The sequence below is a fragment of the Glaciecola punicea ACAM 611 genome, from assembly GCF_000252165.1.
GTDB classification, from domain to species: domain Bacteria; phylum Pseudomonadota; class Gammaproteobacteria; order Enterobacterales; family Alteromonadaceae; genus Glaciecola; species Glaciecola punicea.
This window is the reverse complement of sequence record NZ_BAET01000008.1, coordinates 1-115,343: the sequence shown is the minus strand read 5'-3', so window position 1 is coordinate 115,343 and position 115,343 is coordinate 1. Positions and strand designations below refer to the sequence as shown.

General features: G+C 42.8%; 96 protein-coding genes (1 of these 96 running past the window's edge). 59 read left to right on the top strand and 37 right to left on the bottom strand.

All coding sequences use genetic code 11. The annotated features are described in order from the left end of the window. Together GPUN_RS05050 and GPUN_RS14760 are read left to right on the top strand one after the other, a co-directional pair. A protein-coding gene (locus tag GPUN_RS05050) for a glutamate-5-semialdehyde dehydrogenase (protein WP_006004143.1) crosses the window boundary here: on the top strand, positions 1-511 show its 3' portion. Its footprint begins 737 nt before the window's first position; only the last 511 of its 1,248 coding nucleotides appear in the window; its start codon lies off the left edge, out of view; the stop codon is at positions 509-511. A 30-nt stretch (positions 512-541) separates the two neighbouring features. Then, on the top strand, positions 542-1,009 hold the full coding sequence (locus GPUN_RS14760) for a DUF2919 family protein (RefSeq protein WP_006004142.1): 468 nt from the start codon (positions 542-544) through the stop codon (positions 1,007-1,009). A 348-nt stretch (positions 1,010-1,357) separates the two neighbouring features. Here the strand turns inward: GPUN_RS14760 and GPUN_RS05045 are convergent, their stop codons facing one another. Next, on the bottom strand, positions 1,358-1,723 hold the full coding sequence (locus GPUN_RS05045; protein WP_006004138.1) for a RidA family protein: 366 nt from the start codon (positions 1,721-1,723) through the stop codon (positions 1,358-1,360). Positions 1,724-2,060: 337 nt separating this feature from the next. Here GPUN_RS05045 and GPUN_RS05040 point away from each other — a divergent pair, with 337 nt between their 5' ends. After that, a complete protein-coding gene (locus GPUN_RS05040; RefSeq protein ID WP_006004135.1) occupies positions 2,061-2,714 on the top strand; it encodes a hypothetical protein in 654 nt (217 codons plus the stop codon). 37 nt (positions 2,715-2,751) lie between these two features. Here GPUN_RS05040 and tcdA read toward each other — a convergent pair whose 3' ends face one another. After that, a complete protein-coding gene (gene tcdA, locus GPUN_RS05035; RefSeq protein WP_006004133.1) occupies positions 2,752-3,549 on the bottom strand; it encodes a tRNA cyclic N6-threonylcarbamoyladenosine(37) synthase TcdA in 798 nt (265 codons plus the stop codon). A gap of 173 nt (positions 3,550-3,722) precedes the next feature. On the opposite strand from tcdA, the gene GPUN_RS05030 reads away from it, so the two are divergent. After that, entirely contained in the window at positions 3,723-5,177 is a 1,455-nt protein-coding gene (locus GPUN_RS05030; protein ID WP_006004126.1) for a phosphohexomutase domain-containing protein, read from the top strand. Between the two features lie 116 nt (positions 5,178-5,293). Here GPUN_RS05030 and GPUN_RS05025 read toward each other — a convergent pair whose 3' ends face one another. Both GPUN_RS05025 and GPUN_RS05020 read right to left on the bottom strand, forming a co-directional pair. Then, on the bottom strand, positions 5,294-5,710 hold the full coding sequence (locus GPUN_RS05025) for a DUF3429 domain-containing protein (protein WP_006004124.1): 417 nt from the start codon (positions 5,708-5,710) through the stop codon (positions 5,294-5,296). A gap of 111 nt (positions 5,711-5,821) precedes the next feature. After that, positions 5,822-7,102 (bottom strand): citrate synthase, encoded by a 1,281-nt coding sequence (locus GPUN_RS05020; RefSeq protein WP_006004122.1) that lies wholly within the window; start codon positions 7,100-7,102, stop codon positions 5,822-5,824. A gap of 612 nt (positions 7,103-7,714) precedes the next feature. On the opposite strand from GPUN_RS05020, the gene sdhC reads away from it, so the two are divergent. The 8 genes from sdhC (at position 7,715) to sucD (ending at position 17,693) form a co-directional block, all read left to right on the top strand. After that, the gene (sdhC, locus tag GPUN_RS05015; RefSeq protein ID WP_006004118.1) at positions 7,715-8,089 is read left to right on the top strand and encodes a succinate dehydrogenase, cytochrome b556 subunit; all 375 of its coding nucleotides are present in this window, start codon (positions 7,715-7,717) and stop codon (positions 8,087-8,089) included. Then, positions 8,083-8,430, top strand: a complete 348-nt coding sequence (gene sdhD, locus GPUN_RS05010; RefSeq protein WP_006004116.1) for a succinate dehydrogenase, hydrophobic membrane anchor protein — start codon at positions 8,083-8,085, stop codon at positions 8,428-8,430. Before sdhC ends, sdhD begins: the two co-directional genes overlap by 7 nt. Position 8,431: 1 nt before the next feature. Then, the gene (sdhA, locus tag GPUN_RS05005; protein WP_006004114.1) at positions 8,432-10,204 is read left to right on the top strand and encodes a succinate dehydrogenase flavoprotein subunit; all 1,773 of its coding nucleotides are present in this window, start codon (positions 8,432-8,434) and stop codon (positions 10,202-10,204) included. 14 nt (positions 10,205-10,218) lie between these two features. Beyond that, a complete protein-coding gene (locus tag GPUN_RS05000; RefSeq protein ID WP_040520328.1) occupies positions 10,219-10,929 on the top strand; it encodes a succinate dehydrogenase iron-sulfur subunit in 711 nt (236 codons plus the stop codon). 182 nt (positions 10,930-11,111) lie between these two features. Continuing rightward, complete coding sequence (locus GPUN_RS04995; protein WP_006004110.1) at positions 11,112-13,946, top strand: 2-oxoglutarate dehydrogenase E1 component; 2,835 nt, start codon at positions 11,112-11,114, stop codon at positions 13,944-13,946. A gap of 1 nt (position 13,947) precedes the next feature. Then, on the top strand, positions 13,948-15,471 hold the full coding sequence (gene odhB, locus GPUN_RS04990; protein WP_006004107.1) for a 2-oxoglutarate dehydrogenase complex dihydrolipoyllysine-residue succinyltransferase: 1,524 nt from the start codon (positions 13,948-13,950) through the stop codon (positions 15,469-15,471). Between the two features lie 183 nt (positions 15,472-15,654). After that, complete coding sequence (gene sucC / locus GPUN_RS04985) at positions 15,655-16,824, top strand: ADP-forming succinate--CoA ligase subunit beta (RefSeq protein WP_006004103.1); 1,170 nt, start codon at positions 15,655-15,657, stop codon at positions 16,822-16,824. Beyond that, a complete protein-coding gene (sucD, locus tag GPUN_RS04980; protein WP_040520326.1) occupies positions 16,821-17,693 on the top strand; it encodes a succinate--CoA ligase subunit alpha in 873 nt (290 codons plus the stop codon). The genes sucC and sucD overlap by 4 nt, the downstream gene beginning before the upstream one ends. A gap of 88 nt (positions 17,694-17,781) precedes the next feature. Here the strand turns inward: sucD and GPUN_RS04975 are convergent, their stop codons facing one another. Then, on the bottom strand, positions 17,782-19,089 hold the full coding sequence (locus GPUN_RS04975; protein ID WP_006004098.1) for a mechanosensitive ion channel family protein: 1,308 nt from the start codon (positions 19,087-19,089) through the stop codon (positions 17,782-17,784). Positions 19,090-19,291: 202 nt separating this feature from the next. On the opposite strand from GPUN_RS04975, the gene hrpB reads away from it, so the two are divergent. The 3 genes from hrpB (at position 19,292) to GPUN_RS04960 (ending at position 23,307) form a co-directional block, all read left to right on the top strand. Further along, positions 19,292-21,826 (top strand): ATP-dependent helicase HrpB, encoded by a 2,535-nt coding sequence (gene hrpB, locus GPUN_RS04970; RefSeq protein WP_158309259.1) that lies wholly within the window; start codon positions 19,292-19,294, stop codon positions 21,824-21,826. Between the two features lie 65 nt (positions 21,827-21,891). Continuing rightward, positions 21,892-22,677 carry a 3-hydroxybutyrate dehydrogenase gene (locus GPUN_RS04965; RefSeq protein WP_006004094.1) on the top strand — a complete coding sequence of 262 codons (786 nt, stop codon included), beginning with the start codon at positions 21,892-21,894 and terminating at the stop codon, positions 22,675-22,677. A 72-nt stretch (positions 22,678-22,749) separates the two neighbouring features. Beyond that, complete coding sequence (locus GPUN_RS04960; protein WP_006004092.1) at positions 22,750-23,307, top strand: YbhB/YbcL family Raf kinase inhibitor-like protein; 558 nt, start codon at positions 22,750-22,752, stop codon at positions 23,305-23,307. A gap of 127 nt (positions 23,308-23,434) precedes the next feature. Here the strand turns inward: GPUN_RS04960 and GPUN_RS04955 are convergent, their stop codons facing one another. Continuing rightward, the gene (locus GPUN_RS04955; RefSeq protein WP_040520364.1) at positions 23,435-23,905 is read right to left on the bottom strand and encodes an FKBP-type peptidyl-prolyl cis-trans isomerase; all 471 of its coding nucleotides are present in this window, start codon (positions 23,903-23,905) and stop codon (positions 23,435-23,437) included. Between the two features lie 241 nt (positions 23,906-24,146). Here GPUN_RS04955 and glnS point away from each other — a divergent pair, with 241 nt between their 5' ends. Then, entirely contained in the window at positions 24,147-25,802 is a 1,656-nt protein-coding gene (gene glnS, locus GPUN_RS04950) for a glutamine--tRNA ligase (RefSeq protein WP_006004087.1), read from the top strand. A 66-nt stretch (positions 25,803-25,868) separates the two neighbouring features. Here the strand turns inward: glnS and GPUN_RS04945 are convergent, their stop codons facing one another. After that, positions 25,869-26,645, bottom strand: coding sequence for a YciK family oxidoreductase (locus GPUN_RS04945; protein WP_006004085.1), 777 nt, complete (start codon positions 26,643-26,645; stop codon positions 25,869-25,871). A gap of 322 nt (positions 26,646-26,967) precedes the next feature. Between GPUN_RS04945 and sohB the strand changes: the two genes are divergently transcribed. The 3 genes from sohB (at position 26,968) to GPUN_RS04930 (ending at position 29,676) form a co-directional block, all read left to right on the top strand. Next, entirely contained in the window at positions 26,968-28,005 is a 1,038-nt protein-coding gene (gene sohB, locus GPUN_RS04940) for a protease SohB (protein WP_006004081.1), read from the top strand. 18 nt (positions 28,006-28,023) lie between these two features. After that, entirely contained in the window at positions 28,024-28,791 is a 768-nt protein-coding gene (locus tag GPUN_RS04935) for a Nif3-like dinuclear metal center hexameric protein (RefSeq protein ID WP_006004079.1), read from the top strand. Positions 28,792-28,917: 126 nt separating this feature from the next. After that, positions 28,918-29,676 carry a methyltransferase domain-containing protein gene (locus GPUN_RS04930; protein WP_006004077.1) on the top strand — a complete coding sequence of 253 codons (759 nt, stop codon included), beginning with the start codon at positions 28,918-28,920 and terminating at the stop codon, positions 29,674-29,676. Here the strand turns inward: GPUN_RS04930 and GPUN_RS04925 are convergent. Continuing rightward, positions 29,657-30,145, bottom strand: a complete 489-nt coding sequence (locus GPUN_RS04925) for a glutathione peroxidase (RefSeq protein WP_040520324.1) — start codon at positions 30,143-30,145, stop codon at positions 29,657-29,659. The genes GPUN_RS04930 and GPUN_RS04925 overlap by 20 nt on opposite strands. A 377-nt stretch (positions 30,146-30,522) precedes the next feature. Beyond that, positions 30,523-30,756, bottom strand: coding sequence for a response regulator (locus GPUN_RS04920; RefSeq protein ID WP_006004074.1), 234 nt, complete (start codon positions 30,754-30,756; stop codon positions 30,523-30,525). A 324-nt stretch (positions 30,757-31,080) separates the two neighbouring features. Between GPUN_RS04920 and GPUN_RS04915 the strand changes: the two genes are divergently transcribed. The 4 genes from GPUN_RS04915 to mmsB are packed head-to-tail and all read left to right on the top strand — an operon-like array spanning position 31,081 to position 35,876. Continuing rightward, complete coding sequence (locus tag GPUN_RS04915) at positions 31,081-32,571, top strand: CoA-acylating methylmalonate-semialdehyde dehydrogenase (protein ID WP_006004073.1); 1,491 nt, start codon at positions 31,081-31,083, stop codon at positions 32,569-32,571. A gap of 55 nt (positions 32,572-32,626) precedes the next feature. Then, a complete protein-coding gene (locus GPUN_RS04910; protein WP_006004071.1) occupies positions 32,627-33,781 on the top strand; it encodes an acyl-CoA dehydrogenase family protein in 1,155 nt (384 codons plus the stop codon). 33 nt (positions 33,782-33,814) lie between these two features. Next, complete coding sequence (locus GPUN_RS04905) at positions 33,815-35,005, top strand: enoyl-CoA hydratase/isomerase family protein (RefSeq protein ID WP_006004069.1); 1,191 nt, start codon at positions 33,815-33,817, stop codon at positions 35,003-35,005. Next, a complete protein-coding gene (gene mmsB, locus GPUN_RS04900) occupies positions 34,998-35,876 on the top strand; it encodes a 3-hydroxyisobutyrate dehydrogenase (protein ID WP_040520321.1) in 879 nt (292 codons plus the stop codon). Before GPUN_RS04905 ends, mmsB begins: the two co-directional genes overlap by 8 nt. 87 nt (positions 35,877-35,963) lie before the next feature. Here mmsB and GPUN_RS04895 read toward each other — a convergent pair whose 3' ends face one another. Further along, on the bottom strand, positions 35,964-37,463 hold the full coding sequence (locus tag GPUN_RS04895) for a DUF3413 domain-containing protein (protein WP_006004064.1): 1,500 nt from the start codon (positions 37,461-37,463) through the stop codon (positions 35,964-35,966). Beyond that, positions 37,460-37,684 (bottom strand): YejL family protein, encoded by a 225-nt coding sequence (locus GPUN_RS04890; protein ID WP_006004062.1) that lies wholly within the window; start codon positions 37,682-37,684, stop codon positions 37,460-37,462. The genes GPUN_RS04895 and GPUN_RS04890 overlap by 4 nt, the downstream gene beginning before the upstream one ends. Before the next feature lie 214 nt (positions 37,685-37,898). Between GPUN_RS04890 and yejK the strand changes: the two genes are divergently transcribed. The 3 genes from yejK to GPUN_RS04875 all read left to right on the top strand — a co-directional run bounded on the left by yejK (position 37,899) and on the right by GPUN_RS04875 (position 40,694). After that, entirely contained in the window at positions 37,899-38,927 is a 1,029-nt protein-coding gene (gene yejK / locus GPUN_RS04885) for a nucleoid-associated protein YejK (RefSeq protein ID WP_006004059.1), read from the top strand. Beyond that, entirely contained in the window at positions 38,924-39,811 is an 888-nt protein-coding gene (locus tag GPUN_RS04880; RefSeq protein WP_006004058.1) for a 6-carboxytetrahydropterin synthase, read from the top strand. The genes yejK and GPUN_RS04880 overlap by 4 nt, the downstream gene beginning before the upstream one ends. An 88-nt stretch (positions 39,812-39,899) precedes the next feature. After that, positions 39,900-40,694 carry a M23 family metallopeptidase gene (locus GPUN_RS04875; protein ID WP_040520362.1) on the top strand — a complete coding sequence of 265 codons (795 nt, stop codon included), beginning with the start codon at positions 39,900-39,902 and terminating at the stop codon, positions 40,692-40,694. Here GPUN_RS04875 and GPUN_RS04870 read toward each other — a convergent pair. Continuing rightward, positions 40,691-42,580, bottom strand: a complete 1,890-nt coding sequence (locus GPUN_RS04870; protein ID WP_006004055.1) for a M61 family metallopeptidase — start codon at positions 42,578-42,580, stop codon at positions 40,691-40,693. The genes GPUN_RS04875 and GPUN_RS04870 overlap by 4 nt on opposite strands. 107 nt (positions 42,581-42,687) lie before the next feature. Here GPUN_RS04870 and GPUN_RS04865 point away from each other — a divergent pair, with 107 nt between their 5' ends. The 4 genes from GPUN_RS04865 to GPUN_RS04850 all read left to right on the top strand — a co-directional run bounded on the left by GPUN_RS04865 (position 42,688) and on the right by GPUN_RS04850 (position 46,102). Further along, positions 42,688-43,149 (top strand): Mpo1 family 2-hydroxy fatty acid dioxygenase, encoded by a 462-nt coding sequence (locus GPUN_RS04865; protein ID WP_006004053.1) that lies wholly within the window; start codon positions 42,688-42,690, stop codon positions 43,147-43,149. 223 nt (positions 43,150-43,372) lie between these two features. Beyond that, entirely contained in the window at positions 43,373-44,215 is an 843-nt protein-coding gene (locus GPUN_RS04860; protein ID WP_006004051.1) for a DUF6279 family lipoprotein, read from the top strand. A 498-nt stretch (positions 44,216-44,713) separates the two neighbouring features. Beyond that, positions 44,714-45,730: an oxygen-dependent tRNA uridine(34) hydroxylase TrhO gene (trhO, locus tag GPUN_RS04855; protein ID WP_006004049.1), complete on the top strand. Its 1,017-nt coding sequence runs from the start codon at positions 44,714-44,716 to the stop codon at positions 45,728-45,730. A 111-nt stretch (positions 45,731-45,841) separates the two neighbouring features. Beyond that, positions 45,842-46,102, top strand: a complete 261-nt coding sequence (locus GPUN_RS04850; RefSeq protein ID WP_006004046.1) for an EF-hand domain-containing protein — start codon at positions 45,842-45,844, stop codon at positions 46,100-46,102. 86 nt (positions 46,103-46,188) lie between these two features. Here the strand turns inward: GPUN_RS04850 and GPUN_RS04845 are convergent, their stop codons facing one another. Together GPUN_RS04845 and GPUN_RS04840 are read right to left on the bottom strand one after the other, a co-directional pair. Then, entirely contained in the window at positions 46,189-47,532 is a 1,344-nt protein-coding gene (locus GPUN_RS04845; protein WP_006004044.1) for a DEAD/DEAH box helicase, read from the bottom strand. A gap of 39 nt (positions 47,533-47,571) precedes the next feature. Then, on the bottom strand, positions 47,572-47,841 hold the full coding sequence (locus GPUN_RS04840; RefSeq protein WP_006004041.1) for a hypothetical protein: 270 nt from the start codon (positions 47,839-47,841) through the stop codon (positions 47,572-47,574). Positions 47,842-48,401: 560 nt separating this feature from the next. Here GPUN_RS04840 and cysB point away from each other — a divergent pair. Continuing rightward, positions 48,402-49,376, top strand: a complete 975-nt coding sequence (gene cysB, locus GPUN_RS04835) for an HTH-type transcriptional regulator CysB (RefSeq protein ID WP_006004039.1) — start codon at positions 48,402-48,404, stop codon at positions 49,374-49,376. Between the two features lie 80 nt (positions 49,377-49,456). Here the strand turns inward: cysB and GPUN_RS04830 are convergent, their stop codons facing one another. The 3 genes from GPUN_RS04830 to pabB form a co-directional block, all read right to left on the bottom strand. Next, entirely contained in the window at positions 49,457-50,830 is a 1,374-nt protein-coding gene (locus tag GPUN_RS04830) for an L-serine ammonia-lyase (protein ID WP_006004037.1), read from the bottom strand. 170 nt (positions 50,831-51,000) lie between these two features. Further along, a complete protein-coding gene (locus tag GPUN_RS04825; RefSeq protein WP_006004035.1) occupies positions 51,001-51,597 on the bottom strand; it encodes a CoA pyrophosphatase in 597 nt (198 codons plus the stop codon). Continuing rightward, complete coding sequence (gene pabB, locus GPUN_RS04820; RefSeq protein WP_006004033.1) at positions 51,594-53,135, bottom strand: aminodeoxychorismate synthase component I; 1,542 nt, start codon at positions 53,133-53,135, stop codon at positions 51,594-51,596. Before pabB ends, GPUN_RS04825 begins: the two co-directional genes overlap by 4 nt. 280 nt (positions 53,136-53,415) lie before the next feature. On the opposite strand from pabB, the gene GPUN_RS04815 reads away from it, so the two are divergent. Both GPUN_RS04815 and GPUN_RS04810 read left to right on the top strand, forming a co-directional pair. Beyond that, a complete protein-coding gene (locus GPUN_RS04815) occupies positions 53,416-54,936 on the top strand; it encodes a fumarate hydratase (protein ID WP_006004029.1) in 1,521 nt (506 codons plus the stop codon). A 75-nt stretch (positions 54,937-55,011) separates the two neighbouring features. Further along, on the top strand, positions 55,012-56,565 hold the full coding sequence (locus GPUN_RS04810) for a DNA recombination protein RmuC (protein ID WP_006004027.1): 1,554 nt from the start codon (positions 55,012-55,014) through the stop codon (positions 56,563-56,565). Positions 56,566-56,612: 47 nt separating this feature from the next. On the opposite strand, the gene GPUN_RS04805 is transcribed toward GPUN_RS04810, so the two are convergent. From GPUN_RS04805 to GPUN_RS04795, 3 genes are read right to left on the bottom strand one after another with little or no spacing between them, the layout of a single operon-like run. Next, positions 56,613-57,689 (bottom strand): hypothetical protein, encoded by a 1,077-nt coding sequence (locus tag GPUN_RS04805; protein WP_006004025.1) that lies wholly within the window; start codon positions 57,687-57,689, stop codon positions 56,613-56,615. Positions 57,690-57,725: 36 nt separating this feature from the next. Beyond that, the gene (locus GPUN_RS04800) at positions 57,726-58,130 is read right to left on the bottom strand and encodes an OsmC family protein (RefSeq protein ID WP_006004023.1); all 405 of its coding nucleotides are present in this window, start codon (positions 58,128-58,130) and stop codon (positions 57,726-57,728) included. Between the two features lie 41 nt (positions 58,131-58,171). Then, the gene (locus tag GPUN_RS04795; RefSeq protein ID WP_006004021.1) at positions 58,172-59,014 is read right to left on the bottom strand and encodes a CvfB family protein; all 843 of its coding nucleotides are present in this window, start codon (positions 59,012-59,014) and stop codon (positions 58,172-58,174) included. Between the two features lie 66 nt (positions 59,015-59,080). On the opposite strand from GPUN_RS04795, the gene GPUN_RS04790 reads away from it, so the two are divergent. The 4 genes from GPUN_RS04790 to GPUN_RS04775 all read left to right on the top strand — a co-directional run bounded on the left by GPUN_RS04790 (position 59,081) and on the right by GPUN_RS04775 (position 62,575). Further along, complete coding sequence (locus GPUN_RS04790) at positions 59,081-59,839, top strand: 5-oxoprolinase subunit PxpA (protein ID WP_006004019.1); 759 nt, start codon at positions 59,081-59,083, stop codon at positions 59,837-59,839. A gap of 35 nt (positions 59,840-59,874) precedes the next feature. After that, positions 59,875-60,648, top strand: a complete 774-nt coding sequence (locus GPUN_RS13650; protein ID WP_158309258.1) for a 5-oxoprolinase subunit B family protein — start codon at positions 59,875-59,877, stop codon at positions 60,646-60,648. A gap of 1 nt (position 60,649) precedes the next feature. Continuing rightward, positions 60,650-61,648 carry a 5-oxoprolinase subunit C family protein gene (locus tag GPUN_RS04780; protein ID WP_006004015.1) on the top strand — a complete coding sequence of 333 codons (999 nt, stop codon included), beginning with the start codon at positions 60,650-60,652 and terminating at the stop codon, positions 61,646-61,648. 72 nt (positions 61,649-61,720) lie between these two features. Then, entirely contained in the window at positions 61,721-62,575 is an 855-nt protein-coding gene (locus GPUN_RS04775; protein ID WP_006004013.1) for an aminotransferase class IV, read from the top strand. A gap of 79 nt (positions 62,576-62,654) precedes the next feature. On the opposite strand, the gene fur is transcribed toward GPUN_RS04775, so the two are convergent. The 6 genes from fur to GPUN_RS04745 all read right to left on the bottom strand — a co-directional run bounded on the left by fur (position 62,655) and on the right by GPUN_RS04745 (position 67,872). Continuing rightward, entirely contained in the window at positions 62,655-63,080 is a 426-nt protein-coding gene (gene fur, locus GPUN_RS04770) for a ferric iron uptake transcriptional regulator (RefSeq protein WP_006004011.1), read from the bottom strand. Between the two features lie 285 nt (positions 63,081-63,365). Beyond that, entirely contained in the window at positions 63,366-64,511 is a 1,146-nt protein-coding gene (locus GPUN_RS04765; RefSeq protein WP_141567219.1) for a hypothetical protein, read from the bottom strand. Positions 64,512-64,515: 4 nt separating this feature from the next. Next, positions 64,516-65,040: a flavodoxin FldA gene (gene fldA / locus GPUN_RS04760; RefSeq protein ID WP_006004007.1), complete on the bottom strand. Its 525-nt coding sequence runs from the start codon at positions 65,038-65,040 to the stop codon at positions 64,516-64,518. A gap of 44 nt (positions 65,041-65,084) precedes the next feature. Then, the gene (locus GPUN_RS04755; RefSeq protein ID WP_006004005.1) at positions 65,085-65,303 is read right to left on the bottom strand and encodes a DUF2788 domain-containing protein; all 219 of its coding nucleotides are present in this window, start codon (positions 65,301-65,303) and stop codon (positions 65,085-65,087) included. Positions 65,304-65,413: 110 nt separating this feature from the next. Then, positions 65,414-66,211, bottom strand: a complete 798-nt coding sequence (locus tag GPUN_RS04750; protein WP_006004003.1) for an alpha/beta fold hydrolase — start codon at positions 66,209-66,211, stop codon at positions 65,414-65,416. An 8-nt stretch (positions 66,212-66,219) separates the two neighbouring features. Then, positions 66,220-67,872, bottom strand: coding sequence for an electron transfer flavoprotein-ubiquinone oxidoreductase (locus GPUN_RS04745; RefSeq protein ID WP_006004001.1), 1,653 nt, complete (start codon positions 67,870-67,872; stop codon positions 66,220-66,222). Between the two features lie 331 nt (positions 67,873-68,203). Between GPUN_RS04745 and GPUN_RS04740 the strand changes: the two genes are divergently transcribed. Both GPUN_RS04740 and GPUN_RS04735 read left to right on the top strand, forming a co-directional pair. After that, the gene (locus tag GPUN_RS04740) at positions 68,204-68,956 is read left to right on the top strand and encodes an electron transfer flavoprotein subunit beta/FixA family protein (protein ID WP_006003999.1); all 753 of its coding nucleotides are present in this window, start codon (positions 68,204-68,206) and stop codon (positions 68,954-68,956) included. Next, positions 68,953-69,879, top strand: a complete 927-nt coding sequence (locus GPUN_RS04735; protein WP_006003997.1) for an electron transfer flavoprotein subunit alpha/FixB family protein — start codon at positions 68,953-68,955, stop codon at positions 69,877-69,879. The genes GPUN_RS04740 and GPUN_RS04735 overlap by 4 nt, the downstream gene beginning before the upstream one ends. A gap of 178 nt (positions 69,880-70,057) precedes the next feature. Here GPUN_RS04735 and GPUN_RS04730 read toward each other — a convergent pair whose 3' ends face one another. Both GPUN_RS04730 and GPUN_RS04725 read right to left on the bottom strand, forming a co-directional pair. Beyond that, complete coding sequence (locus GPUN_RS04730) at positions 70,058-71,179, bottom strand: aminotransferase class V-fold PLP-dependent enzyme (RefSeq protein WP_006003992.1); 1,122 nt, start codon at positions 71,177-71,179, stop codon at positions 70,058-70,060. A gap of 94 nt (positions 71,180-71,273) precedes the next feature. Then, positions 71,274-72,044: a tryptophan 2,3-dioxygenase family protein gene (locus tag GPUN_RS04725; protein ID WP_006003990.1), complete on the bottom strand. Its 771-nt coding sequence runs from the start codon at positions 72,042-72,044 to the stop codon at positions 71,274-71,276. Between the two features lie 308 nt (positions 72,045-72,352). On the opposite strand from GPUN_RS04725, the gene GPUN_RS04720 reads away from it, so the two are divergent. From GPUN_RS04720 to GPUN_RS04710, 3 genes are all read left to right on the top strand, one after another. Next, positions 72,353-73,549 carry an efflux RND transporter periplasmic adaptor subunit gene (locus GPUN_RS04720; RefSeq protein WP_006003988.1) on the top strand — a complete coding sequence of 399 codons (1,197 nt, stop codon included), beginning with the start codon at positions 72,353-72,355 and terminating at the stop codon, positions 73,547-73,549. Then, positions 73,546-76,713, top strand: coding sequence for an efflux RND transporter permease subunit (locus tag GPUN_RS04715; RefSeq protein ID WP_006003983.1), 3,168 nt, complete (start codon positions 73,546-73,548; stop codon positions 76,711-76,713). The genes GPUN_RS04720 and GPUN_RS04715 overlap by 4 nt, the downstream gene beginning before the upstream one ends. A 151-nt stretch (positions 76,714-76,864) precedes the next feature. Continuing rightward, positions 76,865-79,048, top strand: coding sequence for an alpha/beta hydrolase family protein (locus GPUN_RS04710; RefSeq protein ID WP_006003981.1), 2,184 nt, complete (start codon positions 76,865-76,867; stop codon positions 79,046-79,048). Positions 79,049-79,116: 68 nt separating this feature from the next. Here the strand turns inward: GPUN_RS04710 and arsC are convergent, their stop codons facing one another. Further along, a complete protein-coding gene (gene arsC, locus GPUN_RS04705) occupies positions 79,117-79,473 on the bottom strand; it encodes an arsenate reductase (glutaredoxin) (RefSeq protein WP_006003980.1) in 357 nt (118 codons plus the stop codon). Positions 79,474-79,709: 236 nt separating this feature from the next. Further along, on the bottom strand, positions 79,710-80,711 hold the full coding sequence (locus GPUN_RS04700; protein WP_006003976.1) for a GlxA family transcriptional regulator: 1,002 nt from the start codon (positions 80,709-80,711) through the stop codon (positions 79,710-79,712). A gap of 301 nt (positions 80,712-81,012) precedes the next feature. On the opposite strand from GPUN_RS04700, the gene GPUN_RS04695 reads away from it, so the two are divergent. From GPUN_RS04695 to GPUN_RS04680, 4 genes are read left to right on the top strand one after another with little or no spacing between them, the layout of a single operon-like run. Then, positions 81,013-82,818 carry an acyl-CoA dehydrogenase family protein gene (locus GPUN_RS04695; protein WP_006003974.1) on the top strand — a complete coding sequence of 602 codons (1,806 nt, stop codon included), beginning with the start codon at positions 81,013-81,015 and terminating at the stop codon, positions 82,816-82,818. Positions 82,819-82,833: 15 nt separating this feature from the next. Beyond that, positions 82,834-83,835 carry an NADP-dependent oxidoreductase gene (locus tag GPUN_RS04690; RefSeq protein ID WP_006003972.1) on the top strand — a complete coding sequence of 334 codons (1,002 nt, stop codon included), beginning with the start codon at positions 82,834-82,836 and terminating at the stop codon, positions 83,833-83,835. A 3-nt stretch (positions 83,836-83,838) separates the two neighbouring features. Then, positions 83,839-84,615 (top strand): SDR family NAD(P)-dependent oxidoreductase, encoded by a 777-nt coding sequence (locus GPUN_RS04685; protein WP_006003970.1) that lies wholly within the window; start codon positions 83,839-83,841, stop codon positions 84,613-84,615. A 40-nt stretch (positions 84,616-84,655) separates the two neighbouring features. Further along, a complete protein-coding gene (locus GPUN_RS04680) occupies positions 84,656-85,417 on the top strand; it encodes an SDR family oxidoreductase (protein WP_006003968.1) in 762 nt (253 codons plus the stop codon). A gap of 141 nt (positions 85,418-85,558) precedes the next feature. Here the strand turns inward: GPUN_RS04680 and GPUN_RS04675 are convergent, their stop codons facing one another. Then, complete coding sequence (locus GPUN_RS04675; protein WP_006003967.1) at positions 85,559-86,749, bottom strand: amino acid aminotransferase; 1,191 nt, start codon at positions 86,747-86,749, stop codon at positions 85,559-85,561. Between the two features lie 116 nt (positions 86,750-86,865). Next, entirely contained in the window at positions 86,866-87,633 is a 768-nt protein-coding gene (locus GPUN_RS04670; protein WP_006003965.1) for an NRDE family protein, read from the bottom strand. Positions 87,634-87,833: 200 nt separating this feature from the next. On the opposite strand from GPUN_RS04670, the gene GPUN_RS04665 reads away from it, so the two are divergent. After that, positions 87,834-89,075 (top strand): cystathionine gamma-synthase family protein, encoded by a 1,242-nt coding sequence (locus tag GPUN_RS04665; protein WP_006003964.1) that lies wholly within the window; start codon positions 87,834-87,836, stop codon positions 89,073-89,075. A 447-nt stretch (positions 89,076-89,522) separates the two neighbouring features. Then, positions 89,523-90,416, top strand: coding sequence for a glycosyltransferase family A protein (locus GPUN_RS04660; protein WP_006003962.1), 894 nt, complete (start codon positions 89,523-89,525; stop codon positions 90,414-90,416). Positions 90,417-90,429: 13 nt separating this feature from the next. On the opposite strand, the gene GPUN_RS04655 is transcribed toward GPUN_RS04660, so the two are convergent. Together GPUN_RS04655 and GPUN_RS04650 are read right to left on the bottom strand one after the other, a co-directional pair. Further along, positions 90,430-91,686 carry a nucleotide sugar dehydrogenase gene (locus GPUN_RS04655; protein ID WP_006003959.1) on the bottom strand — a complete coding sequence of 419 codons (1,257 nt, stop codon included), beginning with the start codon at positions 91,684-91,686 and terminating at the stop codon, positions 90,430-90,432. Between the two features lie 202 nt (positions 91,687-91,888). Then, positions 91,889-92,995, bottom strand: coding sequence for a glycosyltransferase (locus GPUN_RS04650; RefSeq protein WP_006003957.1), 1,107 nt, complete (start codon positions 92,993-92,995; stop codon positions 91,889-91,891). A 391-nt stretch (positions 92,996-93,386) separates the two neighbouring features. Here GPUN_RS04650 and GPUN_RS04645 point away from each other — a divergent pair, with 391 nt between their 5' ends. Then, a complete protein-coding gene (locus tag GPUN_RS04645; protein ID WP_006003953.1) occupies positions 93,387-94,640 on the top strand; it encodes an efflux RND transporter periplasmic adaptor subunit in 1,254 nt (417 codons plus the stop codon). A 3-nt stretch (positions 94,641-94,643) separates the two neighbouring features. Further along, the gene (locus tag GPUN_RS04640; RefSeq protein WP_006003951.1) at positions 94,644-97,766 is read left to right on the top strand and encodes an efflux RND transporter permease subunit; all 3,123 of its coding nucleotides are present in this window, start codon (positions 94,644-94,646) and stop codon (positions 97,764-97,766) included. An 86-nt stretch (positions 97,767-97,852) separates the two neighbouring features. Here the strand turns inward: GPUN_RS04640 and GPUN_RS04635 are convergent, their stop codons facing one another. Then, positions 97,853-98,401 (bottom strand): glutathione peroxidase, encoded by a 549-nt coding sequence (locus GPUN_RS04635; RefSeq protein WP_006003949.1) that lies wholly within the window; start codon positions 98,399-98,401, stop codon positions 97,853-97,855. A gap of 380 nt (positions 98,402-98,781) precedes the next feature. Here GPUN_RS04635 and GPUN_RS04630 point away from each other — a divergent pair, with 380 nt between their 5' ends. Then, positions 98,782-101,292, top strand: coding sequence for a S9 family peptidase (locus tag GPUN_RS04630; RefSeq protein WP_006003947.1), 2,511 nt, complete (start codon positions 98,782-98,784; stop codon positions 101,290-101,292). 109 nt (positions 101,293-101,401) lie between these two features. Here GPUN_RS04630 and rrtA read toward each other — a convergent pair whose 3' ends face one another. Further along, on the bottom strand, positions 101,402-102,028 hold the full coding sequence (gene rrtA / locus GPUN_RS04625) for a rhombosortase (RefSeq protein ID WP_006003945.1): 627 nt from the start codon (positions 102,026-102,028) through the stop codon (positions 101,402-101,404). A 187-nt stretch (positions 102,029-102,215) separates the two neighbouring features. On the opposite strand from rrtA, the gene GPUN_RS04620 reads away from it, so the two are divergent. The 7 genes from GPUN_RS04620 to GPUN_RS04590 all read left to right on the top strand — a co-directional run bounded on the left by GPUN_RS04620 (position 102,216) and on the right by GPUN_RS04590 (position 110,039). Then, complete coding sequence (locus GPUN_RS04620) at positions 102,216-102,974, top strand: enoyl-CoA hydratase-related protein (protein ID WP_006003943.1); 759 nt, start codon at positions 102,216-102,218, stop codon at positions 102,972-102,974. A 17-nt stretch (positions 102,975-102,991) separates the two neighbouring features. Continuing rightward, positions 102,992-104,776: a gamma-glutamyltransferase gene (gene ggt, locus GPUN_RS04615; RefSeq protein ID WP_006003941.1), complete on the top strand. Its 1,785-nt coding sequence runs from the start codon at positions 102,992-102,994 to the stop codon at positions 104,774-104,776. Positions 104,777-105,202: 426 nt separating this feature from the next. Continuing rightward, a complete protein-coding gene (locus GPUN_RS04610; RefSeq protein WP_006003939.1) occupies positions 105,203-106,039 on the top strand; it encodes an AAA family ATPase in 837 nt (278 codons plus the stop codon). Continuing rightward, a complete protein-coding gene (locus GPUN_RS04605; protein ID WP_006003936.1) occupies positions 106,039-107,217 on the top strand; it encodes a vWA domain-containing protein in 1,179 nt (392 codons plus the stop codon). Before GPUN_RS04610 ends, GPUN_RS04605 begins: the two co-directional genes overlap by 1 nt. Positions 107,218-107,248: 31 nt before the next feature. Continuing rightward, on the top strand, positions 107,249-108,016 hold the full coding sequence (locus GPUN_RS04600) for a pseudouridine synthase (RefSeq protein WP_040520314.1): 768 nt from the start codon (positions 107,249-107,251) through the stop codon (positions 108,014-108,016). Then, on the top strand, positions 108,013-109,395 hold the full coding sequence (locus tag GPUN_RS04595; RefSeq protein ID WP_006003932.1) for an MATE family efflux transporter: 1,383 nt from the start codon (positions 108,013-108,015) through the stop codon (positions 109,393-109,395). Before GPUN_RS04600 ends, GPUN_RS04595 begins: the two co-directional genes overlap by 4 nt. 293 nt (positions 109,396-109,688) lie before the next feature. Beyond that, the gene (locus GPUN_RS04590; protein ID WP_006003928.1) at positions 109,689-110,039 is read left to right on the top strand and encodes a hypothetical protein; all 351 of its coding nucleotides are present in this window, start codon (positions 109,689-109,691) and stop codon (positions 110,037-110,039) included. Positions 110,040-110,205: 166 nt separating this feature from the next. Here GPUN_RS04590 and GPUN_RS04585 read toward each other — a convergent pair whose 3' ends face one another. Further along, a complete protein-coding gene (locus tag GPUN_RS04585; RefSeq protein ID WP_006003926.1) occupies positions 110,206-114,447 on the bottom strand; it encodes a S8 family serine peptidase in 4,242 nt (1,413 codons plus the stop codon). 444 nt (positions 114,448-114,891) lie between these two features. Here GPUN_RS04585 and GPUN_RS04580 point away from each other — a divergent pair. Continuing rightward, a partial coding sequence (locus tag GPUN_RS04580; protein WP_040520313.1) for a thiamine pyrophosphate-dependent enzyme occupies positions 114,892-115,343 on the top strand: 452 nt, incomplete at its 3' end.

Genomic DNA, 115,343 nt, shown 5'->3' with positions numbered 1-115,343 from the left:
CGGCAAAACACAGCGGACAGGTGTATGTAATGCGCTTGAGGGTTTACTGGTGCATAAAGATATAGCAGCAAACTTTTTGCCTTTGGCAAGTGCTGCCTTGGCCAAAGAGAATGTGAAAATAAACAGCTGTCAACGCGCCGCTCAGTATTTTGACAGTCCTACTGTGCTAGCCGACACTGAGTTTGGCCATGAATATCTAGGCTTAGAGATTGCCGTGCGTATTGTTGACGATATTGAAGGCGCGATAAGCCACATTGATACCTTTGGTAGCAACCATACAGAAGTTATTTGCACTGAAGATAAGCCAGCCAGTCAGCTGTTTCAACAGTGTGTCGACGCATCCGTTGTTATGGTAAATGCATCTTCGCGTTTTTCTGATGGGAGTCAATTAGGCTTAGGCGCAGAAATAGGCATTGCCACCACCAAAATGCACGCATACGGTCCCATGGGATTGGAGTCGCTAACAGCCGAGAAATTTTTGGTGAATGGAGATGGCCAAGTAAGAGCCTAAGCATGATTAACGACTAAGCCTCTATGCCCTATGAAGCTAAAATACCCATTGCATTACTATGACGAAGCAGGGCGGTTGAAGCCGCCCATTTTTGTCTACATATTATTGTTATTTGTATGTAGAGGATTCATCGTTCTAATAATTTCTTTGTCGTTTAGAGAAGACAGTGAAAGATTATTACGCATTTTCTATCCCTTACCCTACCATTTTTACTTATCGTTCACGCCTATATTGCCAGCTTTACTTGCACTTTACTTGGTGAGTAAGCGAACAATACTATGGCATAACGGGCACCACTTATGGTTTAGATGGTTAGGCTTGTACTTGTACTGCGCACTTCTGTTTGATGCGGCTATTCAGCTATATATGCTTCAGGAAATTAACTTTGTGTATTCGATAACGCATGGAATATCGCTACTCATGATATTTTGTGGCCTAATCTACCTGAGGCAAAGCCGCTATATTGTGCATCTGATTAAAGATTGGACTTCACCTTAGCGCATTTACTTAGTCTTACTAACAGCATTTCAAAAAGACTGCGCCTATATAAGCGCCATAAATGTTACTAAGAGTGAACACCGCTTTGTCCTCTAAAGCCAGCGCTTTGAACGTGTCTAAATAATTTTCGATAGTAATATCAACTATCGCTAAACTTTCTATTGAACAGTCCAAATCGAGGTCGAAGTGTTATTTAGTGGCCAGCACGGCATTACTGGCAATGTTTTGCATGAACTTTTGAAGTTGTACCTTATTCATTTATGTGTATTTACTTATGAATGATGTTTATTACGGTAATGCAATTTAGCAGTGTTGTAAAATATGTTCGTAAATTTGAAATGCCACCCACTATTGTTGGTCTTTAATTTGCGCCGCCACGACCGATATTTCAACGAGCAGCTCTGGCCTTGCCATCGACGCTTGCACACACGCTCTGGCCGGGGCATATCCTTCAGGTACCCAGCTGTCCCAGATCTTATTCATGGCAGCAAAGTCTTGCATATCTTTTATGTAAATTGTGGCTGATAGGATATGTTGACGATCGCTGCCAGCGTCTATTAGTAAAGTATCTACTTTTTCTAGCATGGTATGAGTCTGTTCTTCGATGTCTTTATTTGCGTCAGCGGCAACCTGACCACATAAATACACGGTTGATTGGTGAATAACAATTCTACTCATACGCTGCTTAGTTTCTTTTCGTTTAATGTTTGCCATTGTTTCCCTTTATAATTAATGCTAAAAAAATTAAGAATAACAGTCCTTTGTTTTTAAGTCTCGATTGTTTAAATAAAGCCGCGCATAGCCCATCCAATGCCACTATACATTTTGCGTTAATGTGATACTTTGTAAAGTGTGAGATTTGCTGCTTTTATTATAAATTAAAGAACTATAGTAGCCGCTCCAAATTATTAACGATATAAAGTGTCAACGCTTTTTTCAACTGCAATATTGCTAGTTTGCGCCTTATATTAAAAAGTGGTAACCAAGTTATTTAATCCAATACTAAAGATCTTGAGTACTTTTAGTTAAGCTTTAATTAATAAGTTAAAATATGAGATATGCATCAATACTTCCTATTAGCGCACTACTGGCGCTGTCCCTCATTGCTTTATTAGTCAAGTTTGGTGTTATTCCTCCGGGTTTGGAGCTGCTTGAGTGGATGAAATCGTCATTTACTGAGGGTGTTTTTTGGCTAGTTTTTTTAATTATTCTGCTTGAGTCTATCATTTACGTTGGCTTCTATTTTCCCGGTCAATTTTTTGCGGTGCTTATTGTTGTAGGGGCTAATCCTAGTGCAAAAGATATCGGCTCGCTCACGTTTGCGATGGTTGCAGCCGCAACGGTGGGTAGTATTATTAACTTTATGTTGGGGCGATACTCTAAGGGCGATAAAAGTGCGATCCTTAAAGGTGACGGCATGCCGATTAAACTATCGCGACTACTGCTGGCGATGATCCATATTAATTCCCTGGCTTTTTTTATGTTTGCACAAGGCGCGCGAAAAAAATCAATAAAAATAGTGGCGTTTGCGGGCTTATTTAACTTGCCGTACTATTTATTGCTTATTGCTGGCACAGCCGTACTCAGTGAGCAAGTAATGGCTATGGCAGAGAATACCTATATGCTGTTTGGTGTTATCTGCGTTTGGTTAATTGTGACGCTTTATTTGGATGTCAAAAAACATAAAGCAGGCAAGCTTGCCTAAATGGCTAACTTAACGCGCGCACAAGGTTAATATAAAACTAGCATTTCGACGCTATGCAAATTTTACTGTTGACAATGTAATCAACAGCGCGACTCGCGGCAACGAGCCCAAAACTTGCGGTAACGCCCACAAAAGCACCAAAACCAGTGCTGCAGTCCATTTTATTTGCGCCGTCGCTGCGCTGCTTTTGTTGGGTGATGCCGCCTGTCTCAGTTGGATATTTCAACTGCTCAGTCGAGTATATGCACTCAACGCCAAAATTTCGCTTAGGGTTTTGACTGAAATTATAAAATCGGCGTAAATCAGAGCGCACTTTTGCTAGCAAAGGATCTTGTATTGTCTTAGCTAAATCACCCCTCGTAATTTTCAAAGGATCGCACTGGCCCCCAGCGGCGCCTAAGCATATTACTTTAATCTTTTGACGTTTACAGTGTGCAACTATTGCCGCTTTGGCCTTGACGCTATCGGCGGCATCAATTACCACGTCAAATTCTGAATTAATATAGTCTCTTACATTGTCAGGGGTGACAAAATCTTCAATAAGCTGTGTTTGACAATCAGGGTTAATATCGTGAATCCGTGCCGCCATTATCTCAATTTTACTTTGATTTAGGGTAGAGTCCAAAGCGTGAATTTGTCTGTTCACGTTGCTAATAGAAACATCGTCTAAGTCAATTAAGGTCAGTTGATTTATCCCTGAGCGCGCCAGTGCTTCTGCTATCCAAGAGCCAACACCGCCGATACCAATGACACATACATTGGCTTTTTGCAGTTTATCTAGGCCTTGGATTGAATATAACCGGGCAAGACCAGAAAAACGTTGCTGATAAGACATACTGCTCCTAGGGAACTAACGATACAGTTGATATTAAACATTATATTATCAGCTTTTGCTGCGCTTATGTATGGCTAAAGCCGTTTGAAAAAAGGCAAAACAATTTGCAACACACTGCTATCTTTTTTAGTATGGCAACAACCTATTATCTGCACGTTTAAAAGAAGTCCTTAATGACCCCAATTACCTGTTTTAAAGCCTATGATATACGCGGTGAATTGCTCACTCAGCTCGATGAAAAGGTAGCCTATAGAGTAGGGCGTGCGTTTGCTGAAAATTTACAAGCAAAGACGGTCGTGGTCGGCAGTGATGCACGCAAAACATCCTTGCCACTAAAGTTAGCGTTAAGTGCGGGTATTATCGACGGCGGTGCAAAAGTATTTGATATTGGTAGTGCAGGCACAGAAGAAATCTATTTTGCCACCAAGCACCTTGGCGTTGATGGTGGCATAGAAGTTACCGCGAGTCACAACCCGATTAATTATAATGGTCTAAAGATGGTCAAGGCGGGCTCAGTGCCCATCAGCGGTGACAGTGGCTTAAACGCTATAAAAGTGTTAGCCGAGAAATACGACGAGGTGCTTGTACATAAGCAATTGATGCATTTTTGTGCAAATGGCTTAGTCAACAATGAAGATTTTTTAAAAGGTGCTCATTCCGTAAAGCAGATCGTGCTGCTAGCAAGTAAACAATACGAGCGTGTAAGTTGCGTGAATGATTACGTGCTGCACTTAAACGAATACATCGATATATCTGCTATTACGCCGCTCAAACTTGTGGTCAACTCGGGCAATGGCAGTGCAGGGCATATAATAGACGCGCTTGAGCTGTTTTTTACGCATCAAAATGTGCCTATTGAGTTTATAAAAGTACATCATAATCCAGATGGAGACTTTCCAAACGGTATTCCAAACCCCTTGTTGCCTGAAAACAGAGTTGATACTGCTGAGGCTGTTATTAAGCACAAAGCTGACATGGGCATTGCGTGGGACGGTGACTTTGACCGTTGTTTCTTATTCGACGAAACCGGCGCATTTATTGAAGGTTATTATATTGTGGGTCTGCTCGCAAAAGCTTTCTTAGATAAAAATAAGGGCGCTAAGATAATTTATGATCCAAGAGTATTTTGGAACACCGAAGATATTATTAAAGCCGCTGGTGGAAAAGCGATAAAATCGAAAACAGGCCACGCTTTTATAAAAGAGCGTATGCGCAAAGAAGATGCAGTATACGGGGGGGAAATGAGTGCTCATCATTATTTCAGAGACTTTGCCTACTGTGATTCAGGCATGATCCCATGGCTGTTGGTCGCAGAACTACTGTGCAAAGCAAAGTTGCCTTTATCATCACTTGTGAAAGCGCGCATTGCCAAATTCCCATCATCGGGAGAAATTAACTATGTGGTAAAAGACGCGGGAGCCACAATAAAGAAAATAATTATTCACTATGAAGATAAAGCTGATGTGATTGATAGAACAGACGGTATTGGCATGGAGTTTGGTAGCTGGCGCTTTAATTTGCGTAAGTCTAACACTGAATCTGTCATTCGATTGAATGTGGAAAGCAGGCAGAATAAAGCGCTAATGGAGGAAAAAACCAAAGAGTTAGCTGCGCTTATTATTGATTAGACTGCGTGCGTTATGTCATTTAATACGCCTAACAAAGATATGTCTATTTTACTAATATAAAGGGTATGGCTGTTTGCCTCATCAAAGCGGATTAACAGATATACCCACTGACTATCCTAATTATACGCCATAAACAAATGACTAAGCACCACTACGGTCGTTAGTTGCATGCGCATTTTTGTGTAATCCATCAAAATATCTTTTTCCAACGCCAGTACGTACTTATCATAAAGCAAAATACCTATGTAGCTAAGCGACAACACACTTAATAACATAGTGCCATCCAAAAACATTAGCGATAGCCAAGCAACAATACTGGGCAGCATAGATACGAACAATTGATGGTCCTTGCGCCTATTCTGAATGGCGTCAAGCCAGTGAATACCGCCAAAAAACGACAATATAATAGCCGAATATTGGACGAAATGTAGGTAGCCTAAGTAAGCATCTACAAGCCCAATCATTACCAGTATTGGCATGCTTACAAAGGGTATTAGCCCAGCGTAGCCTAAATATTTAGTGGTTTTATGCATATTTGCCCCTACTTTTATGTCGATTTACGTCTTGACCAATTAGTTTCGCTTGTAGAGGTTAAGACACAAAAAAATGACGCATAAGCGCCATTTTCATTGATTTAAGCCAGTTTACTTAGTAATCGGGCTATAATTGCGTTTGCTATGACCTGTGTATAACTGACGCGGACGGCCAATTTTTTGACCCGGCTGGCTTAACATTTCATGCCAGTGAGAAATCCACCCGACCGTTCTTGCCAATGCAAATATACAAGTAAACATATTAGTAGGAATGCCAATTGCGCTTAGCACTATGCCAGAATAGAAATCTACATTTGGAAAAAGTTTCTTTTCTACAAAGTAAGGATCACTCAAGGCGATACGCTCTAGCTCCATTGCTACTTGTAGCAATGGATTTTTAACATTCATTTCAGCTAATACTTCATGACAGCTTTCGCGCATAACGGTGGCGCGTGGGTCATGATTTTTATAAACGCGGTGGCCAAAGCCCATTAATCTGAAGGGGTCATCTTTGTCTTTTGCACGGGCGACAAACTCAGGGATACGGTCAACCGTGCCAATTTCTTCAAGCATTTTCAAGCATGCTTCATTTGCACCCCCATGCGCTGGTCCCCATAACGAAGCAACGCCTGCAGCAATACACGCGTATGGGTTTGCGCCAGAAGAACCCGCTAATCTTACCGTAGAAGTAGAGGCGTTTTGTTCGTGATCAGCATGCAAAATAAATATTCTATCCATGGCGCGTTCAACCGTGGGGCTTATTTTATACTCTTCCGCGGGTACCGAAAACATCATGTTCAAAAAGTTAGCAGCGTAGCTTAAATCGTTACGCGGATAAACGAAGGGTTGACCCACATTGTATTTGTAGCACATGGCTACAAGCGTTGGCATTTTGGCGATTAGACGATGCGCCGAGCGTACACGTTGCTCAGGATCTTTTACATCTAAGTCGCTGTGATAAAAAGATGACATTGCGCCTACGGTCCCGCATAGCATAGCCATGGGGTGAGCGTCGTTTCTAAAGCCGTGAAAAAACATATTTAATTGCTCATGCACCATAGTATGGCGAGTAATGGTGTCTTGAAACTCTAGAAATTCTTCAGCGTTGGGCGTCGCGTCATGCAGCAGCATATGGCACACTTCTAAGTAGCTTGAATGCCTGGCTAAGTCTTCAATTGAGTAGCCACGATGCAGAAGAATACCTTTAGCGCCGTCAATAAACGTAATAGATGATTCACATGAGCCTGTCGCCATAAAACCCGGGTCGAATGTGAAGTATCCGCTGGCGCCCAATTTTCTGATGTCAATGACAGAGTGTCCTTCGGTACCCTCCAAAATTGGGAATTCAACTTCTATTTCACCCGCTTTCAAGGTGGCGGTCTTTGTAGACATGAATATCTCTCCTATGTGTAAAGTATCCGAGTAAACGGAAAAAGTGAATAATTCGTTCACTTGTTATCAATATAGCTAATAGTAGCATAGCAAAAAGTGCCGACATTCTTAACCTAACACCTAAGTAAGTCAATTTAAATGCTTATTTGTCCAAGGTATCGCCGGCAAAAGATTGTTATTTTGAACGCGCTGTTGTAACCAGTTATATTGCTATCATTACGTCTATTCGGACTATAAACAATAGTTTACGACCATAGTACTAAGAGCCAAGTAAACATTGCTATTAAGCACCTAGATTGATATATTTATGAGTGCTGAAACTCAAGAAATAGATGTTAACTATACACCTATTTTTTGTTTACACATCGTTTACACATCGTTTACACACATGGCGAAAACTTAATGTGTATTAAAATAATAATTCAGCATAATGGCCTAGACTATTTCACATTTAAAGAGTTTGGCCAGTAACAAACCTCAACACAGAACACCAAATAGGTGTAAACAGCTTGCCGCTGCTTGCACTTAAACGGTTAGGTAAACACACAACAATTGCGGTTATGTAGTCTTAAACAGGGCGGTGATCGTACACTAAAAAATAGGTTATTTATTGTGAAAAAGCAAAGACCAGTCAATCTAGATTTAACCACAATCGAATTGCCAGCTGCCGGTAAAGCGTCTATCTTGCATCGAGTTACTGGCGTCGCCATGTTCTTCGCGCTCGTTTTCGTCATTTGGGCATGGGCTACATCTTTGGGTTCTGAAGCTGATTTTCAGATGGTAAAAGACGTACTAAACGGACCTTTCGGGTACGTTGTTGCATTAGGTACATTGTCTGCACTTTCGTTCCATTTACTTGGTGGCATTCGCCACGTTATTATGGACATGGGGTATTGGGAAGAACTACATTCTGGAAACCTTAGTGCTAATATTGCTATTGGCGGGTGGATTGTACTAACCGTCGTTTTAGGAGTGATATTATGGTAACTAATCAAGCGTCAATGAAACGCAACGGTATACAAGACTACGTGACGCTTAGAGCGTCCGCAGCAGTAATATCGGCGTTCACTATTTTTATGGTGTACTTTTTTATTGCCACTCCCGAAATCACTTATACTGTATGGCAGGGTTTATTTGCCTCAATATATATGAAAGCATTTACCTTGATTACTTTGCTGGCTATTTTGATGCATGTTCGTATTGGTCTTTGGCAAGTGCTAACTGATTATGTTAAACCGCACAATTTGCGCATGGGTTTGCAATTTGTACTTAATTTAATGGCCTTCGCTTACGTAGCGGTTGGTCTGTTTGTTTTATGGGGTGTTTAGAATGAGTTTACCTGTTCATGAATTTGATACAGTAGTTATAGGTGCTGGTGGCGCAGGCATGCGTGCAGCACTGCAGATAACAGAGTCTGGGCGTTCGTGCGCACTCCTGTCAAAAGTATTTCCAACCCGTTCTCACACAGTTTCGGCACAAGGCGGCATTACCGTTGCGCTTGGTAATTCTCATGAAGACAATTGGGAATGGCATATGTATGACACTGTTAAAGGTTCTGACTTCATTGGCGATCAAGAGGCCATTGAATATATGTGTAAAACCGGACCTGAAGCCATTATTGAAATGGAGAACATGGGCTTACCATTTTCACGCACCGAAGAGGGAAAAGTATATCAGCGTCCATTCGGCGGTCAATCCAGAAACTTTGGGGGCGAGCAAGCCGCCAGAACAGCTGCTGCTGCAGATAGAACTGGCCATGCTTTACTGCATTTGTTATATCAGCAAAACATTAAAAATAAGACAAACATATTTTCTGAATGGTATGCATTAGACCTAGTAAAAAATCAACAAGGCCAAGTAGTTGGCTGCACCGCAATTGACATTGAAACAGGCGAAGTTGTTTATTTCAAATCTAAAGCCGTCGTATTAGCTACCGGCGGTGCGGGTCGTATATATGCATCTACTACTAATGCGCACATTAACACGGGTGATGGCGTGGGCATGGCTGTTCGTGCCGGTGTTCCGCTGCAAGACATGGAAATGTGGCAGTTTCACCCTACTGGTATAGCCGGTGCAGGAACGTTGGTAACCGAAGGTTGCCGTGGTGAAGGTGGCTATTTGTTAAATAAAGACGGCGAGCGCTTCATGGAGCGCTACGCGCCAAATGCTAAAGACTTAGCAGGACGTGATGTTGTGGCTCGTTCAATGATGACCGAAATCCGTGAAGGACGTGGCTGTGATGGTCCATGGGGTCCTCACCTAAAACTCAAGTTAGACCATTTGGGTAAAGATGTATTAGAGTCGCGCTTGCCTGGTATTTTGGAACTCTCGAGAACTTTTGCGCACGTCGATCCAGTGAAAGAGCCTATTCCCGTTATACCCACATGTCATTACATGATGGGTGGTATTCCAACTAACGTCGATGGTCAAGTAATAAATATTGATAAAAATGGTAAAGAAACGCCTATGGAAGGTCTGTTTGCCTGCGGTGAGATAGCCTGCGTGTCTGTTCACGGCGCAAACCGTTTAGGCGGAAACTCCTTACTCGATTTAGTTGTGTTTGGCCGCGCTACAGGCCTGCATCTAGGCAAGAGTATCGACGATATTCAAATTAAGTCAGAAGCCTCTACTTCAGATATTGATGCCGCCATGGCAAGATTTAACAGATGGGAATCTTCTGAAAAAGGCAAGGGTGAAAGCCCAGCGCAAATCAAGAAAGATATGCAGCAGTGCATGCAGCTCAATTTCTCTGTTTTTAGGGAAGGGGACGCAATGGCTGAAGGCCTTAAAGAGTTATCAGAAATACGCGAACGTTTGCAACACGCTAGTTTGAATGATAAAAGTGCTGATTTTAACACCGCTCGTATTGAGTGCTTAGAGCTAGACAACCTGATGGAAACTGCTTACAGCACCGCCGTTGCGGCAAACTTTAGAACAGAAAGTCGAGGTGCACACAGTCGCTTCGATTTCCCTGACCGCGACGATGAAAATTGGTTGTGCCACTCAGTTTACGTGCCAGATGGTGATACCATGCTGAAACGTGAAGTGAACATGGCGCCCAAGCTTAGAGAGGCATTCCCTCCTAAAGCCCGTACATATTAATAGGAGTATTAATGATGGAATTAAAATTTTCGATTTATCGCTATAATCCAGAAGTGGATGATGCGCCTAAAATGGTCGACTATGCTCTTGCGGTAGAAGAAGGCCAAGATATGATGGTGCTTGATGCACTCATCGCCCTTAAAGAGAAAGACGCTACCTTGTCATTTCGTCGCTCATGCAGAGAAGGCGTTTGCGGTTCTGACGGCATGAACATGAACGGTAAGAATGGTTTAGCGTGTATCACGCCCGTCTCTTCTCTAGGCAAAGGTAAAATAATTGTACGTCCACTGCCTGGTTTACCGGTGGTAAGAGACTTAGTTGTAGACATGACTCAGTTTTATACACAATATGAAAAGATTAAACCTTTCCTTATTAATGACGACAAACAACCACCGTCGCGTGAATTCATTCAAATGCCTGAAGAACGCGCGAAACTGGACGGTTTATATGAGTGTATCTTGTGTGCATGTTGTTCTTCATCATGCCCGTCGTTTTGGTGGAACCCTGATAAGTTTATTGGTCCGGCCGGCTTGCTTCACGCATATCGCTTTCTTATCGATAGCCGTGACACAGCCACCGAAGAACGCTTGAGTGACTTAGATGACGCTTTTAGTGTTTTTAGATGCCATGGCATTATGAACTGTGTTAGTGTTTGTCCCAAGGGCTTAAACCCTACCAAAGCTATCGGAAAAATAAAATCAATGTTATTACAACGTGCTGTTTAATGGGCAAGTAAATTGACCAGCAACGTTCATTTAATATAGACAAAGCTCAAATAGCTATCCAGCAGTGGATAGCTTTTTTTTTGTAAATAAAGTGAAAAATACTAAGACTTTGGTTATAGAAGATTTATTTTAGATACTACTTAGAATACAATACCAACAATTATTTAAATCAAGGCTAAATGATGCACAATAGCGTGATGAAGGCATGGTGGGACTCCTCGCATATGGCAGGTTCCAACGCTGCTTATGTTGAAGAATTATATGAAACCTATCTTGAAAACCCCCTTAATGTCTCAGACAGTTGGAAAGCAATCTTTGACGAACTGCCTAAAGTGGAAGGTGTGACAGTTGAAGCCAACCATACAAGTATTCGCGACAGCTTTAGAAAGATGGCGGCGCTTGGGCCTTCTGCTCGTATGGGTGCACCCCCACCAAGCGCTGGCGACTCTTCGGGCGATGTTAAGCAGGTTAAAGTACTTCAGCTTATCAACGCTTACCGTTTCAGGGGCCACCAGCACGCTAATTTGGACCCACTTGGACTTTGGAAGCAAGAACGCGTAAGAGATTTAGAGCTTTCCTTTCACAACTTATCAGAAGCTGACTTCGACGTTATTTATAGTCTGGGCTCTTATGCCGTTGGCAAAGAAAAAATGCCACTGGGCGAACTATTCAAATCACTTAACCACACTTACTGTGGTTCAATTGGTTCTGAATATATGCACATTACCGACACTGAGCAAAAACGCTGGATTCAGCACTACCTTGAATCAGTTGAAGCAAAGCCAACCTTTGATCGCAATGCAAAATTAAAAATATTGAAAGGACTTGTTGCCGCCGACGGTATGGAAAAGTACTTAGGCAATAAATTTACCGGTGCTAAGCGTTTCAGCCTCGAAGGCGGCGATGCGCTTGTGCCAATGTTGAAAGGACTTATTTGTGCGGCAGGAGAGTCGGGCGCAAAAGAAGTTGTGTTGGGTATGGCTCACCGAGGTCGCTTGAATGTTTTAGTGAACGTACTGGGCAAAAATCCATCGGTGTTGTTTGATGAGTTTGCTGGTAAACACGACGGTACTTTAGGCGCTGGCGATGTTAAATACCATGCGGGTTTCTCTTCAGATTTCGCTACCGACGGTGGCAATGTGCATTTAGCATTGGCGTTTAACCCCTCTCATTTAGAAATTGTGAATCCGGTAGTAATGGGCTCTGTTAGGGCCAGGCAAGCACGACGCAACTGCGTTAACGGTTCAGCCGTAGTACCTATCACCATTCACGGTGACGCGGCTATTGTTGGTCAAGGCGTGGTGCAGGAAACGTTCAATATGTCCCAAACTAGAGGGTTCTCTGTAGGCGGCACGGTACGTATCGTTATTAATAACCAAGTAGGCTTTACTACCTCAAAAATAGAAGATGCAAGATCAACCCAATATTGCACTGATATTGCAAAAATGGTGCAGGCGCCAATCTTTCACGTTAATGCCGACGATCCAGAAGCCGTTTCGTTTGTGACAAAACTAGCCTTAGATTATAGAAATACATTTAAGCGTGATGTGGTGATTGATTTAGTTTGTTACCGTCGCCACGGTCACAATGAAGCTGATGAGCCAAGCGCAACCCAACCGCTCATGTATAAAAAGATTAAGAAGCATCCAGTAGCCAGACAAATATACGCTGATCAACTTATTGCTCAAGGCATTATAGAGAAGTATGAAGTAGAAAAAATGATTTCGGATTACCGAGCAGCTCTCGACCACGGAGCATGTGTGGTTGAAGAATGGCGTCCAATGACAGCGCATTCTGTAGATTGGTCTCCATATCTGGGCCATGATTGGGATGTTGATTACGATGGTAGTGTTAGCAAAGAGCGGCTAGTAGAGCTAGGGCAATCTATCACTAGCTTTCCAGAAAGTCATATACTACATTCAAGAATAAATAAACTATATAACGATCGCGTTTCGATGATAAAGGGTGAGCGCATGATCGACTGGGGCATGGCAGAAAACCTAGCCTATGCAACTATTCTCGATTATGGCAGCGATATACGCTTTACTGGCCAAGATTCTGGAAGAGGCACTTTCTTCCATCGCCATTCTGTTTTACACAATCAAACTGATGCCTCTACCTATATTCCTTTGCAGCACTTGCGTGCTGGGCAAGGAGAAATAGAAATATACGATTCAGTCTTGTCTGAAGCTGCGGTAATGGCATTTGAATATGGGTTTGCGACTGCAGAACCAGGCACATTGACTATTTGGGAAGCTCAGTTTGGCGATTTTGCAAACGGTGCTCAGGTGGTGTTTGACCAATTCTTAAGTTCAGGAGAAGCTAAGTGGGGACGTTTATGCGGTCTAACGGTTTTATTACCGCACGGTTACGAAGGCCAAGGCCCTGAACACAGTTCAGCGCGCTTAGAAAGGTTCTTGCAGCTTTGTGCAGATCATAATTGGCAGGTGTGCGTGCCTTCTACGCCCGCACAAGTTTATAATATGCTGCGTAGACAAGCGGTACGCCCAATGCGTAAACCGCTTATTGTAATGTCACCAAAATCTTTACTGCGCCATCCTCTTGCAGTGTCTAGTATAGACGACTTAAGCACCGGTATCTTCTATAATGTTATTGATGAAATAGACGAACTTACTCTTGAAAAAGTAAGCCGAGTGGTGATGTGCTCTGGAAAGGTTTATTATGACCTGTTAGAACAACGACGCGAAAATGAATTAAATAATGTTGCTATCGTAAGAATAGAACAGTTATACCCGTTCCCAAGCAAGGAGTTGGAAGCAGTTGCGACTAAGTATGCACATGTGAGTGACTGGGTTTGGTGTCAAGAAGAGCCGCAAAATCAAGGCGCTTGGTATAGCAGTCAGCATCATTTTAGAAATACGATCCCGCAAGGCGCAACACTTGCATATGCTGGGCGTGAGGCATCAGCTTCGCCTGCGGTAGGTTACATAACTGTTCACAATCAGCAGCAAAAAGCACTGGTTGAAAACGCACTTATCATTAAACAAGGAACCTAAGATGGCACATGAAATAAAAGTTCCCGTATTACCGGAATCAGTTGCTGATGCAAGCATTGCAACTTGGCATGTTAAAGCTGGCGATACGGTAACGCGAGATCAAAATCTGGTAGATATTGAAACAGATAAAGTGGTTTTAGAAGTGGTTTCACCAGCTGACGGAGTACTTGGCGAAATTCTGTGCCCCGAAGGCGAAACTGTATTAGGTGAGCAATTACTGGCAACCGTTTCTGAAGGGGCAGTATCAAATACGGGTAATACAGCAACTGCACCTGCCGCGCCTGTTTCAAGCGCACCATCTGGTAAAGTCCAAGATATTAATGTTCCGGTGTTGCCCGAGTCTGTTGCCGACGCTAGCATTGCCACTTGGCATGTGCAGCCCGGTGAAGCAGTTAAGCGCGACCAGAATTTAGTCGACATTGAAACCGACAAAGTGGTGCTTGAAGTAGTGGCACCTGATGACGGCTCAATTAGCGAAATTATTGCCCAGGAAGGCGCAACGGTAATCGCAGAACAGCTTATTGCTAAGTTTGTAAGCGGCGCAATTAGCGACGCAAAAAGTGCAGCTTCAGCAAAGTCTGAAACACAAAAGTCAGAAACACAAAAGACTGACACAGATACTGACACAGATACCCTAAGTCCGTCTGTTCGTCGTCTATTGGCCGAAAAAGATATCGAACCTAGCAGCGTTAAAGGCACAGGCAAAGGTGGACGCGTAACAAAAGAAGACGTAGAGCACCATGTAAAAGCAGCGCCGGCTAAGACTAGTAATGCACCAAACACGAGTGCTTCGCCAGCGGCAGAGCCAAGCCTTGCACAAGGCGAAAGGTCTGAAAAACGTGTACCGATGACACGTCTACGCAAAACAATCGCAAAACGTTTATTACAAGCCAAGAATGACACCGCTATGTTGACCACGTTTAACGAAGTTAACATGAAACCTATCATGGACTTGCGCAAGCAATATCAAGATAGCTTTGAAAAGCGTCACGGTATACGTTTAGGCTTTATGTCATTTTATGTAAAAGCGGTCACCGAGGCGCTTAAACGCTTCCCAGAAGTTAACGCGTCAATTGACGGTGATGACATTGTTTATCATAACTATTTTGACATATCCATCGCGGTGTCAACGCCACGTGGACTTGTCACGCCTATACTAAAAGATACCGACACACTGGGTATGGCCGCCATAGAAAAAGGCATTAGAGAACTAGCGCTCAAAGGCCGTGATGGCAAACTTGCGCTAAGTGAGCTCCAAGGCGGTAACTTTACGATCACCAACGGTGGTGTGTTTGGTTCACTATTATCTACGCCTATCATTAATCCTCCACAAAGTGCGATATTGGGCATGCATAAAATCCAAGATCGCCCTATGGCCGTGAACGGCAAAGTAGAAATACTGCCTATGATGTATTTAGCCTTGTCTTACGACCACAGAATAGTAGACGGTAAAGAATCAGTTGGTTTCTTAGTCACGATCAAAGAAATGTTAGAAGATCCAACGCGTTTATTGCTAGACGTGTAAAAATAGCCACAAGCAAAATATTCTGCAGTTCAGCTATAGTTTAGCGTAAAAATCTGCAGCATACGGCTTGTATGGCCAATAAGAACGCCGAACAAGTTATTGCTTTTGTGATATCCTTCGGCGCTGTTTTAAGCGGGTATGTTCACGCATTCTCAATCAATCAAGACAATCGGATAAATAACCATGAATTTGCATGAATATCAGGGTAAGCAGTTATTTAAAGAGTACGGTTTACCCGTTTCTGATGGATACGCTGTCGATACACCACAGGCAGCTGTTGAAGCAGCTGGTCGCATTGGCGGCAGCGAATGGGTAGTCAAGTGTCAAGTGCACGCAGGCGGACGCGGTAAAGCGGGCGGCGTTAAGCTAGTTAAGACCAAAGAAGAAATCAGAGCATTTGCTGAACTTTGGCTTGGCAAAAACCTAGTAACTTATCAAACTGACGAAAAAGGCCAGCCAGTTAGTCGTATTTTGGTAGAGTCATGTACAGACATAGCGCAAGAGCTGTATTTAGGTGCGGTTGTTGATCGTACTTCACGTAAAATTGTGTTTATGGCATCTACAGAAGGTGGCGTAGAAATTGAAACGGTTGCTGAACACACGCCAGAAAAAATTCTTAAAGCTGAAATTGATCCGCTGGTGGGCGCTCAGCCTTTCCAAGCACGTCAAATTGCATTTAAACTTGGCCTTAAAGGCGTTCAAGTTAAGCAGTTTACACAAATATTTATTGGCCTAGCCAAAATGTTTGAAGATTTAGACTTAGCGCTAATCGAAGTTAATCCATTGGTGATCAAAAAAGATGGTAACTTGCATTGCTTAGACGCTAAATTAGCAATAGATAGTAACGCAATGTATCGTCAGCCTAAAGTACGCGACATGCACGATCCTTCACAAGAAGACGCGCGTGAAGCACAAGCGGCTCAGTGGGAACTGAACTATGTTGCATTAGATGGTAATATTGGCTGTATGGTAAATGGCGCAGGTCTTGCTATGGGTACTATGGACATTGTTAAACTTCACGGCGGCAACCCAGCTAACTTTCTAGACGTTGGCGGCGGTGCTACTAAAGAGCGTGTCACCGAAGCATTCAAAATTATCTTGTCTGACAGTAACGTAAAAGCGGTACTGGTTAACATTTTTGGTGGCATTGTACGCTGTGACATGATTGCCGAAGGTATTATAGGCGCGGTTGAAGAAGTAGGCGTAAATGTACCCGTCGTAGTAAGACTAGAGGGCAACAACGCCGAGTTAGGCACTCAAAAACTAAAAGAGTGTGGACTAAATATTATTGCGGCGACTAGTTTGAGCGACGCTGCTCAAAAAGTGGTTGATGCAGCCGGAGGTGCACAGTGAGCGTCTTAATTAACAAAGATACAAAAGTTATCTGCCAAGGATTCACTGGCGGACAAGGTACGTTCCATTCAGAGCAAGCTATAGAGTATGGAACAAAAATGGTCGGCGGCGTCACACCTGGTAAAGGCGGTACAACCCACCTAGGTTTGCCAGTATTTGATACCGTGGCTGACGCAGTTAAAGAAACAGGCGCAACGGCTTCTGTGATTTACGTACCGGCACCATTTTGTAAAGATTCAATCATTGAAGCAGCCGACGCTGGAATTGAGCTGATTGTATGCATTACAGAAGGTATTCCAACTATCGACATGTTATACGTGAAAGAGTACATTTCGCGTAAAGGCGTGACCATGATAGGACCAAACTGCCCAGGCGTAATTACCCCTGGAGAATGCAAGATTGGTATCATGCCTGGTCACATTCACATGCCTGGCAAAGTAGGCATTGTTTCACGCTCGGGTACACTTACCTATGAAGCCGTTAAGCAAACTACCGATGAAGGCTTTGGTCAATCTACTTGTGTAGGTATTGGCGGCGACCCAATTCCGGGTGCTAGCTTTATTGACATTCTAGCGCTGTTTGAAAAAGATCCTGCTACACAAGCCATCGTGATGATTGGTGAAATCGGCGGTAACGCTGAGGAAGAAGCGGCGCAATATATCAAAGAGCATGTCACTAAACCTGTCGTTTCTTACATTGCCGGTGTAACTGCGCCAGCTGGAAAGCGTATGGGCCATGCCGGCGCAATTATTGCGGGCGGTAAAGGTACAGCCGATGAAAAATTCAAGGCTTTAGAAGCGGCTGGCGTTAAAACGGTTCGCTCTCTTGCTGAGATTGGCAAAGGTTTACGCGAAATTACTGGTTGGTAATCAGGCGTTTATTTTGCTAAATAAAAATCCGTCTTATGGCGGATTTTTTGTGGGTGACAGACAGGATAAATAACCTAGGGTAAACGGATTAGCCTGCCGGTTTATGCTCAGGATTTAAAATACGCACCTCTCTTTGCGGGAAGGGTATTTCAATATTGTGTTTACGCAAGGTTTCAAAAATAATCAGCATTAAATCACCGCCTACACGATTTTTCCCATCGTCTATGCCGATCATCCAAAACTCAACAAACATATTGATGCCCGAGTCTCCAAAGCTTTCAATCTCGCAGTCTGGGCGCTCCTCTAACGCTACTTCATCTCCGCTTAGGACCTGCGGATGCTCAGCTACGGCTTCTTTAATATATTCCACCATGGCTCGAACATCGGTAGCGTAAGGCACGGAAAATTCGACTTTGTAGCGCTGCTTTGGATCTTTATGCGACCAGTTAACCAATAAATCTGATATAAACATTTCGTTGGGCACAAGTAAGTCTTTACCGTCATACGTCTCTAACACGGTATAACGCATTCTAAACTCGCGCACAAAGCCGGTTTGACCATTATCAAGCTCAACATAGTCTCCAATGGTGAGCGACTTATCTAATAATATAATAATACCCGACACAAAGTTTGAAGCAATAGACTGCAGACCCAAACCAATGCCTACCCCCAGTGCGCCGCCAAAAACAGCTAGCGTAGTCAGGTTTATGCCCATTACATTGAGTAGCAACAACACAATGATACAAAACAGCGAGACTTCAAATAACTTGGTGAATACCTCGCGCGTGGGGACATCCAAAGCAAGCTGTTTTTTGATAATCGCCTTGCCAAAATTATTCGATACTCTACCTAACCAAAATAGCAGTAGGCCAAATATTAATACCCGTAAAAATCCATACGCAGATATATTGACATTACCTGCTTCTATTGAAATATCTTTTAATATCAAAATAAGCGGGTTGAGTAGCTCAACAACATGCAAAAATAGAATGGGTAAACCAATCCACTTAAATAGGTGAGCAGCAAAAGGGCTGGTTACAAAAGTAGTAATGGCAGAATAGAAGAATAATAAAACGGCTACGGCTAATATAAAGCGAATAAACCAGGAGTCGTAGCCTAAGGTCATTACCACTTGGTAGGCTATTTTTATGAAAAACAGACCCAGTAGGGGCGCTAAAATAATGCCGATGTTAAAGGCTAATTTTCGTAAAGGGTGTGAATTCTCGTCGGATTTTAAATGTAAGGCGCTAATGTTTCGTTTAATATATAAAGCAATTACATAGGCAAGAGAATATAGCGACGCTACCACTACAAACTGAATATAGGTTTGCGGTTCATTTAAGGCGGTCACAATAATGCGACTGAGCTCATTGAAGGTTTCAGATAAGTGATTCATGCGGTAACATCAGTGTCGTTATATTTTTTATCCTTATAAGGTACTAAAAATTCACACTAAGGCATAATGATTTCTGATGGTCTTTGTTAATTATTAAACTAGCATAGATTTCACATACACCTAAACCGACGTGATTTGACACTTAGCTCACATCAGCTCGCACCCTAACGTTAACTATAGATTTATCCCTTATATGATCCCCTTGCCAATTGAAACTATTACACCTGAGTTACTAAGCCTTATACAAGAGAATGACTGTATTTTATCGGCTCCACCGGGCGCGGGAAAGTCAACTTACCTGCCGCTTCAGTTATTGTCATTGGCCTATTTTTCGAATAAGAAGATTTTGCTGCTACAACCTCGACAAGTCGCAGTGCGATCTATTGCCAATTTTTTAGCGTTGAGTTTAGGTGAAAAAGTGGGCCGCAGCATTGGCTATCAAATGCGGGGAGAATCGGCACTAAGTGATAAAACGCGTCTATGCGTGATCACCGAAGGCTTGTTAGTTGCAAAGATACAAAGCGATCCTGAACTGAATGACGTTGGCTTAATTATATTTGATGAATTTCATGAGCGTAGCGTGCAGTCTGATATAGCGCTTGGCCTTTGTTTAGAAATACAAAGTGCGCTGCGACCCGATCTTAGGCTGTTAGTAATGTCGGCCACCCTAAATGTAGCCGACCTTAGCACGTTAATGCCAAAAGCCCGTCAGCTTTCATCAAGCGGCAGAACCTATCCGATAGACTATATTTATAAGCCTATATCGGCTTTTAGCAAGCTGCAGCGCTCACACAATAACCCCAATAATCAATTGATAAACGCTGTGGTAAACACAGTTGCGCAAGCTCATCACGATCATAGTGGCAACATATTAGTGTTTTTACCGAGCGCGGCAATAATAAACAAAGTACAAAGTGCGCTTGAAAGACTTAGCTTAAGCGATACTTTAATTGCCCCATTATATGGCGCTTTGACGACAACGCAGCAAAAACAGGCCATTGATATACCGCCAGGTAACAAGCGCAAAATCGTACTGGCAACTAACATTGCTGAAACGAGTTTAACTATAAACGGCGTGAACATTGTGATTGATAGCGGGCGCGAAAAAGCACAGCGATTTATAGTGTCCAGAAAATTGCACCAGCTATCTGAGCAAATGATATCAAAAGCGTCGAGTATTCAGCGAGCAGGGCGTGCGGGTAGACAGCAAGCGGGTGTTTGCTATCGATTATGGTCGCAAGAACAGCAGCAGTTTTTGCAAGAAAACGCACCTGCACAAATTACGCAGGTTGATATTAGTCAAACCTTACTTACCTTGCTCCAATGGGGAACCGATTTTACCCAATTGCCGCTCATTGATAAACCCAGTGAGGCGCAAATAGATTACGCTTTTAGGTTATTAAAGCAGCTTGGTTTCTTGAATCAAGCTGGTCACATTAGGGCAAGCACAAAGCTTGCGTATCAATTTAATACGGAACCAAGATTAGCGCGCATGTTGGTGATTGCAAGTACCCAAAACCGCGAAGATCAAAAAATACTAAGTGCAGTCTTAGTCGCGTTAATAGAGGGTAAACCCTTAGGCCAAATGCTAGGTAGCAACGATATTGTTTTTCAATGTCGCTATGTGCTAACACAGCTAAATAATAAAACCTTACATAAGGGGATGTTTGAGTTAAACAAAGATATAAGTCGAATTGCAAAACAACTTGGGATCAAACATGTAAACAATGCCCTGTTAGAAAGCTTATTAAAAGGTCCGGATTTAGCGCAAGAAATTGCCAACATTTTATTGGCTGCGTATCCAGATAAAATCGGGCGTAAACGAGACAAAGCAGGCTTTTCTATTGCCGATGGCACCGGTGCAGAGCTCATGCAAAATGATGAAGACATTCATGCGCAGTGGATCATCTGCACGCAAACCCAGATTACGCATAAAACAAATGCCATGGTGCGTCAGTATTGCGAATTATCAGGCAGTGCTTTAAACGCGTTTTTAGATAAAAATACGCATAGCGAAAAGCAGCAGTATTGGGATAACGCATTAGACAAAGTAGTGTGTCGGCAAGTTGCTAGGGTAGGCGCCATCGAAATATCTAACCAGGTGTGTTCCTTTAGCGCCGACTATGAAACAACAGCATTACTTCTTAAGCAAATTAGGAAAAAAGGACTGATCGTATTGCTAGGTAAAGCAAATGTACTTTTATCAAGAATGAAATTGCTAGAAGCACTCGACAACAATGCTAGCAAAGATAGTCAAGGCATATCGCAATCGTCTCTAATGGACTCGATGGAAACATGGTTAGTGCCTTATCTCAACAAGGTCACTACGTGGCAGCAGTTAGTTGAGCTTAATTGGCTTGATATTGTGCGCGCAAGCTTAAGCTATGCTCAGCTTGTGTATTTAGATGAGTATTTCCCGCTGACGTTCATGGCCCCTACTGGCAATAGGCATAGCCTTGATTACAGCGAGCAAGGTAAAGTAAGCTTGGCTATTCGCATACAAGAGCTATATGGACTTAACACCCATCCTAGAGTGGGAAGAAATAGCTTTCCTATTACACTTTCACTGCTGTCGCCGGCGCATAGCTTAATTCAAAAAACCGCCGATTTACCCACATTCTGGTCAGGTAGTTATCGCGAAGTGCAAAAAGATATGAAAGGGCGATACCCACGCCACTATTGGCCTGAAGATCCAGAAAGTGCGGTGCCTACTACTAAAACGAAAAAGAAAATGTAGCAGTTGCGTCGCGTTAGCATGTGGTTTACTCTTTCCTAATAATTACAATTAAAAAGAAAAGTATCATGGCATTTGAAATTTCACTTGCAGGCAAAACCGCCGTTATCACAGGTTCTAATTCAGGCATTGGATTAGGCATTGCATGGGAGTTGGCGCGCGCTGGCGCCGATGTGGTGTTAAACTCATTTTCTAACAGTGAAGAAGATCATGCACATGCCGCTGAAATAGCAAAAGCGACCGGCACCAAGACTCGCTATATTCAGGCGGATATGTCAAAAGGTGAGCAATGCCGACAGTTGATTAAAGATGCGGGTAAATGCGATATTCTGGTAAATAATGCCGGTATTCAGCACGTTTCCCCTATCCCCGAGTTTCCAGTAGATAAATGGGACGCGATTATCGCTATTAATATGTCCTCCGCCTTCCATACTACCGCGATTGCACTGCCAATGATGCGCAGGGCCGGGTGGGGTCGTGTTATTAATATATCATCAGCTCATGGCTTAACTGCATCGCCCTTTAAAGCAGCTTATGTAGCGGCTAAGCACGGGGTTATTGGCCTAACTAAAACCACAGCACTAGAAACAGCCCAAGAACATATCACCGCAAACGCCATTTGCCCGGGCTACGTGCTCACCCCCATAGTAGAAAAGCAAATTCCCGACACCATGAAAGAATACAATATGAGCCGCGAAGAAGTCATTCAAAACGTGATGCTTAAACGTCAACCTTCAAAAGAATTCGCAACAACCCAGCAGTTAGGCGGCACGGCTGTGTTTTTGTGTTCAGATGCAGCGGCGCAAATTACGGGCACTAGTATAAGCGTTGACGGCGGATGGACGGCGCTATGAGTATCAAAAAGATAAAGAATGAAGCTGCGCTGCTTAATATTGAGATAAACATCATTACGGAGATATATTAATATGAACCTTTTTACTAAAAGTCTGGTTTTAGCATCATCGATATTGTTGTCAGCGTCGGTTTTTGCTGAGACATTTACATTGACCAGCACAGATATTAAGTCGGGCGAGTTTATGAATAAAGCGCAGGAGTTTAACGGCTTTGGGTGCGATGGCGCAAACATCTCACCGCAGCTATCTTGGACCGGAGCGCCTGAGGGTACAAAAGCCTTTGCCGTATTTGCTTACGACCTAGATGCGCCCACTGGCAGTGGTTGGTGGCATTGGCAACTTGTAAATATAGACAGAAATGTTAATTCTTTAGCCGCCGGTGTAGAGATTTCGAATGATCAAAAGGCACTGCAGGGCGTTACTCAAATAAAGAATGACTATGGCCAGAGCGTTTACGGCGGCGCTTGCCCTCCCGTTGGCAAGGCCGCTCATCGATACCAATTCACGGTGTATGCACTGTCTCAAAAGCTAGACTTGCCGCAAGACCCTTCCGGGGCGCTTACGGGCTTTATGGTGAAATCAAATTCGCTTGCATCAGCCACAATAGAAGCGCTGTACGAACGTAAATAAGTGCTATAGGTAAGGCTAACATATAATGCAAAACGCCCGCAGAGCAATAATTATTCAGGCGTTTTTTGTTGCGATTAATGAAAATGGAGTAGGCGCGCCTGTTTCGCATATAAACCTAATCAAATTTTTATTTAATTTCTAGCAGTTCTACTTCAAAAATTAATAGCGATCCAGGAGTTATCTTCCCTGTTGCTGAATTTCCATAGCCCAGTTTAGGCGGTATAAAAAACTTAAACTTGTCGCCCACGACCATTAATTGCACACCTTCAGTCCAGCCGCTTATAACTTGGTTTAACGGAAAACTGATGGCTTGACCTCTATCTACCGAGCTGTCAAATACAGTACCGTCAATCAAAGTGCCATGATAATGCACTTTTACCGTTGAACGCGCGTCTGGATGGGTGCTGCCAGCGCCTTTTTGTAAAACTTGGTACTGCAAACCAGAAGCGGTTTCTACAATATCGGCATTCGCTTTGTTTTCAATCAAAAAATCCTTGCCAATAGTAATATTTTCGAGCGCCAACTTTTTATTGCTGGAGCTTCTTGTAAAATAGAACACTGCTAAGGCAACAACGACAGCTAAAATAATATACTTCATAACAAGTCCTGCTTGTAACACTTCGCTGTATTCTAACACTCGTAGCTTTGAGTGATAAACCTATATTCCTCTTTTTCGATCTTCGGCACTTCTTAACAGCCATAAAAAAGCGCAATGTGTTTTTCTTAGTCAATCCACACAGCTTTCAAACACAAAAACTAACAAGCTATTATGCTTATAGCAAGGTAGTGGTATACTCGCGTGATACTCCTAAATACTTACACAAAAGGAAGATGCCTTTATGGCCGAGAGAGACCGCCGTGCAACCAACTTCATTCGCCAAATAATAGATAAAGATCTAGCTGCAGGCATCCACACTAATATTGTGACGCGTTTTCCGCCAGAGCCAAATGGTTTTCTTCATATAGGTCATGCAAAGTCTATCTGCCTTAACTTTGGGATTGCACAAGACTATCATGGCAGCTGCAACCTGCGCTTTGATGATACAAACCCTGCCAAAGAAAATATTGATTATGTTAACGCGATAAAAAAAGATGTGTCCTGGTTAGGTTTTACTTGGCACAACGAAGCACGTTATTCGTCAGACTATTTTGATTTGCTATATGGTTTTGCGCTTGAACTAATTGAGAAAGGCTTAGCCTATGTAGACTTTAGTGAGCAAGAAGCAGTGCGAGAAATGCGCGGTACCTTAAAGCAGCCGGGCACAAACAGCCCTTATAGAGACACCAACGTTGCTGAAAACCTTATCCATTTTGAAAAAATGCGACAAGGTGACTATAAAGAAGGTCAGTGCAGCTTACGCGCCAAAATAGACATGGCATCAAATTTTATGTGTATGCGCGATCCTATTATTTATCGCGTAAGATTTGTACACCATCATCAAACCGGTGACAAGTGGTGTATTTATCCCATGTATGACTTTACGCACTGCATTAGTGACGCCATTGAGGGTATTACGCATTCATTGTGCACCTTAGAGTTTCAAGATAATCGCCGTTTATACGATTGGGTTATTGAAAATATAAGCATAGAATGTGTGCCGCGTCAGTATGAATTTAGTCGTTTGAACTTAGAATATACGGTCTTAAGTAAGCGCCGATTGATCCAACTAGTTGACGAAAACCATGTGCAGGGCTGGGATGATCCCCGAATGCCTACTATTGCAGGTTTAAGACGACGCGGCTATACCCCCGATTCAATCGTCGAATTTTGCAAGCGCATTGGCGTAACAAAAGTGGATAACATGGTTGAAATGAGCATGCTAGAAGCCTGCATTCGCGAGGAGCTAAACGACAGTGCGCCACGAAGAATGGCGGTACTTGACCCGATAAAAATCATCATTGAAAATTATCCAGACGATAAAGTTGAGCTCCTACAGGCACCAAATCATCCAAACAAACCTGAAATGGGAACGCGTGAAGTGCCGTTTACACGTGAATTATTTATCGAAGCAGAAGACTTTAAAGAAGCGGCGAATAAAAAATTCAAGCGTTTAGTTATCGGCAAAGAAGTAAGACTTAGAAATGCTTACTTCATAAAAGCTGAGCGTTTTGATCAAGACGCCCATGGCAATGTGACCTGCGTGTACTGCACATTTGATGACAGCACGCTCGGAAATGATCCACAAGATGGCCGTAAAGCCAAAGGCGTGATCCATTGGGTAAGTGCGACAAAAGGACTTAAGGCTAAAGTATGTTTGTATGATCGCTTGTTCACAGTGCCCAATCCAGGGGCACAGGATGACTTTTCGCAGAGTATTAATCCTGAGTCTTTAATAGAAAAACAGGCGGTTGTAGAGCCCGCCTTAATGCTTGGTGAGCAAGGCCAAGGTTTTCAGTTTGAGCGCGTTGGTTATTTCAGCATTGATGGCAGCAGTAGCCAAAACAGTTTAGTGTTCAACCGCACAGTTGGTTTGCGCGATAGCTGGCAAAATTAACACATGTTGTAAATTTATATAAAACAGCCACTTAAGTGGCTGTTTTGCTTAGTAAATAAAAATTCTTTACATGGGCTGGCAGTCTAATGATTGCCCCGTAATTCCGCGGCTAATATCAGACATTAAATATACGTAAGCTGCCATAATTTGCGCGGGCGTTTTAAGCGCTTTAGGATCTTCTCCTGGATACGCTTTAGCCCTCATGTCGGTACGAGTCGCCCCAGGATTAATACAGTTAAACCGCACTAAGCTGTTTTTATGTTCATCAGCAAGCACTTGCATCATGCCTTCGGTCGCAAATTTTGATATAGCGTAACCGCCCCAAAATGCTCTGCCTTGGCGACCAACAGAAGATGTCGTAAATATAACAGAAGCAAGCTTGGTGCGTTTTAATAAGCCCAACATAGACTGCACTAGCAAAAAATGACTCTTAACGTTGGTTTGCATCACTTCGTCATATTCACTTTCTTTTATTTGCTCAAAAGGACACAAATTGCCCAGTACACTAGCGTTTAACAAAATACCGTCTAGTTTCTTATATTGGTCTTCTATAATGCCCGTCAAGCCATCGTAATCTGATGCTTTGGCACCGTGTAAATCTAGCGGCACAATACTTGGCTGCTTTACACTGTCGCTTGAGGCTTTAAGCGCTATAATCTCATCGTATACTGCTTCAAGCTTAGACACTGTACGTCCAAGCAAGATAACTTCGGCTCCCGACTGTGCATATACTAATGCGGCTTGCTTGCCAATTCCGGCGCCGGCGCCGGTAACTAAAATTGTTTTATTCGCTAGGCTTTTTTCATGGACTTGAAATGCTAAGTGAGGATACTGTTCAACCATTAATCAATTCTTCGTTTTTTAGCTCATTTATGATGTGTATATACTACCGCACAAATTCATTTAGCCAAAGCAATAGCAGGCGATGCCTTATAAATTCTAACTTTTATTACATAGCGTTTACCAAGACTTTACATAATATGCAGTAACGTAAAATATAGTCTTGATATATATTTTAGATACTTGGCGCTTAAGACGATAGAGTGGAAACGAAACGTTTTTGCACTAAGCCTCTAAAAATTAGCGCTTTAAAATTATTAATAAAGTCCCATATATGTAAATAGTAAATCGATGGGTTAATAATATAAATGAGTGGAGTGTTTGTTTGAATTTTTTATTTGAGTACGGTTTGTTTTTTGCTAAAGCGTTAACCATTGTTATTGCTATTGCGGCAGTGCTGGTAGTTATAATGTCGGTGGCGAGCAAACCAAAGCCTAGCGGCGGTGGAAGTTTGCAGTTAGAGTCCTTGTCTGAGGGCTTTGATGATTTATCGAAAATGGGCAAAGAGGCACTGCTAACGAAAGAAGAATTAAAGCAGTTTCATAAAGACGAAAAGAAAAAGAAAAAACACGAAAAGTCTTCCAAAAAAGGAAATATTAAAAAAGAAAAGCCTAACAATTTGTTCGTGGTAACGTTTAACGGAACGTCTATGGCAAAAGAGGTTGAGACTTTGCGCAAGGAAATTACGGCTATTTTGTGCATTGCCAAACGAGGCGATGAAGTGCTTGTAAAAGTAGACAGTGGCGGTGGCGTTGTGCATGGCTATGGTCTAGCCGCGTCACAGCTCCAGCGTATAAAAGATAAAGGCCTACCGCTAACCATTAGTATTGACAAAATTGCCGCCAGCGGCGGATATATGATGGCATGTGTAGCCGACAAAGTCATAGCGGCCCCTTTTGCTATTGTTGGCTCTATAGGCGTTATTGCACAAATCCCCAACTTTAATAAGTTGCTTAAGAAGAACGATATTGATTTTGAAATGCATACCGCTGGCCAATTTAAGAGAACGCTTACTTTGTTCGGTGAAAACACTGAGGAAGGGCGCGAGAAATTTCAGGCTGAGCTTGAAGACGTTCACGTCATGTTTAAAGAATTTGTCGCGCAAAATCGCACCAATATTGATATTGACGCGGTTGCCACTGGTGAATACTGGTACGGTCTTAAAGCCAAAGAGCTTAACTTGGTTGACGACATCCAAACCTCTGATGATTTCCTAATGAACGCAAATGCGTCCTTCAAAATGTTCACCTTAAAATATGCAAGCAAAAAAACGGTTGCGCAAAAATTAGGACTTGCAATGTCTCAAGGCATTGAAAATGGTTTGTCGAATGTGCTAACCAATGTTAGAAACTGGCGTGTATAAATAAGGAAGGACTGAAATTTGTTACTTAATGATATTGTTAGCATTTTAGATAATGAACTCGATAGCCCAAACGTTAGCGATTACTGCCCAAATGGTCTGCAGCTTGAGGGTAAAAGCGATGTCCGTAAAATCGTTACCGGGGTTACTGCAAGCTTAGCCTTAATCGACAAAGCCATTGCCTTAAACGCAGACGCTATTGTGGTTCACCATGGGTATTTTTGGAAAGGCGAGAAACAAGCCATCGTCGGCATGAAGCAGCAGCGTATTAAAAAGCTGTTGGTTAATGGTATTAGCCTTATCGCGTATCATTTACCCTTAGACGTGCACCCGACAATGGGTAACAATGCCCAGTTAGGTAAGCTACTAAATATACAAAACGTAAAGGCCTTAAGCGCTTCCAAGCCCGATGGTATTGTTATGGCGGGTAACTTAAAGGAAACCCTGTCGCATTCAGCGCTTTCTCAGCTATTGTCTGCGCGCCTTTCGCATACTGTGGTAAGCGTGGGTAACAAGTGCGAAATAGCCACAGTGGCTTGGTGCACAGGCGGTGGCCAACACTTTATTGACGACACTGCTAATCAGTATGTTAATGGTCAAGTGATTGATGCATTCATATCGGGTGAAATATCAGAGCAGACCACGCACAGTGCACGTGAACAAAAGATTGATTTTTTTGCTGCTGGACACCATGCAACAGAGCGCTACGGGGTAAAAGCGCTAGGTGAGTGGCTGATGGAAAACTACTCACTTGAAGTAATCTTTGTTGATATTGATAACCCAGCATAATATGTCTATACAATTTCTTTTACAGTGATTGCTTTGCGGTGATAAGGGTTCGGGCAGCTTCTTATACAAGCATACAAATCCGCTCAAGTATTGAGTAAGCACAGCTGATTTTATAAAGAGCATATTATGAAAATCCCTGCCAGTAGCTTTAATGGTATTGCCAATAAATTCGATCAAAATATATATGGCACAAGTAAGGGCCGCCTGCGCCATCAACTGTTGCTTCACTTTTTAGCTAAAGAGCTTAACTCATCAAAAATGGACGTGCTTGATCTAGGCGGCGGTACCGGCATGATGAGCTTAGAATTTGCCAAGCGAGGTCATAATGTCACCGTGCTGGATATGTCACAAGACGCATTAGACATTGCAAAAGAGCGTTTGCGAGTTTTCTCTAATACGCAGTATATTTTAAGCGATCTTACTCACGCGATAGAGCAACGTAGCGTTAAGTATGATTTTATAATATGCCATGCGGTGCTAGAGTGGTTGTTACAGCCTTTGCCTGCGGTGCTCAATATGCGGCATTTGTTAAAGCCGAACGGGCAAATGTCGCTGACCTTTTTTAATCACGATGCAAAAGTTTTTTCTAATGTGCTATATGCCAATTTTGACTATGTAGAAAGAGGCCTACCTTCAAAAAACACCGTGCGCTTGAACCCACACAATGCACAAAAACCCAAAGAAGTACTTTCTTGGCTCAATGATAGCGCTGAGTTTACTGTAAAAAAGAGCAGGGGTATTCGCTGCTTTCACGATTATATGTCAGATAAAACTAAAATTGATGCTATGTATCAGCAACTTTTTGATATGGAAGTAAAATACAGCGATGCCGAGCCCTATAAATGGCTCGGGAAATATTTTCATATTATGCTTGAAGCATCTTAATAATATCATCATTAAGCGCCTCAGGCCTAGTGGCACTGGCATAGCGTTTTTTCACACTGCCGTCTTTGGCTACCAAAAATTTAGTGAAATTCCATTTAATTCCCTGGCTGCCCAGAACACCCGGCGCCTGCTGTTTCAAATGTTGATAAAAAGGATGGGTGTTCTCTCCATTAACCTCAACTTTGGTGGAGAGAGTGAAACTGACGCCATAGTTTAGTTGGCAAAACTGTTCAATTTCAGTGTCGCTACCCGGCTCTTGACCGCCAAACTGATCACACGGAAAACCTATAATTTCAAAGCCCTGAGCATTGTATTTTTTGTACAGATCTTCTAAGCCTTTATACTGAGAGGTAAAGCCACATTTACTCGCGGTATTAACAATCAGTACCACTTTATCTGCATATTTTTGTAAGGCAACAGATTCGCCTTTATTGTTGGTAAATGTTAAATCGTAAATAGAATTTGCCATAATGCTTATTATCAAGGGTTGTGTTTGCCTATAGTATCATTACAGTATGATTGTAAAAATAGTCATGCATCGATAATAGCTAAGAACTAAGTTTGATCCTGATATGTTCTAATTTAATCTGATTTTTAGAGGAGCGCGTAGCGGTGTAACACAACTTAGTGCTTGTCTATATTTTTTCGCCTGATACAAGATCTTGCCTCTTTCATTTTTTATAGCGCTAAATTAACGGTAAGACTTTTAATCGTATATGATTTTATTAAAATAAAGTCGGTGTGCAAATCTAACATTTAGCCAATCGTTTCGGGCATTCTATCGAAGCTTACAAACACCAGGCTAATAGAGGGCTTAAATAATTCGCGCTCCACTAGAATATTAATCTATTCAGCGCCATTTTTACTTTGTCTAAAATGGTAATCCATCAACACCAAGTCAAAATTATTCAGCTGTAGGCCATTTTTGAGCTCGCCTTCGTTGCTATAGTTTTCAAGGTCTAAGTGTTCAGTGCTCATTAAGTGACTGCGCAAATTACTGCGCGCAGTGGCATTTCCTTCTACAGTGGAAACACGCAGTAGTCTTGAACGTCGTCCAGTGGACCTAGATGATGTCGGCATGAAATTGGCACCTTAAAAAGAGATTTGGGGCGATCTACAAACTTAATAAGCGCCTCAATAGCTTTACGAAGTCTTACAAGCTGTTATTGGAAAACTGTGTCAATTTATTAGGTGTAGTAGTAATTAATTCTTAATGGCCATCTTTACAATTAGCGTGAAAATAGCTAACAGATGATTTACAACTCCCCCCTGTTTCCTTTATAGTTGACGTTAACGTAAAGGTGAACTTGAGTTCACTCTATCAAACTCTTATAAACCCTAGTGTTAAGTGTTATCAAAAGGGCTTATTACTATTAGCTATTCGCATTAGCTAGGAGCATTTATATGAATACAGTCGCCCAGCTCATAAACGGCCAATTTGTGACATCTACTTCAAGCCAGTTTATTATGGTGCAAGACCCTGCTACTAATGAGGATATTTCGCAAATTCCGGTGTCAACAACGCACGATATGGAAGAGGCGATTCAGAGTGCGCAAAAGGCTTTCACTAGCTGGAAGAAGGTGCCGGTGTCGGAGCGTGCACGCGTGATGCTAAGGTATCAACACTTGCTGAAGCAACATCATGACGAAATTGCCATCATCTTATCAAAAGAGACTGGCAAGACATTTGAAGATGCTAAGGGCGACGTATGGCGGGGCATTGAAGTGGTTGAGCAGGCCGCGAATGTCGCGTCTTTAATGATGGGCGAAACGGTAGAAAATGTTGCTCGCAATATTGATTCCTATTCAATGGTGCAGCCATTAGGTGTTTGTTTAGGTATTACGCCGTTTAACTTTCCTGCCATGATTCCGCTTTGGATGTTTCCAATGGCGATTGCTTGCGGCAACACCTTTGTGCTAAAACCGTCAGAACAAGACCCAAATACCCCCATGAAACTAGCCGAATTATTTATGCAAGCAGGCGCGCCCGATGGCGTGCTTAATATTGTGCATGGCGGTAAAGAACAAGTAAATTTTTTGCTATCGCATGACGCCATTAAAGCCGTTTCTTTTGTGGGCAGCGTGCTGGTAGGGCAGCATATTTATAAAACGGCTACTCAAAATATGAAAAGAGCACAGTGTTTCGCCGGCGCTAAAAATCACTTAGTCGTAATGCCCGATGCCAATAAAAAACAAGTAATTAATAATTTAGTGGGTGCTAGCGTAGGCGCTGCCGGACAACGCTGTATGGCGATTTCGGTCGCAGTTTTTGTAGGCAACAGCAAAGAGTGGATTGATCAGCTTGCTGAAAAAATTGGTGAGGTCAAACCGGGTCTTTGGGACGACCCCAAGGCCGGTTTTGGTCCACTTATCTCAGCCCAAGCAAAAGCCCGCGTGCTAGCGCTTATTGAATCAGGTAAACAAGCTGGCGCGACCTGTTTGGTGGATGGGTCGCAATTTTCATTAGCGCAGTATGAACAGGGCAATTGGATCGGGCCAACGGTGTTTACTAACGTAAGTACTGATATGGAAATATATCAGCAGGAAATTTTTGGTCCAGTGCTGTGCTGCATTCAAGTCGACACCTTAGCCCAAGCTATAAAGCTTATAAACGAGAATCCTTTTGGTAACGGTACCTCTATATTTACCGCCAGCGGCGCGGCGGCAAGAACCTTTCAAAGCGAAGTACAAGTAGGACAAATAGGCATTAATATACCCATACCCGTTGCGCTACCGTTTTTCTCCTTTACCGGCTGGAAAAACTCTTTTTACGGTGATCTGCATGCCTATGGCAAGCAGGGTGCGCGTTTTTATACCGAAACGAAAACCATTACGGCCAGATGGTTTGACGATGAAAGTGCTGTGGTGCCAAATATGTCAATTAATCTGCGTTAATTTGCCCGTTTATAGCAATAGAATAATTTTACCTAATTAAAAGTGAGCATTATCAATGAATTTTGAACTAAGTGATGACCAGCAGGCGTTTAGCGAGACAGCCAAGCAGTTCGCGCAGCAAGAAATGGCGCCATTTGCTGCGCAGTGGGATCGCGAGCATCATTTTCCAGTTGATGTTATTAGAAAAGCAGGCGAGCTTGGCTTTTGCGGCCTGTATACCAGCGAAGAAGCAGGGGGTTTAGGCCTTTCGCGACTTGACTCCTCTATTATTTTCGAACAACTTGCTATGGGCTGCACTACGACTACCGCTATGTTAACGATCCATAACATGGCTACTTGGATGATTGCGACTTGGGGTACAAGTCATGTAAAAGAGCAGTGGATGGCGTCGTTAGTGTCGGGTGAGAATATTGCCAGCTACTGTCTAACCGAAGCCGGCAGCGGCTCTGATGCTGCAAATATGAAAAGCACCGCTAAAACCGACGGCGAAAATTACATTTTAAATGGCTCAAAAGCCTTTATTTCCGGTGCCGGAGCAACTCAAGTTTTAGTCGTAATGGCGCGCACGGGCGTTGCAGGTGCAGGCGGTATATCAGCGTTTTTCGTGCCCGCTGATACGCCTGGGCTTGAGTATGGTAAAGCAGAGGAAAAAATGGGCTGGAATGCACAGCCCACACGTACCGTCAGCTTTGACAATGTCAGCATACCGAAGAGCCACTTGCTTGGAGACGAAGGACAAGGGTTTAAATTGGCCATGCAGGGCTTGGACGGCGGCCGTATAAACATTGCCACCTGTTCAATAGGCACGGCCCAGCAGGCGTTAAATACTGCAGCTGCCTATATGCATGAGCGTGAGCAGTTTGGTAAGCCTTTAAGTACCTTTCAAGCCCTGCAGTTTAAGCTTGCTGATATGGCCACCGAACTTGTCGCCGCTAGGCATTTAGTTCGGCTAGCAGCTAGTAAACTCGACACTAACAACGCCGATAAAAATACTTATTGCGCCATGGCAAAACGCTTTGCTACTGACGTAGGTTTTGAAGTATGCAATCAGGCTTTGCAAATTCACGGGGGTTATGGCTATATTAAAGAATACCCTTTAGAGCGACATGTGCGCGACGTGCGAGTGCATCAAATTTTAGAAGGTACCAACGAAATTATGCGCGTTATTATCGCGAGACGATTGTTATCTGATTTGCGTGAGGTACTCTAAGGAGTAACAGCCTGTAACAAAAAGGAAGTAGCTATGATTGATAAAATAGTGATTAAAGTACTCAACACACAGTGCTACAGCGCCGTGGGCTGTATTACTTTGAATAAACCTAAGGCGCTCAATGCCGTAGATCTTGAAATGGTGCGCACTATCCAAACTCAGTTAGATAGCTGGCGAGATGATGACACTATTGGTGCGATATTTATTGACGGTGAGGGCGATAGAGCTTTTTGTGCGGGCGGCGACATCGTGTCTATGTATCAGGCAATGGTTGAGCAAAAAACTCGCGATCCTGAGCGCTTACCTGATTTTATGGCGCAATTTTTTGAACAAGAATATCGTTTGGACTACACCATTCATGCTTATCCAAAGCCTATCATTTGCTGGGGAAACGGTATCACTATGGGCGGTGGATTGGGCATTTTCGCAGGCGCCAGTCACAAAGTAGTGACTGAATCGGCGCATGTGGCAATGCCTGAAATTACCATTGGCCTGTTTCCTGATGTAGGCGCCAGCTTCTTCTTAAATAAAATGCCCCAAGGCGTTGGCAAGTTTTTAGGCCTAAGTGCGATGAGTATAAACGCGCTTGACTGTATTAATATCGGCTTAGCCGATACGTTTCTCGCACATGGTGCAAAGCAGCTGTTATTAGACAAACTCACCGGCCTTGATCGTATTGACGCTCACAGCATAGACGATGCGCTTAACGATTTGCACAACGAGGGCTCTACACAGGCCTTAATGAATAATATTAGCGGTAATTTAACGCTCATTCAGCCCTTTTTAGCACCCTTGGCAGATATGTATAACATTGATGAAATTGAATCTTTTTTCGACAATTTGCACGCGCAGTTTCCAGACCTGAAACCTGTACAAAAAGCAATTCAAAGCTTCAGGCATGGCAGCCCAATTACGACAAAACTAGTGCTTGAACAGCTTAAACGCGGGCAGTCTTTGAGCCTAGCGCAGTGTTTTCAAATGGAGCTTAGCATCGCTTACCAGTGCAGTGTAACGGGTGAATTTCAAGAGGGCGTAAGAGCCCTGCTGATTGATAAAGACAATCAACCCAAATGGAAATATGCACATGCATCTGACGTGCCTGACATTTTTGTAAACGCCCATTTTGAGCAATTTGCTAACAGCAACATGCAAGAGTCACAAAGCGAAAAGCCTATCAATCCGCTACACTCGCTCGTACAAGAATTTGGAGAAGGACGTGTATAAAATTGCATTTTTTGGCTTAGGAAATATGGGGCTTGGCATGGCCACCAACTTAGTAAAGGCAGGTAATGAGGTACATGTTTTTGACTTAGTCAAGGAACAAATTGAAAAAGCAGTGACAGCAGGGGCGGTTGCAGCAAAAAGTGCTGAAGCCGCTGTAGAAAACGTTGACGTCGTGGTTAGTATGCTGCCGGCTGGCGAGCACGTTAAAGCCTTGTACGCAGGTATTATCGATAAGGTAAAAGGCAACACTGTGTTTATCGACTGCAGCACAATAGATGCTAGCGATGCTATTGAGTTACACGCCCTATTAAGTTGCCATGGCCACTGTTTTGTAGACGCGCCGGTTTCGGGCGGCGTGGCGGGCGCAAATTCGGGTACCCTAACCTTCATTATGGGAGGGGGAGAAACCGCAGTTAAGCGTGCTACCCCCATATTAGAGTACATGGGCAGTAAGTGCTTTCATGCAGGTGGTGAAGGCGCCGGTCAAATCGCTAAAATATGCAACAACATGCTGCTGGCCATTATTATGACAGGCACTAGTGAAACCTTAAAACTAGGCATAGACAACGGTTTAGACCCTCGCGTAATGTCAGATATTATGAAGCAAAGCTCAGGCAATAATTGGGCTTTGGAAAAATATAATCCGGTGCCTCACGTAATGGAAAATGTGCCTTCTTCAAACGATTACAAAGGCGGCTTTATGGTTAATTTGATGAATAAAGATTTGAATCTTGCCATGCGCGCAGCGGCCGCAAATAACTCAGTGGTGCCCATGGGCGCACTAGCAAAATCTATGTATCAACTGCATGGTTTAAAAGGGAATGGCGCGAAAGATTTTTCTTCTATATTTGAAGCGTATTTAGGAAAATAAAAACGCTAGGCTAAAATTGATAGCCTAGCAAAAATTAAAAGCCTAGCGTTTTAATGTTTACTGTATTTATACTCTCATCTATGAATTTTATTTATCGCTAAAATCTCGTAAATGCTTAATAGAGCGACTCAGCAGGTTAGTGTCTAAATCGACAAGCACCTTTGATTGAGTCGTAAGGTCGGTAACTTCGTAGCTACCGTCTTTGGACACTTCAGTTAGCAGTGGATATCTCACCACAATTACATTATTATTTTGCGTGCTTACCAACCACTGGCGAGTTGGCGATTGAAGAGCTTGTCCAGTAGAAAAACGAATGGATGGTGCCAAACAGCCAAACTCGCTTAATACCGTGGGTATTATATCTTCGTTAGTAGATATCTGGTTGCTTTGAACAAAATTACTCCACAGTTTGAAGGTAGCGTCTTCGCTTTTAGCAATAACAAGTACTTGCGCATTTTGTTGTAAGGTCGACAAATCAAACCCTAATAATTTTTCGTTTGACATAACGCCCATAAAAAAGCCGGCATTAGCACTGTTGACCGCTTGGGTAAAACTTTCAAATTCAGCTGTATTGCTTTCTCCCGCTGTGTAGAAGCCTGTGTTGACATCAAAGGCAGCCAGTAGCTCTGTTGCAATGGCCGGAGAAGACGTCATAGACAGCAGGTTACTCGGAATACCAAACAGTAGCTGGCGCGCTAAACCTGCTGGTTCTTGCTGTAAATTTAAATGGAACTGATTGGCCGTTAATGAAGATATATCACTGTTTTTAACCGTGTCTAAGCTAGCCAGTACCACGATTTTTTTTGTATTATCAACACTACAGTAAACTTGCTTGGGCGGATAATTAAAACGACTAGTTTCACTGTTATATTGCAATTGTTCTTGCTGTTCAAGCTGCTGTAAATCAATAAAGCCATATCGAGCCATCAGCGTTTTAGCAGTTGCTGGATAAGACAGTGGAAACATATTGTCTTGTTTCAATACTGGCGTATAAAGCCTAGCGTCAGCCCATACGTGAATAGCGTGACTGCTGACAAAGCACAGCACTAAAGCAGCAATGACGTAGCGAACCATTTTTATGCGCTGGAATCGACCAATTCGTTTAAAAATCGCATTGGCAATAACAAGCTGGAACATTAACCATATAATAAACAGCAGCACAAAATAAAACCATTGTAACCAGCCAAACGCGGCTATTTGGCCTTGCGCTTCGTTTTTCACTAATTCGGCTGAACTAAACGTTATATGAAAGCCCGTTTTGTTGTATAGCAGAGCATCAAACGCTAATAACGCTAAGCACACAGCCGCAATGACCGATGCGCTGGCTTTTAAAACGTTTAAATTGGTGATTTTATAACACAAGGGTAAGACTAGAATGACAAAGCCTAAAAAGGTGATAAAACTGGTGTGGCTCAACCAAGTAGTAATTAAATATACAAAGCTGATAGGCGTATCGGCTAGGGGAGAAGAAAAAAGATAGACTGACGATATTGCCGACGCCATCAGTATGTTTGCAAAGGCAAACCAGTGTCCCCAACTGACCTGTTGAACAATTTGTTTTCTACGCGGTGACTCATTATAAATCATGACTTGGGGCTATTGGCGCTTTTTTTAAGAGCATCACAAAACTGATTGATCATAAGCGGCCTAAGTTCATCGTTTACTTGATGCTGAAATATATTGGCCAGCACATTGCCAAGTACCATAATAGACAAATCGCCTTTAGCCTTATGCTTCTCAAGCGCTAAAAATACTGCTTCGGTAAGAGCGTCAAATTCTTTATTACTATAACGCGATTTTATGGGCATTTATTTGTCCTATGATTTTTGATATGAAACTCTATACAATTACGCTATGGGTAATTAGATTTTGCGTAAATGAAACCAAAATAGACGACATTTGGGCTATATTTCACGATACAGCAAAGTATAATGGCTGTTAGAATTTTCACCAACACTTTGTTTGTCTCTACTTGCTGCGCAAAGAGAGTAAACGTCTAATTATAAGGTTATCACATAATATATGAGTGCAAACGTAAATGAGTTTGTTGTACACCAAATTAGTTTATCGCAAGAAGGTAAACTTGTTTTTATTCCTCGGCCAAGCTGTTTTGAAGTGTCTGCGCCAATAATTGATCTAGCCACGCAGCTTCACAGCAATTTCAACAGCAAGCCAAGCAAAGGCGTTGGCGGATTTGGTAGTGAACTCGTTCAAACGATGCCTAATTTAATCGCGCAAATGAGTAATAAGTCTATCGATTTTTACGATTTCAGTATACAAGCCACACAGCATTTGGTTAAAACTATCACCGATGAAGCGATGCTGGAAACAGGCTATGTCGTATTTAGCCTTTATAATTACTTGGCAACCGATTATTTACTCATTGCAATGCTTGACACGAAAGACTCTATGTCGGTCAATCAGCAGCTTGATTTAACATCAAATAAATTTTTAGAGCTAAGTAAAATGCAAATCGCGGTGCGTATTGACCTAACGCAGCTAGATGTTAGTGCTCAAAATGAACGTTATATCAGTTTTATTAAAGGTCGCATGGGCCGAAAAGTATCAGACTTTTTTATGAGTTTTATTGGCTGTGAAGAAAAAGTCGACACCAAATCGCAAAATAAACAGTTTGTGCAACATCTAGATACTTACTTATCTGCGCAGCCGCTAGACGCAAACGAAAAGCACGAACATCGCCAAAGTATATCCAAATACTACAAAGAAAAAGCAGATTTAGGCGAAGAAATAGCCATTGATGAAGTAGATAGCGTACTGCCGGCTATGTCGCAGGGAAACCACAGTTTCGCGCATTACAACGCAGGCTTAGAGCAGCCTCTTGAGCCTAAGTTTCAGCCTGATAAGTCGATGATTAATGCGATGAATAAATATTCAGGGGCAGGCGGCGGCGTAAGCGTCAGCTTTGAGCGTAAACTGTTGGGCCAGCGCATTCACTATGATGCAAACACAGATACCCTGACCATCTCGGGCCTACCCCCTAATTTAAAAGACCAACTAACAAAATCGGCAAAAGGCGATAATCATTCATGAAGTTATTTGTAAACGATCTTACCGTAATGGACTTTTCATATTTGTGCCCCCAGCGCGGAATGGTAGGAGAAAGCTGGATAGTAGACGTCATATTAGACGGTGGTCTAAATGACGAAAGTATGGTGCAAGATTTTGGAATTGTAAAAAAGCAGTTAAAAAAAGTAATAGACGAATATGTTGACCACAAGTTAGTCGTGCCCGCAGATCATCAAAACACCCGCATTTACTCACCCGCTAGCGACGACAGAGTGCAGGTTGACTTTGTCTTTGCTGACGGTTTGCCTATTCAGCTTTTTTGTCCACCAGAGGCTTACGCATTTGTGTATAAGTTAGAAGGTGAACCTTCGCTTATTACCAAAAAGTCTCTCACTGCGTATTTAAAGGATGTGATTACAACACATTTGCCTGAAAATGTGCACGATATTGATATTACCCTGCGCGAAGAAGTCATCAATACGCCGTTTTATCATTATACCCACGGCTTAAAAAAGCATGACGGCAACTGTCAACGTATAGCCCATGGACATCGTTCAAAAATCTTGATTTCACAAAATGGGATCAGCTCTGAAAAGTGGCAGCGCTATTGGGCCGACAGATGGTCTGATATTTATATTGGCAGCACTGAAGATACAGTTGATGCGCAGGCTTTGAGTTTTTCATTGCTTAACGATGCACCGGTGTACTGTTTTAAATATGAAGCGTCTCAGGGACTATTTGAAATGGCCATAGCGAGCCAAGTGTGTGAGCTTATTGACTATGACTCAACGGTTGAGTGTTTAGCGCAATACATCTTAGAGCAGACTCAGAAAGAAACAGACGACCCACTCACTGTTATGGCATTTGAAGGCGTAGGTAAAGGCGCAATGATAAGTGCTAATATCTAAGACGAAGCCGCCTTGTTAAATAGTATAAAATTAATATTAAAAAGATTTATGGAGAGCTTGAGTGATTACAAAACTTCTTAAGCAAGTAATGATAGTCATGTTTATGCTGCTTAGCAAGTTGGCTTTCGCTCAGCCTTTATTGGTAGGTGAGTTTATGCAAGGCAGTCTGCTGCGCGGAAAACTGCCTGCCAATTACTTGGTCAGTTTAAACGACAGCTCCGTTAAGGTCTCAGCCTACGGCGATTTCGTATTCGGATTTGGGCGCGACGCAGACCTAAGTCATGAACTTAAATGGAAACTGCCAGACTCACCGCGTTGGCAAATACAAACAATTACGCTTAAAAAGCGTGAGTATCAAGAAGACCGTATTGAAGGTGTGGCGCAAAAATTCGTCAGTCCGCCTAAAGAAGTGCAGGCTCGCATAAGCAAAGACAATCGAGCTATTGCTAATGCAAGGGCGCATAACTCAAATTTTTTATATTTTACGCAAGATTTTATACTGCCTGCAAAAGGACGGATTTCAGGCGTTTATGGTTCGCGGCGTATTTTTAACGGTGAACCTAAACGGCCACACTTTGGTTTAGATATTGCCAATAAAACAGGCACACCAGTAATAGCCCCCGCAACCGGCGTGGTGAGGCTTGCACACAGCGACATGTTTTATTCAGGTGGTACTTTAATTATTGATCACGGCTTTGGCGTAACGTCTACTTTTATTCATTTAAGTAAACTGCATGTTGAAGAAGGACAAAGAGTAGAGCAAGGTGCTTTAGTGGCTGAAATTGGGGCCACGGGTCGAGTGACCGGCCCGCATTTGGATTGGCGCATCAACTGGTTTAAAGAGCGTTTAGATCCTGCCTTGCTGGTAACACTGCCTCTTTAAAGTTGATCTACGCCTAGCCACTGCAGAAATAGTGCAGAGTTTTCAATGGCGATATCGCAGGTGTCTGGCAAGGCGCGCACTACGCTAAAGTTAAGCGTAAGTAGCCTACCATCGCGCAGTATATCAATAGGCACTATGTCATCAATTTTACACAAATTTAGCAGCTTACAAAAACGTACGTCATCGCACTGCCACTTGTTGAAAGCCACAATTGTATCGCCCTCACATAAACCAGCAATACATGACGCCCGACCTTCGTGAACTGACATTACTGTTAACTGATTGTTGACCATGGCCATTATTGCGCCAATGTCGTACTTAGCAATATTCTCAGCTGGACCACCTTTGTCTTGAAAGTGATTAGGTGAACGCATATTGAGCTTAAGACCAATAGAGTGCAGTAGGGTAGGTAGGGGAAGGTCGATCGGCGTTTGCGTCGCTAAATATAAAAAGCTGCTTAAGTCGATGTTAAATTCACTTTTACATAAGTCAAGAATGACAGTATCGCTGGTTCCTATATGGGTTTTACCGTGCTGCTCCCACAAGTATTTCATAACATTGTCAAGTGAGACATTGTTATTAGACTGCTGGCGAAGGGTAATGTCTAAGCATAGCGCAATAACAGCGCCTTTATTATAATAACTAACGATATGATTGATTGAACCTGCATCTTGTTTATAGAATTTGTTCCATGCTTCGAAGCTTGATTCACTGACACTTTGTTTGTGGCGCCCAGAATTTCGCATTAAGCGCGTTATGGCTTCATTTAAAACTTGTACATATTGAGCGGGTGATATAATTTTTGTTCTTGCTAAACTTAGCTCATCATAAAATGATGTAAAGCCTTCGTATATCCAGAGTTGTGGGGTATACACTTCTTCAAATAAATTGGGTTGATGCATAAGTAGCGGTTTGATACGTTTAACGTGCCAAGTGTGGAATAGCTCGTGGCTGCACAGGGCTAAAAAATGCTGATATTCTTTGCTTATTTTGTCGGGTTCACCCACAAAAGGTAAATCGAAGCGACTGTACTGAAGTACGGTACTGTCGGTGTGTTCTAGACCGCCAAAGCCTTGGTCGCACACCAGCGTAATGAACCAATATTCTGGGCACGGAAAATCACCAAACAGCGTAATGTGGTGTTCAATTATTGCACTTAAATCACGCTCCATTCGCATAAAGTCAAAGTTGTGTTGCCCGCTAAAGACTATATGGAATTGGTGACCCATAACATTAAAACAATAGTCGTCAAACTGTCCCATCAGCACAGGATGATCAATGAGCGTAAAGTAGTCTGTGGTTTTGTATACGGTATCTGAATTAGGTGGCGTTTCTTGTCTATCTGCCTTTGGCAAAGAGGTGGCAATTAACGGTGAAAGCGAGTCTTTTTGTTGCCTTATACGCAAAGTATGAGCAGAACTTTCATAGCCCTTTACACATAAAAATACCGATGTGCCATTAAAAAACGCATATTCATCGTTTATAAACGCGCTTCTTACAGACAGATCGTTTGCGTACACAATATACCGAAGTGAAAACTGCTTAAGCGCTTGGTCATCTTTAGTGCTAATTTCCCATTCTTGTTTTGAAAGTTGCTTTATCACGATGTGATCTTGCTGACTTTTTAAACTATGTAAATTCTTAGAAAAATCCCTAATCATGTAGCTGCCAGGTATCCAAGCAGGCAAGGCAACGTTTACAGAAGCGGGCGCAATATCATCACTTTTCGAGAAGTCTACCTGCATAGTTACTTCAAATAAGTGCTCTTGGCTGCTTAATACACTAATTTGATATGCAATATTTGTTTGCTGACGCGTGCTTGCTACGGGTATAATAGATGGGATCATAAAAAAATAAATAATTGGATCATGCCTAAAATATATCATGTAAATACTCTATTTACATCGATTGCAACAAACGCGCTTGTGCTAAATTAGCGTGAGTTGTAAACTTAGCGTTAACAATCAGCTAAAGTGTCTAACGGGACAATACTGTGCGCGACATAGAACGACTCATTAATACCTACGGTGAAAGCCATCAAAATAAGACCAATATTCTCATTCATGCAGTAGCTGTACCCGGTATATTTTTTGTTACCGTGGGGCTATTATGGTCAATTCCGGTACCTGACTTCATAGCGCAGTTTAATATCAATTTTGCCCATATAGCCGCTATTCCCACCTTGTATTACTATTTCAAACTCTCTGGCCCCATTGGTGCGGCTATGACCTTGCTCACTTTACTGACTTTTGGGGGTATAAACTTGTTAGTCGTCGCTGGTATAAGCGTGTGGCAGTTCTCTGCTGTCTTGTTTGTAGTAATGTGGATATTGCAGTTTGTGGGGCACAAAATTGAAGGAAAACAGCCGTCGTTTTTCCAGGATCTTCGGTATTTACTCGTTGGTCCAGCTTGGTGGTGGGTGCATTGGCTTAAACGCTTAAATATTAACTATTAGATAAAAGGTGCCCACTGCGCACCTTTTTTAATAATGAGGCCTTCGTTTGTTCTTACTAGTATTAATATCTTACGCATGAAATGCAAAATGCTCACACATCGGTTTATTGAGCTTGCGCCAAGCCGATCGGGAAAGCGCTTTTTCTTTACTGCTACATGAAACCTTTCGCGCTGTATTTGTCGTATATATAACCAAGAAATTATCTAAGAAGGAAAACAATTGCATGAAAAAACTGATGCTATTGGCATTCGTGCTTTTGTTAGGAGGGTGTTCAGCAAAGTTTGCCTATAATAATGTAGATTGGTTAATACACTGGTACATAGACGATTATGTAGAGCTAGACAATGCCCAAGAAGACATGTTTGACGATATGCTTGGCAACTGGATGTTATGGCATAGACAACAAGAGTTGCCGCAGTACAAGCGCCAGCTATCCGATATTGTCACTGACATTAAAAATAATAATATAACAGAACAAAGTATTACACAGCACCGTGAAAGAGCCAGGGGGCATTGGGTTAGAGCACGCTCACATGTTGCTCCTGATTTAGTTGCGCTTGGCGCAACTTTATCTCAAGAACAAGTCATATATCTTTTTGCAAATCTTGAGAAAAGAAATGTTGAAGACGAAGAAGAATTGAAAGAAAATCAGGCTTTGAGCAGTAACCAGCGCGTGGAAAAGTGGATTGAACGTAATCAAAAAGGGATGCGCAGGTGGTTAGGTAAATTAAGTGACGAGCAAGAAGCATTCATCGCTACATTTTATCAGCGTTTTGAATCAACACGTCCCTTCTGGCTTGCGTACAAACGTGAATATCAGCAGCAGTTAAGGCGTGTGTTTGCCCTTGCCGAAAGAGACGAAACGTTTGAACAAAAAATGCACGAGTTGATTGTCAATCCTGATCAGTTTAGAAGCCTTGAGTTTAAAACCGCAATGAATGCTAACACCGCCGCGGGTAGCGAATATTTAATCGGACTTATGAGCTTAACGTCGACCAAACAAATTGAACGCTTGCTTGATGAAATAGACGATTTACAAAATGATCTGCGTGGTTTACAGCGCTAAGATAGTTATGTAAAAGTAGCAGAGGCTCATAAAAAAATTTCTTCTACTTCTGCCCGCAGATTCTCAAAATTCGCCTTGTGAACCGACTTTAAGGGCATACCTGATATAAACCGATATAGCTCTGCTATCTGCACCAAATGATTACTTTCAGTGTTTTTACAATGCTTTTAAGGCTAAGACCAGTCACTCGCAAACGGCGCTTTCAGGTCACAGCACTCGATTAGTTCAGCCTGAAAAACCTTCTCCAAAAGCGTTCAATTTGAATCATAACAAACAACAGCTTCAGTGGGAATTATTGTGCCCCGAGTTTGTAGACACAATGTTTGAGAACATCACTGAAGTTTCGAGTCTGCAGCTATAGGCTTGTTTAAAGTAGTACATTTATAATATCTAACGATCAGTTCTGCCAGATTAGCCATTAAAGTCCCCCTGTGCTAATATCGTGGCGCAATTTTGCCTTGGTTTTACGTTCCAACTCGCAAAGGAAAAACAACGAAAATGAATCATAACAACGGAGAAAACGCCGCATATTTAGTTTGTGCGCTGTATAAGTTTGTGACCTTACATAACTATGTGGAAATGCGTGAACCGTTGCGCCAGTTTATGGAGTCTCAGCATATAAGAGGGACTATTTTATTGGCTCACGAAGGGATCAATGGGACGGTTTCGGGCCCTCAAGAGGGCATCGATAATTTACTTCGACATTTAAACGCTGACTCGCGTATCTTTCCTATTTCGCATAAGTTCTCATGGCATGCAGAGCAGCCATTTTACCGCACAAAAGTAAAGCTCAAAAAAGAAATAGTAACAATGGGTGTAGAGGGTATAGTTCCCTCAAAGTCAGTAGGGACCTACATTGCTGCAAAAGATTGGAACGCCCTAATCTTGGACCCTGAGGTTACAGTGATAGATACTCGTAACGACTATGAAATTGAAATAGGCACTTTTAAGAACGCGCTTAATCCGCATACCGATTCATTTCGTGAATTTCCTCAATACGTGGCTAAATCGCTTGACCCAAACACGCATAAAAAAGTGGCAATGTACTGCACCGGCGGTATTCGTTGCGAAAAATCGACCGCTTATTTAAAAGAGCAGGGCTTTGAGGAGGTATATCACTTACAAGGTGGTATATTGCAATATCTCGAAGATGTGCCTCAGTCTGAGTCTCTATGGCAAGGAGACTGTTTTGTGTTTGATAATAGAGTGGCCGTTAATCATGAGCTTGAAAAAAGTATCTACGACCAATGCTATGGCTGTAGGCTGCCTATTACCGAAAAAGACAAGCAAAGTGATAAGTATGAAGCGGGAGTAACCTGCCCAGCGTGCTTTGGCCGACATTCGCAAGATCAGCTATCGCGCTTCAGAGAACGAGAGAAGCAAGTTAATTTAGCTAAGCAAAGATCACAAGAGCATGTGGGTACCCAAGCTAGAGATCTTATGCACGCAAAGCGAAATGAAAAAGCACAGGCTCAACGGGAAAGGGCATTAGCGAAGAATAAACAAGTACAATAATATGAGTGCTGTAAGTGGCACTTAAGAATAATCATCTATGTCGAGTTTTATCTAGACTTTGCGCAAGGTAAAAGAGTAAACTTTGAAAAAGCTTATTACAGTGGGAATAACATGACTGAATCAAAATCAGCGAGCGAAGACCTGAGCCCCGAAAAAATCGCAGAAATTCGTAAAGAATTTGATTATTTCGACAGTGACAACAACGGTCAAATCGATTTACGTGAATTTATTGAAATGCTCACGATTTTGTCACCTAAAACAAAAGCCAATCATGTGCAAGAAGGGTTTAACATGATTGACGATAACGGTGACGGCTATATCGATTTTGAAGAATTTTTGGAATGGTGGCAGGACTGCTGGTGGGAATACTAAGTAAACACCGGATTTACTAAGGCAGTTTTAATACGCCAAGTGATGTTGACTTGGCGCAAATTTATGTTTTGGCTTTCTGCTAAACTTTAATCTTCTGTGTCTGGTCTGCTGTCATCTGAATTATTTTCTATTTTTCTTGCCTGGCGCTTTATTGGTGCATGTCCAATATCTACTGAGCCCATTGTATTTATCCGTTTAGTTGTTGCTTTAGGTGCTTTTTTCACAATTTTTGCCGGCTTACTATAGACTTTTTTGAGGACTTTTTTAGGCCTTGCTTTTATGCCGGTAAACCTTGTATTTATGCCGTCAACTGCGCCGAAATTAACGTCGTCTAAATAATTAGCCTTTATTGCCTGAAAGCTGAGCCAATCTTTCTTACCCACTAAAGAGGCTGCGCTGCCTTGACGCCCAGCTCGTCCGGTGCGTCCAATTCGATGAATGTATTCTTCCGGGAACTTAGGTAAATCATAGTTTATGACTTGAGCAACATTGCTTATATCTAGGCCTCTAGCGCCTAAGTCGGTACAAACCAATACGCTAAATCTACCTTTACTAAAGTCTTGCAGTACTTGATTGCGTTGGTTTTGTAATAGCTCGCCGTTAAGTGCCACCGCATTTAAGTGTAGAGTATTTAACAAATCAGTAATTCGCTGCGTGTCTGTTCGCGTGGCGGTAAACACAATGGCTTGCTCTTGATTCACAATGCGTAAAATTTTACTAAGTTGTTCATCTTTTTGCGACACACCATCAGAAAAATAAAAGATTTGCGTAATATCTTTGTGTGGTTTGTTTGATGCGTCAACCGATATTTTTTGTGGGCTTTTTAGCAACACCGTGGTCATTTCTTTAATTTGTGCCTGCTCAATGGTCGCTGAAAACATCATTGTTTGACGTTTCCTATGGTCGGCTTGAGAGTGAATAATGGCCAACTGTTCAACGAAACCTAGCTCAAGCATACGGTCGGCTTCATCTAAAATTAGCAGTTCTAACCCATGTAAAAAAAGTTGTTTGTCGTTTAAGTGATCGGCAATTCTGCCGGCTGTTCCAACAATAATATGCGGGTTTTTTCTAAGCAATTTAGCTTGGTCATTATAATTTTCACCGCCTACGATTAAATTAGCCTGTAGTGTTGTATTAGCGACTATTTGTCGTACAACACCATAAACTTGTTTGGCCAATTCACGTGTAGGCGCCAGAATTAGGGCGCGAGGATCGGCCTTGGAAAGCGCGCGCTGAGTTAATAATCTATTAACCATAGGCACCACGAATGCAAGCGTTTTGCCTGAGCCAGTTTTTGACGCCGCCAGTATATCTTTATTCAATAAGGCGTGCGGAATAGCCTGGGCTTGAATATCCGTTAGGTCGCTTAATTGAGCCGTAGACAAATTCTTTACAATTCGATGATCAATGGGAAGTTCAGAAAATAACAAAAATACACGCCTTTAATATGGTCTATGTGAGCATTATAGCTAGCATTGAAGCAAAAAGCCTAAGTATTCATGTGCTTTTATCTGGCTACCATTTTTTCTTGGGCGCAAAAAGTGATTCAATCTCTTTTCTTTCTCTGCCATTAACTGTTTAAGATTGTTGCCTTTAACATTCATCTCTAGGCTTTTTCGTATAGCTTCTAGCTCGACTTTGCGCTGGTCAGTGTAATCGCCTTGAGGCTCGTGATTAGAAAGCGCAGCAATTCCCTTTTCAATGTGTTGGTGCGCAGAGCCTTGCACATCTATTCTCACGGTATTTTGTACTCTATTGGTTAAGGTTTCTACATTGACTCTTAACTGCAGGCTACAAAAAATGCTGTTTCTTCCTAAGCAAGAAGCTTAGGCCTTATGTTTGCTTTGTTGTATTGTGCACGCAGGATCATTCGTCGTTTTTTAACCGCTTGAATATAAACATATTAGACAGTTTAACGTTTGCCATTTCTAGCATGTTATCGGGGTAGTTAGAGCCGTCGTCAATTACTTTAATTAAATAGGGAGAATCAAAATTTTCGGTAATTTCATTATCATTTGTCTACCTAATTGAACTGTTAATATTTTTTATTGAACCCCCTATAGCACCTATGTGCATTACACGCATAAATACATGTATTTGCAATAAAATATACCTATTACAAAAAATCTATAAATTTAATATGCAAAAAACATATAGATTAGCTATTATTTAAACCCAAACTTATATTACTGTATCGCCCAAATGTATATTCTGTTTAGCAGTAATTCAGTTTATTGTTGATCAAAGCAAGTACAAATTAGACAAGCAAGTTTACGCACACATCATTTTAAGGGACTCAATGAAATTACAGCAATTAAGATACATAGTAGAAGTGTTAAATAACAATTTGAACGTGTCTGCTACCGCCGAAAATTTATACACATCTCAGCCAGGCATAAGTAAGCAAGTTCGCATGCTTGAAGATGAGTTAGGCATTCAAATATTTGGTAGAAGCGGCAAGCACTTAACGCATGTAACTGACGCTGGCAAAGAAGTAATTAATATTTCTAGAGAGATATTAGCAAAAGTAGAAAGTATAAAATCAGTTGCCCGCGAACACACTTTACCAGACCAAGGTAAGCTAAATATTGCTACTACACATACCCAAGCCCGTTACGCTTTGCCCGATGTGATAAAAGGCTTTATGCAAAAATACCCGAAAGTATCCTTACATATGCATCAGGGAACCCCGTCACAAATAAGTGATTTAGCGGCTAAAGGAGAAGCCGACTTTGCCATTGCTACTGAATCCTTGCATTTATATAACGACTTAATAATGCTGCCTTGTTATCACTGGAATAGGTCGGTTATTGTGAACAAATCGCATCCTTTGGCTAAAAAAACCAACATTACTATTCAAGATATAGCTAAATATTCGTTGGTCACCTACGTGTTTGGCTTCACCGGACGCTCCGAACTTGACAGAGCCTTTAGCGAGGCAGGTTTAGAACCCAAAATTGTATTCACCGCGACCGACGCCGACGTGATTAAAACCTACGTGAGGTTAGGCGTAGGAGTAGGGGTTATCGCTTCAATGGCGGTTGATGAAGTACTTGATAATGATTTGGTTAAAATTGATGCTAGCCACTTGTTTGATTACAGCACGACTAAGATTGGATTTAGAAAAGGCTCGTTTCTGCGTAATTACATGTATGAATTTATAGAGCGCTTCGCGCCTCATTTGACTAAGAGTGTAGTTGAGCGTGCGATGATGCAAAAGAATAATGATGAACTTGAGACTATGTTTAAAGATTTAACTTTGCCGGTGAAGTAGGTAAAAGGGTCAGGTCCAATTAGCTATTTTTCTTTGAAAAATAGCTAATTGGACCTGACCCTTTTAATTTTTTACGGCCTCTAACACTCAATAATATTAACCGCTAAGCCACCGCGTGCAGTTTCTTTATACTTACTTTTCATATCATTACCTGTGTCCCACATTGTCTTTATAACCTTATCCAAAGATACCTTCTGATTACCGGTGCCTCTCAAGGCAAGACGCGACGCGTTAATGGCTTTAACTGCCCCCATGGCGTTACGCTCAATACAGGGGACTTGAACTAAACCACCAACGGGGTCACAGGTAAGGCCAAGGTTGTGTTCCATGCCAATTTCGGCGGCGTTTTCTACTGATTTTACCGAGCCGCCTAATATTTCAGTAAGGGCGCCTGCAGCCATTGAGCACGCAACACCTATCTCGCCTTGGCAGCCAACTTCAGCGCCTGAAATTGAAGCGTTCTTTTTATATAAAATACCAATAGCGGCCGCGGTGAGTAAGAATCTGCAGGCAGCGTCGTCAGACAAGGGGCGTACAAATTTATCATAGTAGCTCATTACGGCAGGAATTATGCCGGCAGCGCCGTTGGTGGGCGCGGTCACTACACGGCCTCCAGCGGCATTTTCTTCATTCACCGCTAAGGCAAACAAGTTTACCCAGTCCATCACAAGCATAGGGTCGTTACTTTTTTCATTCTCTAATAGCGCTAGCAATGCGGCCGCGCGGCGGTGTACTTTTAGCCCGCCGGGTAAAATCCCTTCGGTTTGCTTACCGTTTTCGATACATTCCTGCATAGTATACCAAATATGCAATAAACGTCTTCTAACTTCGGCTTCTGGCAGCAGCATTGTTTCATTTTTTAGCATTAAGGAGCTAATGCGAAAGCTATTGTCCTGGCATATTTGCAAAAGCTCATTGGCAGTGGAAAAAGGAAAGGGAGCATCCATTTGTGCCACAGCATATTTTTCTTGTTTTTGTGCCTCAAAGTCTTCATCTTTTACAATAAAGCCGCCGCCAATAGAATAGTAAGTGGTAGTTTTGACCATTGTTTTGTCGTTGTACGCAAAGAAGGTCATACCATTGGCATGCTTAGGCAAGGCTTTACGCCGATGAAATACAATTGCGCCTGTTTTGGCAAACGTAATAAGCTGCTTATGCATTAATAACAGTGTGCGCGTGCTTTCCACATCTTTTAACATACTATCTATTTGTTTTACGGGTACGTTTTCGGGCGTAAACCCTAATAAACCTAAAATTATCGCTTTACCGGTGCCATGGCCTATACCCGTTTGGCCTAATGAGCCGTAAAGCTCGGTGTTTATATGCGTAATTTCATGCAGTTGATCGTCTCTAACAAGCTCCTCGCAAAAATCTAAGGCAGCACGCATGGGGCCAACGGTATGGGAACTTGATGGGCCAATGCCCACTTTGAACATATCAAAAACACTAATCATAAAACACCTCAATAGTTGTAACATAATTGTTACACAAAATAGCTATAACACAAGTCAAAAATGCGATAGATTAGCTAATGCTAACGATTAGAAATATTAATGGATGGTTATTTTATTAATTAATACATTAGTTCAGGAGTAAGCACGTTAATTAGACAGTAGAAAGCAAGTTATACCAGTAAATGAGTCGTTATATGCTTTTGCAGCTGCGCCAGAATACCGGCAGTTGCGCCCCATATCATGCGTTCTTTATAAGGAACAAAATAAATCGGGAAACTATTTTTTTCGCGCTTAACCATTTCTACATAATATCGTTGGGTATCCATTAAATAAGCTAATGGTACGCTAAACACATTGGCCACTTCATTTGGATCAATAATTAAGTCGCTGTCTAATTTGATAGGTTTATCGTAAATAGCCACAACCGGCACTACTGCAAAACCACTTATCGTTTTGTAAGTGCCTAAGCGCCCTAATAAACGCAGATGCTCGCGTTGAAGGCCAATTTCTTCTTGAGCCTCGCGATAAGCAGTATCAACTAAATCGAGGTCGGTTTTTTCTGCTTTGCCGCCCGGAAAACAAACTTGGCCTGCATGATGTTTTAAATGACTCGCGCGCTGGGTGAATAATACCTGCAGTTTATTGTTACTAGGAAATAAACAAATAAGCACCGCGGCAGGTCTTTTGGCCTCAAAAAAAGGATAATCAGACGCTTCCTGTAGTGACCATGGGCGATTAAAAGCAGAAAGAAAGTCGAGCTCGTTCAATTAATGGTCTTCCTTTTTGAGGTGTTTATGATACAGGTTTGTTCCAGTACGGGTAATATTTTAGCAACTTTATGAAGGCTTTCCATATATTCATCAATGTCGTTAGAGTCAAGCACAATGCCGCCACCCGCCCAGCAATAAATCGTTTTGGACCCGCCATCAGGTCTTTTTTTTGATAGCTCAAGCTTATCATTTTCAGCAAGTAGGGTGCGTATACAAATATTAGTGTCAATGTCGCCTCTTATTCCGATATAGCCAATGGTGCCGCAATAAATAGCGCGCTTATCAGGTTCGATCTCTTGAATGATTTGCATAGCACGTACCTTGGGCGCCCCTGTTATCGAACCGCCCGGGAACGCGCCTTTCATTAAATCGTATGCGCTTGCATCATCTTTTAGCTCACCTACCACGGTACTGACCATATGGTGAACCGCCGGATAACTTTCCAACGAAAAAAGTGATGGCACCTTAACTGAATGAGGTTTGCAGAACTTGCTTAAATCATTACGCAACAAATCGACGATCATCAAATTCTCAGCGCGATCTTTTTCAGCGCCTAACAAATCGTCGCTTAGCGCTTTGTCTATAACAGGATCAGGGTCGCGTTTTCGAGTACCTTTAATAGGTTTTGTTTCAACGATTCTGTCTTTTACTGATAAAAAACGCTCAGGCGAAAGACTCAAAATGGTGCTGCTTGGTAAACGCACATAGGCAGAAAAGGGCGCATTATTCGCCAATCTTAAGCGGCAGTAGGCGTCAAACTCACTACCGTAGTACTGTGCATGAAATCGTTGTGCAAAATTGACTTGATAGCAATCGCCCGCCTGCAAATACTTTTCTATCTTGGTGAACTTTTGACAATACACTTCCTTTGACATATTCGATTGCCACGGTTCAAGTAAAGAAAAATCATCTTTTTGTACTTGTGCGTCTCTCAGATTGGCAATGCTTTTTAGGCTATTTTCAATAAAGTTACTCTCAATTGAAAATAGATGCAGCGTGCCGGTATGATTGTCATAGACAATACTTGAATGATAAAAGCCTACGCTAATATCGGGTAATCCGTACTGATGAGGTTTATCGTTTTTTATATTGTCAGAAGAGGTATTGCCATCGTAGGCAAATACGCCTAATGCCCCCGCAACGAAAGGGATCTCGCTGTTGCTAATTGATGAAGAATCAAATAACTCGTCAAACGTCTTTTGCAATCTGGCTAAGTTTTTATAGGGGCAGACCGAGTTCAATATTGCATTATTAAAAAGATGACTTAGTGAGGTGGCATTTTCATTTGGTTTGTTTTTATGCGCTTTTTCTGTGCTTAATTGTGTCCAACTGCCGCTTAGTGAATGTTTTCCTTGTGCAAACTCATAGGTTACACACGGCGAGTGCACCATAATATCGAAGCGGCCGCCCATGTGTGATTGTGCACAACTGTCCAGTAAAAAAGACCAGGATCTATCCTCAATGGTTTTAAATAAGGTTAAGACTTTTTCGGGCGAAAAATTTGCTACGGTATGGGTGTTAATTGAAAAGGCCAAAGCTGCTCCAAAATAAAAATACTTACTTGCTGGACTACAGGCGCAAAGCATAAATCTCGTCACTAGTAACCGCTCATTAAGCACAACTTGGCTTAATTAATAATGCATGGTGGATTATCTATGTGTGAGTAGTATACTGCTGATTTTATACTTTCACCATGTCGCTTTGCACACTTTGTGTCAATTTACGCAGATCATTGACACTTGCTTTTGTAAAATTATCGTTGATATAAAGTATTACACAAGAATTTTACAGCACACCTAATATCAAGAGGGATTTATGACCACTATTCGTCAACAAGACTTTATAGATAGTATTGAAGATGCTTTACAGTTTATCTCATATTACCATCCATTGGATTACGTAAAAGCTGTCGAGCAAGCCTACAACAAAGAGGAAAGTAAAGCCGCAAAAGATGCAATGGCACAAATACTCATTAATTCAAGAATGTCCGCACAGGGCAAACGTCCTATTTGTCAAGATACAGGGATCGTAACATGCTTTGTAAAAGTGGGGATGCAGGTAAGCTGGGATAAGACCGACCTAACAGTGCAGCAAATGGTTGATGAAGGCACAAGACGCGCTTATTTAAATCCAGATAACCCGCTACGTGCTTCCATTGTTAAAGATCCAGCAGGTGCGCGCATAAATACGAAAGATAATACCCCAGCGGTGGTGCATATAGACATGATTGCCGGGGGTAAAGTAGAAGTAATGATTGCAGCCAAAGGCGGCGGTTCAGAAAATAAATCAAAAATGGTCATGTTAAACCCTAGCGATGATATTGCCGACTGGGTGGTGAAAACATTGCCAACCATGGGTGCGGGTTGGTGTCCACCGGGTATGTTAGGCATAGGCATTGGTGGCACAGCTGAAAAAGCAGCGGTACTAGCCAAAGAAAGTTTAATGGATCCAGTAGACATGCAAGACCTCATTGCCCGAGGCGCGGTTACAACAGAAGAAAAACTACGCGTCGATATTTATAAAAAAGTGAACGACCTAGGCATTGGCGCACAGGGCTTAGGGGGTTTAACAACCGTAGTGGATGTTAAAATAATGTCAGTTCCCACCCATGCTGCATCAAAGCCAATAGCAATGATCCCCAACTGCGCAGCAACGCGTCACGCACATTTCACCTTAGATGGCAGCGGGCCATATGAGCAAAAAGCCCCGCGTTTGGAAGACTGGCCAGAAATAACCTGGGAAGTGGGTGAAGACGTACGCAGAATAGATTTAAACACCGTTACGAAGGCCGACATTCAAGATTGGAAAGCGGGTGAAACGGTGCTTTTAAACGGTAAAATGTTGACAGGACGCGACGCTGCACATAAACGTATTCAGTCTATGTTGCAAAATGGAGAAGGTTTACCCGAGGGCGTCGACCTAACCAACAAATTTATTTATTATGTAGGCCCAGTTGATGCTGTGCGCGATGAAGCTGTAGGTCCAGCAGGACCAACAACAGCGACCCGTATGGATAAATTCACCGACATGATGCTTGAACAAACTGGTTTAATCGGCATGATTGGTAAAGCCGAACGCGGACCCGGCACTGTAGCCAGTATTGCTAAACATAAAGCAGTGTACTTAATGGCGGTTGGCGGCGCCGCCTATTTGGTTTCAAAAGCCATTAAAAAGTCTCGAGTGGTGGCTTTTGAAGACTTAGGCATGGAAGCTATTTATGAGTTTGACGTGGTTGACATGCCCGTAACTGTAGCAGTAGACAGTACCGGCGCCAATGTGCACGAGACCGGCCCTGCTATTTGGAAAGTAAATATAGCCGAAGCTGCAAAGGCATGAGCATGAAACGGGCTCTTAGTGAGCCGCCAACGCTCCAGGTGAACAATAAATTAAGTGATTAATAAAGGAGATGTATTGAACCTACCCATATGGGCACAAAATATAAGCGTATCCTACGAAGTTTTATTGCTTTCAGGTATGCTGTTTTTACCTATTTTGGTCGCATACGTCGTGTGGCGAGTGCACCACAAAAGCGTCGCTTTAATGCAAACCCAATGGCAACAGGAGCGCTACGCTTTACAAAGCGAGCTAGGCTTAGTGTCGCAAGCTCTTGCTCATTCTTCTTCTACCCAAGAACTTACCGTCATAAACAATGAAAAAGAAGCTAAGCTTCGGGAAAAAACGGCTCAGCAAAATCACTTAGATACTCGTAGACTACAGCAAATAGTGACAGATCAAGAGCGTCAGCTTGGTCAACTCTCGCAGCAGGCCAACGAACTATACGATTTGAAAGAACAGCACACACAGTTACAAACAAAGTATTATGCACTGCAAGATCGCTTATCGTTGCTACAGGCAAACTTTGAAGCGCAAGAAGCAGCGATTGCGCAAGAGCGCATAGGTTTCGATGAAAAGTTTCAACTCTTGGCTAATGCAGAAAAGCACTTAAACATCCAGTTTGAAAATCTTGCCAATAAAATTTTTGAACAAAAATCCGAGAAGTTTACCAAAACAAGTGAGCAAGGTATTTCGCATTTGTTGTCGCCACTGAAACAGCAAATTGACGACTTTAAAAAACAAATACGCGATCAATATGTGACAGAAGGACAAGAAAGAGCCTCTTTAAGAACCGAGATTTTAGGCTTAAAAGAGCTGAACTTGCAAATTACCCAAGAGGCAGCTGCGTTGACTAACGCGCTTAAAGGCGATAATAAGCAGCAGGGCAACTGGGGCGAAATTGTCCTTGCGCGAATTTTGGACGAGTCAGGCCTGCGTGATGGCCACGAATACGAAATACAAAAACACTTAGTTGCCAATGACGGTAAACGATACCGGCCCGACGTAGTAGTGCATTTGCCAAACAAAAAAGACATTGTGATTGACTCGAAGGTGTCGTTAATTGCACATGAGAGAGTCGTTAATGCCCAAAGCGATGACGAGCGTAAAAAAGCGCTTAAAGAGCATGTTGTATCTATTAAAGGGCATATTAAGGGCTTGAGTAAAAAGGACTACCAAGATTTATCGGGCGTGCAAACACTTGATTACGTGCTTATGTTTGTGCCTGTGGAGTCGGCGTTTATTTCAGCCGTTCAAGAAGCTCCCGACTTGGTTAAGCTAGCCATGGATAATCAAATAATGCTGGTGAGTCCTACTAATTTGCTCGTTGCACTGAGAACCATCAATAATATTTGGCAGTATGAATATCAGAGTCAACATGCTAAAACCATTGCTGATAAAGCTAAAAAAATGTACGACAAATTCGCTAATTTTGTTGAAGATATGCAGCGCATAGGGAGAAACATTGAGGCCTTAGAAAAGAGTTATGACGGTGCTATGAATAAGCTGTCTACCGGTCGTGGGAATTTAGTAACGCAAGCAGAAAGCTTCAAAACGCTTGGCGTAACGCCCACTAAATCGATTGATAGAGACTTATTGCCGCCTGCTCATTTTGATGAATCTAGCCGTTGAAATAGGGTGCGACCTGAACCAATATGATTAGCGATTGTTGACCTTTCTTAACCGCCCTGGCGCAGTCTATTATACTCGTCGTTGTCTATTTCAAACACATACATTAGGGTATCACGGGCGTGGTTGCTTAAGGGATCGCTCGGGTTGTCAGCAATCCTAAATAGCGCTGCTTTTAAGACATCGTTTGGTTTCACCGAACCGCTGTGCATAGTTGATAAAATTGCTACGCGAGTTTCAAAGTTATTATTTTCGCTAAGGTAGCTGCTTGCTAAGGTGACTCTTTCACTTTTATCACTGAAGCGAATAATATTTTCAACAATAAAACTAACTTCTTCTCGAGGCGCTTGGTTTAACGCAAACGATAGATCAGTAATAACTTTGTTTTTTTCATTTGAGTTGAGTTGAAAGGGCATCAATAAATCCAGCGCAAAGGTTCTATTAGTGCTGTCTGCCGGACTGTAAAGTGCAATATTTTTAATTGTAGAAACTATCTCATCATTGCCTACATGCATACCTCTACTTGAGACCAAGTGCAATAGTTTGGTATTGCCTATTGCGGTGCCTTGGGCGCTTAAGCGGGTCACTAAATTGGCCATAAGTAGCTCTTTGTCGACTATATCAGCGCTGTGAAGAACGCTGGTGATATAATAGGGTACTTGTGACTCAGTGCCTGAGTCAGCAAAGTAGTCGACTAAAATTTGAAAGTTTTCTGGATTGTCTTTTACTGCATTGCGCAGCAATTCAAGCGCAGACCCCATTTTTTTATAGGCTTCCTTTTCGCCACTTTGCTCCAGTGCGTTAAGAAATGCCAGAGTGTCAATAACACTGGCATTTTGAGCTAAAAACAGTTCGTCTTTGTCAGTGTTTTCCAAAACTGTGGTGCCACAATTATCTACAGACACGTATTGAGCTAGCCCCATATTTGTGGGTGAAGCGACAGTTCTATTAGATGCTCGTGCTGTTTTTTTAACATCTATGTCTACCAAGGACGTTTTTTTATGGCTAAACTCGCCAGATGCATCTAAGTGTTTAAGCGTGTTGTGTGTGGCCAACCAATATCCGCCAGCAAAGCCGGCAAGCGTGGATATGAGAATAAAAAAAGTGGCGGTGCTAGTAGCTTTCATATCAAATACGTATTAATCCTCAATATTGTTTAAGCTTTATTCGCTTAAGCCAAAACTAGTGGTGATCGCAACTTTTGCGTTTAGCATTAACATGACCGAGCAATACTTTTCGCAGGAAAGCTGTACTGCGCGCGCCAGATGTTTTTCGTTTATTTGTTTACCTGACACCTCGTAATGTGCGTGTATCGAGGCGAATACACGCGGGGGACTGTCTGCTCGCGTTGCTTCAAGTCTACAAATACAGCTTTCAATAGGCTGTCTTGCTTTACGCATAATCTCAACCACATCGACACTAGAGCAAGCACCTACGCTTATAAGTACAGCTTGCATAGGCGACAAATCATTTCCACTGCCGTCAAGGCTAATTGTTTTGCCGTCGTCCATCACACCGTCAAAGGCTAAACCATGTTCGCTTGGCTGCCATGTTATTTCTGCTTTCATTTTATTATTCCTTACCGTTAACGACTTAAGCCGTGCTAGCGTTAAACAGTATCTTGATTTAGATATAAACAGTTTTTTTCAATGCGAATTTTTTTCTGTTTGTACATATTACCAATTGCCTTCTTATATGCGGCTTTACTAACCTTAAAGCGAGCAAATATTTCATCAGGCGTACTCTTGTCGGTTACGGTCGACATACCGTCATGAGCGATTAGGTCTTCTAAGATTTGTTCGCTTAAATTAAGCCGTGCCTGAGGTGTTTGTACTTGTAAGGCAAGGTCTAATTTCCCGTCTTCACGCACAGACTTTACAAAGCCTTCAAGGTAATCACCCATTTTTACACTGGTAATTAAATCGCTGTTAAATAGTAAGCCCTGAAACTCGCCATTTACAATCGCTTTGTAGCCTAATGGCGTTTGTGCATAAATTAACAAGGAAACGGCCTGATTAGGACTCAGTTCTTGGCTATGCTCATGTAAAAAACGTTCAATTTTGGTGGTAGCAACCAGTTTTCCTATACGGTCTTGCAGGGCATAAACCACGTAACGAGTGCCAATATCAAGGTTGGTGTGTAGCTGGCCTTCTGGGGCGTATAAGTCGGGTTTAATACCCCAATCAAAAAAGCATCCATGATCGCTTGCGCCGACCACCACTAATGGGGCGAATTGATGAAGCATTACTTTAGGGGCGTCTATTGCGCCTAAAAACGAACCATCGGCATGGGTATATACAAACACATCAAGTTCTTGTCCCATTGTATAAACGTGAGAAGTGTCTTTAAGCATAACAAGCTGTTCGGATGATCCGCCATAGGCGAGCAGTTCGTACCCGAAAGGAAAAATTTCAACAACATGAAGGCGATTAAATTGGCCAATTTTTAGCATCTTGATATGATACCTATTAAATAAAAATGATTATAACAAAGTCTACAGAGTTTAGAGAGGGTAGCAATGAAACTAAATGCGGATATTGGTGAAAGTTATGGGAAATGGACTATGGGCAATGACAGTGACATTATGCCTTTGGTCGATCAAGCCAATATTGCCTGTGGTTATCACGCTGGTGATGCCCTTACTATGCAAAACACTATAAGTTTGGCAGCTAAACATGCGGTAGAAGTTGGCGCGCATGTTTCCTATCCCGATTTACAAGGCTTTGGACGTCGTTCAATGCAGTTAAGCTCGGATGAACTTATCGCTATGATCCACGCGCAAATAGCGACTTTAGAAGGCATGGCAAAGTGCCAAAGCGCGAAGATAGGATTTGTGAAACCTCACGGTGCTATGTATAACGACATGATGCAGCAACCCGCTTTATTTGAGTCCATAGTAATGGCTTTAGCAAGTTATCATTGCCGGTATGATTTAGTAATACAGGCGCTACCAGATGTGTCAATATTTTGTAGCACTGCGGCAAAGCATAATATACCACTGCGTTTTGAGGGCTTTGCCGACAGGGGCTATACGGCAAGCGGCTTTTTGGTCAGTCGAGACAAACCTAAGGCCGTATTATCCGAAACCCAAAGCCTGTTTCAAGCCAGTGCAATGATAAATGGAGACGCATTTCTAAGTGAATGTGGTAATGCGCTTGCACTTCATATTGACACTATTTGTGTACATAGTGATACCCCTGACTCGCTCATATTATGCCGGAAAATACGATCGCTCATTAGCAAACAAGTCAGCACTAAATCTGTGCATACATCCTAATGTTCGAACTTGAAAAGGATCAAGGTTATCAGTACATGCATAATGCCGTGCCACTTGATGAATATTCGCATGTCGAGCGAGTGAGTGAAGTAAGTATAATTATTCGCGTTAACGAAAAGAGTCGTACGTGTGCTAAACGGCCAGCTCTGTCTCTGCAAGCCCGTAATGCTAGGGTCAAGCGGTGCTTGGCGCTAATTAAAGCAAAGTCGCCCAAGTGGTTAATTGACCATGTGGTCTCTTACGACAGCCTGTTACTTGTATATGACGCCCAAGATATAAGGTATGACATTGTATTAAGGTTTTTGCTGAGCACGCTAGCTGAGTTGAAAGAGCCAGAAAAAAAGAAGTCACATGCAAAAAAAACCGAAAAAGAAATAGGCCATGTGCATCAAATTGATGTCTGCTATGAGCTAAATAATAAAAGCCAGCCCAGTGATATGAGTGCGGTTGAAGAATATACGAACTTAACCTCACGCGATATAGTGAGTTTGCATCAATCGATACAGTATCAGGTTTTCGCCATTGGATTCATGCCAAACTTTGCCTACCTAGGCGAACTATCACCACTTCTTCGTATGCCAAGACTTGCTCATCCAAGGCTGGCAGTGCCAGCGGGCGCCGTGGCGATTGCGGGTCAACAAACTGCTGTTTATCCGAGTATTTCCCCAGGAGGCTGGCACATTATTGGCTATACGGCTTTTTCGTTTTCTGATGATGCTACTGTTGCCATGGGGCCTGAGGATAAGGTCATATTCAAGGCAATAGACCAACATGAGTATGACCGTCAACTAAAGCAAGCGGAGAAATAAAATGCTGACGATCATAAAAAGTGGCCTTACAACGCAATGGACTGACAGCGGCAGAAAAGGCAGACAATTGAGTGGTTATAGTCAATCGGGGGCGATAGATTGGTTTAGCTTCCAACTGGCTAATGCCCTATGTGGCAATGCCTTGCACAGCCCTGCTCTTGAAGTGATGGCGGGTAATATTGAGTTTAGCGTTAGTATTGCTTGCGCAGTAGCTATCACCGGCGCGCATACCGATATAAGCATTAACAAGCAAAATATTAAAAACGGTAAAGTGTTTTTACTCAAAAAAAATGACCACGTTAAATTAGGCCCTGCTACAAAAGGACTGTTCACTTATATTGCGTTTTCAGCCGCATTTGAATTACCTGTGTTTGCCAACAGTGTGTGTGCGGTAAAACGAGAAAAGACAGGCGGCATGCAAGGTGATGGCAAGCCAATTATTGATGGTGAAGAGTTTGTGCTTATCAACGCGGCTCAGATTGACGACAAAGCCACGCGCTATTTCGGAAAAGGTGGCGCACAGACTAGTTTTACGCCGCTCATAAAGGCTTTTATTGCATCACAATTTTACACACAAAAAAAACTACCTTTTTCATTTTGCTACCAACAGGCTGCCTTCTCAAAAGTAGACAAACAGCGCTTTATCGCTCACGAATTTGAAATAACGCAGTACATTGATAAAATGGGCGTGCGCTTAGCAGGTCCACCCATACACTGTGAGCTAACGAACCTAATATCGCAGCCAATGGCAAACGGGGCCATTCAAATTCCCGGCAGTGGCTTGCCTATTATTATGCGAAACGACCGGCAAACAATAGGCGGTTATCCGGTTATAGGGACCGTAAATAGCCAAGGGCTTGCACTACTTGCCCAAGCAACAAGTTCACAAAAAATCACCTTTGTGGCGACCGATTTTGATACTGCAAATATATGGCGGCAATTGATTGATCTTCAGCTTAAACAGGTATTAAATACAACAAAGCTAAGGCTTTACGCATAGTTGTTTTTAGCGTAGTACATTGTACTTAAACGCTACGCGCTGAATTAGATGTAACCTTTAGGATATTACGCAATGCAGGTATTTTTAAACGGTAAATTTGTCGACAAAGAAAACGCGCTCATCTCTCCTATGGACAGAGGTTTCCTATTCGGAGACGGTATTTATGAAGTGATTCCTTGTTACCATTCAAAACCGGTTGGTTTATCACTTCATTTAGACCGAATGAACAGTGGTTTAGAAGAAATTGGCATTGCTTTTTATGCTGATAAACAAGAGTGGTTGACTACTATCAAGCACCTTATAGCGCAATTTGATGCCACATCAGTAGGCGTTTATATTCATGTTAGCAGAGGCACCGACACTAAGCGTTATCACGCCTATCCTGAAAACGTAAGCCCAACCGTTTTTGCCTATGGATTTGAAATACCGCCATCGCAAGACGTCGACAGAAAAACCGCAAAAGTGTATGAAGTCATTACGGGAGAGGATTTAAGGTGGCAACGCTGCCATATTAAATCAACGTCTCTATTAGGTAATGTAATGCATTTTCAGCAGGGTAAAAATGCAAAAAAGGATGAAATAATCTTGTTCAATAAGCATCACATTATTACCGAGGCGGCAGCCTGTAATGTGTTTGTCATTAAAGATAATATTATAATGACCCCCAAACTCGATAATCAATTACTGCCGGGGGTTACTCGCAATATACTGCTTCAATCTTTATCCTTGCAGGGAGGCTTTACAGTATTTGAGCAAGATATTAGTACCAAGCAGTTAGCAAACGCCGACGAGGTATGGATAACGTCATCAAGCAAAGAAGTAGGGGCGGTAGTTAAAGTAGATGATAGAATGTTGGGAAGCGGAAGGCCAGGGCCGCTATGGGAAGCAGCCCAAAATGCTTATAATGCTTCTAAGTATTCGTTTTAAATAGACTGTGATGAAGCTTGAGGACCTACTTTTAAGCTAGTAGGCCTACTCAATTACAGCCAGAGCTTATGTAAAGACACTATTTGTCTTCGTCGCAGTTGCCTTCCTTACACTCACCATATAAATACAAACTGTGATTTAGAAGAGTCATATTATTGGCTTTGGCAACTTCTTCTTGCCTTTTTTCAATAACATCGTCTTCAAATTCAACAACTTTCCCACACTTCAAACAAACTAAATGGTCGTGATGTTTCTTATGGCTTATTTCAAAAACCGATTTACCGCCTTCAAAATGGTGGCGGTGTAAAATACCAGCGTCGTCAAATTGGTTAAGTACCCTGTAAACAGTCGCTAATCCAATTTCTTCTTCCATATTAATTAATATCTTATATACCGCTTCAGCGCTAATATGTTGGTTGTTAGGATTCTGAAGTATTTCTAATATTTTGATACGGGGAAGCGTGACCTTTAAACCGGCTTTTTTTAGTTCTTTATTTTTATCCATCTCGTTATCAACCCCTTATATTTGAGATGTTAGTATAGGGTAAATTTAAAGTTTTATCACCTTCTGCCGTAACAATTATACGTCAAATTGACTTAAATAAATAATATCGTCCCTAAGTGTTGGGGTATTTTATTATTTTAATCGGCAAAGTGCTGATAGCACCAAGCAATCAAATCAGACGATCCTGAAAATTGAAACAGTGCTGCTGAGAAAAGCGCTTAAATAATTTAAGCTACATTAGTATCATTTAAGACAAGCGCGCAATATACGCTGTTGACCGAGGACTTATTGAACTTGAATCTGTTGGTTTTTCGCATTTTCTGCCAGATCATTAACAAAAAAGGCGGGGGATTCTATTGGAATAAAAAAGTCTCGCAGTACATAGTCTAAAACACGGTTTCTAATATTTCTAAAAAACGTGATTTTATCAACCGATAAAACTTCTTCAATTAACGCTTCCTTTTGTAAATAAAGCGTTAAACGTTGTTTATATTCTTGTTGAACTTGCGCCATCGCTGTTTGGGTGAACTCAGACGTGGCAACTAATTTCAATGCCCGCTTTTGGGTTTCGACGGCTTTATCGAACATATTGTTAGCGGCAAAGGTTGCTGCTAGTGTATCGACATAAATTGGATTTTGTCCGTGTGCTGGGTCTTCAACAACGCGCTGCGCCAAACTTAGTGCATATTCACTTTGCGTAAAGGGATTGTTGTCTAAGGTAGCTAAAAACCAAGCAATGTTATTCGTTGTCATAGGAAAGTCGGACTCTGCAGCGTCTTTTAATAAGCTGGTGGCGGCAGCAATATTCACCTCACCCACAAATCCATTGGCATGAATGAGAGCGAGTGTTGAGGCGTCAATGATCCTCGGATCTTTCTTGTTGGCTCGATTTAACATCCATATGGTATTGCTGGTGGGCGCGGTAATATTCTCGTTAAGTGCGTAAATAGACGCTAATACTACGTTGGCTGGTGCATAGTTTTTAGCAACTAAACTTGTGATACCAATTTCACTGTCTTTTCGTAGTGTGTCTGAGTCGGTATTTAAATGCACAAGACTGAACATTAACAACTGAGTGGCGCTGTCTTTGTAGGGTAGGGCTCGTAGCCATTCAAATACTTTACCTAAGTCTTGATAATCACTTTGGCGCGAATAAGCCCAGATTATACGTTTAATCGCCATAACTTTACCGTCTTTAGCGGCACTTAAGCAGGTGTCGTGCGCAAGGGAAGGCGCAGCTGTTTCAACGTCGTTGCATGACAGCAGGCGTTCGTCAAATTCAACTAGTCGCGCATTGTCTATCTCGGATAGTGATGCAGATTCCTCAGACTTAATACTAAAATAGCCAATTACTAGTGCTACCGCGCACACTCCAACCACTACTTTCCATGTGAAGAAGGATGATTTTTTAGCTTGTGCTGGTTCTATCAAGATTTTATCCAAGCTCTGCTAAACACATTTCTTCATGTACTTTTTTGCACCAAGCTTTAACTCTTTGTTCAGTTAATTCAGGCTGGCGATCTTCGTCAATACCCAAACCGACAAAGTGATCGTCGTCGCTCATACCTTTAGACGCTTCAAAGTCGTAACCTTCGGTGGGCCATTTGCCTATGAGGATAGCTCCCTTAGGTTCTACGATGTCTCTTATCATACCCATTGCATCTAAGAAATACTCGGCATAGTCTTCTTGATCACCACAGCCGAATATAGCCACAAGCTTGTCTTTAAAATTAAGATCTTCAAGCTCTGGAAAAAAATCGTCCCAGTCACACTGTGCTTCGCCGTAATACCAAGTAGGGATACCAAAAATCAGTAAATCAAATTCTGCAATTTGTTCTTTTGTGCTTTTTGCAATGTCTTTTACGTCAATAAGCTTTTTGCCCAGTTCTTTTTGGATCATTTTAGCAATATGCTCGGTGTTGCCTGTATCGCTGCCAAAAAATAAACCTACCGTTGCCATTTTAATACTCCACTAAAGTGCAAATGAGTCGCTGCGTTTTGCAATTAAACGCCCGAACCTATATAAAATAATTGAATGATGCCTTTCACCACAAATCCTAAACCGCCTAAGCCTAAAACTCCATAGGCAACGAAACGACCTATTTTAGGAACATCGTTTTTTTTCATGACGTCATGTATAGCATAGCCCATTAATAAAAATAACGCTGCTAGTGTTACATTGAGTAATATTCCTTCAATGTGTTGAACCGTTTCTGCTGACATGAGGCCTTGACTTATCGGTATAGATTATTATGCAATATTATCATAAAACAAAGCGAAAAGAGTAAAATGAAGCGCAAATATAATGCACCTTGAGTGCTAATGTGTCCGCATTAGGTTCCAAGTAAATGCTTTGTTATTAGCGTGTTAACAAGCAGTGGCTTTTCGGCATGTAACCAATGCCCCGCTTTTACTAGCTTTGCTTTTGCCTGTGGAAACTGGGCCCTAATTTCACCTTGATAATCACTCAATATATAATCAGAATTTTCTCCTTTTATGAAAAGGGTCTCGTTGTTATAAATAACTTGTTTATTGAGGGGCCAATCAATTAAGCGCTCATAGTCTCTGCTCAGAACGTGTAAATTAAAACGCCAATTCCATTTACCATTCTGTTCATATAAACTTTTAAGCAGAAACGCCTGAGTGCCGGCATCAGCAATAAACTTAGCCATAAATTGCTGCGCTTCTTTGCGCGATCGAATATCGCTCAAAGGCACCGCTGTCAGACCGTCTATTACATTTTGATGCCGGTGCTGATAAGCGACCGGCGCAATATCTAGAATAATAAGTTTTTGTATTAGTGCGGCTTGCTGAAATGCAATCCACATAGCTACTTTTCCACCAAGGGAATGACCAATTATGCTTGCCTTACCAATGTTCATTTTACTCAGCGTGAGAATAACTTGCTGTGCGTAGTCTTCAAAGCTGAAATGTAAAGAGTGAGGCGATTGACCATGATCAGGGAGATCCATGTTAATGACTCGAAACTGAGTTTGTAAATGCCGCCGAATAACACTTAAGTTATCACTGCTGCCAAATAAGCCATGCAGTAAGACAACCACCGGTAAACTACTTATTTCTAATGAGTTGTTTGGTGGCACATACTCAAGGTAATGCAATGTTTTAAGCATGCCAAGCGCTACATATTAGGGTAATTGGGACCACCAGTGCCCTCTGGCACTACCCACTTGATGTTTTGTGACGGATCTTTGATATCGCAAGTTTTACAATGTACGCAGTTTTGTGCGTTAATCTGGAAGCGTTTGTCACCGTTGGCTTCCTCGACAACTTCGTAAACACCTGCTGGGCAATAGCGCGCAGCAGGTTCATTGTATTTAGGCAAATTAACACTAATAGGAATTGAAGCGTCTACCAAATGTAAATGGCCAGGCTGATCTTCTTCATGATTGGTGTTAGACAAAAATACCGATGTTAGTTTATCAAAGCTTAATTTGCTGTCAGGCTTGTGATAATCGATTTTCTTTGCATTGGCCGCAGGCACTAGTGTGGCGTAATCAGGCGTTGAGTCAGTCAATGTAAAGGGAAGTTTCCCGCCGAAGATATTTTGGTCTAGGGTGTTATAAGCACCGCCAAAGAAGTTTCCGAACTTGTGAATGGCCGAACCGAAATTACGTGAGCTATAAAGCTCATTGTATAACCAAGATGCTTTAAAATTATCAAGGTATTCGACCGGATCCCTAACGGCTACAGATTCTTCAAGCAGTGGGAACAGGGTTTCGGCTGCCAACATGCCCGACTTCATTGCGGTATGGTTGCCTTTTATTTTGGCAAAATTCAAGGTGCCTGCGTCACAGCCAACCATAATACCGCCGGGGAAAGTCATTTTAGGTAGTGACTGCAATCCACCTTTTGTAATGGCTCTAGCGCCGTAGCTCACGCGGGCACCGTCTTTTAGCGTAGAGGCAATGACCGGATGATGTTTCAAACGCTGAAATTCATCGAAAGGACTCAAATGTGGGTTTTTATAATTCAGATCTACAATTAGACCGACGAACACTTGGTTGTTTTCGGCATGATACAAATAGCTTCCGCCGGTAGAACCAGATTCGTCTAAAGGCCAGCCAGCGGTGTGTACCACTAGCCCTTCTTGATGCTGGCCTGCTGGGATATCCCAAATCTCCTTAAACCCAATAGCATAGTGCTGAGGGCTTATGTCTTTGTCTAGCGCAAATTTTTCAATGAGTGACTTGCCTAAATGACCTCTGCAGCCTTCGGCAAAAACGGTATATTTAGCGGTGAGCAGCATGCCAGGCATGTAGGTGTCTTTGTGTTCACCACTTTGGGATATGCCCATATCGCCTGTTATTATTCCTGCCACATTGCCTTGTTCATCATAATGCACTTGGGCCGCGGCAAACCCTGGGTAAACTTCAACGCCTAAGGCTTCCGCTTGCAGTGCTAACCATCTGCACATATTGGCCATACTAGTAATGTAATTACCGTCGTTGTGCATCGTCTTAGGAGCCATGAAATTAGGCAGTTTAATGCTGTTGTGTGCACTTCTTAATAGATAAATTTCGTCATGGGTGACTTTGGTGTTCAACGGAGCGCCCAATTCTTGCCAGTTTCCAAATAATTCGTCTAGTGCTTTGGTTTCAAACACCGCGCCAGATAAGATGTGTGCGCCAACCTCAGAGCCTTTCTCAAGTACGCATACATTGAGTTCTTTATCGTGCTGATTAGCCAGCTGTTTCAGTTTGATTGCCGTTGATAGTCCTGATGGGCCCGCACCCACCACAACAACGTCAAATTCCATTACTTCTCTTTCCATGGGTCACTCCAAAGGCAAGTAAAAAAGTTATAGTTCTTTATTAATAAATTTAATTTTACTCAAAGTAAGAACGTTGTAATACTATATCATGATTATTTATGCGTACATCCGTCAATTAAACGATGCACAAGTATCGCGCAAAACAATATGATCTGCAGTTGACGTTTATGTTAAGTGTATATAGATTTCAATGGACATCATGACTAGTAAAATTTAATTAGTAAATGATCATGACTTAATTAGCATTGTTTTTTAGCAACAAGAACTACTTTAGGCGTATAATGCTAACATTAAGTCATGTTCAATGCTTAACAATAGCTTAGGAGAAAGTATGAAGATCTTAGTACCAATTAAGCGTGCTATCGACTACAACGTAAAAGTACGCGTTAAGTCAGACAATAGCGACGTTGATTTAAACAATGTAAAAATGGCCATAAATCCATTTTGCGAGATTGCCGTTGAAGAAGCCATCAGGCTCAAAGAAAAGGGCATAGCGACCGAAATTATTGTGGTGTCTATAGGACCAAAAGCGGTACAAGAGCAAATTAGAACAGGGTTAGCGCTAGGGGCTGACCGCGCCGTTCATATCGAGACAGACGCTGCCTTGGATTCATTGCAAATTGCCAAGCTATTGAAAACGGTGGTTGACAAAGAACTGCCCGATTTAGTGATATTAGGTAAGCAAGCAATCGATTCAGACAACAACCAAACCGGTCAAATGCTAGCTGCACTTACTGGTATGCCTCAGGGCACATTTGCCAGTGAAGTGTTAGTGGCCGATGGCAAAGTAAATGTAACGCGCGAAATTGACGGCGGTTTGCAAACGGTATCCTTAACTCTGCCTGCGGTGGTGACTACCGATTTGCGCTTAAACGAACCACGCTACGCTTCTCTACCCAATATAATGAAAGCCAAGCGTAAGCCAATTGATGTAATAAGCGCAGCCGATTTAGGCGTTAATTTGAGCTCGAACATAAAACTGCTTAAAGTGATGGCTCCCGAACAACGCAAAGGCGGCGTGAAAGTAGCTGATGTAGCGGAGTTAGTGGCAAAATTGAAAAACGAAGCTAAGGTGATCTCATGAGTATTTTAGTCTATGCAGAACATGACAACGAGTCATTAAAAACAGAAACCAACAAACTAGTGCATGCGGCAAGTGCCGCTGGCGGCGACATTACAGTATTGGTTGTGGGTAAAAACTGCGGTCTAGTGGCGCAAGCAGCAGCCAAAATTACAGGGGTAAGTAAAGTATTAGTGGCAGACAATGTCGCCTATGCGCATCAACTAGCAGAAAACGTAGCCGATTTAGTGGTTGAACTAGCCGCTAGCTATACGCACGTATTTGCCGCTGCCACTACCACAGGCAAGAACTTCATGCCACGCGTAGCCGCTTTACTCGATGTTGCTCAAATTTCTGACATTATAAAAGTAGAGTCAGCTGACACATTTGTACGCCCCATATACGCGGGTAATGCAATTGCTACTGTTCAGTCATCAGATTCGGTAAAAATTGTAACGGTTCGCGCCGCTTCTTTCGACGCCGCTGCTAACGATGGCAGTGCCTCTGTAGAAAATGTTGATATTGTAAAAGTATCTGAAAAATCATCTTTCGTATCTGCTGAGTTAACGGTATCAGAGCGTCCAGAATTGTCGGCCGCTGATGTTATTATATCGGGTGGTCGCGGTATGCAAAACGGTGAAAACTTTAGTTTGCTGCATGGCATAGCCGATAAATTAGGCGCCGCCATTGGTGCATCGCGCGCCGCGGTAGACGCTGGTTTTGTATCAAACGACATGCAGGTTGGTCAAACAGGTAAAATTGTTGCGCCTAACTTGTATATTGCGGTTGGATTATCAGGTGCTATCCAACATTTAGCCGGTATGAAAGACTCCAAAGTTATTGTGGCAATTAATAAAGACGAAGAAGCACCCATTTTCCAGGTTGCCGACTATGGCTTGGTGGGCGATTTGTTCGATTTATTGCCACAACTTGAAGCAGCGCTTTAGTAGGTTGACAATACGATAGCCTATTTAGGATTGTGAAAAGTCTGCAATTGCAGCATATTGAAAATTAAGCCGGCGCACTGTCGGCTTTTTATTGTAGCTGCAAATCTCGAGTAAATTAAAACGGCTGCTGCGCAAAAGCAAATATTTTAGGTTGCTCAAGAGTTGGAGATAATACGCCTCACGATATAAAACATTCCCCAATGATTAGCGCCTCTTCTTGTGTATTAATAATATGCAGCGATAGCCTAAACACATTTCCTCGACAGTCATATTTAACCCTATTTTGATCAAGCTTTGCCTTTGCTCTAGCATTGTCAATTGCGGGTATACATAGGCTTCCACCAAAACTAGCGCAGTGCTCTTTGATTTCGGCGTATCGTCTATTTTCAGGCAGTGCTTGTGCTATTGCCTGCTTCATCAATTCGTTATGCGTAACCACTGCAGGTAAGGTTAACGTTAACAAAGTGTTGATTGACGCTGTTGCGATTACATAAGGCGCGATGCTTGGCGTACCGCCCCAGAAGCGCTTCGCGTCTTGTGCTGCACGATAGTTTTCAATGTCAAATTCAAAGGGGTTTTCATGCGAAAACCAGCCAATAGGGTCAGGTTCAAGCGATGGTAGCAGCGCATCTTTAACGTACATAAATCCAGCGCCAGGCCCTCCGCATAACCATTTCACACATGAACCAAATACCGCATCTGCCTGCCATTGCTTTACGTCAACTGGCACAATTCCTACCGATTGGGCTATATCGACACAGGCAAAAGCCTCAAACTGTTTAGCAATTTTGCATATGTCAGCCACATTAGATTTTACTGATGTATTGGAGTGAACATGGGTGACCAAACACGCCAGTACACTGTGATTTTCAAATGCGCTATACCATGCATCAATATCATTGGGGTCGCCTTGTATTAAGTGCAGTTTTACATTAAACGTTTTTACTAAGCCTGTTATCACAAAGCCCATCGAGGCAAAAGCGTCTTTGTGCATTAAAATGGTAGATCGATGCTTGTGCGTGGGGAGCTTTGCAACAGCGGTTAAGAAAGCGTAAAAGCCTGATGCAAGATTAATCTGTGGACAAATTAAGTGATGCGGGGCATTTATTACCCGTCCTATAGCGTCACAAAAAGTGTCTATTTGCTCAAGCCAAAGCGGCCATGCATCACCTCCTTGTTTTGCCCACGTCTGTAGATATTCGGTTTGCAATGCATATGAGGCCGATTTAGGTAATGGCCCTACTGAATGTGATAGTGCATATATACCGTCAGGTTTTTCGAATAAATCAGATGTGTCCATTTACACGTCCTGCAGTTTGTTTGAGCCAGTTCTATTCACAACAAAATATCTATGCGCTGTAAAGTACAATGACTGCCGATCGCTAAAAAAGCCATTAGCTCTTGCCGCTAATAGAAGCACGTACTTTGCCATATTCGCCGCCCCACTTATCAGTCATTGCGTTGCGCACATCCCATAGCGCGGGAAAGAAGCGCTTGGCCGCGCCTTTTTGCAATAGCTCAACGGGCCTGCCTTTTAAAGATTTAGAACCTAAGCCGATTGATCGGTGAATTAAAAATAGGTGGCGTGTTCTAAACAGTTGCAGTTGCTCATCAAACTCAGTTAGCGCTTCAGCCACTGCATATTTGTGATCATGGGTGTAGTCTTCATCATATATCTGTTCAACGCTAATTTTGCCGTTTTCTAAGTAATGTTCATGAAAGGTAGACCAAATATCTTCAGGCATTTGTACGAGTATTTTAAAGCCCGGAGACTCTTGTCCGCTGCCATTGCCTAACTGTAGCCTTATTTGCTGATATTCCTTAGGCGACATAGTTTCTAAGACATCGAGCTGGTCCGTCATTAATCGCTGGAGTTTGTTAACTCTGGAGAACAAAGTGATAACCCTGTGGTGTTTTTGCAGCGCCATATAGCCAATAATATCCACTAGAGTAAAACATATGAGCTTCATCCATAGTTCTTCTACCTGATGCACAATTTGAAACTGCATTTCATCGGCAGTGGCTAAGTCTTTTATGGGCTTTTGGCAGTCAAGTAGCTTGTCACATTGCAAATATATCCCGTAGTCTAGCATTTCTGGATTTTCAATTAGGGTATGGTATTTTTCTTTGATATCGCAGGCACTGAGTTTTATTTGCTTGGCCACTTTTTAATACGCCTCTTTTATATTATACCTGAATGTTCAATGCGTTCATGCGCCTCTTTTAGGTGCATAGCAGTAAACATGTTTAGCAAGTCTATCTAAACATTTATATAAGCATAAGCTAGCTGAAAAAACCGCATTTAGCAAAGCTGTTTATACATGCTCATAAACGCAAGCTCATGATGAAAAGTCAGTTCTCAGTTTTTTCACTGATTGAATTCTGACAATAGTTTAATCTACTTTAGTAGCCGTATGAGAGTTTAAGCAGGTATACTAATATTAGTTTATTTACGGACGATTCTTCTTTATTTATGATCAACACATTTAAAAAAGTCGGTATTCCCATTGTTATTTTAGTGGCAGCACTTTGCGCGCTTGCCCTGATGATCCTCATGAAACCAGAACCAGAGAAAACCGAAGTGGTGACGCAATCATTTTTAGTAGATGCGCAGCCTATCTTCACTGAAAACATTGACTTCTTAGTTCATGCTCAAGGCTCAGTCACCCCAAAACATCGAACCATTTTGAGCACACAAGTCAGCGGTAGAGTTATATCAGTCTCTGATAGATTTGATGAAGGCGGCTTTTTTAGTAAAGGTGAAGTGTTAGTTGAACTAGAAAGTGACGATTATGAAACAGATTTGTTATTAGCTGAAGCCGACGTTGCCCGCGCTCAAGCCGCACTTAATGAAGAAATTGCACGTTCTGAAGTGGCTGCACGTGAATGGGAATCTATCAATACCAGCACACCTACAGCTCTAGGCTTACGCAAACCTCAACTAGCCCGCGAGCAGGCCAACGTTAAAGCATCCCTAGCCAAATTAGAACGCGCAAAACGCAATTTATCACGTACCCAAATTACTGCGCCATACGATGGTCTTGTTAAAGCTAAAATGATTGATGTTGGTCAGTTTGTTACTGTGGGTACACAAATTGGCGAGATTTTTTCTACTGACACGGCTCAGGTGCGCTTGCCGCTAACCGATAACGACGTGGCGTTTATTGGAGATTTGAAAATCCAGCAGCCGATGGTTTCACTAAGCGCCGATGTTGCCGGTAAACGTCATTTCTGGCAGGGCACCTTAGTGCGCGATGAAGCGGTATTAGATGAATCGCGACGCGTGATTTATGGCGTAGTTGAAATAACTGATCCCTACAACTTGAAAAGCCAAGAACATCCCAATACGCTTAAATTTGGCCGATTTGTTAGCGCGGCCATTAGCGGCCTAACCGCGAAAGATATTATAAAACTTCCGCGCTACGTGCTGCGCTTAGACGGCACGATATTGTCAGTTACTGACGAAAACACCCTGCAAATAAACTCAGTAGACGTTATGCGCGCCGACCAAGACTATGTTTATATTAGCGGCGGTTTGCCAATTGAGCACCTGGTGGTAATGAGTGCGGTATCTACCCCTTACACGGGAATGCCGGTAAGATTCACCACTGACGAACCGACAAAATCCATCATTAATGAAAGTGAACGAAGCGTGGAGGTCAGCTTATGAGTGACAGCGTTGATACTATTGACACAAACAAAGGCCTTATTGCGTGGTTTGCCCGTAACAGCGTAGCGGCAAACCTGCTCATGGTATTCATTATCATTGGCGGAATTTTCGGTGTCATTAATGTTCAAAAACAAATATTTCCGCAGTTTGTAATCAATGTCATCAGCATACAGGTTCCTTATTTAGGCGCTGCACCACAAGAGGTAGAAGAGGGAGTAATACTACGTATTGAAGAAGCCATAAAAGAGCTGGAGGGGATCAAAAAAATCACCTCAGTTGCCCGCGAGGGACTCGCCACGGTGAGCGTTGAAGCACTAGACGGATACGACGTTCAAATCTTACTAGATGAAATAAAAGTGCAGGTGGACGCTATCTCTACCTTTCCTGCCAATACAGAGAAACCAGTCGTATTTCGCATAAAAGCCCAGCAAGACGTGCTGTGGGTTTCGGTTTACGGGGATGTGACTGAACGTGAACTTAAAGAAGCCACCACCAATATGCGAGAGGAGATGGCTAATTTACCCGGTGTTTCAGACGTAAGTGTGTTTGGTGCGCGCGATTTTGAAGTATCGGTTGAAATTTCTGAGGTGCAGCTGCAAGCCTACAATTTAACCTTTGAAGATGTAGTTAATGCGATTCGTCGCACGTCTGTTGATATTCCAGGCGGCTCAATTCGCTCTGAAAACGGCAACATTTTGCTAAGAGCTAAAGGACAGGCTTACACCGCTTGGGACTTTGCTCAAATTCCGCTTATTAATCGCAGTGACGGTACGCGTTTGTTAGTGGGCGACATTGCATCTATCAACGACGGTTTTGTGGAAGACAACAACTTTGCCCTGTTTGACGGTAAAACCGCCATGAGCATTCGCGTGCGTGCGGTTGGCGATCAAAACGCCCTGCAAATTTCGGAAAACATTAATAAATATTTAGACGAAAAGCGCGCAGAGTTTCCAAACAATATTACCGCAGACAGTTGGGGGGACAGTTCGTTTTATTTGGCTGATCGCTTAAGTATGATGATAAAAAACATGCTTATGGGTGCTTTTTTAGTCTTTTGTGTGTTAACTATTTTCTTGCGACTTAAACTTGCGTTTTGGGTAATGGTTGGACTGCCGGTGTGCTTTTTGGGAGCGCTTATGTTTATGCCCATGCAAGGAATAGGCGTCTCTATAAATCTACTCAGTTTATTCGGCTTTATACTCGTGCTAGGAATAGTGGTAGACGACGCGATTATAATGGGAGAATCGGCCTACACTGAAATAGACAGGAAAGGTCACAGTATAGACAATGTAATACGCGGCGTAAAACGAGTGGCAATGCCGGCTACCTTTGGCGTACTTACCACGATAGCTGCTTTTTCACCCATGCTGATGGTCAGCGGCACCTTTGGCGTTATCTGGAAAACCATTGGCATGGTGGTAATTTTGTGCTTGATTTTCTCACTGGTAGAATCAAAGCTGATCTTGCCTGCGCATTTGGCGCATATGAAAATTCGTCCCTATAACCCTCGTACAGCCAACTTTTTACAGCGCCTGCGAGTGCGTATAAATAAGCGCTTAAATAGCTTTATTAAAAATAGCTACGGGCCATTTTTGCTCAAGTGTGTGCGTAATAGATACACCACGCTGGCGTCTTTTATTGGCATTTTTATTTTGACCATTGGTCTGTTTGCAGGTGGATTTGTGCGTTTTGTGTTTTTTCCAATCATACCGTCTGACTTCATCATTGCGTCGGTAGAAATGGAACCCGGTTCATCTATTAATCAGCGTGACACCGCAATACAAGCGCTTTTATTCTCAGCTGAGCAAATGAATCAACAGATTATAGAGGATACCGGTTCGCCTGTTATTAAACATTCTTTAGCGTTTGATAATGGACCGCTGTCGGGTCAAATATTCATTGAATTGACCAAAGGCGAAACAAGAGATTTAAGCGATACCAAGATAAAAGACGTTTGGCGCGAGTTCTTACAAGAAATACCCGGCGTACGTTCTTTAGACATTAGTAGTCCTGGAGGCCCCGGCGGCGGCTCTGATCTAGACTTTGAGTTTAGCTCCAATAACATAGACCAGTTAAAAGCCATCAGCGAGGAGTTGACGCAATATTTAGAAGCCTACACGGGCGTGACCGAGGTTAACGACTCTTTCAGCGGTGGCAGCGATGAAATCCAGCTTGAAGTAAAGCCGCAGGCTGAAGCTATAGGGATTAGTTTGTCGCAGCTTGCTCAGCAAGTAAGATACGGTTTTTTTGGTGCCGAAGCGCAGCGTATTCAGCGCGACGATGAGGAAGTGCGCGTAATGGTACGCTACCCCCAAGAAGAGCGTAATTCGGTCGGAAATCTTGAAAATATGCTAGTGCGCGCGCCTAACGGCGACAACATTCCTTTTAGCCAAGTTGCCAATGTGACGCTAGCGCAAGGCTATTCTAGCATTGTGCGCGTGGACGGTTCGCGCTCCATCACTGTTTCTGGCAAGGTAAACAAAGATGTAGTTGATCCAGGCGAAGTAGCGCGTGATGTGATGAGCAACTTTATTCCGGCGTTGCTTGAGCGTTATCCGGATGTTAGCTCTAAACTACAAGGCACCTCGCGCGAACAGAGTGAAGCGATGGCGTCGCTTGCGCAAGGTTTCCTATTTGCTTTGTTGGCTATTTACGCGCTCATGGCTATTCCACTTAAATCTTATTCCCAGCCTCTAATTATTATGTCGGTCATTCCTTTTGGCCTTATTGGGGCAATAGTCGGGCACATGATCTTGTTTAAGGCGGTAAGCGTGCTGTCAATTTGCGGTATTATTGCGCTTTCAGGGGTGGTGGTGAACGATTCTCTTATTATGGTCGATTTTGTGAATCGTGCACGCAAAGAAGGTCGCTCGCTAATGGAATCTGTGTTAACCGCGGGAACGGAACGATTTAGAGCCATTGTGTTAACCTCATTAACCACGTTTATGGGCCTAATGCCAATCGTGTTCGAACGCAGTTTACAGGCACAAATTGTTATTCCGATGGCCATATCTTTGGCATTTGGTATTTTGTTCGCCACGGTAATCACGCTACTATTGGTGCCCTCACTTTACTTGGTACTAGACGATATCAAGGGTATATTTAGAGATGAAGAGCAAGATGCGCCCGCTAAGCTCGTACAGCAAGATGAGGGTGCTCAATAATAGCAGGCATTAACAGCGCTTAATTTGAGCGATTTTAATTTTAAAAAACCATCGACTAGGTACTTATATTGTTATTGGGAAATAGCATGAGGTCTCCTAGTTTCTTCGAAAGTCTAACAGGCAATGACAGCCGGTAAAAAAAGGAAAAGGAATGATGCACAGGTCAGTTAATTTTAATTATCTAAAGACACAGCCTAAGTCAGCAATTTTACGAATGAACACGCTTGCGTTTATTATAGTTTTTCTGGGTGTGCAGGCATCAAGCGCAGTGGCTCAAAATGGCACTGTTGGCAAAGAATTTGCACAGAGCTTTGCACAAAGTGGTGTTTCTGGCGCTGCTATTATCGCTCAAGAAAACAAAGCCCTTACAGGCTTAGCGCATCCTCACTTTCAGCCTGAAGATATTTTCGAACTTGAAGTGGCCAGCGACCCTCAAGTGTCACCTAATGGCAAAAAAATTGCCTATGTGCGTCGGTCAAACGATATTATGGATGACACCACACGTGCAAGCATTTGGATAGTGGACGTCTCGGGAGAGAACCACCGACCTGTGATATCGTCTCAAAAAAATCACTATTCACCGCGCTGGTCTCCCGATGGCAAAAGACTTGCCTATGTATCTACCGCTGAAGGAGCGCCACAGTTATATGTGCGCTGGATGGACACAGGTCAAACAGCTTTAGTGACTAACGTAGCATCTTCGTTGTCGTCTATTGCATGGTCGCGAGATGGCAAAACAATTGCTTTTAGCATGAGTGTAGCTTCGGATGAAAAACCGTTCAGCGTAAAAATGCCAGCAAAACCCAAAGGAGCAAATTGGGCTGATTCTTTTCAATATATTACCAAAGCGCGCTATCAAGCAGACGGTCGCGGCTTGCTTGATCCTGCTTATACTCAAATCTTTATAGTGCCCAGTGATGGCGGCTCCGCTAGGCAGTTATCTATAGGAAACTTCCATCATAGCGGCACATTGAGCTGGGGCGCTGACAGTGAGCATCTTTATTTTTCTGCAAACCGCTCTGAAAATTGGGAGTATGAGCCAAACGAATCAGACATATATTCAATAGATATGAGCGGCGCGCTGCAGCAAATAAGCAATGCTCCTGGTCTTGAAAACAATCCGGTTGTATCCCCTAATGGTAAGTTTATAGCTTATTCAAAGCGCGATGATAAAAACCTTGCCTATCGCAATCGCTATTTACATGTAATGGATATTAACGGTGAAAACGACAAAAATTTATCAGCAAGCGTTGACAACGCCGTGTCTAATTTTCATTGGAAAGGCAACGCCGGTATTTACTATCAACAAATGGTCAGAGGCGTCACGCAAATTGACTATGTGACCTTAGCCAGTGCCAAGCACAGCAATATTACTAATGGATTAGGCGGTGTATCGCTTGGTCGTCCCTATACAAGTGGTACTTTTGACTACGCTGACGCTACGTTTGCTTTCACCAAAGGACGTCATGATAGACCAGCCGATATATTTGTGCAGCAAGGCAGTAAACAGGCGCAGCTTACGCAATTAAACGAAGACTTGTTTGGTCACAAAACCTTAGGCGCCATTGAAGAGTTTACCTATAATTCGTCTATAGATGGGGAAGAAATACACGGCTGGTATATTTTACCGCCAGACTATGATGCCAGCAAAAAGTATCCGTTAATTATTGAAATCCACGGCGGACCGCATTTAGCCTATGGACCGCATTTTACGGCAGAATTACAGCGTATGGCGGCAGAAGGTTATATTGTTTTTTACAATAATCACCGCGGCAGCTCTGGCTATGGAGAGCGCTTTGCTCTTTTATTGCAAAACAAATATTCGTCCAAATACGACTTTGCCGACCATATGTCAGGAATAGACGCTTTAATAGAAAAAGGTTTGGTGAATGAAGAGCGGCTTTACATAACTGGCGGCTCTGCAGGTGGCATTGCCACCGCCTATGCCATTGGGCTAACAGATCGTTTTAAAGCGGCTGTAGTGGCTAAACCCGTCATTAACTGGTTGTCCAAAGTGCTGACCGCAGACAGCGGTTTGTCGCAAATTCCGAACCAGTTTCCAGGCATGCCATGGGAAGAGTTTGAGCATTATTGGGAGCGCTCGCCGCTCTCACTCGTGGGTAATGTGACCACACCCACCATGCTCATTACTGGGGTAGACGACAAACGCACGCCGATGTCAGAAACCGTGCAGTATTATCAGGCTTTAAAACTGCTAAAAGTAGACACCGTGCTTGTAAAAGTGCCAGGGGCATCACACGCCATCGCTAATCGCCCATCTCATTTAGTTGGTAAGATAGAGAATATTTTGGCGTGGTTTGAAAAGTACGAATAGAGATAAGCTGTCTGCAAGGTGTGGCTCATAGAACGAAGTGAAACTTTGGAACACACCTTGGGAGACAATTAATTGAGCAGTAAAGCGACCACATGATCCAAGTTTCTGCCAATTGCGGCGCGATTCTTATAAACAACAATAGGCCGCTCTAGTAGTCTTGGATACTTTGCAATAGCGGCTAAAACATCATCATCTTTAGAGGTTTCAGATAAACCGGCTTTCGAGAATTCATCCTCTTGGTCTCTTATCATTTGGTGCGTTGACAGGATATCTAACTTCTTATATATATCTTCTAATTCAAGTTTAGATCGCGGATTTTTAATATACTCAATGACCTTTACCTCTTCTACCTGTTCGCGCACAAATGCTAATATTTGTCGGCTTTTCGAGCATTTCGGGTTGTGATAGAAAACTGCTGTAGACATTATATGATCCTATTTTATAAAGTTTAACTGCGAGTGGAACATACATACGCTGCGCTTGCTACTATTATAGTTACTGTTTTGATGAACCCTTTCACATTTTCAAACGAAGTTAACGTTTTAAGAGCTCAATATATTGACGCACCAAACCCCAATAATGGGTCAGGTTCATTTAGCTTGTTGAAACAGTTTTACCTATTTGTAATAATGTAGATATTACCTTTCCTTCATCTTAAGAATCAACTAGCCGAAGCTTTATACACTTTATCCTTGTACTCCTTGGGCGTTAGCGACGTCAATCTTTTAAACAGACGCGTGAATGAGCTGTTGTCGTCATAGCCAACCGCGCTAGATAAAGACTTAATGTTAGTTTCCCCAATTTCCAGCAATCGCTTTGCTTGTTCAATACGAACAGCTTGAATGTAGGCCAATGGCCGCATGCTTACACTCGCTTGAAAGCGTCGGTTTAGGGTACGTGGAATAAGATTAAAGTCAGAGCACAAGCCAGATACGCTAATGGGATCGCAGAAATTGTCTTCTATATAATCTTGCACTTGGCGCACAAGCGCGTCTGAGTGGCTTTTATACAAATTCACATTGGCATATAAACTCTGATTCCGCCTACGTGAATCAATGACTTGCGTTTTCGCTACTTGACCAGCAATGTCACGTCCGCAATAGCGCTCAATTAACAGCAAGCCCAAATCATAAAATGCGCTGCCGCCTGCTGCGCAAAATATATTGTCGTGTTGGGTAACAAGTTTTGAAGGCGTTAATAGCACCAGCGGAAAGTCTTGTTTAAATTTTTCTGCGTATCCCCAATGGGTAGTGGCTTCTTTGTTGTTGAGCAGTCCCGCCTTGGCTAGTAAAAATGCGCCACTGCAATTACTTGCAATATCTACCCCTTGTTTTGACAATCTAATAATATGCGGTAATAAAGCTTGGGTATTGGACAGTACTTTTTCTATAGAGTCGCCAATGGTCGGAATTAACAATAAGTCGCAGTGTTTTACGTTGGCTAAATCGCAGTGAGCAGAAATGCTAAGCCTATTGCTGCAGGTGAAATTTTGTTTATATAGACTGGCTATTTGAACATTGAATCGAGGCTCTACGGGCTCGTTTACAAAGCGCTGCCAGCTTACGCCCGTAAACGAAAATAAATCGAGAGCACCGGCAAGTGCGCTGCCTAATACACCGTCAAAACCTACGATAACGACCTGCAAAGGTTTAAAGTAGGGCATACAACTTCTCCAATTTATGTGGTGGTCATTTAAGTATTAGCAGGCATTTTATGTACTTATCATTCCCGCGAATAGATGTCACTTATAGCCTCTATTATGTCATATATGACAATATATACGAGTGCTGAAGTAGACTAATATAGTGTTAATTAAATGTTACGAATATTAATCCTGCTTATGTAGACCAAAGCATTCCAGCATTACAGGCGTAAAGCTACTTTACTAAAGCATCAACTGCGTGGTTGATGTTCTGCATTACGTTTAATGACAACATGATAAATCACAATAGAAGAGATACATTATGGCGACTGACACACTAATACACGATTTTGAACTTCCTTTTCAACTTTATGATGTGCTTAACACCGAATCTTTGTGCGAGCATACACGTTTTTCAGAGCACAGCAGAGAAACCTTCGATGCGGTTATAGACACCGCAAACAAAATGGCCACCAATTTATTCCTACCGCACAATCATATCGCTGATAAAAATGAGCCTAAGTTTGACGGTAAAAAAGTCAGCATGATTGACGATGTAAAAATCGCCTTTGACGCATTTAGAGAGTCTGGTTTTATCGCAGGGCGATACAGTTTTGAAGACGGCGGCATGCAGTTGCCTGAAACAGTGATGACAGCAGTATCTGGCTACTTCATGGCGGCTAACCCGTCTACAACTGCCTACCCATTTTTAACCGCAGCGGCCATAAACGTCATTTCACACTTCGCCAACGACAGCATAAAAGACGCGTTTATGCCCAGAATGCTAACCGGCGACTTTACAGGTACTATGGCATTAACCGAACCTCATGCAGGCTCATCATTAGCCGATATTCATACCACAGCAACGCTTCAGCGAGACGGCAGCTACCGAGTAAAAGGCAGCAAAATCTATATATCGGGTGGGGATCACGAGTTATCTGACAATATCGTGCACCTCGTGCTAGCTAAGATCCCCGGCGGCCCTGGCGGAGTTAAAGGGATTTCCTTACTTGCCGTGCCTAAATACCGACTCAATGATGACAATTCAGTGGGCGATCGTAACGACGTGCAGTTAGCGGGATTGCTACACAAACTTGGCTACCGAGGTACAAGCTCTGCCGCGCTAACATTTGGTGAAAATAACGACTGCCATGGTTATTTAATAGGCGAACCTCATTTTGGCTTGCGCTACATGTTTATGATGATGAATGAAGCCCGCATAGGCGTAGGCTTTGGTGCCGCGATGATTGGCTACCGCGGATTCCAGTATTCACTTGATTTCGCTAAGGACAGAACTCAAGGCAGAGTGGCGCCCAATAATAAACCCGAAGATGCCGCAGCGCCGATTATTTTGCACGGCGACGTAAAACGCATGCTGCTGGCACAAAAGGCCTATAGCGAAGGCGGAATGTCGCTGTGCTTATACGGTTCTAACTTAATTGATCGCATTAATACCTGTATTGATGCTACCGAAAAACAAGATTTAACTGAACTCCTAGATTTGTTAACCCCTGTGCTGAAGGCATGGCCTTCAGAATATGGGCCAAAAGCCAACGATTTAGGCATACAGGTGCTAGGCGGCTCAGGCTATACCCGAGAATATTATTCAGAGCAGTTTTGGCGCGACAACCGTTTAAACCCCATACATGAGGGCACTAACGGCATTCAGGCCTTAGACTTGATTTTTAGAAAACTATGGCAAAATAAAAGTCATGGCCTTAGAGTACTTAAGTCAGAGGTGGAAAAAGACTTGCACGCCATTACTACCCCCGAAACAGCGCTAATGGCTAAAAAACTCAACCCTTATCTAGGTCAACTGCACGAAACGGTGGTGCATTTGAGCGAAGTAATGCAAACCGAAAAAGCCACTACCTTAAGTGCTAACGCCCAAGCGATGATGAATATTTTCGCCACCGTCGTAGTAAGTTGGATATGGATAAGGCAGGCCAGTGCGGCTGAAAAACTACTTGAACAAAGCAGTGATACCCAAAAGCAGGATTTTTATAAAGGTAAAGTGCAGGCCGCTAAGTACTTTATTTCGTGGGAACTGCCCACCATTTTACGCGACATCCAGTTATTAAAAGACAACGACGACGTATGCACAAATGTGCAACCCTCATGGTTTTAAAAGGAGTAAATGACAATGATTAGTAAACAATGGCGTTTAAAAGCCCGCCCATTTGGCGAAACTACCGCAGACACATGGGACTACACCGAAAACGAAGTGCCAAGTATCGAAAAAGGCAAAATGCTGATAAAAATTGAGTATGTGTCACTCGATCCCGCTATGCGCGGATGGTTAAACGACTCAAAATCATACATTGAACCGGTGCAAATTGGTGATGTAATGCGTGCAGGTACCGTGGGCATAGTAGTAGAAAGCCAGCATGATAAATATAAAAAGGGTGATTATGTATGCGGTCATAACGGCGTGCAAACTTACGCCATTAGCGATGGCACTGGGCTATATAAAATAGATCCATCATTAGCGCCATTGTCTTATTATTTAGGCGTATTAGGTATGCCCGGTATGACCGGTTATTTTGGCCTATTAAAAACCGGTGAACCAAAAGCAGGCGAGACCGTTGTGGTATCAGGTGCGGCGGGCGCGGTAGGCGGATTGGTTGGCCAAATAGCAAAAATTAAAGGCTGCCGCGTGGTGGGTATTGCTGGCGGTAAAGAAAAATGTCAATTTCTGGTAGACGAGTTAGGTTTTGATGCTGCCATTGATTATAAAAATGAAAATGTCAAAAAGGCGCTTAGGCAGACATGCCCTAAAGGCGTAGATGTCTACTTTGATAATGTAGGCGGCGATATTTTAGACGATGTGCTAACGCATATTAATAAGCATGCCCGCATCATAATTTGTGGCGCTATTAGCCAATATAACAATACTACACCGGTTAAAGGTCCGTCTAATTATCTGTCGCTGCTAGTTAATCGCGCCCGCATGGAAGGCATAGTCGTATTTGATAACGTCAAAGAATACCCTACCGCCATGAAAGACATTGCCAGCTGGATTAAAAGTGGCGACATGAAAGTGAAAGACCATATTGTAGAAGGTATAGAAACCTTTCCAGATACATTAATGATGCTGTTCAAAGGTGAAAACTTTGGCAAGCTTGTTATGAAAGTAGGGGAGTAAACTATGCAAATTCCTACGAATGTCGCTAACGTTGAAAACAGGCGCATAATCATTACTGGCGGCGCGTCAGGCATTGGCGCGGCAAGTGCAAAGGTATTGGCAAGCAGAGGCGCTAAAGTCATCATTGCGGATAGGTCTGTCGTGGCTGGCGAGAAGGTCGCTGCACAAGCAAAGCGAGACGGCCATCATATTGAATTTCACGAAGTGGATGTTACCAGCGCAGATTCAGTGCGCGCCCTATTCGGATTTGCGATGACGTCTTTTGGCGGCCTTGATGTGGTCATTAACAATGCTGGCATAGACCATGACCCAGCGCCTATGCATGAATTGAGCGACGACGCTTTTGACAGCAACATAGCGGTAAACCTTAAAGGTGTTTGGCACTGCATGCGCGCGGCCATTACCTGTATGGCGGGTAAAGGGCCAGGCCATATTATTAATGTTGCGTCTATTGCTGGCCTGCGTTCTTCACCCGGTATTTCAGCCTACAGCGCTTCAAAGCACGGCGTAATGGGCCTAACTAAAACCGCGGCTATTGAATATGCAAAAATTGGCCTGCGTTTTAATGCAGTATGCCCAAGCTTTATCGACACGCCTATGGTGCAAAACACCCTTGCTAAACTTGATGAGCGTTCACAAAAGCTAATAGTGAAGGCAAGCCCCTTAAAGCGTTTAGGCAAGGTAGAAGAAGTCGCCAACGCGATTGCGTGGCTTTCATCTGATGAGAGCACCTTTATGAATGGTCATGCATTTACTTTAGACGGCGGCATGCAGGCATAATAATTTGCAGGTGCGTTTAAGCACCGCTAGGAGAGGAAGTATGAAAGATTTATTCGACTTAACAGGAAAAATTGCATTAGTAACGGGCGCTAGTCGCGGCATCGGCGAGTCAATTGCTCGGCTGTTAGCCTCTAAAGGGGCTCACGTAATTGTGTCGAGCCGCAAAACTGAAGCCTGCCAAGCGGTTGCCGACAGTATTATCGTTGATGGCGGCAAAGCTAGCGCTGTGGCTTGTCACGTGGGTGAAATGGCGCAAATAGATGCCGCCTTTGCGCATATTAAAGAGAAGTTTGGGCGCTTAGATATATTGGTTAATAATGCTGCCGCTAACCCGTATTTTGGCCATATACTGGATACCGACTTAGCCGCCTATAGTAAAACGGTAGACGTTAACATTCGCGGCTATTTCTTTATGTCGGTTGCTGCTGGTAACATGATGAAAGAACAAGGTGGTGGTGTCATTTTAAACACCGCATCGGTAAACGGTATTCGCCCCGGCGAAATGCAGGGAATTTACTCTATTACAAAAGCGGCGGTTATTAGTATGACGCAGTCTTTTGCCAAAGAATGCGGTCGCTTAAACATAAGAGTAAATGCGCTACTACCGGGCTTGACTGACACAAAGTTTGCGTCGGCCTTAACCACCAACGATGACATTTTAAAAACTGCGCTAAAGGTCATTCCGCTTGGTCGCGTTGCCCACCCTGACGAAATGGCAGGCACAGTATTGTATTTAGTCTCTGATGCGTCTAGCTATACAACAGGCGCCAGCGTTATTGTAGATGGCGGAATGTTAGCCTAAAATTATGTAATACATCTATAAATGTATGCATATAAAAACGTGTGTGAACATAATGTAGAGCTTATAAAAAACCAGCTTAGCTAGGAATAGTTAACGCTGGTTTTTTATTTTTTTGGTACAGACTTAAAACACTTGCTGCGTCTAAAGCGTCTGTGCAATCGCCTTTGCCAGAGTTCCAACATTATTATGGTTTATACCGGCAATGTTCACGCGGCTCGAATCAACAAAATAGATGCTGTGCTCATCACGCAACTGCTGCACTTGCTGAGGTGGTATGCACAAAAACGAAAACATGCCTTTTTGAGCGTTAATAAAACTAAAGTCTTTATCTACATTTTGCTGCTGCAAATTTGTTACCAACATCTGTCTCAATGTTGCCATTCTAACGCGCATTGCATTCACTTCATTCGTCCAAGTGGTATACAGCGCTTTATCATTTAAAATTATATCAACCAGCGCGCCGCCGTAGGAGGGTGGCATTGAATAAATGCCGCGCGCGACAGATTGAATCTGAGACTGAGCGATATCTCTGGTCTTTTCATCTTTACAAATAATAGCGGCAAGACCAACGCGTTCGCGGTATAAACCAAAGTTTTTTGAGCACGACGCGGCGACAATTACTTCATCCACACTGTCTATCAACAATCTGAGACCATAAGTGTCTTCTTCAATGCCGTCGCCAAACCCTTGGTAAGCAGTGTCGACAAAGGGCAGGAAACCGACTTTTGCCGCTAACGCCGCCACATCTTGCCACTGCTCTTTACTAAGATCAGCGCCCGTTGGGTTATGACAGCACCCGTGCAGTAAAACGACATCGTTTGGTCCCACTTTTGATAAGCAGTCCATCATTTCATCAAACTTTATACTGGCGTTGTCTTTATCGAAGTAAGGGTAGGTTTTTAATGTGAGTCCGGCATCGCCAAGCAAAGGCATATGGTTTGCCCAAGTTGGATCACTCACCCACACGGTGGTGTTTTCATCTATACGGATAAGCAATTCCGCTAAAATGCGTAAAGCACCACAGCCGCCTGGTGCCTGCACCGCCGCCACTCTATTATGGTTTAAAACAAATGAATTTTCACCTAATAATAAGCGTAGCATGCCGTCTATAAAACCCTGATTCCCTTGCGGAGTGATATACACTTTTGACGTTTCACTGGCTAAGAGTAAATGCTGTGCACTAGCAACACACTCTAAAATAGGCGTATTGCCTTGCTCATCTTTGTAAACACCAACGCCTAAATCTATTTTATGCGGGTTAGGATCTTTTTTAAATGCTGCAGAAAGGCCAAGAATAGAATCGGGTGGCAATGCGGTAAGAGTTTCAAACACGAAGAAAAGTCCTTAAAGTGAGAGTTAATAAAAATGTGACCCTTATTATGCCGATATTTATTCAAATTTCGAGTAAAAAATTAAGCTGCGGCAAATTAGGCATTTATTATCTTTGTCTATGACTCAATACCAAATTTGTGCACGCTGGTATTCGTGCATTCGCCGCTTGCTGAAAAGGTTCTTTCTTCCCAATAAACTTGCTGTTGATTGTCAATGAGCAGCACGGTGCTTGAGCGTGTGCCATATTGGGGGGTGCAAATAAAAATGGATGACAGCATCTTTTCTATTTCAACCGACACCCCCGTGTTTGGTAGCTCTTCATCTTTGGCCACAGCACGGTTACTGAGCAGTTCAAACAAATGTTCAAAGCTAAGATCTTTTGCGTGCTGACAATATTGTGCGAGGGCACTTTTTCCCATACCGAGTTTAGGCCAAGGACTGTCTAAACTGGCGTTTGACAAGCCGTACACACCTTCTTTAAGCGAATACGCGCTGTTGTCTAAGCTATTGTAAACGTGTAAGTTGGTAAGATTCCCAAAGAGCAAATTGTACCCATTGTAATTGGCATGCGTTTGTTTAAGCGTATCCAGATAACTTTCTTGTTTGTTTGAAGACAGAAATTTTGTGACCAATTCTCCTCGACTCACTGCGTTATTTTTTTCAGGCACAGGCACTCTAATATTGGTAAGCGCAGCCACATCACCACGGGTATTAATCCCCATCCACGTACCGCCGGCAAGTAAGTCTTTGCCTGCTAGCATATTACTTTGCGTCGGCCAAAAATGCGCTGTTTGTGTAGGGCGTTGGGTGAACTCATCGCGGTTCGCGGCAATAATGAGTGGGTATAATGGATGTTGTTTTATGGCAATAAATAATATACACATATAAATGGTTTCAGTTACCTATGCATTTTGCGTTAACGTTTAACAATTGAATTTGTCGCTAGACAACATTGGCTTTAACCATAGTGATTTGTTGTGCCAACATCAAATAAAAAACCATTTGTATGGTAATATTATAAAAAAATTTTCCACAGCCAAGATAATTTTCTTCACAAAATGGCTAAGAGTACAGGACTCAATACGTGAAAAAGAACCAACTAGCCACAACATTAGTGCATGCCGATCGTAAATTAAACTCACCCCAGTTTGGCGGGGTACATGAAGCAAGCAACAACTCAGTGCTATTCGATTTTGAAGATGTTGCTGATTTAGAAGCCGTTTTTCAGGGTAAAAAAGCAGGACACGTATATTCGAGAAGCTCGTCAAGCTCGGCAGCGTCGCTGCAAAACATATTGAGTGAACTCGACGGCGGCATTGCCGCTACGGTATTTGCCACAGGCATGGCAGCGATAAGCGCTACTTTTTATTCACTGCTGCGCGCTGGCGATCATATTATTGTGAGCCAATACTTGTTTGGCAATACCCGCAGTTTTTTTGACCAGCTGACGCATTTTTCTATAGATGTCAGCTATGTAGATGTCAGCGATGCGAGCAATGTTGCCAATGCGATTAAAGACAATACCAAAATAGTATTTTGCGAAACAATCGCCAACCCTAACACGCAAGTAGCCGACCTTTATAAAATAGGCGATTATTGCGTGCAGCATAAACTTCTTTTTGTGTTAGATAACACTATGACGCCTAGCGTTATGTTCAATGCACATTCGGTAAAAGCGAATTTACTAACAACGTCTTTAACGAAATATGTAGCGGGCCATGGTAACGTATTGGGCGGTGCACTTATAGACTTGGGGAATTTTGACTGGCGAACATATGCCAACATCGATGAATTTTATAAAGGTGCAGATTCATCCATGTGGGGTAGTATTCAAATACGTAAAAAGGGGCTCAGGGACATGGGCGCTACGCTAGCGCCTCATTCGGCTCATTTAGTTTCAGTTGGGCTTGAAACACTGTCTATGCGCATGCAAAAAACCAGTGAGAACGCCTTGACCATCGCTGAATTCCTATCAAAAAATGTCTATATTAGAAAGGTTAATTATCCTGGCTTACTCAGTCATCCTCAGCATGCCCTAGCGAGCCAAGTATTCGCTGGAAAAGCAGGCTATGGCGGCATACTCAGCTTTGAACTTAACCCTGATGTAGATATGCGCGGTTTTTTAAACAAATTAAACTTAATTTTAAGGGCCACTCATTTGGGCGATACCCGCACACTAGCGCTACCGGTTGCCAGCACTATTTTTTATGAAAACGGGCCTGAAAAAAGAGCTGAGATGGGGATTTCTGATACCTTAATTCGACTGTCTGTTGGCATTGAAGATGTTGGTGATCTGATTGACGATATTGCCAATGCCTTACACTAGGCTTTGCAGCTTGTAATGGAGTAGACAGATTTACACATTGGTACCTAACACGGATAAACAAAGCGCGATTAGCACGAGTACGATACAGACTTTAATAAAAATGTAGCGCGTTATTACAGCGTTTATATTGATATTCTTTATAAAAAACCGCTAGGCGCAATTATACACATGCATGATCCTGCATTTTATCAATTTTCAACGCCCGTTGTTATTGGCCTTTATTTGGACGACATTTATGCAGGAATTGAAAGAGGCTAAACGTTAGGGTAAAGGTATCGTATAAACTTTTACGCTGCTACGATGATATGCAGATGGTTATAAATTATTTGGCCATTGCATATTGTTTTGCCTAAGAAAGTAATAAATACGAAATAAACAATGCGAGTTTAGTTTTGCTAAGATTGTTGTTATTATAATAATTCACAGTGGATTACTTTACGAAGTTCAATGAAAATAACGAAAACTTATCCTGTTTCAAAATACAATCGTTTTGCTATTCAGGTTTTCCGCTTTATTACAAAACCTTTATTGCCTAGAGCATGGTTTAGACAGGCCCTGCCGCCCTTAAACAAGCGCCACGCAAAAACAGGGCATTTAACGCTAGAAATTGTGAGTCACTGCTGGAACTACGGCAATATGCTCACGTATCAGCTAAGTTCTATCGTAAATAATTCTCCTACTAAGCTGTCACTTACCATGACCGTTTTTTATGCTATTGAAGATGCTAAAACCAAAGCGACAGTTGACTACTTTGAACAGATTAAAGTGGCTAATGTTACTTGGAACTTTCAGGCACTGAGCAAAGGTAAATTGTTTCGCCGTGGTATTGGCCGTAATATGGTAGCTCAATCTACCAAAGCTGACTGGCTGTGGTTTACTGACTGTGACATTATTTTTCATAAAAATTGCCTTGATTCACTCGCGCAAGCACTCCGAGGTAGGCAAGAGACTTTGTATTATCCTCGCCAAGAGCGCACTACCGAAATGCTGAGTGATTCTGACCCTATGTTAAACCCAGAAAGTGAGCCTCAAGTCGTCGATATTGAAACTGAAAATTTTTCGCTGTACGCGCGCGACAAGGCGAAAGGGGCTTTTCAGATCGTGCACGGCGATGTCGCTAGAGCTATTGGCTATTGCGATAAACTACCTATGTTTCAAACCGAGTCAGACAGGTGGCGTAAAACCTTTGAAGACACGGCGTTTAAATGGCTGGTAAACTCAGAAGGCCTGCCTTTAGAAATCGATGGTGTATTTCAAATTCGCCATGTGAAAAAAGGTCGCTACCAAGAAGGCACGACCGTGTCAAAGGCACGCAGCAAAATTCGCCGCATGCAAGAGTAAACGTCGTCTTCTTTTAGCTACTTGAAATATGCTTAAAGTCGTATATAAAATCTTTAGAAAACTGGAGGGATTGCCCCTTTAAGTCTTCTAAAATGCAATCGTGGCCGACCGCTAGAAAACCAACATCAAAGATCTGATTAGGGCTTAGTTCGGTCAATACCTCTACATTATATTCGCCTAAGACTTCCTTAGTGTCGACCCACGGGTCATATATTTCAATATCTAAGCCCATGTTTTTTAGCACGACATAAAGCTCAAACACTTTCGTATTACGAATATCAGGGCAGTTTTCTTTGAACGAGAAGCCCATTAATAGAATTTTACACTCTGACGGATTTATTTTACGTAAAATTAGCTCGCGCAAGAAGTCGTTAGCGAAGTAATTGGGCATGCCGTTGTTTATTTCTCTTGCGGTTCTCATGAGGTCAGGAATAAAGCCGGCGTTTTCCGATTTGTGTAATAAATAGTACGGGTCAACACTGATACAATGACCGCCTACCATGCCGGGCATTAACTTCATAAAGTTCCATTTAGTAGCTGCTGCTTCTATGACATCTTTGGTGTTAATACCTAATTTATTAAACACTTGGTGCAATTCGTTTATCAGCGCTATGTTTACATCGCGCTGCACGTTCTCTATCACCTTTGACGCTTCTGCCACCTTTATAGAAGGCGCCTTGTGGGTGCCTGCAGTAATAATAGTCTGATAAAAGTCGTCTACCATGTCGGCTACTTCTGGCGTTGAGCCTGATGTGACTTTCATTATAGTAGTAAGACGTCTTACTTTATCGCCTGGGTTAATACGTTCGGGAGAGTAGCCTGCAAAGAAATCTTGGTTAAATACCAAACCACTAACACGTTCTAAAATGGGTACGCACACATCTTCAGTCACGCCGGGATAAACAGTTGACTCATAAATAACAACATTATTAGCACTTAGGAAAGGCGCGAGCATTTCACTTGCTTTTATAAGGGGAGACAGGTCTGGCTGCTTGTTAATGTCGATAGGGGTTGGCACGGTAATAATGTATATATCACAGGCTTTTAAATCATCTACATTGGCACTAATGCTTAGCTTCTTAGACCGTAATATATCTTCTTTCTCAAGCTCTTCGGTAGCATCAACACCGTCGGAAAGTTCCTTTACACGTTTTTTATTAGTATCAAAACCGATGGTGGTAAAATGCTTTCCAAACTCAACCGCCAAGGGCAAACCGACATAGCCTAGGCCTATTACCGCTACCTTAGTACTGTTTTTATCTAATTTCATTATTAATATCCGTATGTAATTTGCACAATTGAATCGTAGGTAATTTTTTTTCTTCTCGGGGGTTTTTAGCCTAGGTCTATGCTTATAAATTTACTGCTAATAATTCGGGAAACTGCGGGAAACTGCATACTTATTATCACCTCGCGAGTGTTACGCAAAGTAAACAACTCTGTTGACCTATACAAGCGAGCACATTATCACCTTAGCATAGCTGGCGATATATCTTTTCTAATGTCTGACACTGCGTTTTTATATTGAATAAGGTGCGCGCGCGGCCAACCCCGGCCTCACAAAAACGTTCTCTTAAAGTGTCTGACGTTAAAAGCACAAGCAAGTTTTCGGCCAGTGGCTCAACATCGCGTTCTGGCGATAAAAGTCCTGTCTCGCCATGTTCAACGCCTTCCCCTACGCCGCCTGTGTTAAACGCAACGACAGGGGTTCCCACCGCTTGAGACTCCATGCATACGGTTGCCATTCCCTCTTCATTGCCCCGCCTCATTCTCACGCTGGGTAGGCAGGTTAGCCAAGCCTTAGACATCAACGCTTTTACTTGGGCTCTGTTTTGTGCACCCACAAAGCTGATATCTTTATTGCCATTTGCCATGCCTTGCAGTGTGTCTTTGTAGTTACCGTTACCGGCGATGATGAGCTTAGCTTCGGGCAGCTTTTTTTGAACAGTAGCAAAGGCTTCAATTAAATACTGACAGCCTTTTTGTTCTATCAATCTACCCACAAATAAAATAGTGGGTACGGCATTTCTTTCACCGCTGGGTGAAAAGTAGTCAGTGTCGATGCCTGTATAATGCTGGATAATCTTATCGGGAGGACAGCCCCCCGCTAATAACTTTTGTTCGATAAAAGAAGACACTGCGATTATTTTTGAAGATTGTTCATATGCAATCTTTCGATGTTTTTTATTATAGGAAAACTTGTCTTTTTGCGTAATATCCGAGCCATGAAAGGTCGTCAGTAATGGCAAATTTAAACTTTTTGCTATTGGTGCGCAATAGTAACCGCCTTTACCAAAGTGGGCATGAATAAGTGACGCTGACAAATTGCCAAGTGCGTTTTTCCACCCCGGCCTTACGTGGCCAAAGCCATCAAGCAGGAGCTTAGAAACAAGCGGCATGTTTTCATGCTCTTCTTGTACGCAGGTAGCGCGACCTTCAATTAAACTAATACCCGCTTGGCTGTTTCTTAATCCAATATAGACAGGCTCAAAACTGGGTAAATTATTGCCTTGAGCAGCCACAAAAGTATTTGATAAAGGCAAAACACGTTTGGTAAATATAAGGACTTTATTGGCCATGGATAAATACGTCTTGATAAGTGTAGGCTCATCTTACTGATTATTAGCGAGCTAAGCATTATTTTTATCAATCACGGTATTATTGAAGCGTATTCATTGCAGCTTATCAAGTTTGTATATTTTACAGAGTTATCCATAAACCTTTCCCATTTATTCACTAATAGCATTCGTGTAACAGTGCCCATTTTTCGCCTAAGGCCATTCATATATGCTTCGCGAGGATTTGCTGCATTTGGCATAGGCTTTGCACAACTTTACCTACTATAGACATAATTTAGAGCTTGTCAGCGGGTCTGCTAGGTTGTTTGTCGCATAAACGTTGCTACTAACACAGCCATTATGAAAAACAGGCAACCCTCACACTAAACCATCGCGACAAAGAAAGGTGAAGATGAGATATTCAATCGTAATAATGTGCTTAAGCTTGTTGTTTGTAATTAGCTGCACAGACAATACCCAACAAACTAAATTAGCGTCTTCAGATCAACAAAGCCAAAGCGAACAAGAGCGGCCACCTAAAGAGGTTAACGTTGTCACAATTAAGGCCCACCAAATATCGATGACCAGCGAACTGATGGGACGAGTTACCGCGTTTAAAAAGGCTGAAATTCGCCCTCAAGTCGGCGGTATTATTCAATCACGTACATACGAGCAAGGGAGTCGGGTTGAACGCGGAAAACAGCTTTACCAGATAGACCCAGCGCTGTATGAAGCCGATTATCAAAGTGCTAAGGCAGGCTTGCAAAATGCAGAGGCAGAATTAAAAATTTCTGAAGCATTGCAAACCCGTTACGAAAGTTTAATTGAAACCAACGCAATAAGCGAGCAAGAGTATGAAAACGCCAAAGCCGATGTAGCCCAAGCGCAGGCTAAAGTTGCGCTGGCGCAAGCTTCGCTTCAGATCGCCAAAATAAATCTTAATTATACCAAGGTGTATGCGCCTATTTCTGGCTATATTGGGCCATCTACCGTAACCATAGGCGCGCTGGTTACCGCGCAACAAACTGCGGCACTCGCCACCATTAGGCAGCTTGATCCTATTTATGTTGACTTATCACAATCTGCCTCCGACGCACTATATTTGCACGAACGCTTAATGACCATTCGGGCAACCAAGCCAGACGCGCAGTTTGACGTCAGTATTATATTAAACGACACAGGCACAAGCTACCCATATAAAGGCATTATGTACGCTGCTGATGTCGCGGTAGATGAAAACACCGGCACTATACGATTACGCTCGGTGTTTCCTAATCCTAATGCGGCCTTGTTGCCGGGCATGTTTGTGCGCGCAACAATTGATGATGCAGGCAGCCAAAAAGCCATAGTAGTGCCGCAAAAGGCGGTCAGCTTCCAAAACGACGGTTCAAAATGGGTATGGATAGTTAATCAAGATAACAGTGTGCAAAAGCGCGAAGTGTTCACCAGTACAACGCATGAAAATAACTGGGTTATACAAAGCGGATTGTCAAACGGTGACGTGGTTGTGGTAGAGGGTACTATGACGCTAAAGCCTGGGGCAAAAGTAACGCCGGTAAGCCTCAAGGAGAAGCGATCTAACATATCAAATGATAATGTATCAAAGGCAAATTCTAGCCAAAAAGATGATAGTCAAGCATTAACAAAAAATAAAGAAGGGGCTTAAGTAATGATTTCAAGTTTCTTTATTTCTCGCCCTATTTTTGCATGGGTTATTGCGCTTGTTATGATGGGTTTAGGCGTGCTTGCAATAACGTCGTTACCGGTTGAACAATATCCTAATATTGCTTCCCCTAAAATATCAATTACCGCCACGTACCCTGGTGCATCGGCAAAAACACTCGAAAATACAGTGACGCAAGTTATCGAACAAAACTTAACTGGCATTGATAATTTACGCTATATTCAATCCAACAGCTCCTCGTCTGGACGCGCTAATATTGTGCTCACCTTTGAGCCAGGCACCGACGCAAATATCGCGCAAGTGCAAACACAGAACAAGGTGTCCCAAGCCGAATCGTCCTTGCCGCAGGTGGTCCAGCGTCAGGGAGTTGCGGTGTCAAAAGCCGGGTCAAGCTACGCCCTAATTGTGAGCTTTTCCGCCACAGATAATTCATTGGGACGAAATGAAATATCAGATTTTTTGGCATCTAATTTGGAAGAACCGCTTAGCCGCGTTGACGGAGTAGGGCAAATAAGAACATTTGGTCCAGAGCATGCTATGCGCATTTGGCTAAACCCTCAGTCGATGTACGATTTCAACGTGACTACGCAAGACGTTATTAACGCAGTAAGGGATCAAAACGTGCAGCTTGCCACGGGCCAAATAGGCGGCACGCCGAGCGTTGAAGGGCAGCAATTAAACGCTACTATAACCGCTCAATCTTTATTTGAAACGGTGGCAGAATTCGAAGGTATTTTACTGAAGGTGAACCAAGATGGTTCTCACTCGACCTTAGGTGATGTTGCCCGCATTGAGATTGGATCAGAAAGCTACAGTGTCATTGGCCGCTATAATCGACAGCCAGCCGCGGGGATCGCCATTGAACTTGCGCCAAATGCCAATGCGCTTGAAACCATTGCGGCGCTCAAACAAAGAATCAAAGATTTTGATGATATTATCCCCGATCAATTGCAAGTTGCTTATCCGGTCGATGTGTCGCCTTTTGTTAAAGCCTCTATTCTTGACGTGGTGAAAACCCTCTTTATTGCGATGTTGCTGGTCATAGCAGTAATATACATATTCTTACAAACTTCTAGAGCAACCTTAATTCCTGCGGTAGCCATTCCGGTAGTAATGCTTGGCACTTTTGCATTTTTATTTGTTTTTGGTTATTCCATTAATGTGTTAACGCTATTTGCACTGGTTTTGGCCATTGGTATGCTGGTAGATGACGCTATTGTGGTGACCGAGAACATTGAGAATAAATTGGAAGCGGATGACGATTTATCCCCAAAAGAGGCTTCTGTAAAAGCCATGAAAGAGATTTCAGGCGCGCTTATAGGCACAACTGTGGTGGTATGGGCTGTGTTTATTCCCATTATGTTTTTTGAAGGTTCAACGGGCGTAATTTATCGCCAGTTCGCGGTGACTATTTCAGTGGCAATGGGGATCTCTCTTTTCCTTGCGTTGAGTTTGTCGCCCGCGCTGTGCGCCACTGTGCTCAAACAAGGGAAAACAGAGAAGGATTCAGGTTTCTTTGGTCTGTTTAACCGCGCTTTTAAAAAATTAAAAGCAGCACATGCGAGCCTATTAGAAAAGCTGTTGGCAAATCGCTTTATTTTGCCAGTCATATTCTTTGCGATGATAGCGGTCGCTGCAGTGCTGTTTATACGTATCCCAACGTCATTTTTGCCTGATGAAGACCAAGGCAGTATGTTTACACTGGTGAGCGGACCAGTAAGCTCTACTTTGCAGCAAACGGTTGAAAAAAATAAGCTGGTTGAGGACTTTTACCTTGATCAAACCAACGGCGCCGTTGAAGGAATATTTACCGCCGCTGGCTTCAGCTTTGCCGGCAGCAGTCAAAACGTAGGTATCGCGTTTATTAAAATGGCAGACTGGGAGCAGCGCGGCGAAAGTCAAAGTGTGTTTAAAATTAGCAGGCAAGCGGGTGCTGAATTAGCTTCGGTGAAAGACGCTACGATTATTCCTATTGTGCCGCCTGCGGTGTCTGGTTTGGGTAACTCAAGTGGTTTTGAAATGCAGTTGGTTGACTTAGGCGGCTTAGGACAAGCGGCATTAAACGATGCTATGCAGCAGTTTTTGAGTCAAGCAAATCAAAGCAGCTTATTAACGGCGGTGCGCTTTAATGGTTTAGCGCCTAGTCCACAATACAATATCGATATTGATTCAAGCAAGGCGCGTGCAATGGGAGTACCTATTGCTACTATTAACCAAACTTTGAGCACTGCGTTAGGCGGCGCATATATTAACGACTTTTTGGAAGAAGGACGCATAAAGCGGGTATACACGCAGGCCGACGCTCAATACCGAATGCTGCCAAGTGATATAGACAGATGGTACGTACGCAGCGCGTCTGGCGATATGGTCTCTCTGTCACAGTTTGGTTCGGGTGATTGGACATTTGGTGCCCCACAACTAACCCGCTTCGATGGCAATTCATCGCTTGAAATTCAGGGCCAAGCTATTCAAGGCGTGAGCTCTGGTGAAGCGCTTAATGAAGTCGCTGCATTGGCGAAAAACTTACCCGACGGTATTGGTTTGCAGTGGACAGGACTGTCATATGAAGAAAAACAGTCGGGTGGACAAGCTTGGAAAGTATATTTAATTAGTGTTATTGCAGTATTTTTAGTACTCGCAGCGCTGTATGAAAGCTGGACCGTGCCTTTAGCGATTATGTTAACAGTACCGCTAGGCATATTCGGCGCTGTATTAGCCACATGGTGGGCAGGTCAAGCCAACGATGTATACTTTCAGGTAGGTTTGTTAATGACCATAGCGCTAGCGGCCAAAAATGCAATTTTGATCATTGAATTTGCAAAAATAAGGTTTGAAGAGGGTATGGATGCATATGAAGCATCTGTGTTGGCCGCAAAACAAAGGCTTCGTCCTATTTTGATGACCTCGCTGACCTTTATTTTAGGCGTTCTGCCGCTGGCGTTTGCGGCGGGTCCTGGTTCAGGCGCGCAAAATGCGATATCTATTGGTGTACTGGGCGGTATAACGGCAACGACGCTGTTTGTATTATTTTTTGCCCCGTTTTTCTTTATGTGGGCGATGCTTATTTTCACACCCAAAAAGAAGCAAGATGAAGTGCAACAAGACTAGATTACACAATATCAAGCTATAATAAAAAAAGCCCGCACACTGCGGGCTTTTTTACATTCAAACACAGAATAAGGGTATCGCTTTATTTATTCACTACTTTTTAACGCGCTGGCCACGTCTTCTAAAAAGTCACTGTCTAATGGCTTTACTCTACTGCCGTAGTGAGTCACTACCGAGCCGTCTTTATTCATTAAGTACTTGTTAAAGTTCCATGATGGCACTTTACCACCCGCTTCTTGGGCTAACTTAGCAAAAAGTGGGTCAGCATTTTTACCACGTACCGACGTAAGCTCAAACATAGGGAAATTGACCCCATAGGTAAGCTGACACACCTCAGCTACCTTGCCTTCGTCGACATGTTCTTGATTAAAGTCATTTGATGGGAACCCAAGCACCACTAAACCGTCATCTTTGAAAGTCGAATATAAGGTTTCAAGGTCTGCAAACTGAGGGGTAAAACCACATTGGCTTGCCGTGTTAACAAACAGTACGGCTTTGCCCGCGTAGGCTTCACACATATTCACCGTGTCTTGTGAGTTTAACTTACGTTTTATATGCTTTAGCATATCAGGGCAGTCCGATGCAGAGACCGCGGCAGAAGCAAATATAAGACCGGCAATTAATAATTTTTTCATAGTAGTTCTCATAATAGTTCTCATAGTAAATGTTAGGGGCAACGAGATGCTATTAAAACGCTTGCTACAGCGTTTAGATCATAGTACTCCTGTTGGAGTAAACAAGCATATCGGGCTATTACACAACATTAGCGTTATATAAACGCAAATCAAAATTTACTATGTCGTCAGTAGTGCGTTAATATAAATGTTGTTTACGTGATTATAAGATCTTAAGGCGTTTGATTTTCGTCGGGCTGCTAGGCAACATAGCATTACTGTTAAAGAGTCTTGACCAATTAAACGTGCATTGCTGTATTAATAATGTAAAAAATCACCCAAGTTACCGATTACCTAGATTAAAATAACCTTTTTCTCAACTACATAATAAGACAGAGAATATGATAAAAAAATTTCAAAGTGCCTCCATTTTTTTATGTGCCAGCATGGTGTTAGGCTGCAGCGCAACTAACAGTGCTACCAGTACTCAAAAAAGCAATAGCATAAACACACCTTTTGCGACCGCCACAGTTAATCAAGCGCCAGTGGGTAACGCTGGCTTAGCGTCGGCTAGTTCTGTTAATGCCCAGCTTACCATGGAACAAATAATGGCAGATCCAGACTGGCTAGGTCGTCAGCCTCAAGCGGCTTACTTTTCACCAACCGGAGACAGCTTGCTTTATTACCGCAAGCGCGAAGGCTCTGTAATACAAGATTTGTTTGAAACAAATGAAGGCCTCGCCAATGGTGAGCAAGTCAGTATTGGCGAGTTACATAGCCACGAATACGATGAAATTATAGACGATAATGACCATGATTTTATTGCCTGGATATTTGAAGGAAACGTGTTTGCGCAAAAACGCGGACAAAGCAACGTTATGCAGCTCACAAAAGACTCAGATACTGCCCATAATCTAGCTTATTTTGAAGGCAGTGGGGTTTCTTTTCAAAAGGGTAACGGTTTTCACGCGCTTGATATAAATTCAGGCCTAAGCCAGCAGGTATTTGAATGGAAATTTGAAGAAAACGAGCCTGCGGTGAAACCGGCTAAGGACTATATTGCACAAGAACAGCAAAAGCTGATTAACTATGTGCAGGTGCAGCGTAAGAACAGACAAGACATGCGCGCGCAACAAGACCGTCTAGCAAGAGAAAATCAAAGCGTCATGTCGAGCACCTTTTATTTTGATGAAGATCACAGCAACGTACTGGCTAGCTTATCCCCTGATGGCAAATACGCCATTGTCGTAACCCGAATTAGCACACCCACGCGCAGTGACACTGACATTATGCCCGACTACATTGAAGAAGACGGCCGCATTAAAGCGCAGTCGGTGCGCCAACGAGTGGCCGATGCTAAGCCAGAGTCTCATTCCATTTTCTTTTTAGACATTCAAAACAACACACAAAAAGAACTAAGCTACGTAAGCTTACCTGGCTATAACGAAGATGTATTAGCCGATGTAAAAAGAGAAAATGCAGAAGCTAAAGGCGAAACCTACACTAACAACAGACTGCCTCGCGATATTGGTCTTTTGTTTGATTGGTATGCCACTGAAATGCCTGTCAAATGGCACGATTCTAGCCAGCACGTGGCGTTAATGCTGGAAGCTTGGGACAATAAAGACCGCTGGATAGTGAGCGTAGACGTCAACGAACCTATCTTTACCACACAGCACAGAATGCATGATAAAGCATGGGTAAACTATCGCTTTAATCAATTTGGTTGGTTCGATGAGGCCAACACGCTGTATTTATTAAGCGAACAAAGCGGTTATTCTCAGCTGTATACTAAAGCCCTAAACGGCAGCCTGAACGCCCTTACACAAGGCCGCTTTGTGGTAGACAACGTGGTGCTAACACAAAACGATGATTTCTTTTATTATAAGGCGAATAAGAAACATCCCGGTATTTATGAAGTGTATAGAGTAGCGGCAAGCGGCGGCGAGCCTCAAGCGCTCACCGACTTAAACGGCATGACCGACTTTGTGTTAAGCCCAACAGAAGATCGATTATTACTCACGCATTCAACATTAGCGATGCCGCCCGAGCTGTATGTTATGTCAACGCAAACGCCTAGCACCCCACAAAGGCTGACTAATACTGTAAGTGATGCGTTTTTATCTATTGATTGGGCCGTGCCGGCGATTGTGGCAATACCCTCAAGCCATACAAAGCAGCCGGTTTATTCACGCGTTTACACCCCAGCGCAAACAACTGATACCAATAAGCGGCGCGCGGTGGTGTTTAATCACGGCGCAGGTTATTTGCAAAATGCGCACTTAGGCTGGTCAGGGTATTTCAGAGAATTTATGTTTCATAGCCTCTTGGTATCTGAAGGTTACGTAGTATTAGACATGGATTTTAGAGCCTCTGCTGGCTATGGCCGAGACTGGCGCACGGCCATTTACCGCCAAATGGGCACGCCTGAAGTACAAGATTTAAAAGACGGCGTAAAGTGGCTTGTGGAAAATGCAAATGTTGACGAACAAAGAATAGGCACCTATGGCGGTTCTTACGGCGGCTTTTTGACTTTTATGGCACTGTTTACTGAGCCTGATTTATTCCAAGCCGGGGCAGCATTAAGACCCGTGTCGGACTGGGCGCACTACAACACGCCCTATACCGCAAACATACTCAATACGCCCGACATCGATCCAATTGCTTATGAACGAAGCTCGCCTATTTATTTTGCAGAAGGTCTTACCAAGCCTTTACTGATGAACGCACCAATGGTTGACGATAACGTGTTTTTCCTTGATGTAGTGAGACTAGTGCAGCGTTTAATAGAGCTTGAAAAAGAAGACTTTGAAACTGCGATTTATCCTGTAGAGCCGCATGGCTTTGTGCAACCTAGCTCCTGGCTAGACGAATACAGACGCATTTATAAGTTATTTGAAACGCATTTATAAGTTAAGGTAAAAAGCAGTTTTATAGCTGCTTTTTCTTTTTAAACGCCGTTGGCTGCTAAGTGTAATTCAGGTGAAACAAGCAGTATAAATTTGTTCTTATTAATCATGTTTACTTCACCTTAGAACAATTCTGAGCACGTTGATGCCTGTCGTAAATAACATTAATAACACCAAGACCTAAGCCAACGACAGCACCATAAAGGTGTGCATCTATTGCCACGCCGGCTTCAATAAGCTCTGCCATAAAAGTAGATGATGCAAAAAACCGCTCGTTGACTAATTTAATCACCAAGCCTATTAATAGCAGATAGCCGCTTTTACGTTTGCGATAAAGATCAATAACAATCCCCCATGCGAAGATGCCATGTAGCACCCCCGACATACCGACATACCATGTTAGGGTAGGCGAAAAATAATATATGCCTAGCGAAATACCGAGCGCCAGTACCAAAAAATTGATACCAAACGACTTCACACTAGCGTATTCAGCGTGCAGTATCCACAGTAGAGCAAGCCCAATCATATTGAGTGCATAATGGAAAAAGTTGGTATGCATAAAGTGCGCGCTTATCCATTGCCACCAGCTGCCGCTTCGAGCTTGCTCTCGATGAAATGATAAGGCTGAATCGCTCACACTCACGTCGCTTACAAAACCGTACCACAAGTATAAGAGGGTGCTAGTAAGAAACGCTAACAGGTAGGGAATATTGTGTGTGCGGTGAAGGTTTGCAAACAAACGCAGTGTTCCTTATGAAAGCAATTTGACAATAAACGAACTAGGCTCAAGGCAACATAAGCAACAGTGTTTTATAATTCTGCTGAAGTCTAGTTTTGCATATTTAGTATTTTGTCTTTAAAAAGAGTACATGCTTGAGTACACTTAATGTATTAAACGCCTCACTCTAATAAATGAGACTCACCTAATGATACATGAATTGCTAGAAAACAATATCCTCACCATTGTAATGGATCGTGCACACAAGAAAAATGCGCTAGTGCCTAAAATGTACAGCGTTATGGCAACGGCTATTGAAAACGCCCCGTTGGCCGGTGCGCGCGTAATCGTCATTAAAGGAGCCGGAGGATGTTTTACCGCGGGCAATGACGTACCAGAGTTTTTGTGCGCAGTAAAAGAAGGCGCGGGTGAAATAAACGAAACTTACCATTTCATGCAGGCGCTATTAAAATGTCCATTACCGGTTGTGGCTCAAGTAGAAGGCTTAGCCATAGGTATAGGCTCGACCATGCTGCTACACTGCGATTTTGTGCTTTGTCATGAAAAAACGCGCTTCGCCATGCCCTTTATTAATTTAGGCTTGGTGCCCGAATATGCCTCTAGCTATATTTTGCCTAGAGTAGCAGGGCATTTAAAGGCCGCTCAACTGCTTATGTTAGGTAATCCATTTGATGCTAAGCAGGCAAAAGAATGTGGTTTCGTTACCTCTATTCACAGTGTCGATTTGCACGCGGCAGTGGTGGATATTGCAGAAGCGCTAGCCAAAAAGCCGGCCTTAGCCCTGCAGCAAACCAAAGCCTTGTTAAGGCAGGATGAAGCCTGTGTGGCGAAACACATCGACGATGAACTTAAAATATTTGTAGAAGCGATGCAAAGCGAAGCCGCTAACGAGGCCTTTACTGCCTTTGTCGAAAAACGTGCGGTTAACTACGACAAATTTAAATAGGAAATGAAATTTACACTATGATGAATCCTCTTAAAAAAATATCTCAGGGCGGTCGTTTTACGCTACGTTCGTGTATCTTATTGGCCTTTATTACTGCTGCAGTTGGCTGTGCTCAAAGCCCACAAGTTGTATTGGAAGACCGAGAGCCGGAGGCCGCGACAGGTGTCATGGCAAAAAATCTTGCGGTAGGTGAGCAGTTTATGGTGGCCGCTGCAAACCCGCATGCGGCAAACGCAGGTAAGCGAATAATCGAACAAGGCGGCAGCGCAATAGATGCAGCAATAGCCATACAGGCCATGCTTACCTTGGTTGAACCGCAGTCTTCAGGCATCGGCGGAGGTGGCTTTATACTCTACTGGGACAACACCGCTAAACAGCTTTATACCTTTGACGGCCGTGAAGTCGCGCCGCAAAAAATTACACCAGACGTGTTCATAGAAAATGGCGAGCCAATGAAATGGCGCGATGCTGTGGTAGGCGGCAAAGCGGTTGGTGTGCCGGGTATATTAAAAGCTTTAGAAGATGCGCACGCCCAATTTGGGACATTACCATGGTCACAGTTATTTGATGACAGCATAAATTTATCAAACACCGGCTTTAAAGTATCGCCTCGTTTAGCCACATTAATTGAACTTGATTTACATCCCGGCTTAAACGAGTTTGCACAGGCACAAGCTTATTTTAAACCCAATGGCAAACCTTTAGCTGAAGGGGAGCTAAGAAAAAACAAAAAATTAGCCTCTACGTTGACGAAAATTGCACAGCAAGGCACTGATGCATTTTATACTGGAGAAATAGCTCGCAATATCGTTAATGCGGTAAATGAGGTGTCTATTAATCCAGGTAAATTGAGCGGGGCTGACTTAGCGCAATATACGGCAATACAGCGCCAGCCAATGTGCAGCAGCTACCGAGTATATGAGGTATGCAGCATGGCACCGCCTAGTTCCGGTGGCGTTACCATGATGCAAATTCTTAAGCTATTAGAAGGCTTTACTTTGTCGGATTACGCCCCAGAGAGCCTAGAATTTGCACATCTTTTTGCGCAAGCTAGCGCACTAGCGTTTGCTGACCGTGCAGACTACGTGGCCGATTTAAGCTTTATGGGAATAGATGCAGCGCCACTGGTAGATGCTGATTATTTGCGCAATAGAGCGGCCACTTTAGGCACTGATGTGGGCTACACCGAGGCTTCATCAGGCAGGCCTTATGGGGATTTAAGCTACGCAAGTGACGACGCCTTTGAGCTAGACAGTACCAGTCATATTGCCATTGTTGATAAACAAGGCAACGCTGTGTCTATGACCTCGAGTATCGAATTTATGTTTGGGTCGGGTATAATGGTAGACGGTTTTTTACTGAACAATCAGCTGACCGATTTTGCGATTAACCCTATTAAAGATGGTGTAGTTGTGCTTAATGCCGCGGCGCCGGGCAAGCGTCCAAGAAGTGCTATGAGTCCAACTATGGTCTTCACAAACGACGGTGAACTAAATTTGATAGTGGGTTCACCAGGGGGCAGCCGTATTATAAATTATGTTGCTCAAACCATCATAAACGTGCTCGACTTTAATTTAGATATTCAAGAATCGATTGATGTGGCGCGCATAACAAACCGAAACGATTTCACCTCACTTGAAAAAGGAACGAACATATCCCAGCTAAAGGCGCCTTTAGAAGCCTTAGGGCACACTGTAAGAGTGGTTGATTTGAACAGCGGACTTCACGGTATACAAATAGAAAATGGCAAACTATTAGGCGGCGCTGATCCCAGGCGAGAAGGGATAGCGATTGGTAAGTAGAAGGCGAATAAAGAACCGTGATAGGCAGCGCAAATGATGGGTAAACGTTCTGTAAGTCCTCTGGCAATTGCTAGGGGACTGCGCTGTGCACCTCTTGTGAGGCTGTCACAAAATTTCTGTCACTTCCTAGCAGGCCATACTTACCCATTTTAATACATACATAGATGTTTATCCCTTATATTAACTATATATATCACTTGTTTTTACTAGGGTTTATTAATAATCTTTAGTGCCAATTACTATGTAAACCACGTAAACTTCGCATAGTATTAGGATTATGCTTAATTACATAATCCAAGCAGTTATTTTGCTATATCTTATCAGTAACTGCTGTTTTTTTATCATCATGCCCTTACTTTTATGATTAGTAAGCTGCGTATCACTTGCAAAATATGCGTTAATTTACACAAACTAAATGGGAATATTATGGGTTTTACAGGTACTAGTGACTACATCGCCAGCGAACAACTCCAGTTAGCGGTCAATGCGGCTATCACATTAGAAAAGCCCTTACTTATTAAAGGCGAACCCGGCACGGGTAAAACCATGTTGGCTGAGCAGTTAGCGCTCGCCCTTGATGCTAACTTGCTGCAGTGGCATATCAAGTCGACAACCAAAGCGCAGCAGGGACTCTATGAGTATGACGCCGTTTCTCGTTTGCGAGATTCACAGCTTGGCGATGAAAAAGTTAAAAACATTAGCAATTATATTGTTAAAGGAAAGCTTTGGCAGGCATTCACCGCTAGCCAGCGACCTATCTTATTAATCGATGAGATTGATAAAGCCGACATAGAGTTCCCAAATGACTTGCTCTTAGAGCTCGATAAAATGGAGTTCTTTGTGTATGAAACCCAAGAGCGCATTGTGGCAAGGCAACGTCCCATTGTTATTATTACGTCTAACAATGAAAAAGAATTGCCCGATGCTTTTCTTCGTCGATGTTTTTTTCACTATATCGAGTTTCCTGACGCGCAACAGATGCGCCAAATTGTAAATGTCCATTTTCCAAATATTAAAAAAGATTTGCTTGATCAAGCACTTACTTCCTTCTTTCAAATTAGAGAAGTTGGCGGTTTGAAAAAGCGTCCATCAACGTCAGAGCTAATTGACTGGTTAAAGCTATTGGTGGCCGACGATATCCCCGCTAGCGTTCTGCACGACAAAGACGCAAAAAATGCACTGCCGCCTCTATATGGCGCTTTACTAAAAAATGAGCAAGACATCCACCTGTTCGAAAAACTCATGTTTATGGCACGTCGATAATGTTAATCGAGTTTTTCTTCACGCTACGAAAGCACAAAATAAAGACCAGTATTACTGAGTTTTTAGATTTAATGGCGGTATTAAAAGCTGATCTTGTGCGCGGCGATATGGACGACTTTTACTTGCTCAGTCGTACCGTACTCATCAAGGATGAAAGTCAATTTGATAAGTTTGATCAAGCCTTTGGTGAATATTTCAAAGGCGTTCAGACGATTGACCTGCTCGATAAGGAAATACCCGACGACTGGCTCAAAAACGCATTAGAAAAGTTTTTAAGTGACGAAGAAAAAAAGAAGGTGGAAGCCCTAGGTGGACTAGATAAACTAATGGAAACCTTGCAAGAGCGGCTTAATGAGCAAGAAAAACGCCATGAAGGCGGTAATAAATGGATAGGCACAGGCGGTACATCACCGTTTGGGGCAAACGGGTTCAACCCTGAGGGCGTTCGCATTGGACAAAAGAAAAATCGTAATAATTCAGCGGTAAAAGTATGGGACAAACGCACGTATAAGAATTTGTCTAACGACGTGGAAATTGGCACACGCAATATTAAAGTTGCACTTAGGCGGCTGCGCAAGTTTGCGCGCACCGGGGCAAGTGACGAACTTGATGTTAGCAATACCATAAGTTCAACGGCGCGAAATGCAGGTTACTTAGACATTAAAATGGCGCCCCAGCGGCACAATGCTATTAAACTTCTTTTATTTTTTGATGTGGGCGGCTCTATGGATCCCCATATACAGCAGTGTGAAGAATTGTTTTCTGCGGCGCATGCTGAGTTTAAACACATTGAATTTTTTTACTTTCACAACTGCATTTATGACAGTGTTTGGAAGGATAACAAGCGTCGAGGTGATGTGGTAAGCGATGTTTACAGCATTATTCATAAATATCCTAAAGACTATAAGGTTATTATTATAGGCGATGCGACTATGGGACCATATGAAATTACTTACCCAGGTGGTAGTGTAGAATTCTGGAATGAAGAGGCCGGCAGCGTATGGATGCAGCGTCTAATGAATCACTTTGAGTACGCAATTTGGTTAAACCCTCAGCCTAAACAATACTGGCTTTATTATGCGTCTATTCAAATAATGAAAGAACTCTTGAAAGATAAAATGTATCCTTTAACCTTAGAAGGATTAACCGATGGTATGAAAGCCTTATTGAAAAAATAAGCACGCTATATACCATTCCAGCACAAAGAATATCGTGAAAAGACTCAATAAATATATTAGTGACACTGGCTTTTGCTCTCGCCGAGCAGCAGACGCCTTAATACAAACCAAGCAAGTTCGCGTAAATGGCGCACAACCAGAGCTGGGCACAAAAATAGGTGAGGGCGATAAGGTCACTATAAACGGCCAACTTATTTCACCTGTAGCCACAAATAAAAGTGACCGCGTGTATCTTGCTTACCATAAACCAGTTGGCATTACCTGTACGACTGAGCGCAAAATAAGCGGCAACATTATAGATGCGATTGGCTACAAACAGCGTATCTTCCCCATTGGTCGCCTTGACAAACCTTCAGAAGGATTAATTTTATTGACCAACGACGGTGACATCGTCAACAAGATTTTGCGCGCTGAAAATGCCCATGAAAAGCTATATCGCGTTACCGTAGATAGGCCCATTACGCCTGCATTTATTGAGCTGATGGGAAAAGGTGTACCTATACTCGATACCGTTACATTGCCATGTGAGCTCAAGCAGATAGGCAAGCATAGCTTTGAAATTGTATTAAAGCAGGGTTTAAATCGTCAAATTCGTAGAATGTGCGAGTATTTGAATTACAGCGTAAGCAATTTAGTCAGGAAACGCATTATGCACATAGATTTAAAAGGCCTCAGTGTGGGGCAATACAGACATTTAAGTGAACAAGAAATGCTCATAATGAACGTTGCATTAACCGAGTCAATGAAAACCGATTCAACAAAAATAGCAAGCCACTTACCGCCAGCCTCCGCACTATGACCACAGCAGTTATAGATAATAGCTTTTTCAAAGAGTTTAAAGTCCTTGCCTCCTTGGCTTGGCCTTTACTCATCGCCCAAGTTACGCAAACTCTCATGGGCGTGTCTGACACCATAATGGCGGGGCGCTATAATTCAGTCGACATGGCGGCTGTGGCCATTGGCTTTGGCATGAGTTTGCCGGTGCTCATTTTTATGCAGGGAATAACCTTGGGGCTTTCGCCTATTATTTCTCGCTACGACGGCGCTAAAAACACGGCTGACGTGGCCAACGCTGTGCAGCAAATGCTGTATATATCGTTGGGGATGTCGGTATTTGTACTGCTGCTGCTGTTGGCTATTCCAGGCGCCGTAGGGGCAATTGATATGACGCCGGAACTCGCACAAAAAACAGGTGATTATTTATTTTACGTCTTGCTGTCGGCGCCTGCCTTTGGCATTTATCAAACCTTACGCAATTACTGCGAAGGTTTGTCTATAACGGTGCCGACCATGATGATAATGGCCACCGGTTTACTAGTGAATATTCCGGTTAACTATATTTTTATCAATGGCTTATTTGGTATGCCTGAAATGGGCGGCGCAGGCTGCGGCTTAGCGACGATGCTGGTATTTTACACCATGGCGCTGGCCACATTTGCATACACTTTTTACGCCACAAAGCTAAAAAAATACAAGCTGTATGAGCGCTTTTTACCCATTTCAAAGCCTGACATAAATTATATGTTGCGCTTAGGTTTACCTATTGCCTTTACCCTATTGTTTGAAGTTGCGCTATTTGCGGTGGTTGCCGTAATGCTAGCACCTTTAGGTGCCCTTACTGTGGCGGCGCACCAGATAGCCCTTAATGTGTCTTCATTAATATTCATGTTGCCGTTAAGTATTGGCTTGGCACTGGCTATTCGGATTGGTTTTTTAATTGGTGAAGGTCGACACAACCACACTAAAAAAGCCTATTGGGCGGCTATGCTATTGGCCGTCAGCATGGTGGTGTTCACCGCCTCCACTATACTGCTGTTTAATGATCAAATCGCCAGTATTTATAGTGGTGAAAAGGCGGTAATTACAGCAGCGGCCAGCTTGCTTATTTTGGCTGCTTTGTTTCAGTTTTCAGATGCTATTCAAGTCGTTTCAGCGAATGCGCTGCGTGGATATAAAGACACAAAAGCAATGCTGATTATTAGTTTTATTTCCTACTGGCTGGTAGGTTTTCCCGTAGGTGTGATGCTAGGATTAACCGATATGTTAGTGCCTAGAATGGCAGCCGCGGGATTTTGGATTGGCTTTATTACGGGTTTAAGTGTGGCAGCAGTGCTGTTATTTATGCGTGTCAAAGTGATACAAAAAAGGATTATAGACGACAGTTTAGTGAGAACATGATGAAAAAACTGCGTTTATTGCAGGTGCCAATCGCGGCATCGGGCGTGCTAGCGAGACAGCATTTGCAAGAAATAGTTTCGATATAGTTATTAGCAGTTGTGAGTATCATCTGCGCACTATTAATGCCCAGCCATTTGCTAATGAAATGGGTATTGCTAATTTAACATAAATTCATTTAGCGAATTAAAACAAGCGTTTTGGTCATACTCAGGTATAAATTTAAAACAATAATTGGCTTTATTGCTTGAATAACGCTATCTTCGGCTCTCCAAAAACTAAAAGGAATAACCATAATGTTATCAAAAAACAAACTATTGATCGCTTTATTTGCATCAACCATTGTTCTAGCTGCTTGCTCTGAGCCTCAAGAAGAGTCTGCTGAAGACGTTAAACAGGATGCTATGGAAATGGCTGCTGATGCTCAAGAAGAATCAACAGATATGCTCAATGACGCAACAGACGGCGTAAATAATCTTAAAGGCGAAGCGACCGAAGCATATGACGATGCCAAAGACAAAGCTGAAGAAATGTACGGCGACGCTAAAGAAAGCACTGACGAAATGAAAGAAGAGACAGCTGAGAAAATGAAAGAAGCATGTATTGCGACTAAAGAAAGCCTTGGCCAAAGCACTGAAGATTGTTAATTAATAGTATTTTAGACGTGTTTTAATGTACGCCTAGTGTTATGAATTGATAAAAAAAGACAAAAGCTCTCATTTCTTTTGTCTTTTTTTTGTTTATTACGGCGATATTCACTTAATAATAAATGTAGCCCTGTGGCTAGCGATTCATATTGAAACGTATCGTCACTTAACACTTTCGAACTCTTCTCAATATTGCAAGTGGTAACAGGCATATAATCCACCATGCTAGACTCCCCCCACCCGAGCTTGGATCAGATCCCGCGATTTGATTTAAACTGACCGTTATGGTTTGCTCAACAGCGGTAATGCCATCACTCACCGAAACAACATAGCTTACATTGTTGCCGACTATAGGTGTTGTCAGATTAACGCTTGTACCGGTCACATCTCGGCCGTTTATCTGAATAAAAAGCGTATCGTTTTCAGGATCATTTGCAACAACGCTTATCGTGATTGATCTGCCGCCAATGGCGCTTACGGGAGCATTAACTGAGGAAATAATGGGTGAAGCATTGTTAACAACATTAATTACAATAGCGCCGGTACTTGAATTTCCATTGGTATCAGTAGCCGTGACGGTATACCTTAGCTGAGTGTCAGACTCAATCGCAGGCGCTAGCAAAGTATAACTATCTGCCAAGGTTGTAATACTCACAGCAGGCCCTGCTGTTTGCAGAAAACTTACTATTATATCGTCACTATTAGGTTCTGTAATCGACAGAGGTATGTTTAAGATCTGGGTTTCAGTTACGGTTAAGTTTGCAGTGTCGTTTCCATCAAAGCTCAGGATAGGCGCGCCTTCAACTTGAACAGAGGTAAAATTTTCGCTAGTTTCAGCATCAGCGAAAGAAGAAGAAATCAGTTCACTTTTCATATTTATTATTATTGGGCCAGCAAACACGCCCTGCAGCGCTTCAATAGTGAAGTCCAAGGTGCTGTTTGATGAAGATCCTGCTGGCTTGTTAACACGCCACTCAATTTCATTGTTTATCAATTGACCGCTGTTAGTCGTAGAAAAATTGACAATTTTAACGCCTACCGGAATCGGTAATGTAATACGATAGTCGCGTGCTTCATTGCTCGGGTTTGCCTCAACCGTTACGTTTAATGACGTTCTTTCACCAGCCCGTAAGCGTGTTGCAATACCGTCTATAAATACATCGTTATCTACACGGGTAATATCTATGTTTAACAGTCCGATATCCTCTTCATCAACACTTGTGCCCATGCCAACAGCGCCATAGTAATCCTCACCGCTTTTTGACTGAGGTAAATCATAAATAATGCGTAAATCAAACGGCATATCTGATTCCAATCTACTAGGCGCGTCTACGTTAAGGCTACTCCCGGCTACTTCGTTAGTAACTATTGCGTAACGCATCTCAAAAGTGTCTGGGCTATCGCCCGAGGGTGAATAATTTTGAACCACAATAAAATAAGTGCCTGCTTTGGGATAGTTTATATGTATTTCGTCTAAAGAATTTGTAGTGACACTGCGCGCAATTTCCTCAATAAGTGAAGGTGTACCGTCGTCGTTGCCATCAAATAGCACAAATAAGTCTATATCTCGTGAGCTGGTTTTTTTAATTCGCGTCACCAAGCGTTTAGCACCTTCCATAACCCTTACTTGGGTTATATTTACGCCTTCATTTACATTGTCTAAGTAACTACTTGTATCACTATCTGCGCCAATAGTGGATTTGACTGAATTGGCTTTAACAGGCTTATACGCTTTAAGTTCGAAATTCTCAATACTGATAGCGTCTATATCTTTTATTAAGAAGGAGTCGTTGCTGCGCCTAGCACTTATGTCGATGCTAAGAGGAAAGTTACCGATAGATGACAATATACTCACCGGCAATGATACATCAGGTAAACCGGGCGAAGTAAATCTTGCCAGTGCAAACGAGTAGTCAGTTTTTGAAGCCTGTAGACTATTAATGCTAAATGATACCCTTTGTGATTGGCCGGTTAACAGGGTAAAGCGAGAGGGTGTGGCCTCAACCCTAAGGGCAGGTGAAATAACTACTTGTTCATAGTCAAACGCAGCGTCTGTTGTCGCGGTAAACGTGCGCGACCATGTGCAAATACCAGCACATCGATTGTCGGTTATTGAGGGTAGGTTAAGGCTTCTAGGTTCACCCAATCTATCAGGATCTGCATCTGCATAGTTAGCGGACGTTTCGCTCATAATAAAGGGACTCGCAATCGCTTTGTCTACTTGTACTCTACCAGAGCCCATATCGAAAAAGTCAGCGTAAATGGTGCGTGTAGACGTTTCGTCATCTTTTTTAACGCTAGTAATGGCGGTTAAGGCCATTGCCGATCTTATTTCATCTGGTCCCCAGTTTGGTTTAGCGGACTTAATTAAAGCAGCACTGCCGGCAACATGCGGACTAGACATAGACGTACCGTCTATTGTTGCAAAGTTACTTGCGGCGGGCTCTTGCCCATCATGACCGAGCTGTTCGTCGGCGTAGGCGGCAAAAATACGGCTGCCTGGCGCGGTTATGGTGGGTACCAAAGTGCTGATGCTTTTATTTGGTCCGCGAGAAGAATAATTAGCCATCACATCTACTCGACTAGTATCAATGACTTGAGATGGCACCCCAGCGCTTATACTAGCGCTATGATTTCGACCTGATCTAAGCCAGTCTTTTAAGCTATTGCCGTTGTTGGCGTTAAGATGAATGCCGGGTATTACGTATTGGTCACTGGCTAAAAAGGTTTCGCCGCCGTCTAGATTTACTAATACATAGCCGCCTGCGCCGCCATCGCGCACGTGCATGGCTTTTTGAATACGTGCGATATTGCCCCTGTCACAGACCACTATTTGACCATTAAAAGTACCGTTTGGGAAAGGCTCTAAACACTGCGCCGGATCGCCGCCCGGGTCGTTAGGATTAATAAAGCTTCCTGCATAAACAATGGCGGCAGTTAATGATCCTGTGTTACTTTGCCCTGACATTGCATTTAGTGTACTTGATCCACCGCTAAACGACCCTAACTGTTTGATAAATAAGTTTTCACGACCGTGTTCACTGGCCGCCACACTGGTATACCATGGTGCTGTCTTTTCTGAACTAAGTGTTTCTGGGCCATCGTTGCCAGCAGATACCGCCACAAATATACCGGCATTTCGGGCTGACAATAAAGCCTGTTCCACCGGATCAAGCCAAGGGTTATTACCGCCACTTATTGAAAAGTTAATCACATCTACTTTGTCTTTAATGGCGTCGTCTATCGCCTTTAAAATAGCACTGCCTTTGCAATCGCCGTAAAAATCGCCGGCTTCTTTGGTGCCGCCGTAGCATACTTGATACGAAATGATATTAGCGCGCGGGGCAACCCCTGACACTTGAGCAAAGATAAAACCGGTGGGCGTGCCTGAGCTGCGCTCTTCACCTTCACTAGGGGTCACTTCATCAACGTTAAACAATATGTTGCCTGCGGCAATGGACGCCACATGACTGCCATGACCGCCGTAATCTTCACCGTTTCGCGGTAAGTTAGGCGGAAAAATACTGGTGTCGCTATAGTCGTTGGTGATGTCAGTGTAGCTGTAAACCCCAATAAGTTTGTTGTTACATAGTTCGGGAAAATTTCGGGCGCAATCGCCTAAATAATTGCCGTTGCCGCGAGGGTTAGTATGAATATATCCGTCGCCTGCTACTTCGGCAAATGATGGATGGTCGGTATTTATGCCTGAATCGATAATACCAATAACAATTCCTTCGCCAGACGTTTGCCCAACACCAGGAAATGCGGTGCCATCCCATACTTTTGGTGCGCCAATAAGCATTGGGCCGCGGTCGGCGTTAAGTTTTCTGATTTGCTCTCTTTGAATGTTCTTAACGTGCTTCAGCTCAGATAAACGTTGGGCTTGGGCCTGAGTTAGGCGCACGGCCAAGCCGTTAATGCCATACTGGTAGCGTGCCAGTGGTTTAATAGTAAATAGTTGCGCTGCGCTTTGGTCCAAAAAACCTTGTTGCTGATGCAAAATTTTAGCCATTTGCTTGCTCACTGCATCGTTTTGTGAAGAGCTAGCGTTTCGTTGTTTATTGACGCGGTTGGTTTGCTGCTTTTGTGAGCTCATTTGAGAAAGCGCTCGCGGCTCTTGTGCCACGGCTGGTTCACTTAATTGAATAATATAGGTGTACAGCGTATCTTTGGATAAATCAGGCTCATAAATAAATTGTTTACGCCTCAGCCCTAAATCTTTGCTTATATTGGAACTGCTTTTTACAACCCGCATGGGCGTCTGTAAAGTAACGTGAGCATTTTTCATTGCCAACAAAGCTTGGCTATTAAGCGCATAAGAATTTGTTATCTTGTTACTCGCGCTGGCAAAAGACGCAGCGCATATGACAATGCATACGCTAACAATAATTACTCTATGAAAATACATTCATTTCCTCTGATATTTATTTGATATCGAATACGGACTCTACCAGATGAACCTGTTTGGGTCTTGTAGCAATAAGAACCTAATGCGTCATTAAAGGTTTGGATTATTTTCTACAAATCTATTGGAAGCGTAAATCTGGACGAATGAACATTATATATCGGTTATCTGCTTTGAGAGTGTAGTTTGCATTAATAGTTTTTAATTATATGTAGTAAAATATAAACATAATTTTTACAAATAGGATACGTATCCTAGTATTGGCGTAAAACTATGAATTAGCTCACACTTAAAATTTGTCATTCCTATGATTTAGCAATACAGATAAACTCAAGCTTTATTAGTATAGAGGTACAAAAGCGTCAAAATAAGACCCTTAGCGTTTGTTTATAAAAGTGCTTAATTTATCAGCAAAAGTTTATATTTCATAAGGTAACGGTGTTAACAATGCAAGAGAGAAATCATTTACACGGCATTAAGCTAATATTTGAAGTAGACATTATTAAGAATGGCTTACTTGAAATACCTATGCTGCAATTGTTAGACGAGCATGGTGAAGAAAAAAACAATCAGCAGTCCCCCAAATTGAGTAAAGAAGAAGCGCTTAAAATATATAAGAGTATGTCTTTTACGCGTTTATTAGACGATCGCATGATTGGTGCTCAGCGCCAAGGCAGAATTAGCTTTTACTTGGCCTGTAGAGGAGAGGAGGCCGCAATAGTCGCTTCTGCTGCCGCGTTAAGCAGCGACGATATGATCATGTCGCAGTATCGCGAACAGGGTGCACTTGTGTACCGCGGCTATACTACTGATCAGTTTATGAATCAGATGTTCAGTAATCATCTTGACCCAAATAAAGGCCGTCAAATGCCGATTCACTATGGCGACAAAGCGCTAAA

Bases quoted from the DNA above. Each gene is read 5' to 3' on its own strand.
- glnS (WP_006004087.1), top strand. From the start codon at position 24,147: ATGGCCGAGAGAGACCGCCGTGCAACCAACTTCATTCGCCAAATAATA.
- GPUN_RS04640 (WP_006003951.1), top strand. From the start codon at position 94,644: ATGATTTCAAGTTTCTTTATTTCTCGCCCTATTTTTGCATGGGTTATT.
- GPUN_RS04895 (WP_006004064.1), bottom strand. From the start codon at position 37,463: ATGATTTATAATGAGTCACCGCGTAGAAAACAAATTGTTCAACAGGTC.
- GPUN_RS04875 (WP_040520362.1), top strand. From the start codon at position 39,900: ATGATAGTCATGTTTATGCTGCTTAGCAAGTTGGCTTTCGCTCAGCCT.
- sdhA (WP_006004114.1), top strand. From the start codon at position 8,432: ATGAGTTTACCTGTTCATGAATTTGATACAGTAGTTATAGGTGCTGGT.
- GPUN_RS04730 (WP_006003992.1), bottom strand. From the start codon at position 71,179: ATGGACACATCTGATTTATTCGAAAAACCTGACGGTATATATGCACTA.
- GPUN_RS04710 (WP_006003981.1), top strand. From the start codon at position 76,865: ATGATGCACAGGTCAGTTAATTTTAATTATCTAAAGACACAGCCTAAG.
- GPUN_RS04815 (WP_006004029.1), top strand. From the start codon at position 53,416: ATGACCACTATTCGTCAACAAGACTTTATAGATAGTATTGAAGATGCT.
- GPUN_RS04635 (WP_006003949.1), bottom strand. From the start codon at position 98,401: ATGAAAAAATTATTAATTGCCGGTCTTATATTTGCTTCTGCCGCGGTC.
- GPUN_RS04595 (WP_006003932.1), top strand. From the start codon at position 108,013: ATGACCACAGCAGTTATAGATAATAGCTTTTTCAAAGAGTTTAAAGTC.
- fldA (WP_006004007.1), bottom strand. From the start codon at position 65,040: ATGGCAACGGTAGGTTTATTTTTTGGCAGCGATACAGGCAACACCGAG.
- GPUN_RS13650 (WP_158309258.1), top strand. From the start codon at position 59,875: ATGCATAATGCCGTGCCACTTGATGAATATTCGCATGTCGAGCGAGTG.
- GPUN_RS04790 (WP_006004019.1), top strand. From the start codon at position 59,081: ATGAAACTAAATGCGGATATTGGTGAAAGTTATGGGAAATGGACTATG.
- GPUN_RS04645 (WP_006003953.1), top strand. From the start codon at position 93,387: ATGAGATATTCAATCGTAATAATGTGCTTAAGCTTGTTGTTTGTAATT.
- GPUN_RS05045 (WP_006004138.1), bottom strand. From the start codon at position 1,723: ATGGCAAACATTAAACGAAAAGAAACTAAGCAGCGTATGAGTAGAATT.
- GPUN_RS04690 (WP_006003972.1), top strand. From the start codon at position 82,834: ATGATTAGTAAACAATGGCGTTTAAAAGCCCGCCCATTTGGCGAAACT.
- GPUN_RS04650 (WP_006003957.1), bottom strand. From the start codon at position 92,995: ATGGCCAATAAAGTCCTTATATTTACCAAACGTGTTTTGCCTTTATCA.
- GPUN_RS04975 (WP_006004098.1), bottom strand. From the start codon at position 19,089: ATGAATCACTTATCTGAAACCTTCAATGAGCTCAGTCGCATTATTGTG.
- GPUN_RS04860 (WP_006004051.1), top strand. From the start codon at position 43,373: ATGAAAAAACTGATGCTATTGGCATTCGTGCTTTTGTTAGGAGGGTGT.
- GPUN_RS04915 (WP_006004073.1), top strand. From the start codon at position 31,081: ATGAATACAGTCGCCCAGCTCATAAACGGCCAATTTGTGACATCTACT.
- GPUN_RS04955 (WP_040520364.1), bottom strand. From the start codon at position 23,905: ATGAAGTATATTATTTTAGCTGTCGTTGTTGCCTTAGCAGTGTTCTAT.
- GPUN_RS04680 (WP_006003968.1), top strand. From the start codon at position 84,656: ATGAAAGATTTATTCGACTTAACAGGAAAAATTGCATTAGTAACGGGC.
- GPUN_RS04830 (WP_006004037.1), bottom strand. From the start codon at position 50,830: ATGATTAGTGTTTTTGATATGTTCAAAGTGGGCATTGGCCCATCAAGT.
- GPUN_RS04920 (WP_006004074.1), bottom strand. From the start codon at position 30,756: ATGCCGACATCATCTAGGTCCACTGGACGACGTTCAAGACTACTGCGT.
- GPUN_RS04695 (WP_006003974.1), top strand. From the start codon at position 81,013: ATGGCGACTGACACACTAATACACGATTTTGAACTTCCTTTTCAACTT.
- GPUN_RS04590 (WP_006003928.1), top strand. From the start codon at position 109,689: ATGTTATCAAAAAACAAACTATTGATCGCTTTATTTGCATCAACCATT.
- GPUN_RS05040 (WP_006004135.1), top strand. From the start codon at position 2,061: ATGAGATATGCATCAATACTTCCTATTAGCGCACTACTGGCGCTGTCC.
- ggt (WP_006003941.1), top strand. From the start codon at position 102,992: ATGATGAATCCTCTTAAAAAAATATCTCAGGGCGGTCGTTTTACGCTA.
- GPUN_RS04735 (WP_006003997.1), top strand. From the start codon at position 68,953: ATGAGTATTTTAGTCTATGCAGAACATGACAACGAGTCATTAAAAACA.
- trhO (WP_006004049.1), top strand. From the start codon at position 44,714: ATGAATCATAACAACGGAGAAAACGCCGCATATTTAGTTTGTGCGCTG.
- GPUN_RS04670 (WP_006003965.1), bottom strand. From the start codon at position 87,633: ATGTGTATATTATTTATTGCCATAAAACAACATCCATTATACCCACTC.
- GPUN_RS04880 (WP_006004058.1), top strand. From the start codon at position 38,924: ATGAAGTTATTTGTAAACGATCTTACCGTAATGGACTTTTCATATTTG.
- sucC (WP_006004103.1), top strand. From the start codon at position 15,655: ATGAATTTGCATGAATATCAGGGTAAGCAGTTATTTAAAGAGTACGGT.
- GPUN_RS04930 (WP_006004077.1), top strand. From the start codon at position 28,918: ATGAAAATCCCTGCCAGTAGCTTTAATGGTATTGCCAATAAATTCGAT.
- GPUN_RS05020 (WP_006004122.1), bottom strand. From the start codon at position 7,102: ATGTCTACAAAGACCGCCACCTTGAAAGCGGGTGAAATAGAAGTTGAA.
- GPUN_RS05030 (WP_006004126.1), top strand. From the start codon at position 3,723: ATGACCCCAATTACCTGTTTTAAAGCCTATGATATACGCGGTGAATTG.
- GPUN_RS04755 (WP_006004005.1), bottom strand. From the start codon at position 65,303: ATGTCAGCAGAAACGGTTCAACACATTGAAGGAATATTACTCAATGTA.
- GPUN_RS05000 (WP_040520328.1), top strand. From the start codon at position 10,219: ATGGAATTAAAATTTTCGATTTATCGCTATAATCCAGAAGTGGATGAT.
- GPUN_RS14760 (WP_006004142.1), top strand. From the start codon at position 542: ATGAAGCTAAAATACCCATTGCATTACTATGACGAAGCAGGGCGGTTG.
- GPUN_RS04715 (WP_006003983.1), top strand. From the start codon at position 73,546: ATGAGTGACAGCGTTGATACTATTGACACAAACAAAGGCCTTATTGCG.
- GPUN_RS04620 (WP_006003943.1), top strand. From the start codon at position 102,216: ATGATACATGAATTGCTAGAAAACAATATCCTCACCATTGTAATGGAT.
- GPUN_RS04925 (WP_040520324.1), bottom strand. From the start codon at position 30,145: ATGGCAAATTCTATTTACGATTTAACATTTACCAACAATAAAGGCGAA.
- GPUN_RS04870 (WP_006004055.1), bottom strand. From the start codon at position 42,580: ATGATATATTTTAGGCATGATCCAATTATTTATTTTTTTATGATCCCA.
- GPUN_RS04850 (WP_006004046.1), top strand. From the start codon at position 45,842: ATGACTGAATCAAAATCAGCGAGCGAAGACCTGAGCCCCGAAAAAATC.
- cysB (WP_006004039.1), top strand. From the start codon at position 48,402: ATGAAATTACAGCAATTAAGATACATAGTAGAAGTGTTAAATAACAAT.
- GPUN_RS04685 (WP_006003970.1), top strand. From the start codon at position 83,839: ATGCAAATTCCTACGAATGTCGCTAACGTTGAAAACAGGCGCATAATC.
- GPUN_RS04945 (WP_006004085.1), bottom strand. From the start codon at position 26,645: ATGGTTGAACAGTATCCTCACTTAGCATTTCAAGTCCATGAAAAAAGC.
- GPUN_RS04905 (WP_006004069.1), top strand. From the start codon at position 33,815: ATGATTGATAAAATAGTGATTAAAGTACTCAACACACAGTGCTACAGC.
- GPUN_RS04700 (WP_006003976.1), bottom strand. From the start codon at position 80,711: ATGCCCTACTTTAAACCTTTGCAGGTCGTTATCGTAGGTTTTGACGGT.
- arsC (WP_006003980.1), bottom strand. From the start codon at position 79,473: ATGTCTACAGCAGTTTTCTATCACAACCCGAAATGCTCGAAAAGCCGA.
- GPUN_RS04585 (WP_006003926.1), bottom strand. From the start codon at position 114,447: ATGTATTTTCATAGAGTAATTATTGTTAGCGTATGCATTGTCATATGC.
- GPUN_RS04745 (WP_006004001.1), bottom strand. From the start codon at position 67,872: ATGGAAAGAGAAGTAATGGAATTTGACGTTGTTGTGGTGGGTGCGGGC.
- GPUN_RS04630 (WP_006003947.1), top strand. From the start codon at position 98,782: ATGATAAAAAAATTTCAAAGTGCCTCCATTTTTTTATGTGCCAGCATG.
- GPUN_RS04965 (WP_006004094.1), top strand. From the start codon at position 21,892: ATGGCATTTGAAATTTCACTTGCAGGCAAAACCGCCGTTATCACAGGT.
- GPUN_RS04655 (WP_006003959.1), bottom strand. From the start codon at position 91,686: ATGAAATTAGATAAAAACAGTACTAAGGTAGCGGTAATAGGCCTAGGC.
- yejK (WP_006004059.1), top strand. From the start codon at position 37,899: ATGAGTGCAAACGTAAATGAGTTTGTTGTACACCAAATTAGTTTATCG.
- GPUN_RS04740 (WP_006003999.1), top strand. From the start codon at position 68,204: ATGAAGATCTTAGTACCAATTAAGCGTGCTATCGACTACAACGTAAAA.
- GPUN_RS04750 (WP_006004003.1), bottom strand. From the start codon at position 66,211: ATGCTTAAAACATTGCATTACCTTGAGTATGTGCCACCAAACAACTCA.
- GPUN_RS04720 (WP_006003988.1), top strand. From the start codon at position 72,353: ATGATCAACACATTTAAAAAAGTCGGTATTCCCATTGTTATTTTAGTG.
- GPUN_RS05025 (WP_006004124.1), bottom strand. From the start codon at position 5,710: ATGCATAAAACCACTAAATATTTAGGCTACGCTGGGCTAATACCCTTT.
- GPUN_RS04610 (WP_006003939.1), top strand. From the start codon at position 105,203: ATGGGTTTTACAGGTACTAGTGACTACATCGCCAGCGAACAACTCCAG.
- sdhD (WP_006004116.1), top strand. From the start codon at position 8,083: ATGGTAACTAATCAAGCGTCAATGAAACGCAACGGTATACAAGACTAC.
- GPUN_RS04780 (WP_006004015.1), top strand. From the start codon at position 60,650: ATGCTGACGATCATAAAAAGTGGCCTTACAACGCAATGGACTGACAGC.
- GPUN_RS04960 (WP_006004092.1), top strand. From the start codon at position 22,750: ATGAACCTTTTTACTAAAAGTCTGGTTTTAGCATCATCGATATTGTTG.
- GPUN_RS04995 (WP_006004110.1), top strand. From the start codon at position 11,112: ATGCACAATAGCGTGATGAAGGCATGGTGGGACTCCTCGCATATGGCA.
- GPUN_RS04605 (WP_006003936.1), top strand. From the start codon at position 106,039: ATGTTAATCGAGTTTTTCTTCACGCTACGAAAGCACAAAATAAAGACC.
- GPUN_RS04775 (WP_006004013.1), top strand. From the start codon at position 61,721: ATGCAGGTATTTTTAAACGGTAAATTTGTCGACAAAGAAAACGCGCTC.
- GPUN_RS04800 (WP_006004023.1), bottom strand. From the start codon at position 58,130: ATGAAAGCAGAAATAACATGGCAGCCAAGCGAACATGGTTTAGCCTTT.
- GPUN_RS04660 (WP_006003962.1), top strand. From the start codon at position 89,523: ATGAAAATAACGAAAACTTATCCTGTTTCAAAATACAATCGTTTTGCT.
- GPUN_RS04910 (WP_006004071.1), top strand. From the start codon at position 32,627: ATGAATTTTGAACTAAGTGATGACCAGCAGGCGTTTAGCGAGACAGCC.
- tcdA (WP_006004133.1), bottom strand. From the start codon at position 3,549: ATGTCTTATCAGCAACGTTTTTCTGGTCTTGCCCGGTTATATTCAATC.
- odhB (WP_006004107.1), top strand. From the start codon at position 13,948: ATGGCACATGAAATAAAAGTTCCCGTATTACCGGAATCAGTTGCTGAT.
- GPUN_RS04795 (WP_006004021.1), bottom strand. From the start codon at position 59,014: ATGCTAAAAATTGGCCAATTTAATCGCCTTCATGTTGTTGAAATTTTT.
- GPUN_RS04890 (WP_006004062.1), bottom strand. From the start codon at position 37,684: ATGCCCATAAAATCGCGTTATAGTAATAAAGAATTTGACGCTCTTACC.
- fur (WP_006004011.1), bottom strand. From the start codon at position 63,080: ATGGATAAAAATAAAGAACTAAAAAAAGCCGGTTTAAAGGTCACGCTT.
- GPUN_RS04805 (WP_006004025.1), bottom strand. From the start codon at position 57,689: ATGAAAGCTACTAGCACCGCCACTTTTTTTATTCTCATATCCACGCTT.